At 62.8% G+C, this 115,343-nt stretch carries 93 protein-coding genes, 1 tRNA gene, 1 other RNA gene, 7 pseudogenes and 1 riboswitch (1 of these 103 running past the window's edge); of the genes and pseudogenes, 50 read left to right on the top strand and 52 right to left on the bottom strand.

All coding sequences use genetic code 11. The features are described 5' to 3' along the window. Nucleotides 1-289: ISAs1 family transposase (locus E4Q23_RS09360; RefSeq protein ID WP_169066401.1), on the top strand; the 289-nt coding region annotated here is incomplete at its 5' end. On the opposite strand, the gene E4Q23_RS25170 is transcribed toward E4Q23_RS09360, so the two are convergent. After that, nucleotides 284-688, bottom strand: a complete 405-nt coding sequence (locus tag E4Q23_RS25170; protein WP_423753333.1) for a cyclic nucleotide-binding domain-containing protein — start codon at nt 686-688, stop codon at nt 284-286. The genes E4Q23_RS09360 and E4Q23_RS25170 overlap by 6 nt on opposite strands. A gap of 231 nt (nt 689-919) precedes the next feature. On the opposite strand from E4Q23_RS25170, the gene E4Q23_RS09370 reads away from it, so the two are divergent. Together E4Q23_RS09370 and E4Q23_RS09375 are read left to right on the top strand one after the other, a co-directional pair. Then, nucleotides 920-2,314: a cbb3-type cytochrome c oxidase subunit I gene (locus E4Q23_RS09370; RefSeq protein WP_169066402.1), complete on the top strand. Its 1,395-nt coding sequence runs from the start codon at nt 920-922 to the stop codon at nt 2,312-2,314. Next, nucleotides 2,311-2,898 (top strand): TlpA family protein disulfide reductase, encoded by a 588-nt coding sequence (locus E4Q23_RS09375; RefSeq protein ID WP_169066403.1) that lies wholly within the window; start codon nt 2,311-2,313, stop codon nt 2,896-2,898. Before E4Q23_RS09370 ends, E4Q23_RS09375 begins: the two co-directional genes overlap by 4 nt. A 78-nt stretch (nt 2,899-2,976) precedes the next feature. Here the strand turns inward: E4Q23_RS09375 and E4Q23_RS09380 are convergent, their stop codons facing one another. The 3 genes from E4Q23_RS09380 to E4Q23_RS09390 form a co-directional block, all read right to left on the bottom strand. Further along, nucleotides 2,977-3,708 (bottom strand): 2-phosphosulfolactate phosphatase, encoded by a 732-nt coding sequence (locus E4Q23_RS09380; RefSeq protein WP_169066404.1) that lies wholly within the window; start codon nt 3,706-3,708, stop codon nt 2,977-2,979. A gap of 48 nt (nt 3,709-3,756) precedes the next feature. After that, a complete protein-coding gene (locus E4Q23_RS09385; protein ID WP_169066405.1) occupies nt 3,757-4,590 on the bottom strand; it encodes an alpha/beta fold hydrolase in 834 nt (277 codons plus the stop codon). A 177-nt stretch (nt 4,591-4,767) separates the two neighbouring features. Further along, nucleotides 4,768-4,938, bottom strand: coding sequence for a hypothetical protein (locus tag E4Q23_RS09390; RefSeq protein WP_169066400.1), 171 nt, complete (start codon nt 4,936-4,938; stop codon nt 4,768-4,770). Here E4Q23_RS09390 and E4Q23_RS09395 point away from each other — a divergent pair. Beyond that, the gene (locus E4Q23_RS09395) at nt 4,925-5,164 is read left to right on the top strand and encodes a sensor histidine kinase (RefSeq protein WP_423753334.1); all 240 of its coding nucleotides are present in this window, start codon (nt 4,925-4,927) and stop codon (nt 5,162-5,164) included. The two genes, E4Q23_RS09390 and E4Q23_RS09395, sit on opposite strands and share 14 nt — an antisense overlap. Nucleotides 5,165-5,409: 245 nt before the next feature. On the opposite strand, the gene fumC is transcribed toward E4Q23_RS09395, so the two are convergent. Further along, entirely contained in the window at nt 5,410-6,810 is a 1,401-nt protein-coding gene (gene fumC, locus E4Q23_RS09400; protein WP_169066407.1) for a class II fumarate hydratase, read from the bottom strand. Nucleotides 6,811-7,034: 224 nt separating this feature from the next. On the opposite strand from fumC, the gene E4Q23_RS09405 reads away from it, so the two are divergent. After that, nucleotides 7,035-9,656: an alpha/beta hydrolase family esterase gene (locus E4Q23_RS09405; RefSeq protein ID WP_248595343.1), complete on the top strand. Its 2,622-nt coding sequence runs from the start codon at nt 7,035-7,037 to the stop codon at nt 9,654-9,656. A 55-nt stretch (nt 9,657-9,711) separates the two neighbouring features. Here E4Q23_RS09405 and E4Q23_RS09410 read toward each other — a convergent pair. Next, a pseudogene (locus E4Q23_RS09410) lies at nt 9,712-10,489 on the bottom strand (enoyl-CoA hydratase). 287 nt (nt 10,490-10,776) lie between these two features. Then, a complete protein-coding gene (locus E4Q23_RS09415) occupies nt 10,777-12,243 on the bottom strand; it encodes a metal transporter (RefSeq protein ID WP_169066409.1) in 1,467 nt (488 codons plus the stop codon). A 706-nt stretch (nt 12,244-12,949) separates the two neighbouring features. Between E4Q23_RS09415 and E4Q23_RS09420 the strand changes: the two genes are divergently transcribed. After that, nucleotides 12,950-14,479 (top strand): class I adenylate-forming enzyme family protein, encoded by a 1,530-nt coding sequence (locus tag E4Q23_RS09420; protein ID WP_169066410.1) that lies wholly within the window; start codon nt 12,950-12,952, stop codon nt 14,477-14,479. Nucleotides 14,480-14,614: 135 nt separating this feature from the next. Here E4Q23_RS09420 and E4Q23_RS09425 read toward each other — a convergent pair whose 3' ends face one another. Both E4Q23_RS09425 and E4Q23_RS09430 read right to left on the bottom strand, forming a co-directional pair. Further along, entirely contained in the window at nt 14,615-16,714 is a 2,100-nt protein-coding gene (locus E4Q23_RS09425) for an LTA synthase family protein (protein WP_169066411.1), read from the bottom strand. 14 nt (nt 16,715-16,728) lie between these two features. Continuing rightward, nucleotides 16,729-17,589 carry a hypothetical protein gene (locus tag E4Q23_RS09430; RefSeq protein WP_169066412.1) on the bottom strand — a complete coding sequence of 287 codons (861 nt, stop codon included), beginning with the start codon at nt 17,587-17,589 and terminating at the stop codon, nt 16,729-16,731. Nucleotides 17,590-18,171: 582 nt separating this feature from the next. Here E4Q23_RS09430 and E4Q23_RS23740 point away from each other — a divergent pair. The 3 genes from E4Q23_RS23740 to E4Q23_RS23750 all read left to right on the top strand — a co-directional run bounded on the left by E4Q23_RS23740 (nt 18,172) and on the right by E4Q23_RS23750 (nt 21,155). Next, nucleotides 18,172-18,816, top strand: a complete 645-nt coding sequence (locus tag E4Q23_RS23740) for a hypothetical protein (RefSeq protein WP_248595344.1) — start codon at nt 18,172-18,174, stop codon at nt 18,814-18,816. Next, nucleotides 18,785-19,366: a glycosyl hydrolase family 18 protein gene (locus tag E4Q23_RS23745; protein WP_336511650.1), complete on the top strand. Its 582-nt coding sequence runs from the start codon at nt 18,785-18,787 to the stop codon at nt 19,364-19,366. Before E4Q23_RS23740 ends, E4Q23_RS23745 begins: the two co-directional genes overlap by 32 nt. Nucleotides 19,367-19,487: 121 nt before the next feature. Continuing rightward, a complete protein-coding gene (locus tag E4Q23_RS23750) occupies nt 19,488-21,155 on the top strand; it encodes a bifunctional polysaccharide deacetylase/glycosyltransferase family 2 protein (RefSeq protein ID WP_248595345.1) in 1,668 nt (555 codons plus the stop codon). Here the strand turns inward: E4Q23_RS23750 and dsbD are convergent. The 4 genes and pseudogenes from dsbD to E4Q23_RS09455 form a co-directional block, all read right to left on the bottom strand. Next, nucleotides 21,130-22,948, bottom strand: a pseudogene (gene dsbD / locus E4Q23_RS09440) (protein-disulfide reductase DsbD). The gene E4Q23_RS23750 and the pseudogene dsbD overlap by 26 nt on opposite strands. Nucleotides 22,949-22,960: 12 nt before the next feature. Continuing rightward, nucleotides 22,961-23,305, bottom strand: a complete 345-nt coding sequence (gene cutA / locus E4Q23_RS09445) for a divalent-cation tolerance protein CutA (RefSeq protein ID WP_169066537.1) — start codon at nt 23,303-23,305, stop codon at nt 22,961-22,963. Between the two features lie 58 nt (nt 23,306-23,363). Beyond that, nucleotides 23,364-24,002 carry an alpha/beta hydrolase gene (locus E4Q23_RS09450; protein WP_169066413.1) on the bottom strand — a complete coding sequence of 213 codons (639 nt, stop codon included), beginning with the start codon at nt 24,000-24,002 and terminating at the stop codon, nt 23,364-23,366. 28 nt (nt 24,003-24,030) lie between these two features. Next, nucleotides 24,031-24,340 (bottom strand): annotated as a pseudogene (locus tag E4Q23_RS09455) ((2Fe-2S) ferredoxin domain-containing protein). Between the two features lie 222 nt (nt 24,341-24,562). Here E4Q23_RS09455 and E4Q23_RS09460 point away from each other — a divergent pair. Beyond that, on the top strand, nt 24,563-25,705 hold the full coding sequence (locus E4Q23_RS09460; protein WP_169066414.1) for a DnaJ C-terminal domain-containing protein: 1,143 nt from the start codon (nt 24,563-24,565) through the stop codon (nt 25,703-25,705). A 16-nt stretch (nt 25,706-25,721) separates the two neighbouring features. Here E4Q23_RS09460 and E4Q23_RS09465 read toward each other — a convergent pair whose 3' ends face one another. Continuing rightward, complete coding sequence (locus E4Q23_RS09465; protein ID WP_248595346.1) at nt 25,722-26,840, bottom strand: VanZ family protein; 1,119 nt, start codon at nt 26,838-26,840, stop codon at nt 25,722-25,724. 175 nt (nt 26,841-27,015) lie between these two features. Here E4Q23_RS09465 and E4Q23_RS09470 point away from each other — a divergent pair, with 175 nt between their 5' ends. The 7 genes from E4Q23_RS09470 (at nt 27,016) to E4Q23_RS09500 (ending at nt 35,266) form a co-directional block, all read left to right on the top strand. Then, the gene (locus E4Q23_RS09470) at nt 27,016-27,195 is read left to right on the top strand and encodes a hypothetical protein (RefSeq protein ID WP_169066415.1); all 180 of its coding nucleotides are present in this window, start codon (nt 27,016-27,018) and stop codon (nt 27,193-27,195) included. A 180-nt stretch (nt 27,196-27,375) separates the two neighbouring features. Then, complete coding sequence (locus E4Q23_RS09475; protein ID WP_169066416.1) at nt 27,376-28,587, top strand: glycosyltransferase family 2 protein; 1,212 nt, start codon at nt 27,376-27,378, stop codon at nt 28,585-28,587. Continuing rightward, the gene (locus tag E4Q23_RS09480) at nt 28,578-30,020 is read left to right on the top strand and encodes a cytochrome P450 (RefSeq protein WP_169066417.1); all 1,443 of its coding nucleotides are present in this window, start codon (nt 28,578-28,580) and stop codon (nt 30,018-30,020) included. Before E4Q23_RS09475 ends, E4Q23_RS09480 begins: the two co-directional genes overlap by 10 nt. A 4-nt stretch (nt 30,021-30,024) precedes the next feature. Beyond that, nucleotides 30,025-30,969, top strand: coding sequence for a class I SAM-dependent methyltransferase (locus E4Q23_RS09485; protein WP_169066418.1), 945 nt, complete (start codon nt 30,025-30,027; stop codon nt 30,967-30,969). A 114-nt stretch (nt 30,970-31,083) separates the two neighbouring features. Continuing rightward, a complete protein-coding gene (gene bluB, locus E4Q23_RS09490) occupies nt 31,084-31,755 on the top strand; it encodes a 5,6-dimethylbenzimidazole synthase (RefSeq protein ID WP_169066419.1) in 672 nt (223 codons plus the stop codon). A gap of 94 nt (nt 31,756-31,849) precedes the next feature. Then, nucleotides 31,850-32,350, top strand: a complete 501-nt coding sequence (gene napF, locus E4Q23_RS09495) for a ferredoxin-type protein NapF (RefSeq protein WP_169066420.1) — start codon at nt 31,850-31,852, stop codon at nt 32,348-32,350. An 81-nt stretch (nt 32,351-32,431) separates the two neighbouring features. After that, nucleotides 32,432-35,266, top strand: coding sequence for an AMP-binding protein (locus E4Q23_RS09500; RefSeq protein WP_336511651.1), 2,835 nt, complete (start codon nt 32,432-32,434; stop codon nt 35,264-35,266). A 145-nt stretch (nt 35,267-35,411) separates the two neighbouring features. On the opposite strand, the gene E4Q23_RS23755 is transcribed toward E4Q23_RS09500, so the two are convergent. The 9 genes from E4Q23_RS23755 to E4Q23_RS09535 form a co-directional block, all read right to left on the bottom strand. Next, a complete protein-coding gene (locus tag E4Q23_RS23755) occupies nt 35,412-35,576 on the bottom strand; it encodes a nitrate reductase cytochrome c-type subunit (RefSeq protein ID WP_248595347.1) in 165 nt (54 codons plus the stop codon). Then, nucleotides 35,566-35,880 carry a nitrate reductase cytochrome c-type subunit gene (locus E4Q23_RS09505; protein WP_248595348.1) on the bottom strand — a complete coding sequence of 105 codons (315 nt, stop codon included), beginning with the start codon at nt 35,878-35,880 and terminating at the stop codon, nt 35,566-35,568. Before E4Q23_RS09505 ends, E4Q23_RS23755 begins: the two co-directional genes overlap by 11 nt. 53 nt (nt 35,881-35,933) lie before the next feature. Next, on the bottom strand, nt 35,934-36,836 hold the full coding sequence (gene napH, locus E4Q23_RS09510; RefSeq protein WP_169066421.1) for a quinol dehydrogenase ferredoxin subunit NapH: 903 nt from the start codon (nt 36,834-36,836) through the stop codon (nt 35,934-35,936). After that, on the bottom strand, nt 36,833-37,789 hold the full coding sequence (gene napG, locus E4Q23_RS09515) for a ferredoxin-type protein NapG (protein WP_169066422.1): 957 nt from the start codon (nt 37,787-37,789) through the stop codon (nt 36,833-36,835). Before napG ends, napH begins: the two co-directional genes overlap by 4 nt. A 250-nt stretch (nt 37,790-38,039) precedes the next feature. Then, on the bottom strand, nt 38,040-40,562 hold the full coding sequence (gene napA / locus E4Q23_RS09520) for a nitrate reductase catalytic subunit NapA (RefSeq protein WP_423753335.1): 2,523 nt from the start codon (nt 40,560-40,562) through the stop codon (nt 38,040-38,042). 1 nt (nt 40,563) lies between these two features. After that, nucleotides 40,564-40,812: a chaperone NapD gene (locus E4Q23_RS09525; RefSeq protein WP_169066423.1), complete on the bottom strand. Its 249-nt coding sequence runs from the start codon at nt 40,810-40,812 to the stop codon at nt 40,564-40,566. Nucleotides 40,813-41,066: 254 nt separating this feature from the next. Beyond that, nucleotides 41,067-41,249, bottom strand: a non-coding RNA gene (gene ssrS, locus E4Q23_RS25175) — 6S RNA. Nucleotides 41,250-41,282: 33 nt separating this feature from the next. After that, entirely contained in the window at nt 41,283-41,618 is a 336-nt protein-coding gene (locus E4Q23_RS09530; protein WP_169066424.1) for a cell division protein ZapA, read from the bottom strand. 13 nt (nt 41,619-41,631) lie between these two features. Beyond that, the gene (locus tag E4Q23_RS09535) at nt 41,632-41,832 is read right to left on the bottom strand and encodes a hypothetical protein (RefSeq protein ID WP_169066425.1); all 201 of its coding nucleotides are present in this window, start codon (nt 41,830-41,832) and stop codon (nt 41,632-41,634) included. Between the two features lie 156 nt (nt 41,833-41,988). Next, a riboswitch (cobalamin riboswitch) is annotated at nt 41,989-42,194 on the top strand. A 130-nt stretch (nt 42,195-42,324) separates the two neighbouring features. Here E4Q23_RS09535 and E4Q23_RS09540 point away from each other — a divergent pair. The 4 genes and pseudogenes from E4Q23_RS09540 to E4Q23_RS09555 all read left to right on the top strand — a co-directional run. Further along, a pseudogene (locus E4Q23_RS09540) lies at nt 42,325-43,783 on the top strand (TonB-dependent receptor domain-containing protein); the annotation flags it as partial. A gap of 76 nt (nt 43,784-43,859) precedes the next feature. After that, nucleotides 43,860-44,201: pseudogene (locus E4Q23_RS24555) on the top strand (TonB-dependent receptor domain-containing protein); the annotation flags it as partial. Nucleotides 44,202-44,209: 8 nt separating this feature from the next. Further along, nucleotides 44,210-45,199 (top strand): FecCD family ABC transporter permease, encoded by a 990-nt coding sequence (locus E4Q23_RS09550; protein WP_169066428.1) that lies wholly within the window; start codon nt 44,210-44,212, stop codon nt 45,197-45,199. Between the two features lies 1 nt (nt 45,200). Beyond that, nucleotides 45,201-45,980 (top strand): ABC transporter ATP-binding protein, encoded by a 780-nt coding sequence (locus E4Q23_RS09555; protein ID WP_169066429.1) that lies wholly within the window; start codon nt 45,201-45,203, stop codon nt 45,978-45,980. Nucleotides 45,981-46,067: 87 nt separating this feature from the next. Here E4Q23_RS09555 and E4Q23_RS09560 read toward each other — a convergent pair whose 3' ends face one another. The 5 genes and pseudogenes from E4Q23_RS09560 to thrH all read right to left on the bottom strand — a co-directional run bounded on the left by E4Q23_RS09560 (nt 46,068) and on the right by thrH (nt 52,183). Next, nucleotides 46,068-47,822, bottom strand: a complete 1,755-nt coding sequence (locus E4Q23_RS09560) for a sensor domain-containing diguanylate cyclase (protein ID WP_169066430.1) — start codon at nt 47,820-47,822, stop codon at nt 46,068-46,070. 377 nt (nt 47,823-48,199) lie between these two features. Further along, nucleotides 48,200-48,613, bottom strand: a complete 414-nt coding sequence (locus tag E4Q23_RS09565; protein ID WP_169066431.1) for a bacteriohemerythrin — start codon at nt 48,611-48,613, stop codon at nt 48,200-48,202. Between the two features lie 36 nt (nt 48,614-48,649). Then, the gene (locus tag E4Q23_RS09570; RefSeq protein WP_169066432.1) at nt 48,650-50,599 is read right to left on the bottom strand and encodes an ABC-F family ATP-binding cassette domain-containing protein; all 1,950 of its coding nucleotides are present in this window, start codon (nt 50,597-50,599) and stop codon (nt 48,650-48,652) included. 82 nt (nt 50,600-50,681) lie between these two features. Next, nucleotides 50,682-51,553, bottom strand: a pseudogene (purU, locus tag E4Q23_RS09575) (formyltetrahydrofolate deformylase). A 12-nt stretch (nt 51,554-51,565) separates the two neighbouring features. Further along, a complete protein-coding gene (gene thrH / locus E4Q23_RS09580; protein WP_169066433.1) occupies nt 51,566-52,183 on the bottom strand; it encodes a bifunctional phosphoserine phosphatase/homoserine phosphotransferase ThrH in 618 nt (205 codons plus the stop codon). 259 nt (nt 52,184-52,442) lie between these two features. Between thrH and E4Q23_RS09585 the strand changes: the two genes are divergently transcribed. After that, nucleotides 52,443-53,021 carry a hypothetical protein gene (locus E4Q23_RS09585; protein WP_169066434.1) on the top strand — a complete coding sequence of 193 codons (579 nt, stop codon included), beginning with the start codon at nt 52,443-52,445 and terminating at the stop codon, nt 53,019-53,021. 123 nt (nt 53,022-53,144) lie between these two features. Here the strand turns inward: E4Q23_RS09585 and E4Q23_RS09590 are convergent. The 5 genes and pseudogenes from E4Q23_RS09590 to gloA all read right to left on the bottom strand — a co-directional run bounded on the left by E4Q23_RS09590 (nt 53,145) and on the right by gloA (nt 56,697). After that, nucleotides 53,145-54,767: pseudogene (locus tag E4Q23_RS09590) on the bottom strand (ABC-F family ATPase). Between the two features lie 172 nt (nt 54,768-54,939). After that, nucleotides 54,940-55,092, bottom strand: a complete 153-nt coding sequence (locus E4Q23_RS23760; RefSeq protein WP_248595349.1) for a hypothetical protein — start codon at nt 55,090-55,092, stop codon at nt 54,940-54,942. Between the two features lie 36 nt (nt 55,093-55,128). Further along, the gene (locus E4Q23_RS09600; protein WP_169066435.1) at nt 55,129-55,641 is read right to left on the bottom strand and encodes an HD domain-containing protein; all 513 of its coding nucleotides are present in this window, start codon (nt 55,639-55,641) and stop codon (nt 55,129-55,131) included. A gap of 61 nt (nt 55,642-55,702) precedes the next feature. After that, on the bottom strand, nt 55,703-56,305 hold the full coding sequence (locus E4Q23_RS09605) for a hypothetical protein (RefSeq protein ID WP_169066436.1): 603 nt from the start codon (nt 56,303-56,305) through the stop codon (nt 55,703-55,705). 5 nt (nt 56,306-56,310) lie between these two features. Then, entirely contained in the window at nt 56,311-56,697 is a 387-nt protein-coding gene (gloA, locus tag E4Q23_RS09610; protein ID WP_169066437.1) for a lactoylglutathione lyase, read from the bottom strand. A 531-nt stretch (nt 56,698-57,228) separates the two neighbouring features. Here gloA and E4Q23_RS09615 point away from each other — a divergent pair. The 3 genes from E4Q23_RS09615 (at nt 57,229) to E4Q23_RS09625 (ending at nt 61,195) form a co-directional block, all read left to right on the top strand. Beyond that, a complete protein-coding gene (locus E4Q23_RS09615; protein WP_169066438.1) occupies nt 57,229-57,894 on the top strand; it encodes an OmpA family protein in 666 nt (221 codons plus the stop codon). 209 nt (nt 57,895-58,103) lie between these two features. Further along, nucleotides 58,104-58,601: a bacteriohemerythrin gene (locus E4Q23_RS09620; protein WP_169066439.1), complete on the top strand. Its 498-nt coding sequence runs from the start codon at nt 58,104-58,106 to the stop codon at nt 58,599-58,601. A gap of 551 nt (nt 58,602-59,152) precedes the next feature. Next, entirely contained in the window at nt 59,153-61,195 is a 2,043-nt protein-coding gene (locus E4Q23_RS09625) for a GumC family protein (RefSeq protein WP_169066440.1), read from the top strand. A gap of 114 nt (nt 61,196-61,309) precedes the next feature. On the opposite strand, the gene E4Q23_RS09630 is transcribed toward E4Q23_RS09625, so the two are convergent. From E4Q23_RS09630 to E4Q23_RS09655, 6 genes are all read right to left on the bottom strand, one after another. Then, the gene (locus E4Q23_RS09630) at nt 61,310-62,080 is read right to left on the bottom strand and encodes a M48 family metallopeptidase (protein WP_169066441.1); all 771 of its coding nucleotides are present in this window, start codon (nt 62,078-62,080) and stop codon (nt 61,310-61,312) included. After that, nucleotides 62,064-62,816 (bottom strand): lysophospholipid acyltransferase family protein, encoded by a 753-nt coding sequence (locus tag E4Q23_RS09635; protein WP_169066541.1) that lies wholly within the window; start codon nt 62,814-62,816, stop codon nt 62,064-62,066. Before E4Q23_RS09635 ends, E4Q23_RS09630 begins: the two co-directional genes overlap by 17 nt. After that, nucleotides 62,816-63,355, bottom strand: coding sequence for a D-glycero-beta-D-manno-heptose 1,7-bisphosphate 7-phosphatase (gmhB, locus tag E4Q23_RS09640; RefSeq protein WP_169066442.1), 540 nt, complete (start codon nt 63,353-63,355; stop codon nt 62,816-62,818). The genes E4Q23_RS09635 and gmhB overlap by 1 nt, the downstream gene beginning before the upstream one ends. Then, on the bottom strand, nt 63,352-65,424 hold the full coding sequence (gene glyS / locus E4Q23_RS09645) for a glycine--tRNA ligase subunit beta (RefSeq protein ID WP_169066443.1): 2,073 nt from the start codon (nt 65,422-65,424) through the stop codon (nt 63,352-63,354). The genes gmhB and glyS overlap by 4 nt, the downstream gene beginning before the upstream one ends. A 1-nt stretch (nt 65,425) precedes the next feature. Further along, nucleotides 65,426-66,331: a glycine--tRNA ligase subunit alpha gene (gene glyQ, locus E4Q23_RS09650; protein WP_169066444.1), complete on the bottom strand. Its 906-nt coding sequence runs from the start codon at nt 66,329-66,331 to the stop codon at nt 65,426-65,428. A gap of 166 nt (nt 66,332-66,497) precedes the next feature. Then, nucleotides 66,498-67,088 carry a c-type cytochrome gene (locus tag E4Q23_RS09655; RefSeq protein WP_336511652.1) on the bottom strand — a complete coding sequence of 197 codons (591 nt, stop codon included), beginning with the start codon at nt 67,086-67,088 and terminating at the stop codon, nt 66,498-66,500. A 58-nt stretch (nt 67,089-67,146) separates the two neighbouring features. Between E4Q23_RS09655 and E4Q23_RS24825 the strand changes: the two genes are divergently transcribed. Continuing rightward, the gene (locus E4Q23_RS24825) at nt 67,147-67,674 is read left to right on the top strand and encodes a hypothetical protein (RefSeq protein ID WP_336511653.1); all 528 of its coding nucleotides are present in this window, start codon (nt 67,147-67,149) and stop codon (nt 67,672-67,674) included. On the opposite strand, the gene lnt is transcribed toward E4Q23_RS24825, so the two are convergent. The 6 genes from lnt to E4Q23_RS09690 all read right to left on the bottom strand — a co-directional run bounded on the left by lnt (nt 67,625) and on the right by E4Q23_RS09690 (nt 73,268). Continuing rightward, a complete protein-coding gene (gene lnt, locus E4Q23_RS09665; RefSeq protein ID WP_336511654.1) occupies nt 67,625-69,085 on the bottom strand; it encodes an apolipoprotein N-acyltransferase in 1,461 nt (486 codons plus the stop codon). The two genes, E4Q23_RS24825 and lnt, sit on opposite strands and share 50 nt — an antisense overlap. Before the next feature lie 7 nt (nt 69,086-69,092). Then, nucleotides 69,093-69,935 carry an HlyC/CorC family transporter gene (locus tag E4Q23_RS09670; protein ID WP_169066446.1) on the bottom strand — a complete coding sequence of 281 codons (843 nt, stop codon included), beginning with the start codon at nt 69,933-69,935 and terminating at the stop codon, nt 69,093-69,095. A 74-nt stretch (nt 69,936-70,009) separates the two neighbouring features. Then, nucleotides 70,010-70,477 (bottom strand): rRNA maturation RNase YbeY, encoded by a 468-nt coding sequence (gene ybeY, locus E4Q23_RS09675; protein ID WP_169066447.1) that lies wholly within the window; start codon nt 70,475-70,477, stop codon nt 70,010-70,012. Next, a complete protein-coding gene (locus tag E4Q23_RS09680) occupies nt 70,461-71,492 on the bottom strand; it encodes a PhoH family protein (protein WP_169066448.1) in 1,032 nt (343 codons plus the stop codon). The genes ybeY and E4Q23_RS09680 overlap by 17 nt, the downstream gene beginning before the upstream one ends. Beyond that, nucleotides 71,489-72,868 carry a tRNA (N6-isopentenyl adenosine(37)-C2)-methylthiotransferase MiaB gene (gene miaB / locus E4Q23_RS09685; protein WP_169066449.1) on the bottom strand — a complete coding sequence of 460 codons (1,380 nt, stop codon included), beginning with the start codon at nt 72,866-72,868 and terminating at the stop codon, nt 71,489-71,491. The genes E4Q23_RS09680 and miaB overlap by 4 nt, the downstream gene beginning before the upstream one ends. Before the next feature lie 43 nt (nt 72,869-72,911). Further along, nucleotides 72,912-73,268 carry a hypothetical protein gene (locus E4Q23_RS09690; RefSeq protein ID WP_169066450.1) on the bottom strand — a complete coding sequence of 119 codons (357 nt, stop codon included), beginning with the start codon at nt 73,266-73,268 and terminating at the stop codon, nt 72,912-72,914. An 85-nt stretch (nt 73,269-73,353) separates the two neighbouring features. On the opposite strand from E4Q23_RS09690, the gene E4Q23_RS09695 reads away from it, so the two are divergent. The 12 genes from E4Q23_RS09695 to E4Q23_RS09740 all read left to right on the top strand — a co-directional run bounded on the left by E4Q23_RS09695 (nt 73,354) and on the right by E4Q23_RS09740 (nt 86,498). Further along, nucleotides 73,354-73,427 (top strand) — tRNA-Gly (locus E4Q23_RS09695). Nucleotides 73,428-73,820: 393 nt separating this feature from the next. Next, nucleotides 73,821-74,117 (top strand): toxin-antitoxin system TumE family protein, encoded by a 297-nt coding sequence (locus E4Q23_RS09700; RefSeq protein ID WP_248595350.1) that lies wholly within the window; start codon nt 73,821-73,823, stop codon nt 74,115-74,117. Continuing rightward, a complete protein-coding gene (locus E4Q23_RS09705) occupies nt 74,114-74,473 on the top strand; it encodes a hypothetical protein (protein WP_169066451.1) in 360 nt (119 codons plus the stop codon). The genes E4Q23_RS09700 and E4Q23_RS09705 overlap by 4 nt, the downstream gene beginning before the upstream one ends. Nucleotides 74,474-74,751: 278 nt before the next feature. Further along, on the top strand, nt 74,752-74,982 hold the full coding sequence (locus E4Q23_RS09710; protein ID WP_169066452.1) for a hypothetical protein: 231 nt from the start codon (nt 74,752-74,754) through the stop codon (nt 74,980-74,982). A 408-nt stretch (nt 74,983-75,390) separates the two neighbouring features. After that, complete coding sequence (locus E4Q23_RS25180) at nt 75,391-75,819, top strand: HNH endonuclease (protein ID WP_423753337.1); 429 nt, start codon at nt 75,391-75,393, stop codon at nt 75,817-75,819. A gap of 91 nt (nt 75,820-75,910) precedes the next feature. After that, complete coding sequence (locus tag E4Q23_RS25185) at nt 75,911-76,519, top strand: poly-gamma-glutamate hydrolase family protein (RefSeq protein ID WP_169066454.1); 609 nt, start codon at nt 75,911-75,913, stop codon at nt 76,517-76,519. A 379-nt stretch (nt 76,520-76,898) separates the two neighbouring features. Beyond that, nucleotides 76,899-77,207: a toll/interleukin-1 receptor domain-containing protein gene (locus tag E4Q23_RS09725; protein ID WP_169066455.1), complete on the top strand. Its 309-nt coding sequence runs from the start codon at nt 76,899-76,901 to the stop codon at nt 77,205-77,207. A gap of 948 nt (nt 77,208-78,155) precedes the next feature. After that, nucleotides 78,156-79,673, top strand: coding sequence for a TIR domain-containing protein (locus E4Q23_RS09730; RefSeq protein ID WP_169066456.1), 1,518 nt, complete (start codon nt 78,156-78,158; stop codon nt 79,671-79,673). Between the two features lie 500 nt (nt 79,674-80,173). Beyond that, a complete protein-coding gene (locus tag E4Q23_RS23765) occupies nt 80,174-80,509 on the top strand; it encodes a hypothetical protein (RefSeq protein WP_248595351.1) in 336 nt (111 codons plus the stop codon). A gap of 304 nt (nt 80,510-80,813) precedes the next feature. Continuing rightward, nucleotides 80,814-81,227: a hypothetical protein gene (locus E4Q23_RS23770; protein WP_248595352.1), complete on the top strand. Its 414-nt coding sequence runs from the start codon at nt 80,814-80,816 to the stop codon at nt 81,225-81,227. After that, on the top strand, nt 81,193-82,251 hold the full coding sequence (locus tag E4Q23_RS23775) for a hypothetical protein (RefSeq protein ID WP_248595353.1): 1,059 nt from the start codon (nt 81,193-81,195) through the stop codon (nt 82,249-82,251). The genes E4Q23_RS23770 and E4Q23_RS23775 overlap by 35 nt, the downstream gene beginning before the upstream one ends. An 815-nt stretch (nt 82,252-83,066) precedes the next feature. Continuing rightward, complete coding sequence (locus E4Q23_RS09740; protein ID WP_169066457.1) at nt 83,067-86,498, top strand: hypothetical protein; 3,432 nt, start codon at nt 83,067-83,069, stop codon at nt 86,496-86,498. Between the two features lie 80 nt (nt 86,499-86,578). On the opposite strand, the gene E4Q23_RS09745 is transcribed toward E4Q23_RS09740, so the two are convergent. The 7 genes from E4Q23_RS09745 to E4Q23_RS09770 all read right to left on the bottom strand — a co-directional run bounded on the left by E4Q23_RS09745 (nt 86,579) and on the right by E4Q23_RS09770 (nt 97,415). Further along, nucleotides 86,579-87,154 (bottom strand): hypothetical protein, encoded by a 576-nt coding sequence (locus E4Q23_RS09745; protein WP_169066458.1) that lies wholly within the window; start codon nt 87,152-87,154, stop codon nt 86,579-86,581. A 103-nt stretch (nt 87,155-87,257) separates the two neighbouring features. Then, complete coding sequence (locus E4Q23_RS09750; protein WP_169066459.1) at nt 87,258-87,413, bottom strand: hypothetical protein; 156 nt, start codon at nt 87,411-87,413, stop codon at nt 87,258-87,260. Then, nucleotides 87,413-90,751: a CHAT domain-containing protein gene (locus tag E4Q23_RS09755; protein ID WP_169066460.1), complete on the bottom strand. Its 3,339-nt coding sequence runs from the start codon at nt 90,749-90,751 to the stop codon at nt 87,413-87,415. The genes E4Q23_RS09750 and E4Q23_RS09755 overlap by 1 nt, the downstream gene beginning before the upstream one ends. A gap of 208 nt (nt 90,752-90,959) precedes the next feature. Beyond that, nucleotides 90,960-95,507 (bottom strand): tetratricopeptide repeat protein, encoded by a 4,548-nt coding sequence (locus tag E4Q23_RS09760; protein WP_336511655.1) that lies wholly within the window; start codon nt 95,505-95,507, stop codon nt 90,960-90,962. Nucleotides 95,508-95,593: 86 nt separating this feature from the next. Then, nucleotides 95,594-95,722, bottom strand: coding sequence for a hypothetical protein (locus E4Q23_RS24560; protein WP_272873658.1), 129 nt, complete (start codon nt 95,720-95,722; stop codon nt 95,594-95,596). A gap of 496 nt (nt 95,723-96,218) precedes the next feature. Next, nucleotides 96,219-96,800: a DUF2272 domain-containing protein gene (locus E4Q23_RS09765; RefSeq protein WP_336511656.1), complete on the bottom strand. Its 582-nt coding sequence runs from the start codon at nt 96,798-96,800 to the stop codon at nt 96,219-96,221. A 324-nt stretch (nt 96,801-97,124) separates the two neighbouring features. Beyond that, complete coding sequence (locus E4Q23_RS09770) at nt 97,125-97,415, bottom strand: IS4 family transposase (RefSeq protein ID WP_169066544.1); 291 nt, start codon at nt 97,413-97,415, stop codon at nt 97,125-97,127. A 415-nt stretch (nt 97,416-97,830) separates the two neighbouring features. Between E4Q23_RS09770 and E4Q23_RS09775 the strand changes: the two genes are divergently transcribed. The 12 genes from E4Q23_RS09775 to pelG form a co-directional block, all read left to right on the top strand. Next, nucleotides 97,831-99,465, top strand: a complete 1,635-nt coding sequence (locus E4Q23_RS09775) for a rhomboid family intramembrane serine protease (RefSeq protein WP_169066463.1) — start codon at nt 97,831-97,833, stop codon at nt 99,463-99,465. A gap of 69 nt (nt 99,466-99,534) precedes the next feature. Continuing rightward, entirely contained in the window at nt 99,535-103,185 is a 3,651-nt protein-coding gene (locus tag E4Q23_RS09780) for a hypothetical protein (protein ID WP_169066464.1), read from the top strand. A 261-nt stretch (nt 103,186-103,446) separates the two neighbouring features. Next, entirely contained in the window at nt 103,447-106,257 is a 2,811-nt protein-coding gene (locus tag E4Q23_RS09785) for a bifunctional glycoside hydrolase 114/ polysaccharide deacetylase family protein (protein ID WP_169066465.1), read from the top strand. Next, a complete protein-coding gene (locus E4Q23_RS09790) occupies nt 106,190-106,825 on the top strand; it encodes a hypothetical protein (protein WP_211203705.1) in 636 nt (211 codons plus the stop codon). Before E4Q23_RS09785 ends, E4Q23_RS09790 begins: the two co-directional genes overlap by 68 nt. 76 nt (nt 106,826-106,901) lie before the next feature. Then, nucleotides 106,902-107,672: a hypothetical protein gene (locus tag E4Q23_RS09795; protein WP_169066467.1), complete on the top strand. Its 771-nt coding sequence runs from the start codon at nt 106,902-106,904 to the stop codon at nt 107,670-107,672. Next, entirely contained in the window at nt 107,627-109,642 is a 2,016-nt protein-coding gene (locus tag E4Q23_RS09800; RefSeq protein WP_169066468.1) for a tetratricopeptide repeat protein, read from the top strand. Before E4Q23_RS09795 ends, E4Q23_RS09800 begins: the two co-directional genes overlap by 46 nt. Then, the gene (locus E4Q23_RS09805) at nt 109,614-110,273 is read left to right on the top strand and encodes a hypothetical protein (protein WP_169066469.1); all 660 of its coding nucleotides are present in this window, start codon (nt 109,614-109,616) and stop codon (nt 110,271-110,273) included. Before E4Q23_RS09800 ends, E4Q23_RS09805 begins: the two co-directional genes overlap by 29 nt. A 66-nt stretch (nt 110,274-110,339) precedes the next feature. Beyond that, nucleotides 110,340-110,876 (top strand): penicillin-binding protein activator LpoB, encoded by a 537-nt coding sequence (locus E4Q23_RS09810; RefSeq protein ID WP_169066470.1) that lies wholly within the window; start codon nt 110,340-110,342, stop codon nt 110,874-110,876. Between the two features lie 14 nt (nt 110,877-110,890). Next, complete coding sequence (locus E4Q23_RS09815) at nt 110,891-112,267, top strand: PelD GGDEF domain-containing protein (RefSeq protein WP_169066471.1); 1,377 nt, start codon at nt 110,891-110,893, stop codon at nt 112,265-112,267. After that, nucleotides 112,227-113,225 carry a hypothetical protein gene (locus E4Q23_RS09820; RefSeq protein ID WP_169066472.1) on the top strand — a complete coding sequence of 333 codons (999 nt, stop codon included), beginning with the start codon at nt 112,227-112,229 and terminating at the stop codon, nt 113,223-113,225. The genes E4Q23_RS09815 and E4Q23_RS09820 overlap by 41 nt, the downstream gene beginning before the upstream one ends. After that, the gene (gene pelF / locus E4Q23_RS09825; protein ID WP_169066473.1) at nt 113,222-114,754 is read left to right on the top strand and encodes a GT4 family glycosyltransferase PelF; all 1,533 of its coding nucleotides are present in this window, start codon (nt 113,222-113,224) and stop codon (nt 114,752-114,754) included. The genes E4Q23_RS09820 and pelF overlap by 4 nt, the downstream gene beginning before the upstream one ends. After that, a protein-coding gene (gene pelG / locus E4Q23_RS09830; RefSeq protein WP_169066474.1) for an exopolysaccharide Pel transporter PelG crosses the window boundary here: on the top strand, nt 114,754-115,343 show its 5' end (the start). The gene runs 781 nt beyond the window's last position; 590 of the gene's 1,371 nt are visible here — the first part of the coding sequence; the start codon lies at nt 114,754-114,756; the stop codon falls past the right edge of the window. Before pelF ends, pelG begins: the two co-directional genes overlap by 1 nt.

Raw genomic sequence — 115,343 nt, forward strand, 5'->3', positions numbered from 1 at the left:
CATCAGTTCTCGCGAGTTGACCGCCGAACAACTTGCCGTCGCCGTGCGAGGCCATTGGGCCGTGGAGAATCGACTTCACTGGGTGCTCGACGTCAGCTTCGGCGAGGATGCCAGCACCATCCGCAAGGACAACGCTCCCCAGAACCTGTCGCTCCTGAAGAAGATCGTTCTCAATCTGATTCGGCTAGATACCACCGACCAGAAGAAAACCAGCTTGCGCCTGAAGCGCAAGGCAGCCGCCTGGGATGACGACTTCCGGGTGAAGATCATGGGCCTCATCAGGCTATGACAACCGAGTGCCGAGGCCCTGGGGTCGGCATCCAGTTCTTCGTTGATCGCCGCCTTCGAGATGTGCAGTAGCAGCGAGTCGGCGAGCGCCTGCGCATAGACCATGAACGGCCTGTCGGTGAACATGACTGCCTCGCCGAAGGTTTGCCCCTGCGGCAGGATGTCGACGACTTTTTTCGCCGCCTTGCGGTGAGGTGAATGCCAGCTTCACCTGGCCATAGACGATCAGGTAGAAGCCGGTCGGTGTGTCGCCCTTGTGGAACAGGATGTCGCCACGCGTGGCTTTTATTTCGCGTGTGCCGCGCGCAAGGCGCGCAATCTCCGCTTTCTCCAACTCGTTGAACAGTGGTACGTGCGCCAGTAGCGCTTCAATATTGATGCCGGGTTGGGGCGAATGCATGGGCAGTTTCCGAAACGGTCAGCCAGAAGTAGAAGTAACTGCGGGCAACAATATTCGCATGTGTATTCGCCGGGAGCAAGCTGCGCTCGGCCGTAGCACCTCGACGCCTGCCAGCGAATGACATGTAGATTTCCCGTGATAAACGCCGGGCAGCGCCGCTCGTTTGGCATATCGCGCCGCCTGGCCGTATACTCGGCCGATTTTTTGCGTGAGGCAATTGTGGATTCACACATGGTGACGCTTGGTTCGGACGCACCCCTAGTGCCGGAAATCGCTGCTGGCACGCCCGCCAGCTTGGCGCGTGCCTGGTTGTGGTTAGGGGTAATGGCGCTGATCGGCTCTGGCTTGTTGGCGGTTCTGCTGGTCCTGTCACGAACGCCGGGCATTCAGGATGTCTTCCCGCTCAAGGATTTGTTCCGTGCGGCGCTGGTGGTGCACGTCGACCTGTCGGTGGCGGTGTGGTTCATGGCTTTTGCCGCGGTCATCTGGTGTGCCGTCGGTGCTGCCGGTCTGGCGTGGCTGGGCTGGAGTGGTTTCGCCCTGGCGGCCCTGGGTACCGCGCTGATGACCGTTTCACCGTTCTTCCCGGGCGCCGAGCCGGTACTCAACAATTACATCCCGGTGTTGAAGCAGCCGCTGTTTTTTACCTCGCTGTGGATCTTTGCCGTCGGCATCACTCTGACGGTAATGCGCGGGTTGATCACCATCTGGCCGCAACGCTTTCTCGGTGAGCCACTACGCCTTGGCGCTTTCCTGGGCGCGGTCGCCGCTTTCCTGGCGCTGGCCGCATTCTACTGGTCGTGGTTGCTGGTGCCCGAGGTCGAGGGAACGATCTATTACGAAGTGATGTTCTGGGGCGGTGGGCACACCCTGCAATTTCAGCACGCGCTGCTGATGGTTGTCGCCTGGTTGTGGATCGCCGCAGCGCTCGGCTGCCCGTCGGCGGCATCGCACCGTGCGGTGTCGGTGCTGTTCCTGGTCGCCGCGCTACCGCTGCTGGCGGTGCCGGCCATCTATCTGTTGTTGCCGGTCGGTGAACTGCCGCATGTCGAGCTGTTCGCCAAACTGATGGAGTGGGGCCATCCGTATATGGGACCGCTGATCCTGCTCGGTGCCTTGTCCCTGTGGGGCGTGCGCTCCTTGCCCGCGGCACCGGCCAAGTCGGCGTTTATCGCTTCTTTCACGCTGTTCGCGCTCGGCGGTGTCCTCGGCTACATGATCCACGGCGTAAATGTTGTCATTCCGGCGCACTATCACGGCTCGACGGTTGGCGTCACGCTGGCCTTCATGGGCCTGGCCTATGTGCTCCTGCCTCGCCTCGGCTTCGGCCCGGTCGAAGGTCGCATGGCGCGCTGGCAGCCCTACGTCTATGGCGGTGGGCAACTGATCCATGTCCTCGGCCTGGCCTGGTCGGGAGGCTACGGCGTGCAGCGCAAGGTCGCTGGCGCCGAGCAGATGCTGACCACGCTGCCGCAGAAGATCGGCATGGGGATGATGGGCCTCGGCGGCCTGATCGCCGTTATCGGCGGCCTGATGTTCGTTTTGGTGTGTCTGAAAGCGATGTCACGACGGCGCGCGCAGGCAGCGGAAAAGGTGGAAAAGGTGGAAAAGGAGCGGCGGGCATGAATCAGCAGCGTGCGCTGTGGGTGGCGGTAGTCGCCGGCGTATTGACCGTGGCCACCGTGGCACTGCTCGCCTATCGCGTCCTGGTTCTCGGCGGATTGCCTCCCGGCGACACCATTCCCGACAGCTTGCGCTCGCCGCCGCAACTCTCGCCGGAAGCAGCGCAGGCCGAAGTTGACGCGATCATGACGCTGACTCTCGATGATCTTGATGGCCGCCCGCAGGCCATGGCGCAGTGGCAGGGCAAGGTCCTGGTGGTCAATTACTGGGCCAGTTGGTGCAAACCTTGCGTCGAAGAAATGCCGGTATTTTCCCGCCTGTACAGCCGCTACGCCGCGCAGGGCGTGCAGTTTGTCGGCATTGGCATCGACGAAGTCGACAATCTGCGCAGCTTCGTCAAGGCGACGCCGGTTTCCTATCCGCTGCTGCTGGGCGGCAAGAATGCCGGCGAGACGCCGGGCCTGCAGGTGAAGGCGCTGCCGTATACGGTGGTCATCGGGCGCGATGGGCGCTTCGCAAGCAGTCGCCTGGGGCGGCTGGATGAGGCGACACTCGAGCCGATGCTGAAGGAGCTGATCGGGAAGTAAGCGGACTAAGCTGTTTGAGCTGTTTGAGCTGGCGGTTGCTGGTGACCGATTGCTGCGGCGAGCATGGGGACGCGGCAGCTAGTTGCGGCCGGGGTGAGAGCGGTCTGCGCTGACCTGAGCGCGGTGAAGTTGCAGCCGGCCGTCCGAACGCGTGGCGCGCAGAGCAAAGTCGAAGCGATCGGCGTGCGCGCAGAGGCTGAGATCGCTGGCAGGCAGGTTGGCGTTGCTGTCGGCCTGAAAGCGCCGCCCGAAATCGGAGTTGCGCACGCGGGCGGCGTACACTTCTGGATCGGGGTCTTCGCCGTGCAGCAGGGCTTCAATATAGTCTGCGCAAGCGATATCCTCGTCACCATCGCGGTCGACCCATTCGCCGGTGATCACGAAACAGACCTCGGCAGGCTGCAAGGCGAGAAGCGCCTGTGCCGTCGCCCGCCCGAGGACCAGGCTGCCGGCGAACAAGGCGCGGCAGGAGCTGAATCGCAGCAGCCCGCGAACTCCCGCGGCAGTGGTCTGAATGAGTGGTCGCCCGGCCAGCTTGGCGCCCTGCAAGGCAGACGGCGAATTGCCGAAGTCGAAACCGGGTATCGGGTCGCCACCGCCTACCGCGCCAGTGGTCAGCGCGTCCGGCAGCGCGTGTTGCAGGTGAAAGGCTGCGGAGATCGTTTCCACCGGGTAGATGGTACTGGCGCCAGCGGCGAGAGCGTAGGCGGCCGTCGAGAAAGAACGCAGCACGTCAATCACCACCACGGCATCCTCGGGCTCGTGTTGTCCGGGATCGAGGCGGTTCAGGAAGAGGCGGCGGGTGTGCATGCTTGCTTCAAACCCCTGTTCAACAAGACGAAAAGAACGATTGAGGCCTCAAGGTGAATCAATGAATTCGCGTAGATCGCGGACGAAGCGGTCGCGCTCCCACTGGTGCGGAGAGTGGTCCGTGCCTGCGTAGACATGCAGGATGGCACCGGCGATGCGGTTCTTGACGTAGTGTGCAGTTTCGCTACGGTAGTAATTGCTGTCGCCGCCGTAGACCAGTAGCGCCGGGATGTCGATACGTTCGAGAACGGACCGGTAATCGGCTTCGGTCAGGCTCTCCCAGCAGGCAATCAGCGGCTTCGCATCCTGCGCGCTCAGCCACTGCCGCGCTTTCTCCAGACCGGGCGAGTTTTCGTGATACTTCTGCCTGGCGCGGACATTGAGTCCCATGCCGCCAAGGCGAAGAACCGATTCGGCGAAGTCGTCTTCCAGATGCTTCAGGAAGGCTTGCGACTGCTCACGGTCGAAGTTGCCGTAGATGCCGTTGGACCAACTGTCATCGGTCAGCAGTTTTGGCGACTGGTCGATGAAGACCAGCTTGTGCAGATTCCGGCAACCGTGTTCGCCGATGTACTGCCAGAGAGTCAAGGCACCCATCGAGTGGCCGACGACCACCAGTTTGTCGAGTGCATAGTTCTCGATCAGGTTGTTCAGGTCTTGCGCCATGCGTTGCACGGTAGGCACCGTGGCCTGCGTCAGGCGGTGGCCACCATGACCGCGGGCATCCCATCGGAATACACGGTGGTGGGCGGTCAGTGCTTCGAGGAAGGGCTGCCATTCGCGGTGGCTGGCGGTCCAGCCGTGCAGCATGAGGATTGGCGAGCCATCGCCGGAAACCTGTACGTGGATTTTTTCGCCATCGTCGGCAAAGAAATGCGTCATAGAAGGGGATCAGCAGGAAAAATGCCAGGGTGTCACAAGCAGGTGACAACGGCAACAATAATTGCCATCTCGCAAGAAAGGTTTGGCTGTCAATTGCCGAGTGAGGAAATCCTCGAAGTTTTCGCCACCGACCTGGATCTGAACGCCCAGGGACTCGACGTCTGGCTGGGCGCTCGCTCAGCGCCCGGTACGCGTCGAAAGAAGCGGCGTCGCGCGGGCGGCAATAGTGCGGGTGCAGCCGTCACCGAACAGCGCGGTCGGGCCGCCGATTTTGCAGTAGATGCCGCTGTCGCGAGTCGGAATGGCGCCTTCGACGACCAGCAGGGAGGCGCCCTTGTTCGCGGCCATGATCGTCCTGCACTTTGCCGACAATGGCGCGGGCATCACCGAGGCCAATTTGGCGCGTCTCTTCGATCCCTTCTTCACCACCAAGCCGGTCGGGCAGGGTGGCCGGGGTCTCAGGCTGTCGATCGGCTATGGCATCGTCGAACCCCAGGGCGGCCGACTGGAAGCGGCGAACCGGCCGCAGGGTGGCGCTCTGTTCACCCTGAGCCTGCCTCTGGCGCCGCGCTAACGGTCATGACATGTCAGGATACCCCGGATCATGAAATTCATGACCGTTTCCCCCTCTTCCCCGACCCTGCTCCCGCGAGCCGAGAAGGGAGTTTCGTGAGTCGCATTCGCGACTTTCACATTAACGGTCATGACACGTGGAGACACCCCAAATCATGAAAGTCATGACCGTTTCCCTCTTCCCCCTGCCCCTTCTCCCGCAAGGGAGAAGGGGAGTTTCGTGAGTCGCTTGCGCGACTTTTCACATTAAGCTGGGTCACCGCCGCCGGTCATTTCTCGCGCTTTAACCCAGCGGTCGAAGTCCTCGCCACTGACGTACTCCAGCTCCAGCGCTGCTTCGCGTAGCGTGCTGCCGGCATGGTGTGCGCGCTTGGCGATCTCGGCGGCGCGGTCGTAGCCGATGTGCGGTGCCAGCGCGGTGACCAGCATCAGCGAGCGCTCCAGCAACTCGCCGATGCGTTCGCGTCTGGCCTCGATGCCGCCAACGCAGTGCGCCTCGAAGCTGTTCATGCCGTCGGCCAGCAAGCGCACACTTTGCAGAAAGTTGTGGGCGATCAGCGGCTTGAAAACATTCAGTTCGAAGTTGCCGGAGGCGCCGCCGATGCCGATTGCGACGTCGTTGCCCATCACCTGGCAGCAGAGCATGGTCAGCGCCTCGCACTGCGTCGGGTTGACCTTGCCGGGCATGATCGAACTGCCTGGCTCGTTTTCGGGGATGCTGATCTCGCCGAGGCCGCAGCGCGGTCCCGATGCCAGCCAGCGGATGTCGTTGGCGATCTTCATCAGCGCGACGGCCAGCGTCCTGAGCGCGCCGTGTGCAGCGACCAGGCCATCGTGCGCCGCCAGCGCCGCGAACTTGTTGCTTTCCTCGATAAAGGGCAGGCCGCTTTCGCGGGCGAGTTCCGCGCTCACGCGCGCGCCAAAGTCTGCGGCGGTGTTGAGGCCGGTGCCGACCGCGGTGCCGCCAATGGCCAGCGGGTACAGCGAGGCCAAGGCGTCTTCGATCACCGCTTCGGCATGTTCGAGCTGGGCGACGTAGCCGGAAAACTCCTGACCCAGGGTCAGCGGCGTTGCGTCCTGGAGGTGAGTGCGGCCGATCTTGACGATGTCCGCAAAGGCTGCCGACTTGGCCGCCAGCGTCGTGCGTAGCCGGGCCAGTGCTGGCAGTAGTGCGCGCGTAATGCCGAGTACCGCCGCCACATGGATGGCCGTCGGAAAGACGTCGTTCGACGACTGGCCGCGATTGACGTCGTCGTTGGCGTGCACGCAGCGCTTCGCGCCGCGTTCGCCGCCGAGCAGTTCCGACGCGCGGTTGGCCAGGACCTCGTTGATGTTCATGTTGCTCTGCGTACCCGAGCCGGTCTGCCAGACCGAGAGCGGAAACTCCTGGCGATGGCGGCCGAGCAGGATTTCCTCGGCGGCAGCAGCGATCGCCGTTGCCTTGCTCTCCGCCAACAACCCGAGCGCGCAGTTCACACGCGCGCAGGCCGACTTGACGGTGGCGAGGGCGAGCACCAGCTCCTCGGGCAGGCGCTCGCTGGAGATGTCGAAGTGTTCGAGTGAGCGCTGCGTCTGCGCTCCCCAGAGGCGATCGTTGGCTACCTCGATGCTGCCGAACGAGTCCTGTTCCCGGCGCGTCGTGCTCATTGCCGGTATCGCCGCGGGTGGGGATTGGTTTGCCGGAATCGGCGCATCGCCTTTTCTCCTGACTGATGGAAGCGCGAATCATAGCTTCCGGGCCTGGCTACGGCTAGTAACGGCTAGTAACCGCCAGTCATCGGTTCCGGCCGATTTGCCAAAAATAAATTGTTAGATGTCACTTACTAAAAAAAATAGGTGCATCTCGGCCGGGCGCGTGCTATCGTTACTCCATGGTTAATCGACTGGCACGTTACGAATTCAGCGAACGACTCGCCGACCTGCTCGGCGAGTCGCGGCGCGACCTGCGCTTTCGGGTCACCCTGATGGTCACCGGCGGGCTGGTGGCTCCTGGCCCCCGCGGTCGTGGTTCGCCACCGGCGACGCCGCAGTACGCGGCGCAGTTGTTGATCGGCGCGATGGCGGCACCGCAGCAGGCGCAGACCATCGAAGCCATCCGCTGCTATGAGGATTTGCGGCCGGCGGCGGTCGCGCCGGGGGGGAATACTCCCCGTGTCCTCTTCGGTCCGGCAGTGGCAAGGACCGACGCCGAGGAGCCACCGGCGGCGGCGATTGGCCTGCACGGCATGCGCTTTGGCGAAGCGCTGGCTCAGCTTCTGGAACTGGCCTGTGCCGAGGAGACGCGCGCCATCGTTGCCGGCGAACTTTTTGGCGTCTGGATCAACCGTGGTTGTCCGGTTGCCTCACTGCAATTCAGCGCCTGGTGGCAGGGCCGCCGCGCCGTCTTCAGTCACACCTATGGCCTGGCCCCGGGCGCTGCCCCGCCGGCCTGGCTTGACCCCCAGCGTGGTGGATTGGTCGATCCAGGGCTGTTCCACACCGTTTTCCTGCCGGTCCGCAAATTGATCGAGATCGGTTCGCTTACCACCTTGTCCGATGACAGGAGTAGTCCAATGCTGAACAAACTGGGCAACAAAATGGCCGCCATTGCGAATATGGCAAAACTCGCTGCCAAGACGCCGCACGGAAGTCGCTGGGAGAAGCTTCTCTCGACGCTGGCCTCGGTAAAAGCCTGGTCCGACCAGGTCGACGCGCAGGAAAGCCGCTTGCGCGAAGTCAGCGCCTTCGGCAGTAATCCCGGTGAATTGAAGATGTACACCTATCTCCCCGAGGGGCTGCCAGCGAACGCCCCGCTGGTCGTCGTCCTGCATGGCTGTACGCAGAGCGCCGCCTCCTACAACAAGGGCAGTGGCTGGTCGACGGTCGCCGATCGGCATGGTTTCGCGCTGCTCTTTCCGCAGCAGCAATGGAACAACAATCCGCTGTGCTGCTTCAACTGGTTCCGCCCCGAAGACAACGAACGCGAACGTGGCGAGGCGCAGTCGATCGTACAGATGGTCGACAAGATGGTGGTCGAGCACGGCCTTGATGGTTGCCGGGTCTATGTGACCGGCACCTCGTCCGGTGGCGCCATGACGGCGGTGATGCTGGCCAGCTATCCGGAAGTCTTTGCCGGTGGTGCAGTCATCGCCGGGGTACCCTACCGCACGGCCACGGGCTTGCAGGAGGGGCTGGAGAGCATTTTCCAGGGGCGAGTACGTTCTGGCCAGGAATGGGGGGCGCTGGTGCGCGCCGCGTCTGCACACCAGGGGCCGTGGCCGACGCTGTCGGTGTGGCACGGCGATGCCGACACAGCGGTGAAGCCGGTCAATGCCGAAGAGCTCATCAAGCAGTGGGCCGACGTGCACGGGCTGGACGCCAGGCCAAGCATCGAGATGCGCATTGACGGCTATCCGCGCCGGGTCTGGCAGGGCGCCGACGGCGAGGAGTTGATCGAGTCCTACACGATTACCGGTATGTCGCACGGCGCGGCGCTCGATCCCGGACCCGAGCCGCATCAGTGCGGCACCGCGGCGCCGTTCTTCAACGCCGTCGGGATTTCGTCTACCCACCGTATTGCCGATTTCTGGGGCCTGCTTGCCGAGCGCCCGGCAAGCGCGCAGGCGCCCGGAGTCGTCGAAGGCGCCGGCGCGCGGGCAGCGAATACGGCGGCCGAGTCTGCTGCGGAAACGGCAGCGGCAGCGGAGCCTGCTCCGGCGGGCGCCAGTCGTGCCCGCCCCGTCGGTGTCGCTGAGCCCTTGCTTCGCGAGGAGCCCTCTGCAGGCGCAGGCGCCGGGAAGGCGCACGCGGGGCGCGCTGAAGAAGCGTCGGGGACTGCACATCGCGCCCTGGGTCTCGATGTGCATGGCATCATTTCGGCATCGCTGCAGGCGGCGGGACTGCTCAAGCCGGGCAGCCGGCCACGCAGTTCCGCGCCACTGGGCATCGATGTTCCGGGAATCATTTCCACCGCGCTGGAAGCGGCGGGAGTGCTCAAGGGCGGTGCGCAGCGTTCAGGTCCGTTCAGCCCGTTTAGCCCGGAAACCTTGCGCAGCGCTGGCTGGGAAGGCGCCGGCTGGGATTTGCTGCACGATGATGCGCGTGCTTTTCGCGGTGGGTCGATGCTCTACGGGCATGCTTCGTCAGGCGATTCCGGGGCCGTCGGCGCGCGCGCGCAATCGATCTCGCGGCGTCTCACGCTCGGTCCGCGGCCGGAGCTGAGCTATGTGCGGCGGCTGGACCTGAACGCTGCGGTCAATGACTACACCAGCGCCAGCTTCAGGGTTCTGGTCGATGGCATTGTCGTCGATGAAGTTACGGCGATTGGTATGGTCCACCAGGAGAACGAATGGCTGCGTCAGTCAGCGCTCGATCTGGCGCGTTTTGCCAACCGTGAGGTGACACTGACGCTCGAAGTGGCGGCCTATTCGAACATCTACAGCACGGTGTATGCCAAGGCCTGGGTGGATCAGGTGACGATCAGCAATACGGTCGATGTTGCGGCGCATTGCTGATGCTGGTGGGCAATACGCCGCGCGGGGCTGCAAGGCTCCGCGCGGTTTTTTACGTTCAGCGGTTGGTGAAAGCCGCTTTACGTTTTTTCGACGAAGGCGGTCATGCCTTCTTTCTGATCGTCGAGGGCAAAAGCCGAGTGGAAAGCACGCCGTTCGAAGAGCAGGCCTTCGTTGAGCGAGCTCTCGTAAGAACGATTGATGCACTCCTTGATCATCATCACCACCGGTAGCGAGAAACCGGCGATGCGGGTAGCGGTCGACATCGCCTCGTCGAGCAGCTTGTCGGCCGGCACGACGCGCGAAACCAGGCCAGAGCGTTCGGCTTCCTCGGCGTCGATATTGCGCGAGGCGAGGCACATTTCCATCGCCTTGGCTTTGGAGATGGCGCGTGGCAGGCGTTGCGTGCCGCCGGCGCCGGGCAGGATGCCCAGGCGCACTTCCGGCTGACCAAACTGCGCCGTGTCGGCGGCCAGGATGATGTCGCACATCATCGCCAGTTCGCAGCCACCGCCGAGGGCGTAGCCGGCGACTGCCGCAATTACCGGTTTGCGGCAATTCTTGACGCCTTCCCAGTTACGGCTGATGAAATCGCCTTTGTAGGCTTCCATGTACGTCAGCGATTGCATTACCGTGATGTCGGCGCCGGCCGCAAAGGCCTTGTCCGAGCCGGTGATGACGATCGCCCCGATATTCTCGTCGGCCTCGTAGGCGGCCAGCGCGCTACCCAGCTCGTCCATCAGTTCATCGTTGAGGGCGTTCAGCTGCTTCGGGCGATTGAGGGTGATCAGGCCGACTTTTCCACGGACTTCGGCGATGATGTTGACGTAACTCATAAAGGAAATCTCCAGATTCAAAATGGGTGATATTGAGTATCCACGACAAGGTGGGCACTCCTGTTGCTGCGCTTGACTTGGTTGTGCTGCTTGCCGCGACCGCTATCATGAACGCCTTATGCCGCCGTCGCGTGCTCTGCCGTCGTTTTTTTCGCTGTACGCGAAGCCTGGCCAGAAGCGACGCGGCCGACCTAGACGATTCTCGTCGGGCCGGCCGCGTGATCTACAGCGGGTCAGAAGGCGATCGTCAGGTGCACGGCGCCGTCATTCCCTGGGATCCTCACTGCTCAGGAAATGTCCATCTGGAACTTCACCGGGCCGCGCGCCGCTTTGCCATTGGCGTCGGTGAACTCGCCGGTCACCGGTGCCTTCTTGCCATACGGGCTGGTCAGAATGGCGACGTGACCACCGTAGAAAGCGACCGACTCGAGACCGTCCCAGCCTTCCAGGAACTTGTTGCCGGCGGTGGCGCAAGCCGGCGTGACCAGGTCGTCCTTGATCGCGTAGTTCTGGTACCACGGCACTTTCAGGTCGATCAGGCTCTTGATGTTCAGCGGCTGGTCGAAGAGTTTCACCGGCAAGCTGCCATCGTCGGCAATAGCGTCCTGGAAGGTATGCGAACTCATGTTGGCGATGGCTAGTGGCAGGTGCACACGTTCCTTGAGCAGCCAGCGGAACAGGGCGGCGGGCGTCTTGCCCGGGTTCATGCCGGTGGCGCGCTGCAGCGAGGCCTGATCGAGCACCTTGACCAGCGGCGTTTCGCGGTCGATGGCCACAAAGCGCATGCCCAGGCTGAGCAGGTAGCCGTTGGCGACCTTGTTGCCGCTCGGCAGGGTGGTGGTGACAAAGTCGTGGTGCATCTGCGGCATGCCGCTGATAGCATCGCTGTAGGTGCCGTCAACCGGCGTTACGTTGGTGATCAGGGCGTCGCAGACATCCTGCAGCTTGCCCGAGAGGATGTTCATCATGCAGATGTAGCCGCCCTGGCAAGTACCGTTCAAGGTGACTTTCTTGCCGTCGTTGAGCTCCATGATCTTGGCGCAGAGCTGGCGTGTCTGCTCGCAGTCCTCCTCCGGCGTCATCGTTTGCACCTTCTCGGTGGTCATGATGTCCTTGACGACGCGGACGTAGGTCGGAATGCCCTCGTTGGCAAAGGAGTGGCTGTAGCTCTTGTTCTCGAAAGGCAGGAAGGCCAGGATATGTACGCCGAGCATGTACGGCGGAACGAGCATGACCGGCTTCAGATCCTTGCGGACCTCGACGCCTTCTTTCAGCGGCAGCACCTGGTAGAGATCAAAGCTGTCTGTTTCGTGAACCAGTTTGTAGTTGGGAGTATCGAAGTGGAAGCCGAACTCGTCGCCAATGGCCTCGATCTGTTCGTTGAAGTTGGCAACCGCTTCCATGATTTCGGCTTCGCGGCGCATGTAGCCGCCGAGCTTCTCACCGTCGGAATTCAGGATCGTGTTCAGATAGGCACGGGTGCCTTCTTCAATCTGGTCGAAAGCGTAGTCGGCCATCTTCTCCTGCATGCCGGCAGATCCCTTGCGGGCCAGGCCGACACTATGTTCCATGACCTCGAAGCTTTCCAGCATGCTCATCGGGTTGTCGCGTGCGGCGGTCATGGCGATGTGCGCGGCAATGAACATATTGTCATTGAACTCGCCGACTTCGCGGTTGGAAGCGCGCGTCATCGCCAGCATGTATCTCCACCAACTCGTGGTGAAATCCGGCATTTCCCGTAGCAGTGAATACATATCCTTACCTCCAGCAATAAAATGAATCAAAACGAGCCAGCCCAAGCGGGGCGGCCCACGCGTACCCTGGTCCCGCCGGCAGTCCTGATCGTAGTGGACTGGCCGCGGACGATGATCCTGTTGGTCCTTGTTGCCAAGCTGCAAAGCACTGAATCGGTGCCGCATATCTCGCCAGCGTCGGCCGGTGCCAGCCGACCTTGAATGAGCTGAAACGACCCCGAAAACGAGCGCCATTCCGCACCGCACAATTCATTCTACTCCTCTGAGCCGGATTTGTTCACCCGGGCGACACTAATGGCTAATATTATCCGATAGATGGCAAAAAAGACCACAGCACCACCGTTTCAGCCCTTGGGCCAGCGCGGCGGAGGGCTTTCTACGGGTCGAGTCGCCAGCGAAAGTAGCTATGCGTGGCTTTTCGCTGTTGCCCGTGATGGCGTTATATGGTATTGGTATGTTGCGCTGCGATGCCGGTGCTCACGGCACGGCTTTCAGCCGAACCACTTGCTGGCGCAGCCCGGGTTCATGGGCCGCAGTGCTGCAGTGCGGCAATGCCGCGCCTAGGCATATCTCCCGGCGGCAGGTCAGGCCTGCCTGGTGCGTGCAGCGAGTTGCGCTCGTCGCCGATGTGCCGCGGAGTCAGTTCAAATTGAGGGCTGGCGCGCTTCGGTACGCGCGCCCCGGGTTTCGTCACAGGGAGGAAAAAATGCTGCAACTAGCGACGCTCATCAAACACCACGCGCAGTTTCGGCCGGATCAGGTCGCGGTCGTCTTCGAGCAGGAGCGTCTCACCTGGCGCGAGTTCGAGGCGCGCGTCAGCCAATGCGCTCGCTTGCTGACCTGGCTTGGCGTGCGCAAGGGTGACCGCGTGGCGACCGTCTTGTCGAACTGCCGCGAATTGCTCGAAGTCTACTGGGCCGTGCCGTCGATCGGCGCCGTCCTGGTGCCGCTCAGCCCCTTGCTGATGCCCTCTGGTCTCGCCAGTCTGCTGCGTGACTCGGGTGCCAACTGCCTGATCACGCAGCGTTCGATGGCGCCGATGCTCGATCAGGTGCGTGCCGAGCTGCCCGACCTGGCTGCCGCTCACGTGCTGATGGTTGACGGTTCGATAGCCGATTACCCCGACTACGCGTCGCTGCTCAAGACCTGTCCGCAAGGCGGCAGCGAGCCAGTGCGGGTCGGCGCCGACGATATTTTCAACATCATGTATACGAGCGGCACGACCGGACTGCCGAAAGGAATCATCCACAGCCATTTCGTCCGCTCGATGTACGGCACCTTGTTCGCGTCTGCCTGGCGGATGACTTCGGAGTCGGTGGTGCTGCACACCGGTGCAATCGTCTTCAACGGCGCCTTCGTGACCCTGATGCCGTGCTTCTATCTCGGCGCGCGCTACCTCCTGCAGCGCCAGTTCGACGCTGAAGAAGCCATCGAAATCATCGCCCGCGAGCGCGTTACCCACACCATGATGGTGCCGGCGCAAATCATCGCGGTGCTCAATGCACCGAATTTTTCGCCCGAGAAGCTGGCCTCGCTGGAAATGATTCTCTCGCTCGGTGCGCCGCTGTACCAGGAGTACAAGGACCTGCTCAATCGCCTCTTGCCCGACCGCTTCTACGAACTTTACGGCCTCACCGAAGGTTTCTGGACCATCCTCGACAAGACACAATCGCTGCGCAAATCGGGTTCGGTGGGCCGGCCGCCCGCGTTCTACGAGATGCGCATCGTTCGTGAAGACGGCAGCGACGCACCGGCCGGCGGAGTCGGCGAGATCGTCGGCCGTGGACCTTCGCTGATGGGCGGCTACTACGGTCGCCTCGACTTGACCGAGCAGGCGATTCGTGACGGCTGGCTATTCACCGGTGACCTCGGCTATCGAGACGGTGAGGGCTATCTCTACCTCGTCGATCGCAAGAAAGACATGATCGACAGCGGCGGCGTCAAGGTCTACCCGAAGGATGTCGAGGAAGTCGCCGCCCGCCACCCGGCGGTCAGGGAAGTCGCCGTCTTCGGCGTGGCGCACGAAAAATGGGGCGAAACACCGGTCGCTGCCGTCGTCCTGAATAGCGGCGCCTCGATCACCGCCGCCGAACTGCGCGACTGGATCAACGAACGCGTCGGCGCCCGCTACCAACGCCTGCACGCCCTGCAGATCATGGACGACTTCCCGCGCAACGCCGCCGGTAAGACGCTGAAGCGCGAAATGCGCGACGCTTATCAGGCGGCGGCAGGCTAGGGCGGCTGAAGTGCTTGGCCTGCGCCGCGCTGATCACCGGCGCGGGCTACGCCTTAGGGGTTGTCATTGGGCGCGGAGTCAACAGGCAATCGCCGTGTGATGGCGGCCCCATGGCGAGCAAGGAAAGCGCTCGGCTCAGGGCTGCTGGCCCTTCGCCGTTTCCACTCCGGCGGTATTCTCCAGCAAGCTCCTGGTGGCAATTTGCAGGAAGGCTTCGAGCCTGGTTTTCAACTCCGGGGCGAGGTCGAGCGGAATGCGTTCGGCTTTCGGATTGGCACCCAGCTGGTAGCTGTAGAGGCGCGGCTCGAAGCCCTTGGGCTCGATCAGGATGCGCTGCGGGGTGACCAGAGCGACGGTCTGATCGCCGCCCGAGGGCTTGATCACACCGATGCCAAGGTCGCATTCCGGCAGATTGAGCAGGTCGCGTCCCCAGCACTGATGGCGTACCGTGCCGCCAAGGCGGCCCATGATCGTCGGCACCACGTCGACCTGCGTGCCGACGTGGTGATTGTGGCTGCCAAACTTTTCCTGAATTCCCGGAGCGATCAGCAGCAGCGGCACATTGAAGCGGAAGAGATCCATTTCGGTCAGTTGCTGGTCGCTGCCGAAGCCATGGTCGCCGACCACGACGAACAGGGTGTGCTTGTAATACGCTGACTTGCGGGCTTTCGCGAAGAACTCGCCGAGCGCCCAGTCGGCATAGCGCATGGCGGTCAGGTGTTCGCTGAAAGTGCCGCGATCGGTGACCGGCTTGACCGGCAGGTTTTTCGGCAGTGCGTAGGGGGTGTGGTTGGAAAGAGTCTGCACCAGCGCATAGAAAGGCTTGTCGGCAGGCATCTTGTCGAGCTCGGCGGCGGCGCGGTCGAACATGTCCTGATCCGAAACGCCCCAGGTCGGGTCCATATACACCGGGTTGACGAAATCTTCACGACCGATGAAGCGGGTCATGCCCTGGTTGCTGAAGAAGCCGGACTGGTTGTCCCACTGGAAGTTGCCGTTGTACACGTACAGGTTGTCGTAGCCGCGCGCGCTGAGCAGCTGCGGCAGACCGGAGAACCTGTGCGCGCCTTCCGGGGTGCGCATCAGGTACTCGAAGCCGGGCAGGTTCGGAAAACAGGCCATGGTGGCGAACATGCCCTGGTGGGTGTGCGTACCATTGGAGAAGAAGCGGTCGAAGAGCAGGCCTTCTTTGGCCAAAGCGTCGAAGTGCGGGGTGATGTCGCCCGTGCCGCCCAGCGCGCCGACGAAACGGCCGGCGAAGCTTTCCATCAGAATCACCACCACGTTGCGAATCGGCAGCGTACGCTCGGCGGGTGGAGTGAAGTCACGGCGGATGGCCGCGCTGTCGGCGTCGACCAACTGGTCGTGCGGCGTCAGCAGCAGTTGGCGTACGGTCTGCAGCGCCTGTTCGTCGGGCATGGTCGCTTGCCAGGTATTGCTACGCTGTGAGGACATGCTGGCCTCGGCTGCGGAAAGCAGCGTCAGCGAACCGTTCAGGCCCAGCTGATTGGCGAACATCGAACTGGTGGTATAAGCGTCACCCCAGCGTAGCGGCGGACCTTGACGCAGGTGGCCGCGGGCGGCGACCACGGCAAGCAGTGCGCAGAGGAGGAACAGGCCGGTTCGCCAGTACCAGGTCGGTGCGGCGTAGCTCGGCTGCGGCGGCGATGCCTCTGGCGCCGCCGGGATTGCCGGCCGGCTGAGCCGATCGAGGCCCTTGAACAGTCTGGCCAGCAGCCAGGTGGCGGCCGCCCAGGCCAGCAGGTAGCGGCCAACCGGGAAGCCGTTCCACAACATGCTTCCCACCGTGGCCAGGTCTTCCTCGAAATACTGGAACATCAGGCCGTTCAGGCGCTGGTGGAATTCGCGGTAGAAATCCAGTTCGCTAATGCCGAGCAGCAGAGTGAAACTGGCGAAGGCGGTCAGCCACCCGCGCAGCAGGCCGCGGGCGGCCATGGCGCGGATGCTGAGCAGCGCCAGCAGCAGTGGCGTGAGCGCATAGACCACCAGGCGCACATCGAAACGCAGGCCATTGTAGAAAGCCTCGATAAAGGTCGCCGCTGGAGTGCTGCCGATCAGTTCGCGGTTGTAGAGCAGCAGCGCCAGGCGCAACAAGGTGTACAGCGTGAGCAGCGCGGCGGCGCTGAGGAGGGTGAAGGCGAGGTGACTTTTCAGGGTCGGCTGGCTGATGTGGCGGCTGAGCGGCGGGCTGCGCTGGGCGAGGGTGGCGGTCATGGTTGCTCAGAGTTTCAGAATGAGGCGGGGCGGGCGAGTTTCAGGATGCGCTGGCGCCCCTGTTCGGCCAGCAGGTAACTGCCGGCAGCGAGGGGAATGATGGTTTGCGCGGAACGCAGGTGGGTCAGGATGACCTGCAGCTGGCCGCTGGTGTCGAGCAGCAGCACACGTGCCATGTGCGTTGCGTCCTCGGTGATCCAAAGGCCATCCGTAGTGCATTGTACAAAACCGGGTGCGTTGAGGCCATCGGCGACGACGATGTCCGGGCCCTTGGCCTGCCATTGCTTGACCCAGCCCTGGCGCTTCTCGGTATAGAACAGCCGGCCGTCGGCGCACAGGCTGACGCCCTCGCCATCGTCCAGCCCGTCACGAAGCACGCTCAGTTCACCGCTGTCGGGGGTAAAGCGCAACAGGCGGCCCGGCCGCGCATCCTCGATGGCGTAGAGCACCTGGCCGTCGGTGGCGATGCCCTCGATGCCGTTGCCCTCGAAAAGCGTCTCGGTCTGGCCGTTGCGCAGCCACAGCACCGGCAGCTTGCCACCTTCCTGGCCGGTCACCAGGCCGCCACGGAAAATCACCTGGCCGTCCGGTTTGGAAAGCCCGCTGAGTATCTCCGTGAGGTCGCCGTCGGGCGTCAGTTTGAGGATCTTGCCCTTGCCGCTGGCGATCTCCTGGCTGATGTAGAGACCGCCCTGGCCGTCCAGTGCCAGCGCGCTGACCATGGGAATCTCGTCGCGATAGACCTGCACCTCCCAGCCCGCCGCGGCAGTCACCGGGTAGAACTGCCGCCAGCTGGCATGGATCAGATACAGCGTCAGGGCGGCGCCGAAGACGGCGAGAGTTGCGCGCCAGTAAGGCTTCAGGAGCAAGGGCATGCTTTCGTCTTTCCTTTGTATTCGGTATCTGAAGTCGCGTCGGCGATCGGCAGGCTGGCGTTGTCGCCAGATCTTGCCGGCCTAAGTGGTGTCAATGATGGGTGCAAAAACGACGGTCTCTGCGACTCTGTCGAAATTTCTTGGTGGTCGCTCCTTTGATGCACGTTAATGCACGCGAAAGTCGCGTGGGAGCGAAGATAGCGAGCGGGAATTAGGGGAAGCTTAGGGGCAAGGGCTTACTGCTGATCCGGCGTGGACAGGAATCGTGCGCTAATGCTGGACAGCGGACAAGATCCGCATTCCTGCCGCCAGATGTTCTCCATGCACCCTACCGTTAATGTGAAAGTCGCGCATGCGACTCACGAACCTCCCTTCTCCCCCTGCGGGAGAAGGGCCGGGGGGAAGAGGGGGACGGTCATGACTTTCATCATCCGGGGGTATCTCGACTGTCATGACCGTTAGCTCGCGAACCGACAATCGGGGGTGACGCCGCGCGCGGCGTTTTCGCTCCCGCAGCAGGAAGACCAGCCCGCCAGTGCGGGTGGTGCGTGAAGCGCATTTTCACAGGCCGCTGATCTCCACATGTCGCAGCCCTCATCCGTCGCCCCATCGCTCAGGTCAGACGGCGGCCCAAAAATCGCCGCAGCCGTATTTTTCGATCCGGCCAAAAAGCGCTGGCCGCGTCTCCGCCTGGGCATGCTGCTGGTCGGTGTCGCCCTGACCCTGCTTCTCGGCGGACTGCGGCTCAGTGTTCTGGCAGCGCCGGTCTTGCCGGCGCTACGTCTGCCGAACGTCAGTTTTCTGCCGCACGGCGCGCACGCCGTGCCGGATATCCCGGCGCTCGCTCCCGAACGACCCACGACCCGCCGCGAACGCGCCTTGCGTAACGAGCAGCTCAAACTCGCCCGCGAGCGTGAGCGCAGCCTGCGCCAGCTGCTACAGCCAGCGCGCGCGAACGCCGCGAACGCCGCGAACGTGGATCACCAGCCCTTGGCGATTGGCTTCTTCGTCAACTGGGACGATGCCAGCATGAGTTCGCTGAAGGAGACCCTCGGCAGCCTGGATACGGTGATCGCCGAGTGGCTGCACCTGGCGGGTGAGGACGGCACGCTGCGCGAGAACGATGCGCTGCGCACCGCACACGTCAGCGACTACATTCGCGCCCGCCGACCCGACCCGACCCGACCTGTCGCTGGTGCCGCTGGTCAACAACTGGAACGGCCATGAGTGGGAAGGCGCCAAACTGGGACGCATGCTCGCCGATCCGGCTGCACGCAAGCGAACGATCGAGCAGATTCTCGTCTTGGTCGAAGCGCATCGCCATGCCGGCATCAGCATCGACTTCGAGAATATTGCCGCCAAGGCGCAAGCCGACTTCCAGCGCTTCATGGCCGAGCTGTGTGCGGTGATGCATCCGCGCAAGCTGCTGGTGTCGGTCAACGTGCCGGCTGCCGACGCCGCTTTCGATTACCGCCGCCTGGTGCGCAATGCCGACTATCTGATCCTGATGGCCTACGACGAGCACTGGGCCGACGGCTCGCCGGGGCCGATCGCCAGTCTGCCGTGGTTCGCGCGCGTCCTGCGCGCCAGGCAACGCGACATCCCGGCCGAGAAAATGATCGTCGCCATCGGCAACTACGCTGACGATTGGGGCCCCCGGCCAGCCGGCCGAGGAGCGCACTTGCGAAGAGGCCGTTCTCATTGCCAAGGAATCGGACGGCAAGCCGCGGCTCGACCCCGCCTCGCTCAACCCGACCTTCTCTTGCGCCGACGATGACGATCGCCGCCATCACGTCTGGCTGCTCGATGCCACGACTGCCTTCAAGCAGCTGGTCACCCTGCGCTCGCTGCAGCCGCGCGGCGTCGCCCTGTCGCGGCTTGGCAGTGAGGATCCCGCCTTGTGGAAGGTCTTCGCCAGGAAAGGTCCGCTCGACGCCGCACGCGCCGAGGAACTGGCCGAAATTCGTTTCGCCTATGGCGTCGACTACGAAGGCCAGGGCGAAGGCCTCGAGGTCACTGCGCAGCCGCAGATCGGCCGGCGGATCATCAAGTTCGACGCACAGCGCGGCCTGATCTCCGGCGAGCGTTTCAGCGCTTTTCCGTCGCCCTACGTCATCACCCGCCACGGTAGCGCCAAGCACAAGATTGTCCTCACTTTCGACGACGGGCCCGATCCCAAGTCCACGCTACTGATTCTCGACGCCCTGCGCGATGCCGGCGTGCCGGCGACCTTCTTCATCATCGGCGCCAACGGCCAGAACCATCCGGAATTGCTGCGCCGCGCGATCGCTGAAGGGCACGAGTTGGGCAACCACACGTTCACCCATCCCAATATTTCAAGCATCTCGCCGCAGCAGCTGGAACTCGATCTTTCTGCCACGCAACACCTGCTGGCCAGCGAAGTCGGTCGGCACTCCCTGCTCTTTCGCTCGCCCTATGCCACCGGTGCCCCCCGAAGAGCAGCTGCGCAGCCGCTTCGACGGCGCCGCGTTTGCGGTTATCAACTGGGCTGGCGCGGCGATCGACTGGCTGTTCGTCCTCGCAAGGACCCGCGCGTCGCTGCCGTCGCCGGCAACACCAAAGTCGGCAATCGCATCAATCTGCTCACGCGCTGGCAGGTGCTCGATTACATCACCAGCCAGAATCTCGATCGCCGCGCCTTCGCCGTCCTCAACTGCATCACCGTCGTTCCCGGCGCCGTCGGCGCCTGGCGGCGCGAGCTGGTCGAAAGTGCCGGTGGTTTCAGGAACGACACCCTGGCCGAAGATGCCGGCCTCACCCTGGCCATTCGCAAGCTTGGCAAGCACATCGTCTACGAAGAAGAAGCCATCGCCCAGACCGAAGTGCCGGACACCGTGCGCGGTTTCATCGGCCAGCGCTACCGCTGGATGTACGGCACCATGCAAGCGGCCTGGAAACACCGTGACGTGCTTTTTCGCCGGCGGTACGGCGCCTTGGGTTTTGTCGTCTTGCCCAATGTCGTCATTTTCCAGGTGCTCTTTCCGCTGATCTCGCCGATCATGGACCTACTCCTGATCGGCTCGCTGGGATCGGCCGCCTTCAGCTACTCGCACCACCCGGAGGAGGAGGAGTATTCGGCCGACAATCTCTGGCGCGTCCTTTTCTACTACGCGCTCTTCGTCAGCGTGGACTACCTGGCCGCCATCCTGGCCTTCGCCCTCGAACGCAAGGAAAGCTGGGGGCTATTGATATGGCTGTTCTGGCAGCGTTTCTTCTATCGCCAGCTGATGTACTACGTGGCCATCAAGAGCACCATCACCTCGTTGAAAGGCGTGCTCGTTGGCTGGGGGAGGCGGAGCGTAAAGCGAGCGTGCAGGTGGAGGCTTGATCGTCGCTTGGCGATGCCGGGCGAGCGAACGGTCATTACGGTCCTCCTCTCACTTGCAGTGCGCATTCCGGCTTGCACGCCGGAATCGTTCGCCGGGCAGGGAGCATGCTCCCTGAATTCCCCGCCTCACCCCTGGCCGTTTTCCCGCGAGGGAGAACGGAGATTCGTGAGCCGCTTGCGCGACTTTTACATTAACCCAGACGCGCCAGCAAGCTGAGGAATTCGTCGGCGCTCATGAAGCCGACGACGCGTACGCCGTCGATCTCCCGGCCCTGGCCGTCAAAGAAGATGATCCCTGGCGGACCGTAGAGATTGAAGCGCTGCAGCAGGGCCTTGTCTTCGTCCGAATTGGCGGTGACGTCAGCTTGTAGCAAGGTCCACCCTGCCAGCCTGGCGCGCACGCGCGCATCGGAAAAAGTGAAACGTTCCATTTCCTTGCAGGACACGCACCAGTCGGCGTAGAAGTCGAGCAGCACCGGCTGGCCAGCGCTCTCGATGCGGCTCTCGAGTTCGGCGAGAGTCCGGACGCGGGTGAACGGCAGCGGCCGGATTTCGACCTCGGCGGCACTGCTGCGCAGTACCGACAGCGGCTGCAGCGGGTCGCGCGAGCCGGCCAGTGCGCCGAGCAGCATCGCCGTGCCGCCGATGAGCATGAAAATCCCGATGCCTTTCCAGAAGCGCAGCCAGCCTTTGCTGTGCGCCGGCAGCGGATCGAGGGCGTGCAGGTAGATGGCCGGGATGATGAGCAGCAGGGCCCAGGCAATCATTTGTGCGACGACCGGGATGACCGGCGAAAGCAACCACACGGCGGTGGCCAGCAGGAGCACGCCAAACGCTTTTTTGACGGCCTCCATCCACGGGCCAGAGCGCGGCAGCAGGATACCGGCCGACAGGCCGACGGCGAGCAGTGGGGCGCCCATGCCGAGCCCCATGGCGAACAGTGCTGCGCCGCCGAGGACGGCGTCGCCGCTGCGCCCGATGTAGAGCAGGGCGCCGGCCAGGGGGGGCGGCGACACAGGGGCCGACGATGATCGCCGAGAGCACGCCCATGGCCGCGACAGCGGGAAGCGAGCCGCCGCGCAGGTGGCTGGCTTCCTCGGAGACCTTGCTTTGCAGGAAAGTCGGCAACTGCAGTTCGTAGAAACCGAACATCGACAAGGACAGGGCGACGAAAACCAGTGCGAAGCCACCGAGCACCCAGGCGTTCTGCAAGGCCGCGGTGAGCAGCGTGCCGGTCAGCCCGGCCGCGACTCCGGCGGCGGCGTAGGTAATGGCCATGCCCAGGACGTAGGCCAGCGACAGCAGGAAGCCGCGCGCGTGCGAAACGCCGCGACCGTCGCGACCGGAGCCGACGATGATGCTCGACAGGATGGGAATCATCGGGAAGCAGCACGGCGTCAGGGACAGCAGCAGCCCGAAGCCGAAGAAGCTGGCGACCAGCAACCAGAAGCTGGCATTCTTGAACAACTGCGCGATGCGTCCGGACTCGTCGTCGCTGAACTTCTCGCTCGCTGCACCGGTGGCGCTGGTGGCTATTGGCGTTGTCGCCGGGTCCGGCAACTCGAGCTTGAGCGTCTGTCTTTGCGGCGGATAGCAGATGCCGGCGTCGGCGCAACCCTGGGAAGTGACTTTCAGGGTCAGCGGCAGTGGCCCGGAGCTGTTACGTTCCACGGGAATGCGGATCAGCGCTTGCTGGTAATAGACCTCGACGTCGCCGAAATTGGGATCCTCCTTGACCTTGCCCGGTGGCAGCATCGGCGTGCCCAGTGGCACGCTCTCGGGTTCGGCGGCGAAGCGGAATTTGTCGCGGTAGAGGTAATAGCCCCGGGCGATCTCGAAACGCACTTCGATGGTCTGCCCGTCGATGGCTCGTGCCGTCGGTTTGAAGGCAACGGCCGGGTCGAGGAACTCTTCGCCCTGCGCTGGCCAGGCGAGCAGCAGCAGCGAAAGGAAGAACGGCAGCAGGGAGGAGCGTCGGATTGGGCGCGGGAACGAGAACAGCCAGGTCATTGCGGTGCGTTTTCAGTCTTCAAGGTCGTCTGAGGCGGGCGTTTCGGCAGCTACCCAGGCGAGATAGTCGGGTAGCCCGGCGGTCACCGGCAAGGCGATGATTTCCGGAAGCTCATAGGGGTGGTGCTGGCGAATCGCTGCTTCGAGCGCCGCGTAGCGTTCGCTGCGGGTCTTGATCAGCAGCGGCACTTCGCTGGCAGTTTCGAGCTCCCCCTGCCAGCGGTAGATCGAGTGGCAACCTGCCAGCACATTGACGCAGGCGGCCAGACGCGTTTCGACGAGTTCTCTGGCCAGCGCTTCGGCAGAGAGTCGGTCGGGTAGATTGGTCAGGACGAGAAGGGTGGTCACAGGGTGGATTGTACTCCTCTACTCTTCGACGCCCCCGACGCTACCGCCACCCCGGCAGCGTCCGCGTTCAGTGGCGCCAGGCGCGACTGACGATTTCGCGGATGACGTGAAGGCGACGGTGGAAGAAGTGATCGGCGCCGGGGACGACGATCACCGGTAGCTCTAGCGGCTTCGCCCATTCGATGACGTTGGCCAGGGGCACGGTGCTGTCTTCCGAGCCGTGGATGACGATGGTGTCGCCGGGCACGGCCTTGGTGTGGTACTGGCGCGCGCCTTCGACGAAACCGGACGCCGTGCCGACCAGCACCAGGCGCTGTGCCGGATGACCGGCTTCGAGCAAGGCCGCGGCGACACGCGTCTGCACGTAGGCGCCGAAGGAGAAACCGGCCAGCGCCACCGGCAGATTGCCGTAGCGGCACTTGGCTTCGGCGAGTACGGCGAGCATGTCTTCGGTTTCACCGCGGCCGTCGTCGTGCGTGCCCTCGGTCTGACCGATGCCGCGGAAATTGGGGCGCAGCGCGACGTAGTCGAGATGGGTGAAGGTGCGCGCCAGTGTCTGCACCACCTTGTTGGTATTGCCGCCGCCAAACAAGGGGTGCGGGTGGCCGATCATGGCGATGCCACGCGGCGCGCCGGGGTTTTCGACGATGATCTCGATCTTGCCGACCGGTCCGTCGATGAGCAGGTGTTCGGGCTGTATTTTCATGGCCAGGGTTTCCTCTCGCTGCCGTTTCTCAGATGCGCAGTCGTTCGACGACCCGCCCGTGTACCAGGTGTTCCTGGATGATTTCCTCGATGTCTTCGTGGTCGACGTAGCTGTACCAGACCTCTTCCGGATAGACCACCAGGACCGGTCCGTTGTCGCAGCGGTCGAGGCAGCCGGCGCGGTTGATGCGCACCTTGCCGGCACCTTTCATCTTCAGTTCGCCGATGCGGTCTTTGGCATAGGTCTGGGCGGCGGTCGCGCCCGCGTTGTTGCAGCAGGTCTCACCCTCGCCGCGCTGGTTGCAGCAGAAAAAAGACATGATGCTTGAAGTAACTCATGCGCACGGGCTCCTGGCGACTGTTTGCTGATTGCGGCGGTCGATTCTAACCCCGATTCGTCTGCCGCAAGAGCTCTGCCGAGCGCCGCAGCGCGATGACTACAGGCCGAAGAGCGGAGGAAAGCTCGTCGATCGCGTAAAATTCGCCTGCTGTCGTGGCGTCCGTGGGCTCTTCTGTCTTCTGGTCACGGCAAGTTTTCAAGCTGCCAGAACTGCCCAATCAATGACTATCTGTGAAGATCCTTTCGCCATTCTCGGTGTCAGCCCCGAGGCTTCGCCGGCCGACGTCAAGCGCGCCTATCGCCGGCTGGCCATGCACTGGCACCCGGATCGCAATCCGGCAGCGCTGGCCGAGGCCGAGTTCAAGCGCGTGAACGCGGCCTACGAGCTGTTTCTCGACCCGCAGCGGCTGGCCGAATGGCGACAGGCACAGGCTGCCAGCGAGGCCGGCGAACGCCGGCAGCGCGAAGGCAAGGGCAGCGCCAGCAAGGCGCGCGAGAGCAAAGGCGATGGAAGTAGTTCCGGCGCCCGCAAGGCGGCTGGCAAGCAGAATGAGCAGAGTGCCGGCGAAGACCTGACGCAGGCCTTGACGCTGACCTTCGAGGAGGCGGCCCTCGGTTGCCGGAAAACGATCGCCCTGGTGCAGGGCGTTCGCTGTGCCAGTTGTCGCAGCAGCGGCCGTGTGCAACACCGCAATTCGGTACCCTGCAAGCATTGCAGCGGTTGCGGTCGGCTTAGCCAAGGCGGCGGCGAGACCCGCATCTGCACGAGTTGTGGTGGGCGTGGCTTTCTGCGTGAGACCGACTGTCCTGATTGCAGCGGCAGTGGTTGGCTACACCAACCACGCACGCTGTCAGTGACCGTGCCAGCGGGCTTGCTCGCAGGTGAGCGCCTGCGGCTGGCTGGCCAGGCGCCGCTGCCTGCAGGCAGTGGCGGTGGCGGTAGCGACGCTGGCAAAGCCGGCGACCTGTACCTCGAGATAAAGCTGGCCGCGCATCCACTGTTCGTCCTGCACGGGCGCGACGTCCATTGTCAGGTGCCGGTGAGTGCCTACCGCCTGCTCTGCGGTGGGCGGATCGAGGTGCCGAGCCTGGGCGGCACCACGACGCTCGAACTCTCTACCGACCCGCAGCAGCCGCTTGAGTATCGTCTGCCGGGCCAGGGCTGGCCCGCAAAAGGACGGCATAAGGCCGGCGATCTGCTGCTGCAGTTGCAGCGTATTCAGCCGCAGAGCGTCAGTGCGCCGGACGTCGAGCTGCTCGAACGCCTGGAACAGCGTCTTGCCGGCGATCTCGCTCGACGCGCGCCAGAATTGGCCGTGTGGGAAGCGGCAATGCGGGCTCGGCGGAAGCTGGCCGGCGCGTAACTCGCGTAACTCTTCGCTACAGGCGCCGCCCGAGCGCGGTCAGATAGGGCAGGGCGAGGAAAGGCCAGAGACTGGCGATCCAGCGGGTCAGGCCGTTGAAATTGAGGAAGTGACCTTGTCGCCAGGTGGCCAGTGCCGCTTCCGAGTACGGGTTGGGTGGCGTCAGATTGACCAGAGCCGCGCCGCCCATCAGGGCGACGCCGGCAAAGCCGATGCGCCAGGCCGCCGGCAGCATCAGCAGTAGTGAGAGCAGCACGCCGCCGATCAGCAGCCCGAGCCGCGCCCCCGGGGTCAACCAGGCCAGGGCGTCATGCGGAGCGAGCAGTACCGCCGCGGCCAGCGTCCTGATCGCCAGCGCCAGCATGAAAAAGGCGAACAGCACCAGCTGTGGCGCGTTCCGGTCGGCGAGCAGGGTGCGCGCGAACAGACCGATGACGATCGTATTGCAGACGATGACTCCGGTTTCGAGCATGAAGAATGCCGGCGGGGCATACGGCACCGCCGGCGTTAGCCCCAGCACATGGCGCAGGTCACCAACGCCAAAGAGCAGTGTCTCCGGTGACAGCTGGGTTAGCAGCCACATGCCGATCAGCACCAGGCCCAGTTCGGCGTGCGGAATTGGTGCCAGCAGCGCCTGCTGCAGCTGAGCGATGCCCCGAAAGATCGGCTTGCCCTTCCATACCGCGATCACCGCACCGATCGCGCTTCCGGCGCTGTTGCACGCCAGGTCGAGATTCGAGGGCACACGCGCCGGTAGCCAGTTCTGCAGCCACTCCAGGGTGAGGCTGAGCAGGGCGCCGGTGCACAGCGCGGCGAGCGCCGCTGGCCAGCGGCCGGGCAGCCGGCGCAGGGCCAGCGCCAGCAGGAAGCCGAGCGGCACATAGACGATGACATTGACCGCGAGGTCGAAACCCGTCCAGTAGCGCGGCCAGGCGGCGCCGAGAAAGGCCAGCGGCGAGAGGCCCAGGTCGCGCCAGTTGGCGAGCGGGTAGAGGCTGGCGTAGCTGATCAGCACCAGGTAGGCGAGGGCCAGGTAGAGGGGCAGGCGCGTCGGTCGCGGCAGCGCTTGCAGCGCCTGCGCAGGAGTCTCGTCGGTCGGGGAAATAGCTGGGGGCGGTGCTTGCTCCATGCGCATGGTGCCGAGCGTTATGAAGCCGCCATTCTAGCGCCTGCGAGCGCCGTCGCGACTCCCGTTCCTGCCTATGGCGACATCGGGTGCCGCTAGTGGCCCGATTTGTGCGACACTCTGCCCTTTTTCACCCTCCTTGGCCGTCGCCACGGCCAATTGCGAGACCAGCGGGAGAGACGCCTTGGCAAAACCAAATTATCAGTTCGAGAAGCGCCAGAGAGAACTTGAGAAGAAGCGCAAGAAGGACGAGAAGCGCCAAGTCGCTCTCGCCAGCAAAGATGCAGGGGCCAACGACACGGACGCTGCAGAGCAGCCAGCGGCGGCGGAAAGCGATGCACCGGGGACGACAACCGGCAGTTGAGCAAAGCGGCGATCACGGCCTGCGTCCTGCCGTAGCTAGGCGTGGCCTGCGCACGGCCCGGGTCTGGTGCTGTGGCGCCGAGCCCGGGCCGTGTGCTTTCGTTGCGGCTGCCGCCGGCCTGGTTCTTGCCGGCAGATGGGCGGACGACAGAGACGACAGCGAAGACAGCGAATTGCGCACATGTTTTTGACGCTCATTCTCCTTTGCGTGCCTGCTTTTCTGGTCGCGGCGGCAGGGCTTCTGGCGGGCCTCGTCTTCTTGTCTCGTCTGTCCATGCCCAGGGTGCAGCGCAGCGGTACGGTGACCCTGATCCTGCCTTTGACCGGTGAAGCCGACGGACTTGTCGCCCTGCTGCGCGCGCTCGCGGCGCAAACGCTGCCCGTACGGCGCCTGTTGATCTGCGTCGAGGGCGTGCATGACCCGGCCTATGCCCGGGCGACGGAACTGGCGAGCACGAGTAGCACGAAGAGCACGATCAGCCTGCCGATCGAGATTCTGATTGCCGGCGAGGCGACGCATTGCGCCCAGAAGTGCTGCAATCAGATTGCCGGTCTGGCGCGCATCGATGCGCGTGACGAGGTGGTCGTCCTGTTCGACGCGGACATCGTGCCGCCGCCGTGGTGGCTGTCGGCGCTGGCGACTCCGATTCTTGACGGCAGTGCCGATATCGTTACCGGTTACCGCTGGCCGCTGCTCAGCGGGCAGGGCTGCGGTGCTCCGCTTGGCGCCATGCTTGCTGCACAGATCGCCGCGGCGATTGACCGGGGAATTGCCTTGTTGCCGCGCCTGGCTGCCTTTCCGGTCACCTGGGGCGGGTCGCTGGCGCTGTCGCCGCGCGCCCTCGAAAAACTCGACGCGGCGCGTCTTCTCGGCGGCACCCTGTCGGACGACTGCAGCATTGGCGCGCAGGCCGCCGCCCTCGGCTTGCGCGTGCTCACCCGGCGCGCGCTGCTGGTGCCGACGCCGGCGAGCGACGGTCTGGCGGCGCTGTGGCGTTTCGGTCGCCGGCAGTATCAGATCATCCGCGTCTATCGGCCGCCGCTGTGGTGGCTCGCCTGCCTCGCGCTGAGCAGCCGGGTGATCGCCTGGGGAGTTCTGCTGGCCAACTTCGGGGAGGTCTGGGCGCGCCTGGCGACGCTGGCGCTGCTCGTTATCGCGTTGGCGGCAGTGGGCGTCCAGGTGTTCGTCGGACGGCGTTTGGGAGTGGCGGATCCGCTGGCGGTGACGGTGCTGCAGGTCGTTGTCGCGCTGTGCAAACCGCTCGTCGATGTCTTTCACTGGAGCCTGATGCTGGCCGCCTGGGACACGCGCGTCATTCGTTGGGGTCATCTCGGTTATCGCGTCTTCGGGCCCGGACAGATTGCCATCGTGAGTCGTCGCCGATGGGGCTGATCCTGTCACTTGCCGGCCGTCTCGCCGGTCGCTCGGCGCTCATGACGCGCCTGGCGGGGCGTTTGGTGGCGCGCGAGTTGCGCCACCTCAAAGGCAAACCGGTCGAGCGCCAGTTACTGGTCTACGACCTGCCGGAAACGCAACTGGCCCTGGCCAACGATCTGCGCGTCGTCGACACCCTGCTCAGCGATCGGGCGGGAACCTTCCCCAAGGCGGCGGCGCTCGAGCGCCTGCTCCGGCCGCTGGTCGGCGGCGGTGTTTTCGGCCAGCCCGGGGGCGACGCCGTCAAGCAGGCGCGGCGCATTTTCCTGCGCGCGCTGGTGCGCATCCCCGAGCAGCGGGTAACTGGCGTGGCCCGCGAGCTGACGCGCGCCTATCTGGCCGACTGGCAACGGCAAGGCCAGCCCGTGGCGATCCCCAGCGAACTGTCGCGGCTGACCATCGACATCGTCAGCGAGGCCAGCCTGGGCGGGCGTTTCAGCGCCGCGGAGGGGAAGCGTTTCGTCGAGCTGTTCTTTGCCTATCACCAGCGCGCCAATCCGGTACTGCTGCTGCTCGGCGGCCAGGCGCCGGCCACGCAGCAGGCATTGGTCGAACGTATGGGGCTGGCGGCGATCGGCGCCGAGATGCGCGCCTTGATCCGCCAGCGCTTCCTGGTGCCCTTGCTGGAAGACCGGCCGCTGGCCGAGCGTGCGCCGTTCGCCGCTGCCTTGCTCGAAGCCGCCGCCATGGGGCGGGGTGTGGAGGTCTCGCTGGCGCAGGATGAGGCGCGCCAAACGGCGATGCTCGACGAGATCGCGGTGATGCTCCTTGCCGGACACGAGACGACCGCCTCGGTGCTCAGCTGGCTGCTCTGGGAACTGGCCGACGCGCCGCAGGAGCAGGACACTGCCGCCCGCCTGATCGCCGCGGCAAGCCTCGGCGAGGGGCAAAATGGCGACGCTGACGCCAGCCAGCAGCAAGCCGCCGTTGACGGCGGAAAAGCCGCCGCCAGGCAGTTGGCGGCGCTGACTCAGGAGGCGCTGCGTTTGTATCCGCCGATTGCCTTCCTGTTGCGTGAAACGACCGCCGCGGTGAGCTTTCGTGAACGGCCCATCTGTGCCGGCGGCTTCGTTGTCGTTTCGCCATGGACTCTTCAACGCCACCGGGCGCTGTGGTCCGCGCCCGATCGTTTCGATCCCGGGCGCTGGCTGGCTGCCGAGCCGCCGCCGGCGATGGCGGAGCGCCTGGCGATGATTCCTTTCGGTTACGGTCCGCGCGTCTGTCCGGGCAAGCGTTTTGCCGAGGTCGAGATGCAAGCCATCCTCTCCGAGCTGCTCGGCAGCTGCCATATTGCACGCGGCCGCGGCCGGGCGCCCAATCCGCTCGGCACGCTGACTTCGCGGCCGGACTACGACTTTCGTCTGCAGGTCACGCCGCGTGGCCCTGGCTGAGCGCATGTCCGACTTGCTCCCTCCGTGCCCGATTACCGGCCGACCGGCGCGCCGCCGCGTGCATGGCGTGTCGACGCGGGCTCTGTTGGCGATGTGGCGCGCGGCCGGCGCTGGCGATCTGAGCCATTTGTTTCCCGAAGCACCGCAGGTGGTCCTCTACGAGTCGGATACCGGGCTGTACTTTTTTGCGCCCGCGGTTGCCGGCGATGCCGGTTTCTACCAGCACTTCTACGCCACCCACGCCGCACATGCGACGCTCAGCGCACATTCCGAAGCGCGGCGCGAGTTCGTCAATGCCGCCCGCTGCATCACTGCCGGGTCGCAGGTGCTCGACGTCGGCTGCGGCAGTGGCGCTTTTCGCGACCACCTGCCGCTTGGCACTTATCGCGGACTTGATCCGTATGCCGAAGCCGGGGTGGCAGGCGACGTCATCCGCCAGAGCCTGAACGAGCATGTCGACGAAGCGCGTGGGCGATACGACGTGGTGACTGCCTTTCAGGTTATCGAACACGTCGCCGACCCGCTCGGTTTCACTCGCCAGCTGGTCGCCCTGCTGCGTCCAGGCGGCACGCTTATCATCTGCGCGCCGCTGCACCCCTCGCCTCTGACCGAGATTCCCAATTTCCTGATCAATGCTCCGCCGCACCACCTCACTTGGTGGACTGCCAGTGCCTGCCAGGCCCTCGCCGACGCGGTCGGCGTCGAAGTGCTTGAAATCGTCGCCGTCGCGGCATCGCCTCACGAGGCCATCGTTTACTGGATGCACCGCTTTTCCCTGCTGCACGCGCGCCCCGGACCGGGCGAGCGCTATTTCGCGCACCGCTGGAGCTGGCACCTGAACCTGGCGCTCAGTTACCTGTTGGCGCGCGTGGCAACGGCGGTGCTGCCGCCACCACGCGGCGGGCGGCCCTGCAACGTGATGCTGATCGCGCGCTCGCCGCAGCCTTAGCCAGTCTGGTAAACTCTGCCGCCCGAGAGTGATCGCCGCAACCATTGGAGAGCTTTGTATGTGTGACGACCAGGCCGTGCTCATCAGTTGCCGCGCAAGCGTGCCTGCCCGCTGATGAATGAGCATCGTTACCCGGCGGCGGATGTGGCCGCCATCGAGCGGGTCATCCGCGAGCGTCGCGATATTCGGCAGTTCGCCGAGGGGGCGCTTCCCGAAGGTCTGCTCGGCCGCCTGATCGAGGCCGCTCATCGCGCGCCGTCGGTAGGTTACATGCAGCCCTGGCGTTTCGTGCGCATCGTCACTGCCCCGACCCGCGAAGCACTGTGGCGCATCGTTGATGTTGAACGTCTGGTGACTGCCGCGAGTCTGCCGACGCGCGCTGCCGCGTTCTTGAAACTCAAGATCGACGGCATTCGCGAGGCCGCCGAAGTGCTGGTGGTGGCGCTGATGCCGGATCGGGAAGCGCATATTTTTGGCCGCCGCACGATGCCGGAAATGGATCTCGCGTCGACCGCCTGCGCCATCCAGAATATGTGGCTGCTGGCGCGGGCCGAAGGTGTCGGCCTGGGCTGGGTTTCGTTTTTCGACCCTGAAGCGGTTAGTGATTTGCTCGAGATGCCGGCTGGCAGCCGTCCGATCGCCATCCTCTGTCTTGGTCCGGTGGCCGAGTTTCCACCGCAACCGGTGCTTGAATCGAAAGGTTGGGGTAGCCGCTTGCCGCTTGATGAGGTGCTCTTCGAGGACCGTTGGCGAGCCGGCGCCGGTGGCACGCCGACGGCGTATTGATTGCCATCGCCATTGCCCAGGCTCGCTTGCCCGGCGAGTGCTTCCGGGTACGCCGGCCTGATCAACCGCTGCGGCTTGAACCTGGGCGTGCCCGGTGAGCGAGCCGAGCAGCCGTCGCAATTTTCTGCGTGGCCGATTTTCGCGCCGCCCGGCCGCGCTGCGGCCGCCGTGGGCGCTTGCCGAAGCCGCTTTTCTGGAGGCCTGCACGCGCTGCACTGACTGCCAGTCGGTCTGCCCAACGGGCATCATCAGCAACAGCGATAGCGGCTATCCGGTGCTTGATTTCAGTCGTGGCGAGTGTTCGTTCTGTGCGGCTTGTGTAGATGCCTGCAGCAGCGGCGCCTTGCAGCGCGCAGCGGCACAGCCGCCGTGGTCGCTGCGCGCAGCGATTGGCGAGCACTGCCTGGCGGCCAAGCAGATCGAATGCCGGATCTGTGGCGACTATTGCCTGGTCGGCGCCATTCGCTTCGTGCCGCGGGTCGGTGGCGTTTCGCTGCCGGTGGTGGACACTGCACGCTGTACCGGTTGTGCCGCCTGCTTCGCGCCGTGTCCAACCCAGGCCATTCGTATCAGGGAAATCGATGATAAAACGTGAGCACTGGCAGGGAAGTAAATCCTGCATCGCCGCTTCGCACTTGCTGTGCGCTGCAGTTGGCGCGGGCGGGGAGCCGAGACCGTGAGCGTCGCACAGCCGCAAGAACCGCAAGCATTGCCAATGGCCTCGGAGCGCTTGCTGAGCGTGCTCACCGCCCTGGTCGCCGAGACACGCCCGGGACGGGTTGAACGGGTGAGCATGAGCAGCCATCTCGAGCGCGACCTGGGGCTGGACAGCCTGGCGCGCGTCGAGCTTCTGTTGCGTGTCGGTAGTGAGTTTGGCCGCTCCTTGCCGGAAACGGCGCTGGCCGAGGCGGAAACGGCGCAGGATTTGCTGCGCTTCATTGCCAGTGCCACGGCCGAAGAGCGTTCGACGACGCGCATCGATTTGTCGACCTCCAGCGGCCCGATCAGCGTTCCGACACAAGCGACGACCCTGGTCGAAGTGTTCGAATGGCATGTGCAACAGCATCCGCAACGCACGCATGTGCTGCTCTACGGAAGTGGCGGCGAGCGGGGTGAGTTCCATCCCGAGGCCATCTCCTACGCCGATCTCTTCGAGCAGTCGCGCCGCATCGCCAGCGGTCTGGTGAGCCGCGGGCTGTTGCCGCAGCAAACGGTGGCCTTGATGCTGCCCACCAGCCGCGACTATCTGAGCAGCTTTTTCGGGGTGCTCCTCGCCGGTGGAATTCCGGTGCCGATTTATCCGCCGGCGCGGCTGGCGCAGATTGAGGATCACCTGTGCAGGCACGCGCGCATTCTCGCCAACGCGGAAGCGGTGTTCATCATTACGGTGCCGCAGGCAAAAGGCGTCGCCGCGCTGCTGCGCCGCGACGCGCCGAGTCTGAGTGAAGTGCTCACGCCGGCGGAACTCGATAGCGAGCCGATGGAACTGCTGTATCGCGCACAAGCCGACGATATTGCTTTCCTGCAGTACACCTCGGGCAGCACCGGCGACCCCAAGGGTGTCGTACTCAGCCACGCCAACCTGTTGGCCAATGTGCGCGTGATGTGTGAGACCTGCGCGGTCAGCAGCGACGACGTTTTTGTTTCATGGCTGCCGCTCTACCACGACATGGGACTGATTGGCGCCTGGTTCTGTCCGCTCTATTCCGGGATGCAACTGGTGTTGATGTCGCCGCTGGCTTTTCTGTCCCGGCCGGTGCGCTGGCTGCGGGCCATCTCCGACCATCGCGGAACGATTTCGCCGGCGCCCAATTTTGCTTATGACCTCTGTGCAAAAAAACTCGTCGACAGCGACCTGCAGGGACTGGATCTCTCGTCCTGGCGTCTGGCACTGAACGGCGCCGAACCGGTGAGCCCGGCCACGCTGCAAGCTTTTGCCGAGCGCTTCGCCCCTTATGGTCTGCACGGCGAGGCCATCACGCCCGTCTATGGCCTCGCCGAATGCTCGGTCGGGCTGGCCTTCCCGGTGTTGAAGCGCGGTCCACTGATTGATCGGATCGAGCGCGACGAATTGATCAAGCGGAAATGCGCGGTACCGGTCAGCGGCAGCGATGGCGAAGCGATGCTCGTTCCGGCGTGCGGGCGGGCCTTGCCCGGGCATGAGGTTCGTATTGTCGACGCGGAAGGTTGCGAGCTGCCGGATCGCAGTGTCGGGCGACTACAGTTCCGTGGCCCTTCGGCGACGCGTGGCTATTATCGCAACCCGGTGGCGACGCAGGCCTTGTTCAGCGATAGCTGGCTCGACTCTGGGGATTGCGCGTATACCGTCGCTGGCGAAATCTATCTGACCGGCCGGGTCAAGGATTTGATCATCCGCGGCGGAAGAAACCTCTACCCCTACGAACTGGAACAGGCGGTGGGCAATATTCCGGGCGTGCGCAAGGGCTGCGTGGCCGTTTTTGCCAGCAAGGATACGCTCAATGCCAGCGAACGGCTGGTGGTTCTGGCCGAAACACGTGAGGAAGAGGCCAGCGCGCTAGAGGCCATGCGGCAGAAGATCGACGCTGCCGCGATTGACGCAATTGGGATGCCGGCTGACGAAATCGTCCTGGCCCCGCCGAATTCGGTGCTCAAGACTTCGAGTGGCAAGATACGTCGCAACGCTTCGCGCGACGCCTACGAGAATGGCTTGATTGGCGCTCCCACGGTGCCAGCCCGGCAACAAATGTTGCGCCTCGGTATCGCGTCCCTGCGTGCGCGTTTGGGAGAGGCGGCACGGCGCTTTGGCAGGCGCGCCTATGGCCTCTGGTGCTGGAGCGTTTTTGTCGTCCTCGGTGTGCCGACTGCGGCGGTAGTTGTCGTCCTCGGTAAACTGCTGCGCTCGCCGGCGAGCGGACGCCGCCTGGTGCGCCGGGTGGCGCGGCTCTTCTTTGCGCTGGCCAGGGTTCGCTTGCAGACTAGCGCGGCGGTGGATTTGCCGGCAGTGCCGCATCTGCTACTGGTCAACCATTGCAGCTATCTCGATGCGCTGGCCCTTTGCGCGGCCCTGCCGCCGAGCCAGGCCTACGGCTTTGTGGCCAAGCGCGAGTTGGTCGAACAGCCGGCGATCCACGCTTTTCTGAGCGCGCTCGGCACGCTGTTCGTCGAACGCTTCGCGGCGTCCAGGAGCGCCGAGGACGTCGACGAGATTGCCGGCGCGCTCCGGCAGGGACAGAATCTGGTCATTTTTCCGGAAGGGACTTTTTCTCGCGAAGCCGGGCTGAAACCGTTTCGCATGGGGGCTTTCGTCGCCGCTGCGCGGGCGGGGACGCCAGTGCTGGTGGCTGGTCTATGCGGGTCGCGCCGGATGTTGCGCGATCAGACCTGGATGCTGCGGCGAGGTCGCCTGGCACTCGCCTTCGGGCCGCTACTGGCCCCGGCGGGTGACGATTGGGCGGCGGCGGTGGCTCTGCGTGATGCGGCGCGCAAGGAAATGCTCAGTCTGTGCGGAGAGCACGATCTGGAACGCTGAGTAGCGTGGCTAGCGCCCGGGGAAAGGGAGGAAAGGCTCTGACAGTGCCAGAGCGGTAGCGGCACGGTGGCACGGTGGCGTGGCGGCTTTCCCGAGCTGAGTGGCCGGCACTTGGCCGGCCCACTCCCTGATGCTACTTCCTGGCTTAGTTCTTCTTGACCGGCTTCTTGACGGCGTCGCCCTTGAAGGTGTTGTCGACCAGCGGCGGCGCGTCAATCTGTGGCACGTGGCACTGCACGCAGCTGTAGCGAGCGCCGGTCGCTTCGGCGTGTTTCTTGCCGTCGCGGTCGATGAAATGGCTATCGCCCATCTTTGGTGCTTTTTTTCTTCTCATGGGTTGCTGCCGAGTGGCAGTCCATGCACTGGTTTTCTTCGAGGTTGATTTCGTCGAAGTTCTCCACTGCGTGCGGGATGACCGGTGGCTGCGTGCTGAAGGTGCGTGCGACCGGCGCTTCGGTGCCGGGGCGTTTGCCGGCGTAGTCCTTGACCGCGGGCGCCGGGCTGGGTGCGGCGACGTCGATGCCGCGCATGGAGGTTGTGGCGTCGGCGGCAAAGACCAGCGAAGTCAGGCAACTGGCGACGATGGCGATGGTAAGTTTCAGTGAGTGCTTCATGGTTGGTGTTCCCTCCACGTCAAAAAAATGATTTCTGATGTTTCTCGAGTACTTCAGTTGCCGTTTGTCGCTGCTTGCGGTGTGACCTGCCTGCCGTTGTCCGGCGGGTTGTCGAAGCGCAGGCCGAAAGTGAACACATCTTTGGAGCAGACATCGATACAGCGCCCGCAGTTGGTACAGTTGCTGGCCAGAATGACCGGGCCGACACCTTTGCCGGCGCCCTTCAGTGCCGGGCGAATGACCTGTGGCTCGGGGCAGACTTCGAAGCAGTCCATGCAGTCGTTGCAGGCTGCACGCTTGCTGGCCGTCACGCGCAGCGGACTGCCCTTGCCGAGCAGGCTGTAGAAGGCGCCGACCGGGCATAGGTGGCCGCACCAGCCGCGGCTCATCACGAACAGGTCAAACAGAAAGACAGCCAGCACGACGGCCCACGCGGCGCCCAGTCCGAAGAGCAGTCCGCGATGCAGCATCGATACCGGATTGACCAGTTCCCAGGCGATGCTGCCGGTGAGTGCCGCGAGCAGCAAGCTCATCGCCAGGATCCAGTAGCGGCTGCTGCGCGCGATGTGTGCGCTGCCCTTGATCCCCAGCCGGCGGCGCAGCCAGCCGGCGAGGTCGGTGACCGGATTGATCGGGCAGACCCAGGCGCAATAGACACGGCCGCCGACGAGAAAATAGAAAACCACAACGATCGAGACGCCGATCAGCGCGAGTTTCTCGGGCCAGTTGCCAGCCAGTAGCGATTGCAGCAGCACGTAGGGGTCGGTCAGCGGCAGGGTGTCGAGGGTCAGGCTATACGCCAGATTCCCTTTGATGATCCATACGGCCGCCAGGGGGCCGAGCAGGAACAGGGCCAGAATGGCCAACTGGCACAGGCGGCGGGCCAACAGCCACTGGTGGGCAGCGATCCAGCCCTTGGTGGCAACTGCCTCGGCACCGGTGCGCTTGCTGCTCATCGCGCAGCCTCGGCAGGCAAGGCATTGACCCCACTGCCCGGCGCAGCGGGACCACCGAGACCCGGCGGCAGGCTGGGAAGCGCCGGGCCGTTAGCCGGCATTCCTGCCGGCACTTGCTCGCTACCTGGATCGAAGTGGCCTTCGAGGTGCATGCCGTCAGGCATGCGGTCTGGCAAATCAACGATGCCCCTGTCTTCGACCAGCGAATGCCCGCCGGCCTTGCTTTTCTCGTCCCAGCCGAGGCGGTAATGCTTGCCGAGTGAGCCTCTTACCAGTTTGGCGGGCAGCACCTTGATTGATGCTTCTTCGGTGACGCAGGCGCTTTCGCACTTGCCGCAGCCGGTGCAATGCTCGGAGTGTACGGTCGGGATGAACATCGCGTGCCGGCCGGTACGGGTGTTTGGGCGTACTTCGAGGGTGATTGCCTTGTCGATGACCGGGCAGACACGGTAGCAGACGTCACAGCGCAGACCGAGGAAGTTGAGGCAGGTCTCCTGGTCGGAGAGAACGGCCAGGCCCATCCTTGACTGGTTGATGTCGGTCAGGCGGTGGTCCAGGGCGCCTGTCGGACAGGCCTTGACGCAGGGGATGTCTTCGCACATCTCGCAGGGTCCGCTACGGGCAGTGAAATAGGGTGTGCCCGTGGCAATCGGCGACTCTGGTCGGGCCAGTTCGAGAATGTTGTAGGGGCAGTCGCGCACGCACATACCACAGCGAATGCAGGCGCCGAGAAAGTTGTCTTCGCTGGCCGCGCCTGGCGGACGGATCGCCAGCGCTGGCAAGGCCTTCGCCTGTTTGGTGTACGCCGCGAGGCCCAGTCCGAGTACGCCGACACCGCAAAGCAGTCGTGCCGAATCGAAGACGAACTGGCGGCGCGCCAGCGACTGGATATGGGTGGTTGCGGTGGTCGCACGCGCGGGCAGGCGACTACTGTTTTTGTTTGCCGTGGGCATTGTTGCGTAGCCAGAAACCGGGCAGGTGCCTAGTGTGAAAGTCGCGTCCGCGACTCTCGAATCTCCCTTCTCCCCCTGCGGGAGAAGGGCCGGGGGTGAGGCGGGGCATTCAGGGAGCATGCTCTCTGCCCGTCGAACGATTCCGGCGTGCAAGCCGGAATGCGCACTGCAAGCGAGAGGGGGCGGCCATGAGGCGGGCGATGTTCTGCCCGCCCTGGCTCTCCCTGATTGCCCTGCGTTCGCGCGTCGATCAGGCCTTGACCACCTTGCACGCGCATTTCTTGAAGTCGGTTTCCTTCGAGATGGGACAAGTGGCGTCGAGCGTCAGCTTGTTGACCAGGCGATGCTCGTCGAAGAACGGGATGAACACCAGGCCGGCTGGTGGCTTGTTGCGGCCACGCGTTTCGACGCGCAACTCGATCTCGCCGCGGCGGGTGCTGGTCTTGACGACGTCGCCGCGTTGCAGGCCGCGCTTCTTGGCGTCGGCTGGATTCATGTAGATCCAGGCGTCAGGCATCGCCTTGTACAACTCGGGGACACGGCGGGTCATCGAGCCGGTATGCCAGTGTTCGAGAACACGCCCGGTGCACAGCCAGAGGTCATACTCCTGGTCGGGCATTTCGGCGGCCGGCTGGTAGGGCAGCGCGAAAATGACTGCCTTGCCGTCCGGCTTGCCGTAGAACTTCACGCCTTCGCCAGCCTTGACGTAGGGGTCGTAGCCCTCGCGGAAGCGCCACAGCGTTTCCTTGCCGTCGACCACCGGCCAGCGCAGGCCGCGTGCCTTGTGATAGGTATCGAACTCGGCCAGGTCGTGAGCATGGCCGCGACCAAAGGCGGCATACTCCTCGAACAGGCCTTTCTGCAGGTAGAAGCCGCAGGCTTTTGCTTCGTCGTTGTCGAAGCCCTTGTAGGTCTGGCTGATCGGGAACTTGTCGACCTGGCCATTGGCGAAGAGCACCTCGTAGAGAGTCTTGCCCTTGTACTCGGGGTTCTTGGCGAGCAGTTCTGCCGGCCAGACTTCGTCGGTCGTGAAACGCTTCGAGAACTCGATGTACTGGATCAGGTCGGAGCGGGCCTCGCCCGGGGCCTTGACCTGTTGGCGCCAGAACTGTGTGCGGCGTTCGGCGTTGCCGAAGGCACCTTCTTTTTCCATCCACATGGCCGAAGGCAGGATCAGGTCACCGGACATCGCCGAAACCGTCGGATAGCAGTCGGAGACGACGATGAAATTGTCGGGGTTGCGCCAGCCCGGGAAGACCTCGTCATTGACGTTCGGCCCGGCCTGCATGTTGTTGGTCGTCGTCGTCCAGTAGAAGTTGATCTTGCCGTCCTTGAGCAGGCGGCTCTGCAGTACGGCGTGTGCACCGACCCAGTCCGGAATCGTTCCGGCAGGCAGCTTCCACACTTTCTCGCTCGCCTCCCTGTGCTTCGGATTGGTGACCACCATATCGGCCGGCAGGCGGTGCGAGAAGGTGCCGACTTCACGGGCCGTGCCGCAGGCCGAGGGCTGGCCGGTCAGCGAGAACGGGCTGTTGCCGGGCTCGGAAATCTTGCCGACCAGCAGGTGCACGTTGTAGATCATGTTGTTGGCCCAGGTACCACGCGTGTGCTGGTTGAAGCCCATGGTCCAGAACGAGGTGACCTTGGCGTTCGGATCGGCGTAGGCCTTGGCCAGTGCTTCGAGATTCTCTTTCGGTACACCGGAGATCTCGTGCGTCTTGTCGAGCGTGTATTCGGCGACAAAAGCCTTGAATTCGTCGAAAGTCATCGGGCTGGCGCCGCCGGGGTCGCCCTTGGGTTTGCCGTCTTCACCCGGATAGCCGTTGTTCATTGCCACTTTTTCGAGCGGATGATTCGGTCGCAGGCCGTAGCCGATGTCGGTGACGCCCTTCTTGAAGTTGACGTTGCGGGCGACGAATTCTTCATTCACCGCGTTGTTCTGGATGATGTAGTTGCAGATGTAGTTGAGAATTGCCAGATCGCTCTGCGGCTTGAAGATCAACTCGTTGTCGGCCAACTCCGTTGAACGATGGCCAAAGGTCGAAAGCACGTGGACCTTGACGTTCTTGCCGGTCAGGCGGCGATCGGTGAGCCGCGACCACAGAATCGGGTGCATCTCGGCCATGTTCGAACCCCAGAGCACGAAAGTGTCGGCATGTTCGAGGTCGTCGTAGCAGCCCATGGGTTCGTCGATGCCGAAAGTGCGCATGAAACCGGCGACCGCAGAGGCCATGCAGTGACGGGCATTCGGATCGATGTTGTTGCTCAGCAGCCCGGCTTTCATCAGTTTGGCGGCAGCGTAGCCTTCCCAAATCGTCCATTGCCCGGAGCCAAACATGCCGATGTTGCGCGGACCGCCTTTCTTGAGCGCGGCCTTGCATTTTTCGGCCATGATGTCATAAGCCTGGTCCCAGGAAATCGGCGTGAACTCGCCGTTCTTGTCGAACTTGCCGTCCTTCATGCGCAGCAGGGGAGTGGTCAGGCGATCCTTGCCGTACTGGACCTTGGAGAGGAAATAGCCCTTGATGCAGTTGAGTCCTCTGTTGACGGGTGCGTCCGGATCGCCCTGGGTGGCAACGATGCGGCCGCCCTTGGTTCCGACCAGCACGCCGCAACCTGTTCCGCAGTAGCGGCAGGCGCCTTTGTCCCAGCGCACGCCGTCGGACTTCGCGGGGGCTGCCTGGGCGATGGCGGGAATGCTGATGCCGGCCGCGGTGGCGGCGGCGACGGCGTTGCCCTTGATAAAGTCACGCCTGGTCAACGTCAATTTCATCTCATGCTTCCTCATCGGGATGGGGTTCAAACTGGTGGTAAACCAATGCTGCGGAGAGTACCCCTGGCTGCTTACTGACCGTGGTGAACATGTCGGCTGCAGCGCGATCGCTGTCGGCTTCGATGGTCACGATCAGTTGCCCCTTGTCGGTCGCGGCGTGTACTTCAACACCGGCCAGGAGCAGCAGACCCTCCTGCACCTGCTGTTGAACTTCGGGGCGGGCATTGACCAGCAAGCTGGAAATATTCATCGGATCGAGGCTCTCCTGTTGGCAAGCTGAGTGCGGGTGTCGCCGATGCGGCGGAACACAACGTCAAGCAATCTTGCATCTGGCAAATACTCTAAGCGTCCGGTGAGGTGTTTTGCTTGATCCAGGTCAAGCGGGAAGGAATTCAGCGTGCAAGCCGGAATGCACACGGCAAGTGCGAGGTGAGAGGTGATGACCGCTAGCGGAAGGGGGGCGCAAAAAAAAAGCGCGGGACCAAAGGTTCCGCGCTTTTAAATTTTGTCCCCGCAAGTGCCGTCAGGCCGGCATCCTGAACCTGGGTTCAGATAGGTCACTTTCCTTCCGCATCAGGTATGCCCGACTTGAGGGGCACACACAACAACGGTTTCTATGGTCGGCGACCAATGCCAATTAGCATTGGTTCAAGGAATCTATGACCTTAACAAACACCGCAGGGAACTCTCTCGGAGTCTTCGGAACCTGCTATCAGGGCTTCAGCACGGGGGCTTCAGCGCTGCCTCAAGTTCCGTCTCCATGTGGCAAATTCTACGCCTAAAGGCGTCGATGTCCAGCGCTATTTCTGATTCAATTCTCTGATCTTCCGTGGCTACACTCTGATTTCCGGAGAGGTGCTCGTGGGCAATGTTCAGCGCAGCCATCACCGCGATGCGCTCGGTGTGATTGCTCCTGGTTTTCTCGGCGATGTCGCGCATCTTGCCATCAACATAGGCCGCAGCATTGAGTAGCGCGGCGCGCTCATCCGCTGGGCAGGCGACACGGAACTCCTTGCCAAGGAGGGTGATATCCAGAAAATTGGCTTCGTTGGGCATCGGACAAGAACCTTCAGGCTTTGGCTTCGGGGAGCTGCTGGGCAAGCTGCTCAAGTCGGGCGGAGGCCGCTCCCATGCGCTCGGCGAGGCCTTGTCTGTCCCCTTCGGCGACAGCGAGTTGCTCGCGGAGGTGGTCATTTTCCGCGCGCAGGCTGTGACAGAGGGTCACCACCTGGCCAATCTTGCTCTCGAGCGTGTCTAGTTCATTCAGCATGGCCAGACTATAGATTCAAGAGGCGTCCCCGGTCAAGGTGTGCAGCGCTTCGCGGCTGTGCCTGCTTGCCTGGCAGCGGTGGCTTTCGGTGGCGATGGCGGGCCGCCGGCCGTCTGGCGCGCTATAATCCGCCCTTTCGTCGACTGCGGTTAGCGAAAAACCATCGTGCAAGGTGCCGCAACGCAGATCCTCTGCAGCGGTTAAACGGGAAGCAGGTGCGTGTTCTCAGGAACACCATGCCTGCGCTGCCCCCGCAACGGTAAGCGAGTGCGGGTGTGTCGAAATGCCACTGGGCGCCGGCCTGGGAAGGCGACACACCAAGACTCGCGAGCCCGGATACCGGCCTTCGCACACATTTGACGCAAGTGCCGCGGGGAAGCGGACACGAAACGCTCGGCTGCGCCGCTCGCCTCGTTGTTTGCTCCCTCGTGCATTTGATATTTGTTTGCTCGCCGGCTTGCGGGGACGCGTGCCGGATCCAGGGAGAAACCCATGAGATATCAGAGGGCGCCGCGCGCAGGTTCTGCCGCGGCATTGGCCACGCTTTGCGGCGCGCTATTTCCGGTGGCGGCCAACGCTGCCGATCAGCAGCTTGATCCTATCGTGGTCACCGCCACGCGACAGGCGACGCGCGCCAACGAATTGACCAGCGACGTGTCGGTGATCACCCGCGAAGAAATCAATGCGGCCGGACAATCAACGCTCGAGCAACTGCTGTCGCGGCAAGCCGGCATTCAGTACACGGCCAATGGCGGTCCTGGCACCAACAGCGGCGTGATTATCCGCGGCGCCAGCAGCAATCAGTCGATCGTGCTCATCGACGGCCAGCGCATCGGTTCGGCGACGACCGGCAGTGCGGCGCTGGCGCGCATTCCTCTTGACCAGATCGATCGCATCGAGATCCTGCGCGGCCCGGCTTCGTCGCTGTACGGAGCCGACGCCATTGGTGGCGTCATCCAGATCTTCACTCGCAAAGGCGAGGGTCCGACGCGACTGAATGCGAGTACGGGCTATGGCACTTACGGGACCACTGACACCACGGTCGGCGTCTCCGGTGGGACAGATCTGGTTTCCTACAGTGTTCAGGCGGGTTATCTGGATACTGGCAGTTTCAACGCCATTCACAACAAGTCGGACATCAATTACAACCCCGACGATGATGGCTATCGCAACAGTAACCTGAGTGCGAACTTCTCCGTGCGTCCGGCAGCCGGTCAGGAAATTGGCGTCAACCTGCTCGCCAGCGACGGTAGCAACCAGTACGACTCGAACGACTTCAGTGCCGTCGGCGCCGACAAGAACTACACCAACGATCAGCTGCTGGAGTCCTATTCGATCTACTCGCGCAACCGCTTGAACCAGGTATGGACGAGCACCCTGCGTCTCGGTACCAGCACCGACGCCTCCAAGGGCTATGCCGGTAACATCAGGGAGTACACCATACGCACGGACATGGATCAGGCTTCGTGGCAGAACGATATCGTCCTGCCCATCGGCGAAGCGCTGCTGGCCGTCGAGTACACCAAGCAGAAAGTGTCTGGCAGCACTGACTACACGGTGACCGAACGCACGATTCGCTCGCTGCTCGGTGGCTGGAACGCCAGTATCGAGAAGCACCGCTTGCAGTTCAACCTGCGCCGTGACGACAACTCCCAGTTCGGCGATGAAACGACGGGTTCCGCTTCCTACGGCTACCAGTTCACTCCGGACTGGCGCGCGCACTTATCGTATGGGACGGCATTTCGCGCGCCGACTTTCAACGAACTGTATTTTCCCCCCGAGCGCTTTCTTCTCCGGCGGTAACCCCGATCTGCAGCCGGAACAGGCGAAGAACACCGAGGTGGGTGCGAACTGGGAGCGCGGCAATCATCGTGCGTCGCTGGTCCTGTACAACAATGTTGTCACCGACCTGATCGAGTTCCGGCCACCGACCTATGCGCCGGTCAACGTCAGCAAAGCCTTGCTGCGTGGTGCAACACTGACCTACGACGGACGCTTCTCGGAATGGGGGGGCGGGCGCTGCCGTCGATTTCCTCGATCCGAAAAACGAGGAAGACGGGCCGAACAAGGGCAATCGACTGGCCCGCCGCTCCACACAACAGATGAGCAGTTACATCAGCCGAACGCTTGGCAACTGGGATTTGCGCGGCGAGTGGCAACTGGTCGGCAATCGCTACGACGACCCGGCCAACACCAATCTTCTCGGTGGCTACGGTCTGGTCAACCTGTATGCCGACTATCGCCTGCAACGTGACTGGACCCTGTTCGCTCGCGCCAACAACATTTTCGACAAGTACTACGAGACGATTGACAACTACGCCACTGCGGGAGCGAATGTCTTCGTCGGTGTCCGCTACGCACCCAAGTAGGAAGCTGGATGCCCACCCGTCGCCGCGCTTTGCTGATTCTCGCAGCCCTCGCCGGGCTGTCGCAGTTGAGCATAGCGCTGGCGCTGATGGTGGGCAGTATTTCGATCACCCCCTTCGAGGTCCTGGCGGCACTGGTCGACAACGGCGGCGGCACCGCTGGCGAGGTTGTGCGCAGCCTGCGCCTGCCGCGTGCCTTGACCGGTTTCGCCTGCGGCGGCTTGCTGGCGTTGGCCGGAGCCCTGCTCCAGGTGTTGTTGCGCAACCCGCTCGCCGATCCCTACGTACTCGGCATTTCGGGGGGAGCCGGTATTGGCGCGCTGCTGGCCATCGTCTTCGGGTTCGGCGTTGCCGGGGTCAACGGCTTGGCTTTTGTGGGCGCACTCGGCGCCATGCTACTGGTCTTCGGCCTGGCGCATGGCGAGGGCGGCTGGACGCACTCACGCCTGTTGCTGACCGGGGTGATCGTTGCCGCCGGCTGCGGCGCGGTGGTCACCCTGATGTTGGCCATTGCTCCCGAAGATCGGCTGCGCGGCATGCTCTTCTGGTTGATGGGCGACCTCTCGCAGACCGGAGACCCGAAATTGGTGCTCATCCTGCTCGCGATGGTGCTCCTGATCTCCCTGCCGTTTGCCCGTGAACTCAATCTCCTGGCGCGCGGAGCCGATGTTGCGCAGGCGCTAGGTGTCGCGGTCCGCCCTTTGCGCCGCGGTGTCTACCTGGTTGCCTCGCTGGCCACTGCCGCGGCAGTCACGCATGCCGGTGCGATCGGTTTTATCGGCCTGATTGTGCCGCATCTGGTGCGCCTGGCGACCGGTAACGACCAGCGTCTCTTGCTACCAGCCTCGGTGCTCGCCGGTGGTAGCCTGCTGGTGATTGCCGACACGCTGGCGCGGACCGTCCTGGCGCCACAGCAATTGCCGGTGGGTGTTCTGACCGCGTTGATTGGCGTGCCTGCCTTTCTCTTCCTGCTGACGCGCGGCGCTGCCGGGAGGGGATGAGATGGAGCAGACGGCGCCTCTCCTGACCACCCGTGCCCTTGCTGTCGGCATCGCTGGCCGGACTTTTTGCCGCGATCTGGAACTGAGCGTGCAGCCAGGTGATTCGCTGGCCATTCTCGGCCGCAACGGCGCCGGCAAGTCGACCCTGCTTTCGGTGCTGGCGGGCTTGCGCGAGCCGGAAGGCGGCGAGGTGCGCATCGCCGGCGCCCGCTATGCGCAACTCGGTGCGCGTCGCTGCGCTCGTATTCGTGGCTGGTTGCCGCAGAGCCGCAGCGAAGCTTTTTCCTCGACGGTCCTGGAAACGGCACTGGTCGGACGTCATCCCCATCTCGATCGCTGGGACTGGGAGTCCGAGGCAGATGCTCGGCAAGCCCGTCGGGCGCTGGCCTGCGTCGGCCTTGCCGACCTGGCGCAACGCGACGTGCAGACACTTTCCGGCGGCGAGCGGCAGCGCTTGGCCATCGCCACCCTGCTGACGCAGGCGCCGCAGCTCTACCTGCTCGACGAGCCACTGGCTCACCTCGATCTGAATCACCAGATCGCCACTCTCGAGTTGTTTGCGGCGCTCAATCGCGAAGAGCAGATGGCCAGCGTGATGGTCCTTCATGAACCCGGCCTGGCGGCGCGCTTCTGCTCGCGAGCACTGCTGCTTTTCGACGACGGCACGACGCTGCTGGGACGCAGTGACGAGGTCATCAGTAGCGATTCCTTGAGCCGGTTGTACGGCTATCCGCTGCGCGAAGTGGGCGCTGGCGAACTGCGCTGGTTCATGCCGGCGTAGCGACGCTCGGCAGTCAGTGTGCAAGTCGCGGACGCGGCACACGATCCTTTCTCCCCTTGCCGGAGAAAGGCCGGAAAAGAGGGGGGGTCAGGTGCTCGGCGTTGCCGGCCCACTGCGGCCACTCTCCAGGCCTTGCTTGCGCCGGTACATGTCGGCATCGGAACACTGCACCAGCGATTCGACATCCTGCCCATCTTCGGGGTACATGGCCAGGCCGACAGAAGCGCCGGTGTTGGCATCCAGCGCCGTCGTATCGATCGACAGCAGTGGCGTGCCAAGCAGCTGCTCGATGTTGCTGCGCGCGCTCTCCGCGTCCTGGCGGTTGTTGACCGCATCGAGCATGACCACGAACTCGTCGCCAGCGTAGCGCGCGACCAGGTCGCGGCTGCGCAGTCCGCTGAGCATGCGCTGCGCGATTTCCTGCAGCACCTTGTCACCGACGTCATGGCCGAAGCTGTCGTTGATGTTCTTGAAACCGTTGAGGTCGATGAAGAGAATGGCGAAGGGGCGGGGCTCGGGGAGTTCGCGTTGCCGGGCCAGGCGGTCGTCGACGCGGCGCAGGAAGGCTTCGCGGTTGGCCAGCCCGGTCAAGCGGTCGCTGAGCAGTTTGCTCTGCATGCTCCGGAAGCTTTTCGCCAGGTCGCCGATTTCATCGCTGCGGGTGACATCGAAAGCCGCATTGAGGTCGCCGTTGCCGACCTTGCGGGCTGCCACGGCCAGTTCCTTGAGGTCGCGGGTGACGACCGAGAGGACCATGAAGCCGATGAAGATGGTCATCAGCGAGGCGAGCAAGGCGAGTAACACGGTGCGCTTGAAGTTCTCGGTGACGCCGAACAGAAAATCGCTGCGCGGTACCGCGACGACGATGATCCAGTCCAGTCCGGCGGCATCCTGGATGCGCGCATAGGCGGCTTCGACCGCCTCACCGTTGGCGCTTTCAAAGACCGCGGTTTGCGGGTGCGGGGCTTTGGCGGAAGGGTGTAGCAGCTTGCGGATCTCGCGGAAACTGGCGGCTACCAGGGGATCGTCGCTGTCCTGCACATTGAGTCGCACATTGCCCTCGGTGGCATCCTTGCGCAGGTGTGGGCCGCGTGAGGTGCCGATCAGCCGGCCGTCGGTTTCGACGACGTAGGCGATGCCGTTGGCGCTCAGTCGCAAGGAGCGCAGAAACTCGTTGACTCCTTGCAGCGACAGATCGGTGGCCACGACGCCCTGAAACTTGCCCTCTGCGTCGTTGACTCGTCTGGCACGGGTGGCGACCAGTTCCTCGGTTTTGAAGTCGATGTACACCGAGGTCCAGGTGTGCATCGTCGAGCTCTCGCCAGACTTGAACCACGGGCGTTCACGGGGCTCGAAGATGCGCATTTCGCGCACCGGGTCGCTCAGTTCGCCAGCGATCCCGGAAAAGCGATAGATCGTTCGCGGGCCATCGCCGGTGGTTCGCAGGCGCAATTCGGCGTCACTTTCGGAATGGCGCCAGAGTCCGAAAAAGTGTCCGCTACGATCGCCGTAATAGGCGTAGTTGTTGGGGTCGCGATGCACCGAGGTGGCCAGCCAGAAGCGCGTGCGCAGGTCGTCGAGGTCGTCGTCGATGTTGGCCGGCGCGGCCACGCCGGTGGGAAACGCCGTTTCGAGCACCGCACTGGCGCCAAAGACGTGCCGCTCAGCCGCCTGGGCGATTCGGTACACCATCTCCGAGAGCAGTTGATTCGACAGGGTGTCGACGGCAACGCGGCCTGCCGAATACGACAAGCCGCCGATGGCTGCCGCCAGCAGCAGAACCAGCACCACGTACGGCATGGTGAGCATCTGCCGCAGTGAAAGGATTTGCAGGAACTTCATGGATTCCTCGCTAGGGGCCGGCTGCGGAAATACTCGCTAGAGCGAATGCTATGCGAAGGCTGTGGGGCCCGCGCGTGAGGGATGTCACGATGCGTGGCGCAGCCTCGCTGTAAGGCGTCCCTGGTTAATGTGAAAGTCGCGTATGCGACTCACGAACCTCCCTTCTCCCTTGCGGGAGAAGGGCAGGGGGGTGAGGCGGGGAATTCAGGGAGCATGCTCCCTGCCCGTCGAACGATTCCGGCGTGCAAGCCGGAATGCGCACTGCAAGTGAGAGGGGGGACGGTCATGACTTTCATCATTCGGGGTATCTCGACTGTCATGACCGTTAGCGGTTGACTGGCGGCAGTTCGAGTGAAGCCGGTAGCGCGTACCGGTCGTCAAGGCGTAGGAGTTGCGGCGGCCGCCTTGACGCTCGGCACGTAGTCGAAGTCGGCGACCAGGATGTGGTTGTAGAACCAGCCGTTGATCAGGAACTTTACCTCGTCGGCAATCTCGTCGAGGGTCATCTGCTTGGCATTCTCCAGCAGCGTGAACAGCATTCGCCGGAATTCCGTGTGCAGTTGCCGATGCGCCTCGAGGCCAGGGTAATGGCAAGCGGCCATCATCTGCTCTTCTTCGCGCAAATGAACTTTCACGTACTCGGTCAGTATGGCCAGTGACTTGAGCACCCGGATTTGATCCCCATCACCAGCAAAGGTCGCCGCAAGGTCGAACAATTGCCGATGCTGCGCATCAATGTTTGGCAAACCGACGAGTATCTTCGGCGACCACTCCACCAACTCATATTTCATTTACTGCTCCAATTGCTGTGTAGGGGGCCAAGCACCTCACGAGATTGTCGGGCCGGCCGAATCGATCCGTTCGGCGAGCGTCAGCCAGTGCTCTTCCAGTTTCGCCAACTGCACGGCGATCTCGCTCATGCGTGTTCCCAGAGCCGCCAGATCAGCGGCGGCCAGTGGCTTCGACAAACGGCTCTCCAGAGAGTGCTGTTCTTGCTGCAGATCGAGCAGCTCCTTTTCGATCCGGCCCTGGTCGCGGGCCAGGGCTTTCAGCGTTCCGGGCCCTTTCCGGTTGGCCGTGGTGCTCACCGATGCTGCGGCTTGGCGCGGCTCCTTGGCGCTCTTCAGCGATTTCTTGAGACTGTCTCGGCTGCGTTTTGCTTCGTCAAGCAGGTAGCGCTGGTAGTCATCGAGATCGCCCGTAAAGTCGGCCACGCCACCGCGGCTGACCAGCCAGAACTCGTCACATACCGAGCGCAACAGCGAGCGGTCGTGGCTGACCAGCATTACCGTGCCCTCGAATTCGTTGAGTGCGATCGACAAGGCTTCGCGGGTGCCGAGGTCGAGATGGTTGGTCGGTTCGTCGAGCAGCAGCAGGTTGGGGCGTTGCCAGACGATCATGCACAGCACCAGGCGTGCTTTTTCGCCGCCACTCATCGTGCCGACCGCTTGCTTGACCATGTCGCCACTGAAGTTGAAGGTGCCGAGGAAGCTGCGCAGATCCTGCTCGCGGCCGCTCTGGCCGTTGGGCAGTCCCTCCTTGGCCATGCGCACCATATGTTCGAGAGGTGTTTCGTCGGGGCGTAGAACGTCGAGCTCCTGCTGCGCGAAATAACCAATGTGCAGGCCTTTCCCTTCGGCGAGGCTGCCGCTGGTACAGCTGAGGACGCGGGCAATGGTTTTCACCAGCGTTGACTTGCCCTGTCCGTTGGCGCCCAGGATCCCGATGCGCTGGCCAGCCAGCACCGAGCGCGTGACCTGACGGACGATCACCGTCGGCGGGGTGCCGGCGGCTGCCTCGGCAGGTGCCGGGTAGCCGAAGCTGGCGTTGTCCATGATCAGCATCGGGTTGGGCAGGTTGGCGGCTTCCTTGAACTCGAAGCTGAACTCGGCATTGGCCAGTATCGGCGCCAGACGCTCGATTCTTTCCAGTGCCTTGACCCGGCTCTGCGCCTGCTTGGCCTTGGTCGCCTTGGCTTTGAAGCGGTTGATGAAGCTCTGCAGATGGGCGATCTTGTCCTGTTGTTTGGCGTAGGCGTTTTGCTGCAGTTCGAGCTGCTGGGCGCGGGTTTCCTCGAAAACGCTGTAGTTGCCGCCATAACGCGTCAATTGCTCGTTGTCGAGATGCAGCGTCACCGTCGAAATTGCGTCGAGAAACTCACGATCGTGACTGATAACCAGCATTGTGCCTTCGTAGCGCTTGAGCCAGCTCTCCAGCCACACCAGCGCGTCCAGGTCGAGGTGGTTGGTCGGTTCGTCGAGAAGCAGGAGGTCGGACGGACACATCAGCGCCCGGGCCAGCTGCAGGCGCATTCGCCAGCCGCCGGAGAAGCTGTGGACCGGATTGTTCAGTTCGGTAGTCTTGAAGCCGAGGCCAAGGATCAGGGCCTGCGCACGTGCCTGCGCATCGTGTGCGCCAGCGTCGTGCAGGGCCATGTAGGCATGTGCCAGGTCGTCGCCGTCGCCGCTCGCTTCGGCCAGGCGTACTTCCTCCTGGGCTGCGAGCAAGGCGGTGTCGCCGGTAATCACGAAATCGGTGGCGCTTTGCGAGGTTTCCGGCATTTCCTGCAGGACTTGCGCGAGGCGCCACTGGGCTGGCCGGAAGAACTCACCGGCGTCTTCGTGCAGGCTGCCGTCGAGCAGCGCGAAAAGCGTCGACTTGCCGGCGCCGTTGCGACCGATCAGGCCAACCCGTTCGCCGGTGTTGATGGTCACCGAGGTGTTATCGAGCAACACCCTGGCGCCGCGGCGCAGGGTAACGCCTTTGAGGGTGATCATGCGGCAGAAAACTCCAGGTGGTCGTCCAGCAGACTTGGTCGTGCCGAGACTTGAGGGTAATGGCTATCGGTGCTGGCGGGGCTCAGCGGAATATCACGGTCTTGTTGGCGTGCAGAAGGACGCGATCTTCGAGGTGATAGCGCAGCCCGCGCGCCAATACCGCCTTCTCGATGTCCTTGCCGTAGCGCACCATGTCTTCGACGGAGTCCGAGTGATCGATGCGGATCACGTCCTGCTCGACGATCGGTCCCTGGTCGAGTTCGCGGGTGACGTAGTGGCAGGTTGCGCCGATCAGCTTGACGCCGCGCTGGAAGGCTGGTGGTAAGGCCGGGCGCCGACGAAGCTGGGCAGAAACGAATGGTGGATGTTGATCATCTGTCCCGGGTAGCGGGTGCACATATCGGCCGGCAGAATCTGCATGTAACGCGCAAGGACCATGGTGTCACCCTTGACTTCGTCGTAGATGCGACAGATTTCAGCGTGCGCCGCCTGCTTGTTGTCGGCGCTGACCGGCACGTGGTGGAAGGGGATGCCGTGCCACTCGACGAAAGCCTTGAAAGTGTCGTGATTCGAGATTACGCAGGGGATCTCGATGGCGAGCTCTTTCGATTGCCAGCGTGCGAGAAGGTCGTAAAGGCAGTGTTCCTGCTTGCTGACCATCAGCACCACGCGCCGCTTGACTGCCGAGTCGCTGATCTTCCAGTCCATCGATAGTTCAGCAGCCAGCGGCGCGAAGCGGTCGCGAAACTCGGCCAGATGAAAGGGCAGCGAATCGGCTTTCACCTGCATGCGCATGAAGTAGCGGCTGGCATGCTCATCGTTGCCTTCGTCGGCGTGATAGCTCGATTCGAGAATCCAGCCCTGGTGCTGGGCGATGAAGCCCGAGATGCGCGCGATGATGCCGATCTGGTCGGGGCAGGATCCGGAAAGGGTGTAGAAACGTTTGCTTTGCATGCGGCGGTAATCCTAGGCGGCGGCGCGCGTGGCGAAGGCTTTGTCGATTTCGGCACGGAGGTCGGCGAAGGTCTGCGTGACCGGATACTGCGGGAACTCCTTGATCACTTTCTCCGGTGGGCGAAAGAGGATGCCGGCATGCGCTTCGCCGAGCATGGCCGTGTCGTTGTACGAATCGCCGGCGGCGACGACCGAGAAGCGGAGTTCCTTCAGGCGTTGCACGGCCTCGCGTTTCTGGTCCGGCATGCGCAGCCGGTAGTTCACCACCTTGCCGTCGGCGTTGGCTTCCAGACTGTGGCAGAACAATGTCGGCCAGCCGAGCTGGCGCATCAGAGGATGCGCGAATTCGTAGAAGGTATCCGAAAGGATGATCAGCTGATAGGTTTCGCGCAGTCCATCGACGAATGCGCGGGCGCCCTCGACCGGTCCCATCTCGGCGATCACTTTTTGTATGTCCGGCAGGCCCAGCTTGTTCTCGGCCAGGATGGCCAGCCGGTAGTTCATCAGCTTGTCATAGTTGGGCTCGTCGCGCGTGGTACGGCGAAGCTCTGGAATGCCGGTGCGCGCGGCGAATTCGATCCAGATTTCGGGGACGAGTACGCCTTCGAGGTCAAGGCAGACGATTTGCACGGCAGGCTCCTGGTGGGTGAGGTTTGGCAAAAAGACGAGATTCTACCAAATCCGCCCTGCCAGGTCCGCAGAGCGACCGTGTTTGGGCGATCGCAGCGCTTGAACGGTGGTGATTGCGCCCGGCTCCGATTACGCTCGGTCACCAGGCTCGTTTATAGTACACGCGGCTAACAGGCGCATCAGTCTGCGCGCCGGTGGCGGTGACGCGAGCGAGCGGACCGACCACTACCACTCGATGAGGATATGGAAGGGGAATTGCATGCGTGCTGCGGGCGGTTTGCTGGCCCTGTTGATGTCGATCAGTGCTGCGGCGTCCGCCGACGAGCCTGTGCCGGTTCCCGTGCCGCAGACGCTGGAGCAGGCCGTGGCCCAACGTGAGCGGGCCGACGCGCTACGCGAGCAGGCCGAGGAGCGCTATCAGGCCGAACAGAATGCTTGCTACGAGAAGTTCCTGATGAGCGATTGTCTGGTGGCGGCCAAGAAACGCCACGCGGCGTCGCTGGTCACGGCGCGCAAGCTCGACCAGCCGGCGATCGATTTCGAGCGTGCGGCGCGGCGGCAGGAACTCGACTCCAGGGAAGCGCAACGCGCTGCCGACAATCTTGCTCGCCAGTCCGAGGAGCCGGAGCGCGCTCAGCGCTACCGCGCCGAGCAAACGGCCAAGCTGGCCGAGCGCGAGGCGAAGCTGGCCGACAAGGCGAAAAAAGCCGAGGCGGGGCGGCAGAAGGCGGCTGCTGAGCAGGCCAAGCGGCAAGCCAAGCTCGACAAGCGGGCGCGGCAGGACGCCGAGAGAGAAGCCAGGAAAGCGGCCGAAGCGGCCGCCGCTGCGAGCAAGTAAGGAAGCAAGGCGGTCGCCAGCCCGGTCAACTGATCCCGGCAAGGGTTTTGCCGGCGGGCCGGCCGGCGGGCCGATCGTCGCTGCTCTACGCCGGGCCGACGAGTGACCCGCGTCGCTGCCGGGTCAGGCCAGACCCTGGCTGGCGAGGTACTCTTCGTAAGTGCCCAGGTAATTGACCAGCGTGCCGTCGAGGCGAATTTCCAGGATCCGCGTCGCCAGTGACGAGACGAACTCGCGGTCGTGGGAGACGAAAACCAGCGTTCCCTTGAATTTCTCCAGGGCCGTATTGAGCGACTCGATGGATTCCATATCGAGGTGGTTGGTCGGCTCGTCCATGACCAGCACGTTTGTTTTCATGAGCATCAGCTTGCCGAAAATCATGCGCCCCTGCTCGCCCCCGGAGATCACCTTTACTGGCTTGCGCACTTCGTTGCCCGAGAACAGCAGGCGGCCGAGGGTGCCGCGGATCAGCGTTTCGAGGTCGTCTCCCTCGCTCGCGCTGGCGCGTGCGTAGCCAGCGATCCAGTCGGTCAGGTTGACGCCGCTGTCGAAATCATGGGCATGGTCCTGAGCATAGTAACCGAGGCTTGCTTTCTCGGCCCACTTGATGCTACCGCGTTGTGGCTGCAACTCGCCCATCAGCAGCTTCAGCAGCGTCGTCTTGCCGACACCGTTTTCGCCAATGATTGCCAGCCGGTCGCCGCCGTTGATGCTCAGAGTCAGCTTGTCGAAGATTTTCTGCTTGCTGCCCGGATAGGCGAAGCCAGGTTTTCGATTTCGACGGCCTGGCGGTGGAGCTTCTCCCGCTCATCGTATTCGAAGCGGATCCAGGGGTACTGTCGCGACGAAGGCTTGACGTCTTCCGGCTTGAGTTTTTCGATCAACTTGACGCGTGACGTTGCCTGCTTGGCCTTGGAGGCATTGGCCGAAAAGCGGCGCACGAAATTCTGCAGGTCGGCAATCCGTTCCTTGGCCTTGGCGTTGGCGTTCTGCTGGCGTTCGCGTGCCTGCGCCGAAGCTTCCATGAAATCGTCGTAATTGCCCGGGTACACGGTGATCTTGCCGTAATCCAGGTCGGCCATGTGGGTGCACACCTGGTTCAGGAAGTGGCGATCGTGGGAAATGATGATCATCGTGCTGTTGCGGTCGTTGATCACGTTTTCCAGCCAGCGGATGGTGGCGATGTCGAGGTTGTTGGTCGGTTCGTCGAGGAGCAGGATCTCGGGGTTGGCAAATAGTGCCTGAATCAACAGCACGCGCAGCTTCCAGCCAGGAGCGACATCGCTCATCGGACCGAAATGCTGTTCCGCCGGGATGCCGACCCCGAGCAGCAGTTCGCCGGCGCGTGCCTCGGCGGTGTAGCCATCGTATTCGGCAAAGCGGCCTTCCAGTTCGGCGGCGTGCAGGTAGTCCTCCTCGCTCGCTTCCGGATTGGCGTAGATGGCGTCCTTCTCGACCATGCAGGCCCACATTTCCGCGTGGCCCATCATCACCACGTCGATTACCCGCTGTTCTTCAAAGGCAAACTGGTCCTGGCGAAGGTAGGCCATCCGCTCGTGCGCGTCTTTTCGAGACGTTGCCGGCGGTCGCTTCGAGTTCGCCGTCGAGAATCTTCATGAAAGTCGACTTTCCGGAGCCATTGGCGCCGATCAGTCCGTAGCGATAGCCCTCGCCGAACTTGACCGAGACATTTTCAAAAAGGGGCTTGACCCCGAACTGCATGGTGATGTTGTTGGCAACGAGCACTAAGAAACCTCGGTAAAATCACACCCGTGAAAGTCGCGTCCGCGACTCACGAAGCTCCGTTCTCCCCCTGCGGGAGAAGGGTTGGAGAAGAAGGGGACGGTCAAGGCTTTGGTGGTCGACGGCGTCTCGACATCTCGTGACCGTTGAGGTGCAAAAAGGGCGATATTGTACCTCAGGGTTTGCTGGTGTGCTTGCCTGGCGCCCGCCATGGCGTACCTGCCCCGCCCGTGTGCGGCTGCGACGTGGCCAGCGTGCCAGGGCCCGGAATCAGCTGGAAGACGACAATCGCGGCAATGAAGCTCGAGTAGTTCTGAATCTCGAACACCTCGTTCTCTCCGCTGCGCTCGGCTGGCGTCGTCGCTCAGGCATGGTCGACGGCGACGCTGCTCACTGCCAGCAAGCGATCAAGCTCCAACCACAAGGGGTCGCAGAGGCCTGCGCGGTAAGCCGAGCGTCTGAAGCCCGCGTGTTCCTCGCGATAGACAGTCATCAGGCCGCGTTGGTCGTCGAGGACGCAGCTTCTGACGTTCGCCAGGCGGTCTGCGGCCTTGACCAGCAGGGCCACTTCGTTGGCGCCGGTGACCGTGGCCAGGAGGGCGTAGGTCTTCGCCTTGCGCTCGGCGCGGCTGGCTCCGGAGAGGTCGGTAAGCAAGCTGACACAGTCGGCGACCAGCGCGCCGAAGCGGGCGCGGATTTCGCTCTCGGTGACCGCCGTGTCCTCGACCACGTCATGCAGGTAGCCGATGACCTGTGCCTGGCTGCCGTAGGGGGCGAGTAGGGCGACGACCGCGTCAAGGTGAAAGGAATACGGCCGGTCGCCGTAGCGTTGGCTGCCGTGGGCAGCCAGGGCAAAGGAGCGTGCTTCGTCAAGCATGGTTCTTTCCTTGCGGGCAGCCGTGCAACGGCTGCTGTTGGGCAGCGTTTCGCCAGCGGCTTCAGCTCAGCCTGACCAGGCCTGGGTCACTGAAGTGTTCGATCAGGATCCGCCGCACGCGATCCTGCCACAGCTCGGCGAACAGCGCTGCCTGCTCGGCATCGCCCTTGCCCGCGAGTAGCGCCTGCAGCAGCGGCGCGAGACGGGAGTCGGCAGGAACCTGGCCGAGGTGCAGCGAGGCGCACAGACTTTGCCCGTTATCCTGACGGGTGAAGCGTATCTCGCCGGGCAACTCGGCTCCGAAGCTGAGCAGCTCGCGACGCGAGAAACGACCGGCCAGTCCCTTGAAGCCGCCAATTCCGGCGGCCCCGGTGAGCAGTCCGACCACCGCTGCGACGACGCCAGTCACCGCGCTCTCCTGCGCATCGCGGAAATCGACGCGCAGTTCACCGCGCAGCGGTATCTCGTCCGGATAAAGCGCCTGTAGTGCGCGGCTGCTGAGCAGATAGCTGCCAGCCACTGTCGGGCAGGAATGACCAGCCAGTTTGACGGCATCGGCGTAGCCGTATTCGATCAGGCCGCCAGCGGCGGCGCCGAGGAATTCGGCCAGGCGATCGCGCATGACGATCGTCGGCACGGCGGCGAAGAAGCTCGGGAAAGTCATGACCGTCAGCCTTTCTTCTGGATCAGCTCGATCTTGTAGCCATCGGGATCTTCGACAAAGGCAATCACCGTCGTTCCGTGTTTCATCGGACCCGCTTCGCGGACCACCTTGCCGCCACGCATCTTGATCTGCTCGCAGGCCGCGTAGGCATCGGCGACTTCGATGGCGATGTGGCCGAAGGCATTGCCGAGTTCGTAAGCCGGCGTATCCCAGTTATAGGTCAGTTCCAGCACCGCCTCTTCCGACTCCGGGCCGAAACCGACAAAAGCCAGGGTGAAGCGACCGCCCGGATAATCCTGGCGGCGCAGTTGCTGCATTCCGAGGACCCCGGTATAGAAAGCCAGCGAGCGGTCCAGATCGCCAACGCGCAACATGGTGTGCAGAATTCTCATGATTTTTCCTTGCCGGTTTGCGCTTGCGATGCGATCGCGCGATTGCCGGAAAAGATACACCAGAAGTGCAGGCTTTTGTCGACCTGGAGTTAGCGTCGGGCTGGGCGGGGCGGGGCGCTGCCTTGCGCCGGGACGACGATGGGCATAACGTGTCTTCCCCGCTCACAGGATCGGGCGGTGTCGGCGTATCGCCAGCATTTAGCGGCGATACTGGGACGCTTGTCAACACGTTAATGTGAAAGTCGCGCAAGCGACTCACGAAACTCCCTTCTCCCTTGCGGGAGAAGGGGCAGGGGGAAGAGGGAAACGGTCATGACTTTCATGATTTGGGGGTGTCTCCACGTGTCATGACCGTTAAGGCGATTGCCGGAAAAGTACGTACCAGATTGCGCCGGATTTTCGGCCGACTTCAAGGTGCGACAACAGGCGCATAGTCGAACGATGTAACTGTTGTCGTAACACAGAAGTCGGGCGAAAAGACAAGCAAGATGGTAGGTTATTTGCCAGAAATCGCCTAAGGAGGTAATGAGCATGAGAAAGATCGTCATCTCGCTGCTAACCATGACCCTTGCTGCGAGCGGGCTGTCGGGTTGCGCCAATATGAGCGAGACGCAACGCGATACAGGAACCGGGGCCGCCATCGGCGCAGTCGCCGGGGCGGTAATCGGGCGCGCTACGGCCGGCGGCAACAAGGGCCGCAGTACCGCCACCGGTGCGGCCATCGGTGCCGCGGCCGGTGCTGCCGGTGGTTATCTGTGGTCGCAGCGCATGCAGCAACAGAAGGCCTCGATGGAGCAGGCCACGCAAGGTACTGGGGTCGCAGTGTCGCAGACTGCCGACAACCGACTCAAGCTGGACATCCCGAGTGATATTTCCTTTGACGTCGGCCGTTACAACATCAAGCCGAACATGAGCCCGCTGCTCGACGGCTTTGCCGCGAGTCTGAACCAGCATGCCGTGACCACAGTGACCATCGTCGGACACACCGACAGCACCGGCAGCGATGCGATCAACGATCCGCTATCAGTAAATCGTGCCGCCGCGACGCGCGACTATATCGTTGCCCGAGGCGTAGCCGCCAACCGCATCGCCATCGATGGCCGTGGGTCGCGCGAGCCAGTCGCCGACAACGCCACCGCTTCCGGGCGGGCGATGAACCGCCGCGTGGAAATATTCGTCGCCGAGCCCGCTCGCTGAGCAGCTCGCGGCGGTGGCCATTTTCTTGCCATGCCGGCGCTGCGGAACGCTGGACAGCGCCGGCAAGCCTTCTGCGCGATTGGCCATCGCGGTGCTCTGGATGCCTTGCCGCTTGACAACGCCGCCTCCATACCGACTAATGTGGAATGTCGTGGCGGACTAGTCCCAAGAGTGCTCTCTCACCCGACGAAGGCGAAGGGAAAAACACCATGAGTCTTGCGCCCGTATCTGGTCTTCACAACCTCTCCGAGTTTTCCCTCAAGCAACTGGTCGCCTGGGGCGACCACCTCAAGGTTCATCAACCGCAGATCGACGCGCAGCACGAGGCGATCTTCAATCTCGCGCTGGAAATCGCACACATCTGGCAGGATCATGGCGACCTCGATGAACTGAAGGCGCTCGCCGAGAAGCTCGACAAGGTGCTGCACGCGCATTTCCGCTACGAGGAGCAACTGCTGGCCGAGATCGGCTATCCCGAACTCGCAGCGCACAAGGCGGAGCATCAGGTGATGCTCCACGAACTGCAGATCATCCTCGACCGCCTCCACAAATCGCAATCCGGGAGTGTCGTTGGCGAACCCGGACTGGCCTTTCAGAACTATGTGCTTGGCCTCACGGTCGGGCACATCTTCAACAGCGACATGGATTACTGCCTGTATGCCCGCAAGGCAGCGAGCGATAAGGAACATGTCTGGCCAGGCAAGTAGATTCGCGGAAGGCACGCGGTGCCCGCGCGCGTAGCGTAGCGCTGCCGCTTCACCACCTGGCGACGAACTAATCTGTCTTCGCGGCCTGCCACTACCAGCGCGGGCAGGTCGCGGCGAGTCGTTTCAGTTCCTGGCGCGCGGCTCTCGGCTCGGTAGTCGGGGCACAGCCAGGCGACGATTGCCCAGAAGCGTGGGCCGTGGTCTATGGTGTGCCTTTCGGACCTTGCGAACCTCGGACAGGCACGAGAAAACCTGCCCTTCCGCGCACCATGCCTACCCGGCGTGCCTGACGCGGACGCATCACGACCTCGATTGGACAGCCGCTGCCTACGACGGCAGCGACTACACCACTCTACGATGGTCGACCAACAAAGCCTCTGCCGGTCGCTTGGCGCGACCTTGACGAGTGGCTTCGGCACGGCGACGAATGAAAGCAGCGGCTGGTGAGGCAGGCGATTAGAATGCGCATGTCGGCACTCCGGTCGACGGCTGCGGTCCCTTGGGTTCGGGCCTGGCAAGGCGGATCGAACTTGTTGGAAAGGCGCAATTCCATGTTCTCGCTCTCATCTCTTGGCGACAAGTTCATTAGCGATTCGTCACCTTACAGCGATCCCGCAGCGGCGGCCCGGCGCATCAATCGGCGACGACTGCGCGTATTCCTCATTGTCTTCACCTTGAGCTTGCTGCCCGGACTGGCCTGGAATCTGCTCCGTTCGCCCGAATACCGGGCGACTGCACGCGTGCAAATTTCATCCGGCGCGGTGGCTGCCCAGACGGTAGCGAGCAGCGCTGGTTGGAACGCGGAGCTGCGGCCTGCGCAGCCGATCGACGTGCTCACGCAGGCCCAGGTCCTCACCAGTCGCCCCCTTTTCGAGGAGGTCTCTCGCCGCTTGCTCAAAGACGGTCACGATGACCCCTTCGTGGGCGTCGATGCTGCACTTGCCCTGCAGAACGCGGTCACCGCCACCCCAATCCTGGGGACGGATATCGTCGAATTGCAGGCTACCGGGGCTTCGCCGCAACTGCTGACGAAAGTCGTCAATACGCTGATCGAAACCTATCATGAGCAGTCATTGACGACGCACAGCAATGCCTCCGACGAAGCCATTGTCAATCTACGCGACGAAGTCGAGCGACTCGGCGACAGCATGGCCGAAAAACGCGCCCAATTGGCGGCCTTCCGGGAAACAAGCGGCGTCGTTTCGTCCGAACGTAGTGAAAATCAGGCCTTGGTGCGGATCAAAGGCCTCTCCGAGTCACTCAACAAGGCAAACGAGGATTTCGCAAAAGCCGATGCCCGGCTGCGCACCCTGCGCGAATCCGCGGCTAGCGGCCGCAGTCCCGTTCTTGCCAAAGACAACCCGACGCTGGCTTCGATAGAGCACCGCGTTTCTGTGACCCGCGAGCAACTGCGGGATATGGAACGTAGCTATACGCCTGCGTTCATGGCCATGGACCCGACGGCGCGAGCCCTGCGCGCGCGCCTGAGCGAACTCGAACAACAGTTGCTGAGCAGCCGCTCGGCCAGTCAGCAGGCGGCGCTGGCGAACGCCGAAGAAGACGCGGCGGGAGCTAGTGCGACGGTCGAACGCTTACGCGGCCAGCTCGACGAGCAACGGCGAACAGCGCAGGTGGCTGCCGCGAACTTCCAGGAAGCCAAGGCGATGGAAGACGATCTGGTGCGGCTCGAAGGAGCGCGACGCAATGCCAGCGAACGCCTGGCCAAGCTCGAAGCGACTGAAAACACCCGCCAGCCAAAGCTGACGCTGATCGAGTCCGCCAGTGTGCCCGAGAAACCATGGCGCCCCGACTATCTGCGCGATGGCCTGATCAACCTGGCCGCGTCCTTTTCGCTCGGCTTGCTGGCCATGTGGTTCGTCGAACTGTTCAATCGTTCGCCAGCGCCAGCAGCGCTCGGGACGACCACGGTCGTCGTCTCCCAGCCTTCACCGACCCCGAGTGTCGAAGCGCCGAAACCACTCCCCGGCTTGACCTACGATGCCGCTTGCCGAGTCCTTCCACAACTGCCAACGGCGGCGAGCGTCGGCCGCGAACTGACTCAGGACGAGCTTGCCGCTCTGCTGGCTGCCGCCGACGGCGAGGCGCGTTTGCTGTGCGCGACGCTGCTTCTTGGGCTGACGCTAGATGAGCTCAGGGAACTGGCGGTCAAGGATGTCGACGGCGCGAGCTCGCACCTGAGCGTGCGTGGCGCCTGGGCAAGGACACTGGCGATGCCTGGCTGGCTGGCGCAGACACTGGAGAAACATGGCGGCGAAGACCCAGACAAGTTACTGTTCTGCGCTTCATCAGGGCAGCAACTTGCGGCATCCGAGATCATCTCCCGGATCACTTGCGCCGCGCTGGATGCTGGGCTGGACGCCGCCGCATCGGTATCGCCAGCAGCCTTGCGGCACACGTACATCATCAACCTGATCAATCAGAACGTGCGTTTCTCGGATCTTGGGCCCCTCGTCGGACGTCTGAGCAGCGAAGAGCTTGCGTCATACGCAGCCGTCAGTTCGGGGCCACGGCAAGTTCGCGGCGCTGACGTTGATACCATCATGCCGGCCTTGCGGAGCGCAGAAACGACTTGACCGAGATGCCGAGGAGTAACGGTCTGTGCCGCCGAGCAGGCACCGCCGGCCGGCCCGGCCATCGCTACTGCGACCTTTGGCAAGCACGGCATGCTCCCGCCGGCAAACCACCTGCTAAAACCGTGCAAGACCCTTTGACACCTCGCGGAGTTCGGCACGCAAGTCCCTGTAATCAGGAACTATTGCACCAAGGATGCGCCAAAACTCCGGGCTGTGGTTCATCTCGCGCAGGTGCGCGAGTTCGTGCGCCACGACGTAGTCGATGACTGTTGGCGGGAAATGAATCAGCCGCCAGTTGAGGTGAATGCCGCTGCGCAGGCTGCAACTTCCCCAGCGCGTTCGCGCTGACGACAGCGACAGCCGTGGCAGCGTCACGCCGAGCAGCGGCGCGTAGTGGGCGAGGCGCTCGGCGAACAGCTCGCGGGCCTTTTCGCGCAGTGCTTTCTCGAGCACGCGTGCAGCTTCTGTCGGTGCGCGCAGGCATAGGGTGAGTGTCGGCTCGGTCGCCTGCAGGTTCCAGACGCCGCGATTGGCGCCGAGCGCGAGACGGATGCGCAGCGGCTTGCCGAGCACTGGTAGCTGCAGCCCGTCAGTGATCTGCAGCACTTCGGGCGCTCGCCGCGTGGACCATTCGTCGAGTTTCTCGCCGATCCACTGACCATGCTGCAGGAGCATGCTTTCGACCTCGCGCAGCGAGGCACGGCGCGGTGCGCCGACGCGCAGGCCGCGGTGGTCGATGGTCAATCCGATGGTGCGCCGGCTGGCCCGGCGCAAGACATAGGCAACCGTGCGCTCGCCCAGTTCGATGCTGCGGGCTGTTTCCCCAGCGGGTAGCGCAGGCAGTGAAGGCTCGCCGGGAGAGGCCGCGTCAGGCAGCCACGACATCTACGACAGCGGCAGGCGCCGGGTAGCGGTGCGGCGAGAGGCGGCGCATTTCTTCCTCTATCCAGGCCGCGGCCAGAGTGTTGATCCTGGCCGCCGATTTCTCGGCCGGGTCGATCGGCGGGCCGATGCTGACGGTGATCAGGCCGGGCTTGATCCGGAAGGCATCCCTTCCCCAGATTTCACCAGCGTTGTGCGCCACCGGTACCACCAGCGCGCCGGCGCGGACCGCCAGGTGCGCGCCGCCGGGCTTGTAGCGACAGGTTTCGCCGGGCGCGACACGGGTGCCTTCGGGGAAGATCACCACCCAGTAGCCAGCGGCGAGACGGTCGCCTCCCTGGTCGAAGATCTGCTTGAGAGCGTCCTTGGCGGCGGCACGGTCGATGGAGATCATTTTCAGCGCCGCCAGGCCCCAGCCAAAGAAAGGCACGCGCAGCAGCTCTTTCTTGAGCACGAAGACCAGCGGCGGAAAAATCTCCTGCAGGCCGACCGTCTCCCACGCCGCCTGGTGTTTGGCGAGGACGATCGATGGCCTGGCGGGAATGTTTTCGCGCCCGATGACCTGGTAGCGAATGCCCAGAACGTGGCGCGAGAGGGCCATGAAGCCGCTTCGCCAGAAGGCGATGATCGCGTAGCGCGCAGTGATCGGCAAGGCGATGGCCAGCGTGACGAGCACTCCGAAAGGGATCGTCCACAGGCTGACCAGGAGCAGGAACAGCGCCGAACGGATAACGATCATCACGAGGAGAGCAGAATATGCTCGGTGGCCGCCGCGAGATCGGGGAAGACCAGCGTTCCGTCCGGCAGGCCACCGGCCTCGACCGTCTGCGCGCCCAGGCCGGTCAGGACCAACAGCGGCTGGGCGCCGACGGCCGCTGCGGCGAGCAGGTCGCGCAGGGTATCGCCGACCGCCGGGACGCCGCTCAGATCGACATTGAAGCAGTCGGCAATACGCTCATACATGCCGGGCTTCGGTTTGCGGCAGGCGCAATGCGCGTCGACCGAATGCGGGCAATAGAAAATGGCGTCGATGCGGCCGCCGCAGCTCTGCAGCGCGCGGCACATCTTGTCGTGGATGGCGTTCAGCGTATCCATGTCGAACAGCCCGCGACCGACGCCCGACTGATTGGTCGCCAGGACCACCTTGTAGCCGGCCTGATTGAGGCGGGCGATGGCTTCCAGGCTGCCGGGGATCGGCCGCCATTCGGCCGGTGACTTGATGAACTGCTTCGAGTCGTAGTTGATGACACCGTCGCGGTCGAGGATGACGAGTTTCATACGGCCAGCTTGGCGATGTCGGCGACCGCGTTGAACTGCTCGAAGAGCGCTTTCAGGAGGCCCAGACGGTTACCGCGCAGCGCGGGGTCGGGAACATTGACCATCACTTCGGCGAAGAAACGGTCCACCTCGGCGCGTACCGAAGCCAGTACTTTCAGCGCCTCGGCGTAGTCCTCGTTGGCGACGTGCGACTTGACCAGCGGGGCGATCAGGCGCACGCGCTCGAAGAGCGCTTTCTCGGCGTCTTCCTCGAGCAGCGCGACGTCCGCTTCGGGCAGGTTCGCATCGGCCTTCTTCAGGATGTTGCCGATGCGCTTGTTGGCCGCGGCCAGTGCCAGCGATTCGGGCAGCTGCTGGAACTCGCGTACCGCTGCCAGGCGGGCGGGAACCCGGTCGATGCGGGTCGGTTGTTGCGCCAGCACCGCTTCGATGACGTCGATCGAGTAGCCGGCGTCTCTGAGCGTGCCGCGCAGACGGTCGAGCATGAAGACCAGCAGCGGCTGGGTGACCGGTTCGAGCTGAATGCCCTGCGCCTGCAGTGCCTGCGCGGCGGTCTCGATCAACTCCGCCAGGTCGAGCGGCAGCGGCGTTTCCATCAGGATGCGCAGCACTCCGAGAGCGGCGCGGCGCAGGCCGAAAGGATCCTTGTCGCCGGTCGGCAGTTGCCCGATGCCGAAAAAGCCGACCAGGGCGTCGAGTTTGTCGGCCAGCGCAGCGGCACAGGCGATGCTGCCCTGGGGCAGGGCGTCGCCGGCAAAGCGCGGCCGGTAGTGCTGCTCGACGGCGTCGGCAAATTCCGGCGAATTGCCTTCGTGGAGCAGGTAGTAGCGGCCCATGATTCCCTGCAGTTCGGGGAACTCGCCGACCATGTCGGTCAGCAGGTCGACCTTGGCCAGCAGGCCGACACTTTCGGCGATGTTGCCGTCGGCGCCGAGCTTTTCGGCAATGTTGCGCGCGCTACGGCCGAGGCGCTGTGCGCGGTCGCCCTGCGAGCCGAGCTTGTTGTGATAGACGACGGCGCCAAGACGCATGGCGCGGGTGGTGAAGCCGTTTTTGCGATCCTGGTTGTAGAAGAAGCGTGCATCGGCCAGGCGCGGGCGAACGACGCGTTCGTTACCGCTGATGATCGCGCCGGGATCGTCAACCTGCATGTTGGAGACGATCAGGAAGCGGTTGAGCAGCTTGCCGCTGCTATCGAGCAGCGGGAAGTACTTCTGGTTCTGCTGCATGGTCAGGATCAGGCATTCCTGCGGCACTTCGAGGTATTCGGCCTCGAACTGGCCGGCATAGACGACCGGCCATTCGACCAGTGCCGTCACCTCGTCAAGCAGGCCGTCGGCGGGGTTGAGGCGCGCATCGAGGCGCTTGGCGGCCGTGTCGAGCTGGGCGGCGACCGCGGCACGCCGTTCGGCAAAGGAGGCGATGACCTTGCCGGCAGCGAGCTTGTCGGTGTACGCGGCCGCGTTGTCGATAACGATTTCGCCGGAGGACAGGAAGCGGTGGCCGAGAGTTAGCCGGTCGCTGCGCAGGCCGAGCACTTCGCCGGCGATGATATGCTCGCCGTGCAAGAGGATCAGGCTGTGCACCGGGCGAACGAACTGGTGCTCCGAGTCGCCCCAGCGCATGACTTTCGGAATCGGCAGTTTTTTCAGCGTTTGCGCGACGATTTCGGCGAGGTAGGCGGCGAGTGTCTCGCCTTTCTTCTCGATGCGGGCGACAAAGTACTCGCTCTTGCCGTCAGCCGCCTTGTGCAGTTGCTCGAAGCTGACGCCGGCCGAACGCATGAAGCCTTCGAGCGCTTTCGTCGGCTTGCCGGTCGCGTCGAGCGCGCTGCCCAGCGCGGGGCCCTTGCGTTCGAGGATGCGGTCGGGCTGGCGGGCGGCGACGCCGGTGATCGACAGGGCCAGTCGGCGCGGCGTGGCATAGGGCGTGCATACGCTGTCGTCGGCGGTGAACTGCTGCGCCTTCAGGGCCGCAAAAACGCTGTCCGCGAAAGCCTCGGAGAGCTGGCGCAGCGATTTCGGGGGCAGCTCTTCGCTGCGCAGCTCGATCAGGACGGTATCGTTCATTTCATTGCCCCTCGCGGCCGGTAGTCGTCTTGCACATTGGGAAACCGAGGGCCTGGCGGGAATCAAGGTAAGCCTGCGCAACTTCGCGGGCCAGCGCGCGCACACGGCCAATGTAGGCCGCGCGTTCGGTGACCGAGATGGCGCCGCGCGCGTCGAGCAGGTTGAAGACGTGCGAGCACTTCATCACCATTTCGTAGCCGGGCAGCGCCAGACCGGCAGCGATCAGGCGGCGGGCTTCTGATTCGTGCTCGCTGAAGTGTCGGAAGAGCATTTCGACATTGGCCTGCTCGAAGTTGTACTTCGACTGCTCGACTTCGTTCTGGTGGAAGACGTCGCCGTAGGTCACCCGGTAGCCCGGTCCTTCGGCCCACACCAGATCGAAGACATTCTCCACCCCTTGCAGGTACATGGCCAGGCGCTCGATGCCGTAGGTGATCTCGCCGAGTACCGGCTTGCAGGACAGCGAACCGACTTCCTGAAAATAGGTGAACTGAGTGACTTCCATGCCGTCCAGCCACACTTCCCAGCCGAGTCCCCAGGCACCCAGCGTCGGGCTTTCCCAGTCATCTTCGACGAAGCGGATATCGTGTGCCGAGGTATCGATGCCGAGCGCGCGCAGCGACTCGAGGTAGAGATCCTGGATGTTGTCCGGTGAGGGCTTGAGGACCACCTGATACTGGTAGTAATGCTGCAAACGGTTGGGGTTCTCTCCGTAGCGACCGTCCTTCGGGCGGCGCGACGGCTGCACGTAGGCAGCGCTCCACGGCTCCGGGCCTATGGCGCGCAGGAAGGTCGCGGTGTGGAAGGTGCCGGCACCGACTTCGATGTCGTAGGGTTGCAGCAGCACACAGCCCTGTTGGTTCCAGAAATTCTGGAGACGCAAAATGACTTCCTGGAACGTAGGCATGGGAGAGTTTCTGCACAGACGAAAAGGGGGGATTTTACTTGGTTTCTGCCCGGACAAGAATCGCTTTTGGCGCCAGACTCCCCTGCTGGCGGCCACGCAGGCCAGCGTCCATGCCGGCCGGCGGCACTGCCGAGGCGCCGGCCGGGCCCCCGGCGGTGGAGCTAAATCATTCCGCTGCGCAGAAGCGCGGCTGCGTGACCCATCCGCGTGGCCGCGTGGCCAGGCTCGCCTGATACGCCGCGAGGGCGACCAGTTGCGCATTGTCGTATTTTGCGATCAGCCGGACCATGTCCGGATGCGCATTGCCGCGCTTGCCGGCGCGGATATCGGCCAGTTGGCGCAGCAGATAGGCGTAATGTTGCCCGGCGAGGACCGGATAGAATTTCTCCTGCACGCCGTCACCGCTGAGGCCATGGCATAGGCTGCATTCCTTTTCGAAAAGCCGCTTGCCGCGAGCAATCTGCTCGGCCGCATCCGGGGCTTCGTACTGGCCCGCGCCGCGAGGGATGCAGAGTGTCTCGATATAGGTTGCGACATCGGCGAGTGCCTGTGCGTCGGGCAGCTCGATGGCGAAGGGATACATCACCGGGTTGTCGCGGACGCCGGCACGAATATCGGCCAATTGCTTGATCAGCACCGTGCGGTGCTGACCGGCCAACTGCGGGATGCCGCCGTCGGGATTGCCGCCACCGCTCGGCAGGTGGCAGGCTGCGCAGTAAGTTTGGTAGGTGTCCTCGCCGGCCTTGGCGTCGCCCATCAATGTCAGGGCCGCAGTCTTCTCGGGGTAAGCGGCGTTCCATGGCGAGTTCGGGCGCATGCTGCTGGCGCTGCTTGCGGCTTCCGGCGCGGCCAGAGCGAAGGGGGAAAACACGGTTAAAGTCAGAGATACGGCAACAATCAGTTCTTTGAACATCATTGCTCCCTCCGTGAAAACTGCCTCTGTTTCCGATTGGGATTTGCACTTCTTTTTACAGCATCGCTGGCGCCATGTAAACGAGATTCATTGTCAAGCAGAGAATGCGTCCGGGATGCCGGCGCACGCTTTTATCAATCTGCGAAATCTGCGAAATCTGCGGATAAACCAGCCGCCAAAAAAACGCGCGTCGCGCCGCCGCTGCCAACAAGCACATGGCCTTGCTCATCACGACCGGGAAAAGTCCTTCAATATCCGCAGATTTCCACAGATTACTACATGCCGACGCGTTCAGCGCGCGTGCCGGTTGCTCGTTCTTGTTGCCGGAAGCTTGCGTCGGCCGAGCAGTGCCAGCAGTCCGGTCAGCAGCGCTGCCAGGGTTATTGCCGGCCAGTTGCCGAAGCGCACGAAGGGGGTCGCGCCGGCGTAGCCTGCACTTTGTCGACCAATGCTCCGCGCGTGAAGGGAGGCAGGGCCGAGCGCACGCGGCCATCGACATCGACGATCGCGGTCATGCCGGTGTTCGTCGCGCGCAGCATCATGCGGCCGCTTTCCAGGGCACGCATCTGGGCAATCTGCAGGTGTTGTGCCGGCGCCAGCGAGTCACCGAACCAGGCCACATTGGAGATGTTGACCAGGAGCGTCGCCGCTGGCAGTGCGCCGATGATCTCCTCGCCGAAGGCGTCTTCGTAGCAGATGTTTACGGCCACCTTCTGTCCCGCCAGCTGCAAGGGGGGCTGTTGCGCTGCACCCGCCGTGAAGTTGGACATCGGGATATTGGCCATGGCCATGAACCAGGCAAAGCCTGGTGGGACGAACTCGCCGAAGGGCACCAGATGCACTTTCCTGTAGCGCTGTGACGGCGTCGCGCCAAGACTTACCGCGGCATTGAAATATTGCCGGCCCTCGGCGACCGCGATGCCCAGCAGCAACTCGCCTTGCTGGCGCAAAGCCAGCTTGCGCAGTTCTTCGACATACTCGGCGGGAATCTGGTCAAGAAAAGCGGGCAGGGCGGTCTCCGGCAGGATCGTCAGTTGCGCGGGGTTTTCCTGCGCCAGCTGGTAGTAGACGCGCAGCGAATCGGCGAAGCGCTCGGGACGCCACTTGATCTCCTGCGCAACATTGCCCTGCAGCAGCGCCACTGACAGTGCTTCGCCGCTGGCCTGCGTCCAGCGCACTTCACGCAGCAAGGCGCCGGTGCCGAGGAGCAGCGCGAGAGTCAGCAAAGGCAGGGCCGGCCAGCGACGTCCCTGGTCGGCGCGACATTGCTCTGCCGAGCGCAGGGCGCAGCGCAGCAGCTCGCCGAGCAACGCGCCGGCGAGCGCCGCCGAAAGCGTCACTCCATAGACGCCGACAATTGGCGCAAAGCCGGCGAGCGGGCTCGGCGGGACCTGCGCGTAGCCCGCGGCGAGCCAGGGAAAGCCGCTGAACACCCATGAGCGCAGCCACTCGGCCAGCGTCCACAGGCTGGCGAAAAGCAGCACCCGCGGCAGCCAGCCGGCGGCAGCGAAGCGCACGTAGAGCGCTCCGGCGAGCGCCGGGAACATGGTCAGCACCAGGCAGAAAAGAAGCGTCGCCAGGCCCGCCAGCCACGCCGGCATGCCGCCGAAGACGCTGAGGCTGACATAGACCCAGCTCACGCCGGCCAGGAACAGGCCGAAAGCGAAGGTCGCGCCGAGCAGGGCGCCACGGCGCGCGCTGCGCATGCCATCGGCCTCGGCGCAGAGCAGGCCGAAAAGGGCACCGAGGCTCAGCCAGTTGACCGGAAACCAGCCGAAGGGCGCAAAAGCGAAGACTCCCGCGGCGCCGATCAGCAGGGCTGTCAGGAGCCGCCAGCGCAAGGGTCTGTTAGGCAGGGATGTCGTCGGCATTCAGGGGTGCGGAAACGAGCAGGGTGTAGATGCGGCGAGTGTCCGCCCGCAAGACCTGGAAGCTGGTGTCGTCGATGGCGATGCTTTCGTTGCAGGCCGGCACCCGCCCCAGTTGGCGCAGGATCAGGCCGCCGACGGTAGCGCTTCGTCCGTCACCCAGGGCGGTTCCGAAGGCTTCGTTGAAGTCGTCCACCGCGGTGTGCGCCTTGACCCGGTAGAGGCCGCTTTGATCGAGCTGGATGTCTGCATCCTCGGCGTCGAAATCGTATTCGTCCTCGATTTCGCCGACGATTTGCTCGAGCACGTCCTCGATGGTTATCAGGCCGGTGACACCTGCGTATTCGTCGATCACCACCGCCATGTGGTTGCGCGAGATGCGGAATTCGCGCAGCAAACCGTCCAGGCGCTTGAACTCCGGAATGAAGATCGCCGGCCGCAGCCAGTCGCGCAGCCTGAAATCATCCTCACGCTGTACGCGCAGCAGATCCTTGGCCAACAGGATGCCGATTACATGGTCACGATTGCCCTCGATGACCGGAAAACGCGAGTGCGCCGTACGATTGACCTGGGCGATGATCGTTTCCAGCGAATCCTCGGCATCGATGACTTCCATCAGCTGGCGTGGCACCATGACTTCCCGCGCAGTGACTTCCGAAGCGGCCAGGGCGCCTTCAGTAATACTCAGCGCGTCGGCATCGAACAGCTTGCGCTGGTGTGCCGACTGCAGCAGTTTCATGAGTTGTTCGCGATCTTCAGGTTCGCGCACGAGAAGTGAGGAAAGGCGTTCGAGCCAGCCCGGGGTGCCGCTACTGGGGGTCATAAGCTGATCTTTAAGGACTGAGGCGATAGCGGCGATGGCCTGGACGCTGCCAGGGCTGCCGCGCCGCTATCGCCTCAGTCCTCGCTGCCGTAAGGATCCGGATAGCCGAGGTCAGCCAGGATGCTGCGTTCGAGATCCTCCATCGCGCTCGCCTGTTCCTCGCTTTCTTCATGATCGTGGCCTTGCAGATGCAGCATGCCATGCACGACCAGGTGCGCGTAGTGTGCGTCCAGCGATTTGTCCTGTTCGGCGGCCTCGCGGGCGACGACCGGCACACAGAGGACCAGGTCACCACAGAGCTGTGGTTCCAGCGCGTACGGAAAAGAGAGGACATTGGTCGCGTCCTCCTGGCTGCGGTACTCGCGGTTCAGCCGTCGCCCCTCATCGGCAGCGACGAAACGCACGGTCACCCGCCCGTCCTGGTTCCCGCTCTCGGCCAGTGCCGCGCGTGCCCAGGCGCGGACGCGCGGCTTTTTCGGCAGGTCCTGGCGGTCGCAGGCGTACTGGACTTCAACTTCGAGCAGCTCAGCTTTTTTCGGCATGGTGTCGGGCCCTGTTTTTGGCCTCTAGCGCTTCCAGGGCCGCGGTGTGCGCTTCGTAAGCCGAGACGATCCTCGCCACCAGCGGGTGGCGGACGACGTCTTCCTTGAGGAATTCGGTGAAGGCGATGCCGCGCACCTCCTGGAGGATCTGGCGGGCTTCGATGAGGCCACTCTTCTGGCCACGCTGCAGGTCGATCTGGGTGACGTCGCCGGTGACCACGGCCTTGGCGCCGATGCCGATGCGCGTCAGAAACATCTTCATCTGCTCGGGCGTCGTGTTCTGCGCTTCATCAAGGATGATGAAGGCATGGTTGAGGGTGCGCCCGCGCATGTAGGCCAGCGGCGCGATCTCGATGGCGCCACGCTCGAAGAGCTTGCCGACGCGCTCGAAGCCCATGAGGTCGTAGAGGGCATCGTAAAGTGGGCGCAGATAGGGATCGACTTTCTGGTTCAGGTCGCCGGGCAGGAAGCCCAGGCGCTCGCCGGCCTCGACTGCCGGGCGGGTGAGGACGATGCGCTGTACCAGTTCGCGCTCGAAGGCGTCGATCGCCGAGGCGACGGCGAGATAAGTCTTGCCGGTACCGGCCGGGCCGGTGCCGAAAGTGATGTCGTGTTCCTGGATGTGCTTGAGGTATTCGATCTGCCGCGGCGTACGGCCGTGCAGCTCGCTCTTGCGGGTCATCAGCGCCGGCGAGACGCCGCCGCCCGACGATACCTTGTGCACCGGCCGATTGAGAAGCTCGATCAGGCCGAGCTGGATTTCGTCGACCGACAGCGCTTCCCTGGCCTGCGCGTAGAACTGCTGCAGCGCCTCCGAGCAGCGCGCCGTCTGCGCGCTGTCGCCGCGCAGCGTGAAGCGCTCGCCGCGGCGGGCGATCGAGACGTCGAGTGCGGTTTCGATCTGGTGCAGATTCTCGTCGAGTGCGCCGCAGAGGTTGGCCAGGTGCTTGTTATTGACCGGTGACAGCAGCAGCTCGATGGCCCGGCTCTTGGTTTCAGGTGTCTTGGCGTTCATGCCACTTCTCCCGCAGTTTGCTTGGCCATCTCACCCCGCAGGGAGTGCGGCAGAGCGGCGCTGATGCGCACATCGACGAAGCGATCGAGCCACTGCGTGGCGTCGCCAGAATCGCTGGCGAAATTGACGACGCGGTTATTGTCGGTGCGCCCGGCCAGCTCGCTCTTGTCTTTTCTCGACAACCCTTCGACGAGTACCCGTTGCACGCTGCCGACCATGGCCAGCGACACTTCCTGCGCCAGTCCGTCGATGCGCTGCTGCAGGCGCTGCAGACGTTCGAGTTTCACCGCTGCCGGCGTGTCGTCGGTCAGGTCGGCCGCCGGAGTGCCTGGTCGTGCGCTGTAGATGAAGGAGAACGAAGCGTCGAAACCGACATCGTCGATCAGCTTCATCGTCTTCTCGAAGTCCTCGGCGGTCTCGCCGGGGAAACCGACGATGAAGTCGGAGGACAGGGACAGATCGGGGCGCGCCGCGCGCAGTTTGCGCACCAGGCTCTTGTACTCGAGCGCGGTGTAGCCGCGCTTCATTGCCGCCAGTACGCGGTCGGAGCCGGACTGCACCGGCAGATGCAGATGCGAAACCAGTTTCGGCACGCTGGCATAGACCTCGATCAGTCGTTGCGTCACTTCACGCGGATGCGAAGTCGTGTAGCGGATGCGTTCGATGCCCGGGATCTCGGCGATGTATTCGATCAACAGCGCCAGGTCGGCCGTTTCCTCGCCGGGCTGGGCCTGGCCCTTGCCGCTCATCGCACCGCGGTAGGCATTGACGTTCTGGCCGAGCAGGGTCACTTCCTTGACCCCCTGTTCTGCCAGGCCGGCGACTTCGGTCAACACGTCATCGAAGGGCCGCGAGACCTCATCACCACGGGTGTAGGGAACGATGCAGAAGGAACAGAATTTGCTGCAACCCTCCATGATCGAGACGAAAGCGGTCGCGCCGGCGACGGTCGCCGGCGGCAAATTGTCGAACTTCTCGATTTCGGGAAAGGAAATGTCGACCTGCGACTTGCCCAGGCGTCGCCGCTCGGCGATCAATTGCGGCAGGCGATGCAGGGTTTGCGGTCCGAAGACCACGTCCACGTAGGGCGCGCGGGCGACGATCGCCGCTCCTTCCTGGCTGGCGACGCAACCGCCGACGCCAATTACCAGGTCGGGATTGGCGCGCTTCAGCAGGCGTACCCGGCCGAGGTCGTGAAAAACCCGCTCCTGCGCCTTCTCGCGCACCGAGCAGGTATTGAAGAGAATGATGTCGGCGTCTTCGGGGGTGTCGGTCTTGACGATTTCTTCCGATGCAGCGAGTACGTCGGCCATCTTGTCCGAGTCGTACTCGTTCATCTGGCACCCGAAGGTGCGGATGAACAGTTTTTTTGGCATGTTTTACTTGTGTGAATGAGGTGGCTGGGGTGGCTGCGGTGACTCAGCGCGGGCGAGGCGCCGAGGCTTCGCTCGGCGTCAACATCCAGACGCGATGGATCGCGCCCGCAGCGTTGGGGAGATAGACGACTTCCGCTGCGCTCTGGATTTGCATCGGCATCACGATCAGGTTGCGTCCGTTGCGGAACTGCGCTGTCGGCGCCAGCCGCCACAGCTGGTCATCAATGGTGACGTAGCCGTCGCCCCTTGGCGGCAGCAGGACGCCCATCTTTGCTTTCGCTGGCAGCATACGCGCCATGACCGTCGGCTCGTTGATCAACTGCGGGTCAGGCGACGGCTCGAGTGCCGCCTCGGCAATGCCGCTGAGGATGGTGTACAGGAGGGCCGCGGGGATGTCCATCGGCGCATTATAGACACGCTGGCGGGCGGCTGTCAGCTTTCGGCATTGTCGAGCGCGCCACAAGCGGCGTACAATAGCGCCCTTCGCGGGCGTCGTATAATGGTAATACCCTAGCTTCCCAAGCTAGAGCCGAGGGTTCGATTCCCTTCGCCCGCTCCACCTCCCGCCTATCGTGCTGATTTCATTGTTTCATTGAAGTTGGCCCTGAGCTTCGCGAGGTGACCGGCAAGACTGCGGCAAGCTAGTCCCCACATGCACGGGAACCCGGGTCTCTATCGCCGCTCCAGCGGCATCCACGCTGTTCGCATTTCTGTCCCCACACCTCTGCTGGCGCACCGTCGGCAAGTCGGAAATCCACGTTTCCACTAGCCTCTGGGACCTGAACGCTGCCAAACTTGCAGCCTTGCGGATTCTGATCGGGTGGCGGGAGCATTTCATGACGCGGGCTGCCAAAAATCTCGCTGCGATAGTGCGCTCATGGTCACCACTCAACGCTGAGGTGTCTCGGAGCCTGCGTGTTGTCGTAATTGACAACGGACATCTGGCGGTGTGATGATCGCCAACATGAAGGCGACCCTGATCACTGAGTTCAAGGATGTCTCCGAAGACGATAGCATCATTCAGATGATTGTCTGGCGCCTGCCTGTTCCCGTGCCGCCAACGGCGCATGGCTTCAAGTACCGGCTCGTGTATGTCGTCGATGGAGCGCGCGTCGTCGGCTTTGATAACGAGAGAGGCAAGGGCGATCACTGCCATCTTGACGGCCAGGAGTTTTCATATTGTTTCTCAACGATCGATCAGTTGATCGAGGACTTCATCAAGGAAGTGGATAAACGGAGGGCGCGATGAGCAAACGCAGACTGACAATCACCTTGGGCTCCGACTGGCGAGCGGCCCTGCGTCAGGCTGGAAAGGCCGCGACAGCCTCGACCTATGAGGGAGAGACCCTGAACTTCGAGACGCCGGCAGCCTTCTTTGGAAGGCTGACCGAACGGCGCTGGGCCATCGTCCAGGCCTTGCAGTACGACGGCGGCACGGTCGGGGTTCGCGAACTTGCACGCCGTTTGGGACGAGACGTGAAACGTGTGCACGAGGATGCAGCAGAACTCGTTACATTGGGGCTGGTCGAGCGCACCGAGGCTGGCGCCTTGCGCTGTCCGTTTCGTGACATCCATGTCGATATGCACATGGCTACGGCCGCCTAAGCATTTGGCGTCGGGCGGGTTACGGCCAAGAAGAGACGTTGGTGAAGTCCGCCGAAAGCAGTCATTGAAGCGCCGTGGGTGTATGCTATCGCCGTACATCGCAATGTATTGCCTTCCGCGATGTTTTAGTTCTGCACAAAGCCAGAAAGCACACGGTGCAAACCGTGCCGCTGCAAGGTTTTCAGTGTGTCTGCGCAGCGCCGAGTTAGGGAGCAGGCGGCGGAGTTAGGGCGCAAAACTGTCTCCCGATAACATGCCTTGTCAAATGGGAACAATGGATGGCTATTTTTTCAACTATTGTCGCTGGAGTATTTGTGTTTGTCTTAGGCCAGATTATTCTGAAATCCGTGATTGAGCCGATACAGCAACTTCGAGAAATGATTTCAGAAGTCATTTTCTATTTAGCAAATGATCACTCAATTATTCATGGCGCTTCTGTCCTTGAAAAGGAAGAGGTGTTATCAGCAGGAAAAAAATTTAAAGAGATTGGGTGCAAAACTAGTTTCTAGTCAGAATTTGATCCCATTTTACGGAAAGATACAGAATATCTGCGGCCTACCAAGACCCGACAAAATCGCGTTAGCATCAAATAGACTTTCATTAATTTCGAAGAGTATGTTTGGAGATTCGGCCGATAAATTCGACAGATTAGACTTGTACCGTAAAGAAGTTTGCGAGGCTCTAGGTTTTCCTGATCCAGTCAATAATGGAATTACAAGAGAAGAGTTGAATAGCAACATTAAAGAGCTGCGCGAAATACAAAGGCATAGCAAACAGCTCAACGCGGATTCCGGCGCTCACGCGCCTCCACCGGTTAGCTGAGCGTTAGCCCACATATGCCTGGCACTAAGCACTTCACACGAATGCAATATAACGTCTCGCGCGGTCTGCGAGAGATCGTCGCGCCACGTCAAACTATGCCAACAGCACAGTGGCAACACCTCAAAGATGAATTTGATGGCCTTTGTGTTTTTTGTGGTAGTGACGCAACAAAGGAAAACAGAGGGATCGTCCCAGACCACCTTATCCCAGTCACACGCTTTGGCGAACTAGTTATCGGAAATACTGTTCCGGCATGTCAAACATGCAATGACTCGCGCGGAGATGATGATTGGCGGCCCTTTGTCAGGGTCAGGTTTCGCAGTGATCCTGAAGTGCAAATCGAACGAATTGAGGCGTACATCAAGCGCCACCCTTATCATCCACCATCGCCGGAAACGGCGCTCTCGCCTGAAGAGCAGAAGAGCTACGCACAACTTCTTAAAGACTGGGAGTCTTTGCTTGCGCGAGCACGCACACTGCATTCGTCTGCGGAGAATAGGAGGAAGCACCATGCCAAGGGCTAACATCGCGTTCAATACCGCTCCACTTCGTTCCGCTCGGGTTGGCCGCCTGCGGCGTCCAGCCGGTTAACTCAAACGTCAGAGCCCAGTTCCAATGTCAGACAAGTACTCAAACTTCTCGGAGCTATCTGCGTCGGAACCTTCGGGCTCCTACAGCGTGCTAGCGCGGAATAACGGCAGCTCTGTGGTTGTAGCTGCACCGCACGCTGGCGCCATTGAGCCCGGAACCTCGGAGATAAGCTTAGGTGTCGCAGCCAATGATTTGTCCGTCTACCTGTTTGAGGGCCTTAAGTCTCAAGGCAACAGCGATTTGCACATCACAAGCTCCAACTTTGACGAACCTCAATGTCTCAGCTTGCTTAAAGCCTCGGACATGGTTATAACTATTCATGGTGAGCAAAGTGAGGGTGAGATTGTTTTCTTGGGCGGCCTCCATGCTTCTGCACTAGCGTCTCTTCGGACAACTCTTCAAGACCGTGGATATTCTGTCCAAGAGCATGCAAATCCTGCTCTGCAAGGCCACAACAAGAATAATATCTGCAACATCGGGCGCTTGGGCGCCGGTGTTCAACTTGAGATATCCAAGGGTCTAAGGCGCACCTTCTTTGCGTCACTAACTCAGAACGGGCGCGACCAGCCTACGCCGCGCCTTAACGATTTTTGTGTTGTCATCAGGTATGGGTTACACACCAATGGGCCCTAAATCGTTGAAGGTCAGCTTCGCAAAATCCTGGCGGGCCGGATTGGGTCGTTTGCCGTCGATGGAATTCGCTGAGAGTTGTGCCTGCCTTCGGTTCGGCGACGACGGGCGGAAGTCGGCCAAGAAGAGACGGTGGGGAAGTCTGCCGAAAGCGGCCATTGGAGCGAACTAAGTGTATGCTATAAACCTAGCACTGCGAACTGCTGCCTTTCACGGTTTTTATCTTCTATAGAATCAGCACACATAGGGAGTAGCGCCTACTGCGTTAAGGCTCCCAGCGCCGCGCGACGTCAATTTATGAAACAATCATCAATTTTACGCGGAAAACCGCCGACATGAAACAACGCTAGAGCGATCAAACAATTACGGACAGTGGAAATTAATGAAGGTCTTTATTAGCTACGCAGGTAAGGATAGGGAGTTCGCTGACCGACTGGTGGGCGATCTTGATCGTAGCTTTCAGGGAAATGTACACTTTTTAAACGATAAATTAATACAGCCTGGGGGTTCCTTGGCTGATTCACTTAATGCCGCAATTGCCGCAGTTGACGTAATGTTGCTGGTCGTTTCTCCAGCTTATCTTGAATCGCCATGGATGAAAAAAAGAAACCACAATTGGATTGTGGCGCGCCAGCTTAGACCCAAAATTCCGTTTTATCCCTCTGATTACAAAAGCGTGCAGCCTACCTGATAGCATTGGAATGTTTCAAGCAGTAGATTTTACAAAAGACTATAACAATGGTTTGGAGAGTGTTATATGGGGCATCTCTGGAAAAAAGACCAACCGCAGCAGAAGGGCCCGAACCGGGAGATGCACGGCCACTAAATCAGAAGGAGCTTAGAGCGCTGCGCAAAGAGCTTCAGCAAGCGATTGAATTGTTTAAGGCACGCCCTCCCGAAGTGACAAATAGAAAAAACCGAATCAAAAAGCTTACAAAAACGAAACTCATAAATGCTTTGTTGTGATGCCTTTCGAAGATGCTGACTTAGAGGTCGTATACGAAGACTTCGTCAAACCAATTTTAGAGCAAGAATGCAATCTAATCTGCGAACGTGGAGACGACGTTTTTGGGTCCAACGCTATTATTGAAGACATTGTAGGTAGCATTCAGAAAGCCGACGTTGTGCTTGCGGATTTAACCAGGAAAAAACGCCAACGTGTTCTACGAAGTGGGAATATGTCATGCGATAGAAAAGAAGGTTTTGCTCCTTGCTCAGTCGATAGAAGATATCCCATTTGATCTGCGGCATCGTCGTGTTCTATTGTACGATTATTCTCCCCGCGGCTGTAAGAAGCTTGAACGGGATCTGAAAGTAAATATGAATGCGGTGTTACGACGTTAAAGTAATGTATCTAGCTCTAGCTCTAACACTGCACCAAACAAGGATACTTCGCGCTAACGCGCCCGCGCCCGTTAGCTTGATCGTTTTAACGTCCGCTCCGCCAAGACGAAGCTCACCTTTGTGTGAGGAGCAGCCAGTAGGCGCGGGATGGCGTCGATCCGTAGCCGGCCACAAGTTGTCATTCAAGAATGATGCCACAAAGCGGCCATAGGCGTTTCCAGCATATGCCAGTATTTTATTCTTAGCGGTGCAGATCGTTAGCAGTAGTTTTCCTACGCAGGAAAAGGAATTCAGAATGCAACTTGAACATGTATTTAATGAAGCCGCGTTTCCTGAGGTGACCTTTGTAGATCCGAAAGAGTATCCTTACATCAAGGCCTCGTTTAAAGCACCTGGAAAGCATATTACCCTGTCGGGCGCATCCGGCACGGGGAAAACCACTATTACAAGAAAATTGCTGCGCGAATTGAACGTTCTCGATTCCGATATCCTTTGGATCAATGGCCGGCAGTATGCTGATGTAGATTCAGGATTATTACTTCTAGCTCAGGAGCTTGGAATAGCGCCGAATTTCAACGAAATTACTGATCTCTTAAAACTGGTAACGTTCGTCGTAATCGATGACTTCCACTTTATTAAGCAGGGTGCTCGCCTTGAAATCGCATCAAAGCTTAAGCTATGGCATGAAAAAGGCGTTCGCTTCATCGTCATTGGAATTGCCAGTTCAGCAGAAGAGTTGTATGGGACGGATCCTGAACTTGGTATTCGCAACGACCCATATGAATTAAAAACGCAAAGTGAGAGTTTCTGTAGAGAGCTACTTGTTTTAGGCTCAAATGTCCTGAACATTCAATTTTCTGAGTCCTTAACTTCCGAAATAGTAAGGGCGTCCAATGGTGTGCCGTCGATCGTTCATGTCATCGCAAGAGTTTGTTGCATCGATGCAAAAATCGCGGAGACAAAGACCGAGCTCACGGTTATCGATACTACGCTAAAACATATCAGGGAAGAGGTTCTAAGGATTTTTCACGGCAAATACCGTGATAAGGTAGTCGGCTTGGCAAAAGGGAAACAACAGGCGAAATCTGTTCACAATACCTACTTTGATATTGTTGCTTTTATTGCCAACTCTCCCTCATCAGAAATTCCGGCAGAAGCGCTCTATCGTTCGATTGTTAGTATTATTTCTGATCCAAAGGAGCGCGGGAAAAAGGCGACATCCTTTTACAACTGCATGAATAATCTCAGCGACGTGATCGAGCAAAAAGGCTTGCGTGACATTCTCTTTTACAAAAAGGGAGGCACCTATGTTTCTATCGAGGATCCCGCTTTCCGGTTCTATCTGAACCTTCTTGATATTGATGATATTAAGTCGCGGATCCAACTTCGATCGAGTCAATATTCATATGACGTCGCCGTTTCTTTCGCTGGGGACGTTCGTGCCACGGTGGAGGAATTTGTTCGCGCATTAAAGGATCGTGGTCTCACGGTATTCTATGACTTTGATCAGCAAGCGCAGTTATGGGGGAAAGATCTTCGAGTTCAGCTCTCCGAAATCTACGCAAATGAGGCTCTTTACATGGTCATTTTCTTATCAAACTCCTACCCGGAGCGAGATTGGAGCGACTTTGAATTATCAATTGGGAAGGCCGCCGCCAACAAGAGAACCAATGAGTATCTTCTCCCGCTACGGCTAGATAATGTGGATGTCGTTGGAATACATTCGACTATCGGATATATCGACCTCCATCAGGTAGGAGTCGAGAAAACTGCCGAAATCCTGGCGGATAAAGTCAATTCACAACCGGCGTAGCGCAGCGTTCGGCGGACGATCTGCTTGTTCATACCCCCAATCTGGAAGATGGAATGGCCGCTTTTTGGTTTAGGCTACTTCCGCTCCGGGTCGTTTGCGGCCATCGCTACGTTGTTGAACGTTTCGCGCCGACGAATGACCGGACTGTCTCTGGTCGAGGTCAGCCCTTCGGAGGGTGCTAGGCTCCATTGCTGCTGTATATATTTTCGGGACAGTGAGCCATAATTACAAATAGGCATCAATGAAAAAAATTGGACACGCAGACGTGCTTATTGAGTATCGCCGGCGCTATAGCTATCCCTCTTGTCGCTGCAGCTCATGATCAAATGCAGTTGAGAGCCCGTTTTTTTCCATTCATGCTTTCCGCCAAATAGCTGCCGCACACAGAGCGTAGGAAATTTAGTTGCCTGACCTCAGTAGAAAATCCAACCAATGTCTGCAGCACTATCTGGCTGTTTTCGCCGATTACGAGAAACGGTTCGGTCGAAACGAAGCATTTGATGAATGTCTCCACCATTTTTTTTGACCAGCGGCCAGCTGGCAAAAACCTATCTTGGAGCGATCGCGCAACGGGACTTGCAGCTGCTCCGTTCTGGCTGGCGGCGGATCTCGTCAACACATCGGAATTATCCGCCCTGGCGCTCAGTCGGATTCTGCTACATGACTCCGCTATTTCAGGTGAGCTACTAGAACATCTGGCAAAAACCGTTCCGGATACTCTTCAATGGGCAATCCGATATTCCAAGTTGTTTCTCAGAAAAAACTCTAATCTTTGTAAGCTTCTAAGAAGTCGAGTCGAAGGAGAAGGCTGGCGGGTTTTTTTTTGGCGTCTGTGACCGTCTCGAGGAACAGCTCACGCCGTTTGACCAGCTAATTCATACTACTCAGAAGTCTCTTTCCCATCTCTCTCTACTCGAAACGCTGTCCTATCTGAGTATTCTGGCCTATGAGCAGTTCATCCCGGGGAAGCCGACTGATTTAGGGAATGACGATTGGAAAGTCTATAGCCGCATCATTGCTAACAAGCTTGGTCACTGTACCGATGAGGACTTCAACCTAAGCGACGAGCGCATCGGCTGGTCACTGAAGCGACATCTTTCGCCGATCATTTTCCCCTCGCCCGCAGTAACGCAGGAGTGCGTGGAGAACCTTGAAGCCTTTGCCGTAATGTTTGAAGCCACGAAGGAACGCATTGATTACGAGGGCTCGATCGACTGGTTTTGCTTTGACCACGACTGTCGCTACCAGCTTATACCCGGCAGAGCGGTAATTTATAACGAGACCGGGGATGGTCTAAAAGCGTGGCGTCGAACTGAACGAAAATTCCAGGCGCTGTGGAGCTACTGGATAAATCGTGGGAGTGTCGAATTCTGTGAGGGAGGATTGGCTGAAATTCAAATAGGTAGCGCAGAAAATCATGAACTCAATGCGATAGCGTACCTAAAAGCGATTCGCAGTAAGCTGGTGTTGAAAGAGATCTATGGCCTTGATGATGAGATTGAAGTGGCCGGAGGCGGTCATGCCAATCTTTTTTCAGACCTTATTGTTCGCTGAGCTTCATTCTGTGTTCTTTCAGAACGCCTATGTTCAGCCGTTCCAAAAGCATTACGCCGAATGCAATGTGGTGGCTCGGGCTTTGAGTAAGCTGGCGTTTAATGGACTGGTCGATGGAGAAAATCGCTTTCCCATGACCTGGGCCGAGGAGGACAAAAAAATTGAGAGAACTGTGGGATGGACAGTCTGTCGAAAATATCCTAAAGGCAATCGCTTGACAGCCAAGGCAATCCTGAACTTCTGGACGAATGATCTTAGAACGCTTTCGAAGCGCTTGCGGGATCAGCCGCGATTGCCGCTTCCCACACTTTCTGAGCGCCCTTTCTACAAGATTGGCGGTTACAATTTTCAGTTCCCTTGGGTTGTGGCGGAGCAAAACAATTTGACTGCGGCGATCAACAACCTTCGTCGTATCGGCTCTCGGCGATCTGAGCAAATGAGTGAGACCCGGCGGATCGAACTGCGGCTGGCGGATCAATTGCGCCGGCGTGGTTTTGCCGTGGAAGTGGGCTACCAGCCCGAACGTACGCAGCAAGAAGATCCGGGTGAGGTCGATTTGATCTGCTATCGCGATGGGGTGGTACTCTTGCTGGAGATAAAATCTGGGTACGTCCGTACGACACCGCACGAGGTTTGGTTACATCGTACAAACACCCTTCGCAAGGCCGCTCGGCAGCTAAAGCGTAAACGCCCTGCGGTAATGCACGCTTTGATACAGGATGCGGCTCTGCGGACGAGATTGGGATGCACTGACCTGCGCGGAGATGAGCACCTATACTGTTGGATTATCGATACATCTATTGAGTTGGATCAACAGCTGATCGATGGCTTCTTGGTGGTTTCGCTGGAGACACTTCACCTAATTCTGCGAGATGAGCGTCAACTACTGAATCCTGCCGAAAAAGCGCTTGATTGCATCAACGATACGTTGTTCCCCGACGGATTCTCTGCGCTGCGCTTTGCAGAGGTCGTTGAAACCGGCGCCGTTTGGATGACGTTAGATAAATCTTGGAGCGACCCTTAGTTCTATGGAGTTGAGAGGTTTCGGCTTCGGGCTACTTGGCGTCCTTACCTACGCAAAATGAGTAGCTGCAGACGGTCTAGAACCGCCCCCGGAATGGGCGCTAGTCAAGTCCGGGGCGCAGCTGTCGACCGACGCCGTCCTGTGCTTATTGACCGTCCGCCTTCTGACGTGCCGTTTAGTTACCCACATCGTCTTGGCCTGACCAACGGCCACCTCCGACGCGGCGGTCTTTTTGGCGAACGGCCGCTGTGAAAAATCTTGACCGGCAGGTTTGGGTCGTTAGGAGCCCTTAAAGGAGCTTCAGTTGGTCGATCTGGCGAGCGTGCCACTGCGCAGCAAGTTGGGCGTGACGCGCAGACAGCCAACGCGGTTCAGCCGTTCTACTACGAGTGGGGACTGAACTCTTACGACGATGGGGAGAATTACGCGCTGCCGCTCGCCTGCGCTCAGCCCCGTGTCCCCGCGACTGCGCCTAAGGCGGAGCCTGTCGAACTCGGGAAACGGCGCGTCGGCGACGGCCTGCTCGCGCGATGCTGCCGCCATTTCAGGCGCTGCCCAAGCGCCTGCAGGTCGCTTGCCGGCTCCTTGAGTTCATGTTCTACTGAGCTTGCGGACCGATCCGCTGCCCCGGTCGATGACGGACCGGCACACGAACAAGATCGCGCAAACCGAACTCCCGTTGAAGAGTCCTGCGGACCAGGCCTGTCTTGGCCCTGTCGCCGCCGTCACGGCGCTCTTTACCAACAACCTGCCGGGCGCAGCACTTCGCTGCCGACCGCTTCATACTCTGTGCTCAACTTTTGAAAGAAGCCCCTATGGATTCCACGCCTAACCCCGCTATCGCCCCCTCGTCTGTCAATACGGCAGAGTTGAACGCGGCGATCAATCTTCGTCTTGCCCTGCTCGAATTGCCCCTCGCGGCCGGCGATGATGGCGCGTCCATCACCGAACTCATGGCACCAATTCTCGCGCGGCAGCGGGAAATGAGCCGTCGACTTTCCGATAAGCTTTGCCCTGTCGATACCCGGATTCAGAATTTTCTCAAGGAGTATCTTGCCGATGTCGGTCGCGCACCCCGTTTGCCGGGGAAAACCCTGGTGCTCGACCAGCCCGGGCTGGCGCGCGGCATTTCCCTGCCCGCCAATGGGGATCTTTACAAGTCGCCGCTGCTCAGCAGCTATCGTCTGCGCAATGGGGTCCTGCACAATCCCGCCAGCGATCGGCGCACCACCGCGGGCGTTTTCCACATCGTCGAGGGTGGTTTGCCGATTCCCGACGACAAGCGGGCGGTGCCCAAGCTGGCTTTTTCAAAGCTGCTGGCCCTGGCCCTGAATCCGCCGCCTGAATCGCTGCAGCTACCGTTTACGGCGGGCGAGAAGGCACCGGCCATGTGCTTCGTTTCCCTGCTTTTGCGTCCCCTGGTGGTGCCTGCCGTGCCCGGTTTCACGACCGAGAAGCGCATGGAAACCCGCTTTTTCGTGCCCGGGGCGCTGGTCGCCAATCTCGATTTCGTCGAAAGCATTTTTGGCAATGCCGGCGATCCCTATTTGCCTGAAAATGATTCCTCGCTCGACCCGGATGGCTGGACCGGCCACACCGGTTGCGTGATTCTCGCGCCGCATCTCACGCATGTGCCGAAACACCTGCTCGGTCTCCCGCACTGGGATGCGGCGACGCCGCTGCAGCGGCGCGATGGCATGTGCTACAAGAACGAAGACGAGTTGTATAACGGCGGTAGTGCATTCAAGTTGTGCGCGCGGGACGAGCGTGGCGTGGTGGTGACCCTCATTGCCGACAATTATTTTGGTTACTGCAAGAAAGAAGTGAAAACGCAGATCAGTTATTCGGCGAACCTGTTCGGTTCTGCCGAAGAAGAGCATTCCGGCGGCGCGCTGGTGTTTCCGAGTTATAACGAGGGTCAGGAGTATACCGATCTGACGGCGGGCGATGACTACTCGCTGCAAGAGGTGCTGGCACGCGATCCCGAACGCTTTGTCGCGCAGTTGGCCGGGCATGCCATTGATCGCCTTCAGCGCAATGTCGTCCTGGTGCCCGCGAAATCCACCTTCAGCCTGCGCTCACGCACCGTCTCGTGGCCAAGCCTGGATGGCGCGACCTCGTCGATCAAGTTGCAGGCCGGCAAGACCTATATGGGCCCCAACGGCTATCGGGTACACATGGAGTCATCGCGTGCCGATCGTCGCCAGTGGAACCTCGTCGGAACCTCGGCGGAAGTGACTGCCTGCCACAAGCCGGCGACTGTTTCCGGGGGAGGGAAGTCCGAGATATCGAAGGCCATTTCGGACGCCATACTTGTCGGCAACGTGTTCGTTGCCGACGTGGAAAAGGACATGGAGGCGGTGGCCGCCATTCTGGCGCGTGATTTCTCCGGGCGCTACAGCGATCAGGAAAAGAACGGCCTTGATCAGCGGCTCATACTGAGTGCTGACCGTTCGCTGGGTAGCGTCATCAAGCTGCTCACCCCGTCGAGACGGGATTATAACGAGGCCTACAACACCTGGTTGAGCGCTATTCCGCAACATATCAAGGAGCTGGTCTTCGTCGTCAAGCGCTTTCACCGCCCGGAATGGGGCGATAGCTGGCGCAGTCATTACTCGGTGGATCTGATCAACGGTCGGCCGGGGAATTCACTGAAGCTGGACGGAAGCACGCTGGTCGTGAATACCCTGCGCGTCGGTTTCGAGAGGGACGGCGCCTGGCGTGTCTTCGGCTTGCGTCATGACTTTCACCCGGCTGGCAAGGTGCAGACCGAGGACGATATCACCGCCAGTGTCGTCGCCCCCGCCAGCGCGATTGCCGGAGAGTCCGGGACCTTGTCACGCAAGTACCTGCAAAACTGCGAGCGCCGCCTCTTTCAAAGGCCGGACGACGCCATCCATCGCGGCTACGATGGCCAGGCCGAAGCGGATATCGCGACACCGGGGAGCTTCATCTCCAACTTCCAGCCGCTTGACGGTGCGGATGCGCGCGAACTGCTCGATGATGCGATTGGTTTCAATGAGTTTACCCCGCCGATGCAGAACCTGATCCAGGCCGCGGCTAACGCGCCCGAGGGATCATCGCCCGCCTATTTCGTCTCCTCGGCACATCCGCGTATCGTCGATGGCAAGCCGACGAAGAATCCGCGCTATCTGCAGCTGCGCCCGGACCTCGCCTGCCCGGAAGACACGGAAATTGCCAGGCTGGCGATGCGTTTGTTGCGCCGGCAAGCCACTGCCGAGCCGCTCATGACCCCGGTGCATGTGGTCGCCGCCGGTCGCCGCAACAACCCTCCGGAGGAAGGCATCCGCGCGCTATGTCCCTACAATCCCCTGCACTACATGGAACTGCCCGAGCTGTTCATCGAGTTCATCAGCTCGATGACCGGCAAGTCACCCTCGACGACCGGGGCGGGTTCGGAGGGCGCCTTGACCAAGGGACCGTTCAATGCCTTGCCGGCGATCATCGACCTCAATGCGGCTTTCGTCTCCTTCGCACTCACTGGCTACGACGGCTGGGTTTCCTCTGCCGGTTACGTCGGGCCAAACATGCGCGTTGATCATGACGTCAGTCTGCTGGTGCCCGAAGTCTTTGCCCGCATGAGCCCCAGTGAACGCGACGCCAAGAATCTGATTGCCCGGGGTGCCCTTGAACGTGTGGACGATTTCGAGCACCGTGGTCAGCCCGTGCTGGCCAGCCGGCTCGGCTACCGGATGACCGCGCGTATGGCCAGCACCTACTTTGGCCGCATATTTCTGCATCCGCATGCCGTGTTCACCGAGGAAATGCTGCGCCCCGAGCTGCAGGACATGGACATCTTTGCCGACGGCGTGGCGAATATCGTCGCCACCCACCAGCGGGTGGCCGAAAGCTACTTCACTGATGGCACGATTTCCCTGGCCTGCCCGCCCCTGAAGGCCGTGCTGGAGATCATGGCGCACGGCAAGACCGCCGCTGGCCACGGCCTGGAGTCGCCGCAAGTGCGTTCGCTGTTTTCCCGCGAAAGCGTCCTCGCCAGTGACTGGTATGCAGCACGCCTCGATGCCAAGCAAGCCAGTGACGAGAAGCGTCTGACCCAGGCTGTCGCTTCGCTCTACGAGTTCCTTGATCGAAGCGAGAATGCCGAAGTTGCTTCGCGCCTGGGACTTGTGGCGCGACGTGCGCAGATACAGGGCGAACGCGTGCTTGTCGGCTCGGCGGCCTATCGTGCCGGGCTGGTGGGGACCATTGGCCGACAGCCCTTATAGAGGCCTGTTGGCTGTTGGCGATCGGGCAGCTGCTGTAGCTGCCTGATCGTCGGCTGGACTATGGGTTCAAAGAGGGTCCGCTACGCGAGGAACAAATCGCTGGGGTCACGCGACGCAAAGGCGCGATGCAAGGGCGCGGGGCCGGGACGCAATGCGCGGGTCAGGTCTTTGCTTTTGCAGGGCACGAGGCGGCCTGCCGCTGAGCGGGGAAGTAATAAAGTGCTCGCCTGCTCGAACTCGCTCCATCGACGATCAGCGCGCGAGGTTGAAGCTTCGATCCTGAAGGATCGGCCTTCGATCGTCGCGATAGAAGCCTGGCTGAAAAAGATCCACGCGTCGGTGAAAATCATCCAGGCTTCCATCGTTTTCATCGGCGTATCGATGGCGACGATGGAATGATCCATGATGCGCAATGATCGATCGATGTCGCGCATTGATCCTTCGCTGCCGGCGATGGAAGGATGACTGCGGAAGGATAAGGCCTGGATCAAAAAGTATCCGCTGCGGATCGGCAAAGATGAAGAGTGGATCAAAAAGATCGAAGCGTGATCGGTGCTCATGCAGCTGTCGATCGATCCGCTACAGCCTTCGCCGGCGGCGCTCGGCGCTGCGATCAAAAACAGGCAGCGATCGCCCTCGCGCAGCGACGGTTTCATCACCGCGATGAAACGATCGCAGGCGACGATGAATGCCTCGATCGAAGGCGTCCAGCCTCACCGGCCGCGATGGCTCGTCGCTCGTCCTGCGGCTTGGCCGATCTCAGCCGGAAGAATCCGCTAGCCAGCGTTCCAGCGCCAGGATCATCGCGTCTCTGTGCGGCACCTGCAGCCCGGCCGCCCGCAGGGCTCCCAGTAGGTTCACCGCGCGAGCGTAGTGCTCACGCGCCCGCGCCGGATCGATATTCGCCATGTGCATCAGAGAAACCACCACGTCGCCCTGGTAGTCGGCGCGCTGGGGCTCGGCGCGTGCGAGCCGTTCGGCGATGTCGAGGCCCTTCTGGAAGTACTCGGGGGCGGCCTCGCCGTTCCCGAGCTCGCGTATGAGATCGCCGAGGTGGTTGTAGGAGACGGACAGGTCGCGCTGGTAGTCGGCNTGCTGGGGCTCGGCGCGTGCGAGTCGTTCGCGGATGTCGAGGCTCTTCTCGGAAGTATTCGCGGGGCGGCCTCGCCGTTCCCGAGGNCGCGCATGAGATCGCCGAGNNTNTCGTAGGAGACGGACAGGTCGCGCTGGTAGTCGGCGCGCTGGGGCTCGGCGCAGCAGCGCTGCGCAAGCAAATCCTGCAGCCGTCGGTAGACGGCCAGGCCCTGTGCGGTCAGGCCGAGGGCAACGAGGGCACGGGCCTCCTGATCCACCAGGGCGGAATAATTCGGGTGGGCNGNTGGGATTACCTGCAGCACCTCGCCGGCGAAGCCGCCGGCGGATGCGAGCTGATTGGCGCCGCGCAGAAACTCGGTAATGCTCAGTGCCTCCCCGCTGGCCACGTCGTAATCCTGCGCTTGCAGCAGATTGCGCACCGCCTCCATGCCATCGATCAGGTCTCGGGTTTCATTTTCAACTCGCCACAGCCGGTAGCGCCCGGCACGGGCGTAGGTGGCGCGGCAGGCCGCCGGGTCCAGCTCCGCTCCGGGCTGGAGCAGGCATTCCGCTGTCCAGCGATGCACGAACACCTCGTCCGGGCTCGGAAACACGAGCAGGGAAAGCTCTGCCAGGCACTGCAGGGCTCGCCGGGCGGCGCTGATTTCCGGGCCCGTGGGCGGGCGATCGTGCACGGCATGCGCTACCCCGCTGACCGGCATCGGTAGATTGGAGACGGCCGCCTGGCGCAGGGCGGCGGCTTCTTCCCGGCTGGTGAGCGCCAGCAGTTCGGAGAGCAGCACGTCATGTGCGCCGACACGCAGGCTTTGGGCAATGGCCTCATCGAGGTCGGCGGGCGGTTGGTCGAGTGGCACGCCGGCGGCTTGGGCCTGTACTTCCAGCCGGGCGCGGATTTCCGGCAAACGGCTGCGGCCGCCGCGCAGCAGGGCATCGAGGTACTCCAGCATGCGTGGGTGGCCACCGATACGTGTGAGCACCGTGCCCAGATCCTTCCCTTCGCGCTTCGCGAGTTCTGGCAGGCGCAGGATCAGCTTGCGCGTCTCGGCCAGGGACAGCGGCGGCAGGGCGACACTTTCCAGCCAGGCGGCGAAAGCGGGTGGATGGTGACGGGCGGTGAGCAAGAGCCGCCCGGTGCGCGCACTTTGGCACAGCAGCTGCAGCCAGGTGGGCACGGTGTCGTCCAGCCAGGCCTCGCCGCCCACACTGAGATTGCTTTCGAAGTTGTCGAGCACCAACAACAGGCGCTCGCTGGCGAGGCGCTGGCAGATGCTCCTCAGGCGGCTGGCGTCGTCGTCATTGGCCAGTCCCAGGGCGCGGGCGAGACTGTCGATATTGAAAGCGCCGGCCAGGGTGACGCAATGCCAGCCGTCTTCGCTCAGCCGCGCCATGATGCGACCGGCGAGCGCGCTCTTGCCAACGCCACCGATGCCCTGCAGCAGCACACCGGCGCGCTCGCCGTAGCGGTCCTGGGCGGCCGGGGTGTTGCGCAGGATCGCCAGCGCTGCGCGCATTTGCTGGCGCCGACCGATCAACTGCCCCAGCTTGAGCCGTGGTAACCCCTGGGCATCGACTTCATGCACCGGCGGGCGGCGCAGCGGGCGCTGATCCAGACGGTGATCGAGCAAGGGCTGCTCAGGCCCGGCGCAGTACAGGGCGGCGGTGGCGTATTCCGGTGCCGGCGCCAGGGCGAGCTTGCGGCGCCGCGCCGCTTCCAGGGCGAGCCGCGCCTGCGCCAGCGCGCGGCTGGCCAATGGCCGCTCGGGCGTGTTGAGTTCCCGGTAGAAGGCGGCGGCGAGCTCGATGGCGTAGCGATCGCTCACCCGCGTCTGCATCGCCAGCACTTGCGGCACACCGGCCTGCACCAGGGCCTGCGCGAAGCCCGCCGCTTCGCCGGCCGGCGAGCCGCCATGACAACTGGACAGAAAGACCAGGGGCAGCGCTTGGCCGGCCTGGCGCAGCGTGGCGACCAGCTCGGCGGCGCTGACCGCCACCGCAGCACCGTCTTCGTCTTCCAGTTCGATGCTGCCCGGGCTGCCGTGGCAGGACAGGTGCAGCACGTGGTAGGCGTCCGCGGCCAGGGCGCGGCGGATTTCTTCGGGGTGACCCACTTCCAGAATGCGCACCTGCGCATTGCCGTGCTGCGCCGCTGGTTCGACGGCGTCGAGCAGGTCGCGCAGTTCTCGTTCGTAGTCAAGCGGGATGCTGGAGCTGCGGCCTTCATCCGGTGCGCCGACGGCGACCAGGATTTTCAGCGGGCCGGCTAGGGGAGCAGCGCTCGGCGCTGCCGCGACCGCGACCGCGACCGGCACCCGGCGCGTGACGACGACGCCGGGCAGCAGCGCCGGCAGGCGGCCATCGGGCAGGCGCGCCGCTTCGAAGGCTAGGCCCAGGAAGAGCGGCTGGGCGGTTTCGAACACCAGATCCAACTGCTCGCCGACCGCCAGCGCATCGAGCGCCTGCGCCAGTGCCGGGCCGATGGGCGCGGCGAACAGCACAGCGCCGAGTTCCTCGCCCAGGCGCTGCAAGCCCTGCTCCAGCGACTGCAGTGCCGCCTCTTCGCGGGCGCCGCGGAACGTGCTGCCGAAGTCGGCGTGCAGGGATCGCGCCAGATTGACGGCAAACGCCCGCGGCACCGGCGTCTCGTCGATACGGCCGATGTCGCGCTCGTCCAGCCGCGCCAGCAGCCGCATCTGTCCGGCGGCCGGCTGCGACAAGTGGATGACGAAGCTGTGCCGCGCAGCCTCGCTGATCGGCTCAGCCAATGGCGGCTTATGCGTCACGCCCCTGATGGCATCGGCGATGGCGTCGAATTCGTCGATGCCGCGCCGGGCTCGCGGGCGGAGCAATGGCGGGATGGGAGCGTCGGCATCGATCATCACCGGGATGAGGCGCTTGCCGTCCTCGATCAGCGCCTGGGTCAGACTGTCCTGCTCGGCGGCGTACCACAGCCCCCCGGCCTGCTGCTTGTTCGAAAAGAACAGCAGGCCGACGGTGCATTCCTCCAGACCGGCATTGATTTTGTTCACGATGCTGTCGCCGGCAAGGATTTCCCACTTGTCCAGCCAGGCGTCGATACCCGCCGCACGGAGCCGCGCCGCCAACGCCTCGACCTCCGGCTTATCCACGCTACGGTGACTGCAGAACACACGGATGCTCATGGCGTCGCCTTTATCAATGTCAGCGGGGGGCACTTTAGCAGTACCCGGAAACGGGCCGGGCCAGGTCTTTACTTTTGCTCAAGGCACGGCGAATGACCGAGTCGCGGTGCCTGGTGCCTCGTCAATCGAGCTGTGCGGCCCTGCGATCTGCATTCCTTACAGACAACAGCACTGAAAGTTCGAAGAAAGAAGGGCCAGGGGCAGAGCCTCAGAGAGCCGCCTTTTCGAGGGTCTCGATCAGGAACAGGATCTCTGCGGCCATGGAGTAGTGCAGTTCCGGGGCGTCGGCGAGGCTGCGGTCGCGGCTGCCGGCAGTGATGGCTTGCAGGGCGTGGATGAAGGGGAGGAGCCAAGCGGCGCCAGGCTCTGCCGCGACTTGCTGGAGGAGCGACGCGGCGGAGGCCGGGTCGCCAGCGAGCAGAGGCTGGGAGGCGGCGAGGGCGATGCGGCCCTCGCCGTCGTGGTTCTCGCCGCCGTCGCGGCGGTAGGCGAGGTAGCAGGCAATGGCTTTGCTCCTGGCCCCAGCGGCGGCATCGAGATCGCCGGCGTCGGTCTCGATATCGGCGAGTATGGCCCAGGTTGTCCAGGGCGAAGCTGCGTGACCGAACGGCGCCTTGCATTCGATCGCCCGGCGGATTTCCTGCCGCGCTTCGGCATGACGGCGGAGCTTGCGGAGCGTGTCGCCGAGGTTGCTCTTCACACGGCCTTCGTTCGCCAAGTTCCCAATGTCGCAGTATCTCTCCGCCGCCTGCCGGTAGAACGCCACGGCTTCCTCCGGGCGGTCGAGTGCGTCGTTATACAAGTTCCCCAGTTGCAGGAGCGTGGCCGCCTGCCCGGCGACATTGCCGAGCTGTACGTTAATCGCGAGCGACTTCCGGTAGGCCTCCTCGGCGGCCTCCGGCTGGCCGGCACTTTTATAAGCAATACCGGTCTGATGCCAGATCCCCGCGACGGTACCCGGCTCGCCCAGCTGCGTGAATCGCTTGCGGGCGTCTTCATAAGCTTTCAGCGCCTCCGGGTAGCGGCCTTGGAGCAAGCGGACCGCCCCTAGCTGGCCCTTACCGACGGCGACCTGCCGATCAGCGGTAAGCTCCTCGGCGCGGCGGATGGCCTCGTCGTAGGCTGCAGCGGCCTCGTCGAGCCGGCCCAGATCGCGAAGACAGCCGCCTTGTTCCGCGAAGCAGTCGGACGCCATCTCTTCCGCGCCTTCCCCGGGGCGCTCCTTGGCGAAGCTTTCGAAGCGCCGCCGGGCCTCGTCCAGCAGCGGACCGGCGCGCTCCGGCCCACCGCTTGTCCGCCACGCGCTGGCCAGCACGGAGCAAGCCATCGCCAGATCGTAATCGGCAGCAGGATAGCACTGCTCGCCCGCGTCCCGAGCGCGCTGCAGCAAGCGCTGCGCGCCAGCCAAGGCCTCGCGCAACTGCCCGCTGTAAAGCTGCTGGTCGATTCGCGTCCGCGTTGCCTCAAATTGCGCGTGGCTCCAACCCTCATCCAGCGCCGCTGTGGCGGCGTCGCGAACCTGCCCCACCCGCTCCAGCAGGCGCGGCTTGCCGAGCCGGCACAGCAGGCTGTAGAGCGAGGTCGCCAGATCGATCGTCGCTTCCGCATCCGCCGCGCGCCACACCCGATCGAGCAGCGCAAAGAGGTTTGGCAACTCCAGCAACGTCAGCGTCGCCGCGACTTCGGAATTCTGGTTCTGCTGCTGCTCAAGGAAGCGCACATACTTGCGCATCCCCTCGATCCAGCGAGCCGTCAACTCCTCGCGCTCCGTCTCGTCCAGGCAGCTACGCAGGTAGGGGCAAAGCGCGGGATTGAGACCGAGATGCTTGAAACGGTTCGGCGTCGCCAGCCCGGTCGCGACCAGTTCGCCGGCCAGTGCGGCGACATCGGCCTGCTCCCAATGCATCATCACGCGTAGGGCGTCGAGGTCGACCCCGCCATGAAACACCCCGAGCACACGCGCCCGTTCGCGATTGTCCGGCGACAGGCGGCGAAGCGAGAGCTCGACGCTGGCGAAGAGCGATTGTTCCCGGGCATTGGGGTGATCCACCGGGAAGCGCCGCGCCATCTGCGCCATCAGCTCGACGAGCGATTTGCGGCTGGCTTCGACGCCGCGGTCGCGCAGCGCCGGGGCCAGGAGCGCCAGGGTGCGCGCGTGGCAGTGGACGGCGTCGACCAGGCGATCGATCTCCTCGCGGGCGGCGTCGCTGGAAGCGCCGGCATCGCCGCCGGCGGCGTTCAGCGCCCGCTCGACGAGCTTCACCGCGTCGTCGCGATCCAGGCGATTCAGCTCGCGCCGCTGGCGCTGGGCGTCGAAGGGCGCCGGCAGCGCCTCGCGGCTGGTGAAGATCAGCCGCGTAGCGCCGACCGGCAGCAGCCGCTCGCAGAGCGCGAGCAGCGTCTTCAGCTCCTCGCCCGCCTCCTGCGAGAGTGCTTCGGGTGTCTCGCTGGCGATGAACGGCGGCAGCAGGACGCTCTCCATGTTGTCGAGCAGCAGCAGGGTCGGCTGCTCGCGCAGTGCGCGCGCTATCTCCTGCTCGGCTTTTCCGAGGTCGCCGCCACAGTCGGCCTGGGTCGAGAACGCCTTCTTGAGCAGTTGCCCGCCGAGCTGGTCGATCACCGACTCGGCGAGGTTCTTCTCCAGCCCTTCCACACAGACGAAGGCCGCGCGGCGCATCTGTTGCGAGCGCACCAGCCAGCGCGCGAACTCGGCGGCGAGCGCCGTCTTGCCTTCACCGCCCTGACCGCGCAGCACGGCGTAGCGGGCGCCGCCGTCGGGCCCCAACAGGCGTTGCAGGGCGAGCAGCTCACGGCTGCGGCCGACGAAGCCGGTCTCGGGTTCCTTCGGCAAGGCACCGAGGCGGGTGGCGAGCGCGCTCCGAAAATCGGCCAGCGTCTGGCTGGCGGGCGCGCTCCTGAAGAGCTGCGGGTCGTCCTTTTCCTGGAACAGGACGGGGACGAACCAGTCGTCGAGGCGCAGCTCGCCGACGCCGAAGATGCGCCCGCGGAAGCTGTCGTCCTTGAGCCGGCGCTGGCCTTCGAGCATGGCGTCACCGACGCGCCTGCCGGCGGCCAGCGCCTGGTAGAAAGCGGCAACGAAGCGGCGCGCGGTGTCGACGAGCACGCTGTGGCTCATCGCCACCACCGACCCGACGCCGACCTTGAGCAGCTCGGAGGCCACCGACTCGGACGCCTGCCCGGCCTGCGCGCTCTGGCAGGCTTCGAGGAAGACGAGCGGAATGCGGTGGTCGCGCAGCAGCGAACCCAGCTCGTCGGTGAACACGGTGCTGTGCCGGCGCTCGTCGAGCTTGCCGCTGTCCTCGGGCCGCTCGAAGCACAGGCCACCGAGGCCGAGGCTGCGGTCGTAGACGCCGTGGCCATCGAAGTGCACGACGTGGTAGGGCTTTTTCTCGCCATGCGCGCGCTCCAGCTCGGCGCGTAGCGCCGGCAGCGTCGGCGGGCTGAGCAGCCGGAGCTGGACCAGGCCGGGCAGCGCTTCCATGGCTTCGACCAGCGGCAGCGCGCTGGCACGATGATCGATGTAGCCGCAGGCGTCGTCTTCCGGCCGCGCGCTGACCAGCAGGATGCGGATCGGCGTGGCCACCACCGCCACCCCGTGGTCCCGGGTATTCGGCAGGCGACGGCGGACGCGCGTCGGTCTGGCGCCCTGGAAGAGGTAGGCGTGGCCATCGTGCAGCAGCTCCCACGGCAGGCCGAGCAGCAGCGTCGCGGCTTCGCGTGCGCTGGCGACTTCGGCGTCGGGCGCGCCGGCCTCCGGCGTGCTGTCGACCCATACCGAGAAACGACGCCCGCAGCGGTCGCCGATCTTCGCCCAGGCCTGCATGACCTGCGCGCTATGGGCGACGGGAATCGCCGCCTGGTGCAGGCGCTGCCCCCACTCGGCGAGTTGCTCCTCGACCCGGCGCGCGCGCTCCTGGAAGTAGTGGCTGGGCCAGACGGCGTATTTCTCCAGATACCAGCGCAATTCCTCGGCCTCGATCGGCCCCATCGGCGCGACCAGCCGCCAGCTCTGCGCGCAGCCGACCTCGCGCTGGCCGACCGTGGCCGGCTCATAGACCAGGCGGGCGCGGGCGGAGGCACGGCGGACGCCGTCGCTCTCCTGGAACTTCAGGTCGCTCAGTTCGAGGACGAGTTCCTCCAGCGGCTCGGCCCTGGGTTGCGGCGTGGCAGCGACGTCGGCCGGCAGGCGCCGGCCCAGGGCGACGAGGATCGCGTCCATCACGGCGGCGATGCCAGCGGCGTCGCCAGCGTCGCTGCTGACGGGGATGTAGATCGGCTCCTCATCGAAAAACATTTCCAGCACGCCGAGTTGAGTGCCGTCGAGCGACAGCGGGATGACCGGGAAGCGGTGCTTGCCGCCGTCGTCCTTGCCACGCTGTTTCTGCACCTCCAGCGCGCGGCGCAGCTCCTTGCCGACCCATTTCGACTGCAGGGCGTCGTTGCTGATCAGCACGGCGTAGGCCGACGCGCCGTCGATCGCCTGTTCTATTTCCGACCACAGCGGGTCGCCGCCGCGCAGCTCGCGCGAATCGATCCATCCTGGCTGGTCTTGGTCGGCAAGCGCGGCACGTAGCTCGCGGACGAAGGCGTCGTCGCGGGAGCTGTGGGAGATGAAGAGTTTGCTCATGGTCGGTCGGCTCATCGGCTGCGGCTCATAGTCTGGAGGGCGGGCGCCCCCTCTCCCCCGGCCCCTCCCCGACGAGGGTGGAGGGGAGGGGCGCCTTGGTCGGCACATTCTATTCCATCGTGGTGACAATGCTTTCTTGCCGGGAGGGTCTTGTTCGGAGAGGGGCGGGTGCTGGCCCGGGTGGCACCCTGGCGCTAGGCGCCTGCGCGGGGCGGGTCGGCGGTGGCCAGCGTGCCATCGGCTTCGTTCGAGGACGCGGCGGCCTGCGTTGGCCGCAGCGCTTGCTGCACCGCGCGCAGGGTCTTTACTTTTGCCCAAGGCACGGGGAAAGACCTGACCCCATAAGTGGGAGCGCCGCGATGCGCGCGACGTCATACAAGGTTCGCGGCAGGACTCGCGCGAAGCCAAGCGGGACTGCAGGGCCGACAATGAAAAAAGCAATTCCGAATGCCGGCAGGACAAGCGGAGAACCAAACACGAAGGTCGTGAGGAGTCACGCGACGTCAGAGCGGGCAAACCGACTACGCCACAATAGTCCCCTGACACAACAAGTTAGCCAAGGGTGACCCTACTTTGAAGGCAATAGCCTACCCCGCCTGACCTTGGTGTTTCGATGTCCGCAAGCCAAGTCTCCAGTCGATCCGGATACGGCACGATCGTGTCCCTAACGATCATGTCAGTCGAGATACACCGGATGATGAAAGTCATGACCGTCCGTTCGCTTCCCCCGGCCCTTCTCCCGCAGGGGGAGAAGGGAGGTTCGTGAGTCGCATACGCGACTTTCACATTAACACCAGGGGCTGACATGAGTGCGCAGTTTCAATCCAGGCGATTTTCGACAATCAAAACCCATGGCCTTGCACGTGTAAATTGCACGTAGCCATCGGGGGATAAGGTCAATATCGTTTTGGAAACGGAATTTCGGACATTTCCGCCAATGGCGTGCACGGTTTGACCGTTGGTTTCCACGACAATATCGCAATGCATCCGCCATGAGTAGAGTGAATCCTCAATTTCCTCGGTCACTTCTGGAGGCCTGATTTTACCCCGGGTAGCACAGATCAAGTCTCCTGGTTTAGGCTTGTATTGATAAATGGTATGGGGTATCCATGCCGCATATGGATTGTCGGCGTTGGCAATAAAATGATTTAGATAAAAGCGGTGGGCGCTGCTCGATGGAAACATGTCGTTCGGTACGCCTGCCGCCTGCATAATCCAACTGATGAACGCGGCGGACCAAGGCTGCTTGCAATCGTAACCCGATATCCGGGACTTGCCGACTGCGCGCCAATACTGGTTGATCCGGTCGCTGTGGCTATCGTCGTCATCTTCCCAAATTCCCACATGGGGAATACTCTCCTCCTCACCGTCAATCACGACTATCTGCTGGCCGAAGTACACCCATTCCGCCTTCGCAGCCTCCACGATCCTGTTTTGCCGGAACCCCAAAGAATGTGCTCCAGAATAATCGACTTGCGGTTCGGTCTCCTGTGCCTTTGGCTGTTTTTCTGGCTGCCCAGGGATCTTTGGTGTCGAGCCGCAAGCGACCAAAAAAAATAGTCAAGGCGATAAGCAGAGGTTTGGTTATCAACGTCGTATCTCCGTCGAAACTTGGATGCCGAAAAAAAATCTTGGTAGGCCTTGTAGCGACCTCGTCCTATAACTATAACCGAATGCTTGATAAAACGACCATCCAGGGTGTCAACGCATCCCGTTATACACGACTCACATGACATGACGGATCTCGCGCATATGCTCTACGCCGGAGACGAAATCACGCCAGCGCTGGATGCTGAGCCAGAGGGATTTGACGTCGGGTTCGCCGTCGCCCTTGCGGGCGAGGAATCCGCCGAGTTGTGCGATCAGGTGGATGACCTCGCGAATTCTCGGCACCTTCGTCGGTGGCTTCTTCTTGTTGAGGATAAAGGCGCCGGCCCATTCGGTTTCGGAGAAGAACAGATCGGCAGACCACTGCGGGCGGATGCGTCCCAGGCGGATCAGGCGGGCAAGGTGCAGCGGAAGCTAACGTCCGCTTCGTTGGCAGCGTCACATGCAGCGCTTTCCATGCCAGCCTTGGCGACCGACGATAAGGGATGTGTCGCCCCGCGGCTTTACAGCGCTGCAGCCGGACGCGTAGTATCCAACGGCCGCAGCCTATCGGCATGGCATCCCATTTACCGACTTGTGGAAGATTCTGCGAACCATGCCCGACCATAGCTGGACGTGCCCTGCCTGTCACAGTGCCAATGCCGTCGCCACTGAAGCGTGCCGCGAGTGTGGCGCCCCCGCGGCGACTGCGCCGGAGCCCGGTGATCCATCGTCTGCCGATCGCGGCGACTTGCCTGCTGCGGGCGACTTGTCGCCCGCGGGGCAGGTGAGTGGCCAGAGTGGCCAACCAAGCGAGACCTTTTTCGCGTCCCGCGAAAGCCCTTTGGCCAAGGCGAGGATCTACGTCTTTGCCGGCCTTGCCGCGGGTTTTGCCATGGTCATTGTGAAACAGGGCGGCTTTTCGACTGACCTGCTCCTTACTCTGCCGATCCTGCTCCTCTTCGCCTTACCCGTCTGGCTCCATTTCCGCAACCAACTCAGATTTGGCCAAGCCATGGTCATCCTCAGTGATGAGGCGATCGAGGCGCCAAATCTCGCCGCAACGGAAAAGACACTCCGCTGGGCCGACGTTGACGCCATCGCGCTCGATCTCAAGCAGCTCACCCCGGTTCTCGCATTCCACCTCAAGGAGCTTGACGGGTTTCGCAGCAGCAGGAAGTCGTGGTCGGGAAACAATCCATCGAAGCCCACCCTGGGATTGTCCGCTTTCTCGCCGGCCGATCAGGAACGCCTTCTCGACGCGGTCAGACGTCGCCACCGTCGGGCGCTGGGCGGGATCGCTCCCGAGCCGGGGGCAACGGGCAACGAACTACGGGAGAGGCGCGAGTTCCAGGAGCGCATCAAGGCGCTTCAGCCCTACACCTGGGCGACGCACGCGCTGATCGCTGCCAACATCCTGATCTGGCTGGTGACCCTGCTCTATGGCGCCGAGTTCTCGCGAACGGCGGCAGAGAACCTCCTCCTTTTTGGCGGCAACGCCGCTTCCGAAGTTCAGAAGGGAGAATGGTGGCGGCTGCTGAGCGCCATCTTCCTCCATGGTAGTCTTCTCCACCTGGCGATGAACATGCTCGGGCTGTACACGGCCGGCATGATCGTCGAGCGGATCTACGGTCCACGGCTCTTGCTGATCATCTACCTTGGTTCGGGGCTGCTCGGTAGCGCTTTGAGCCTGCATTTCGCGGCACAGCAGGCGGTATCGGTCGGTGCTTCGGGGGCGGTTTTCGGCGTCGCCGGGGCTCTGCTGGCGGCGCTATTCCAGCATCGCGACAAACTGCCGGGCTCCTTCAGCAAGCAGACGCAGGCCGGCATCGGCTTGTTTGTTCTCTATTCGCTCGTGCAGGGCTTCGGGCAAAGCGGCATCGACAACGCGGCGCACGTGGGAGGCCTGCTGGCCGGCTGTCTCGCTGCCTTCGTTTTGCCCGAGCGCTTCGACCTGGATCACTACCGAAGAGTGTTCGCCAGCCGAGCCATCGCCGCGCTGGCCATTCTAGGTCTGGCGACGGTGGGCCTCGCGGCCATGGCTCCGTTGGCGACAGTCGATCCGGGACGGATCCTTGCCGGTTCACAGTTGCCGTTGTTGGAGCGTGCAGTTAGCCGTTTTGACAGCGGCTTGAGGTCGATCGCTTACGACCAGGATGAAGTCAAGGCGGGCAGGCTTTCGGAACGGGAAGCGGACGAACGCAGCCGGTCCGTTCATGCGCCGATTTTCCGGGGCATCAGCGACGATTTATCGCAAGTGGTTCTCCGTCCTGGTGATCCACGAGTGCCCTTGGTTCAGGACATGCGGCGCATGTCTGAACTGCTCACCGAGTCGCTGGCGATGGAGTCGGTGCTCGACGAAGCCTCCGGAAAGCTCGAACCGGCGAACCCGGCGCGAATGGCGGAGATGGAGAGCGAACTGGTGGCGCCTGGTGAGCGGGTGACGAAAGCGATCCAGGCGCTGGCGGCGAAGAAATGAGCTGACTTCCGCCAGCGGGCGCCTGCTCTGGGGCGGGCCGTGTTTACTGAGCTGAGGATGGAGGAGGCGATGGTTCGCAGCAGTGCAGGACTGGGCAAGTGGGCGCTAAGGGCATTCGCCTTCGTTGCCGTGGCCGAGATTTTCTACCTGGTAGCGGGGAACCTGCTGCTCAACGCCGGTTTTCTGCCGCAGCTGCTGAACCGCGACCCCGATCGTTTGCGCATCGAATGGACTTCCGCATGGACCTTCCTGCCGGGCCATCTGCGTGTCACGGGCTTGACGCTAAGCGGTCGGACAGCCGAACAGGAATGGTGGTTTTCGCTGGGCCAGGGGGAAGCACGCCTGGCCCTGGGCAGTCTGTTCTTCAAGACCGTACGCCTTGAAGGCGTCGAGGCGGACAAGGTGACGGCAGGGGCGCGCGATCGGCTGGCGCGGGCCTCGGGGTCGGCAGCAAGGCCCGCTTCCGTTGCCGACCCGGCTGCCGGTGGTGTGCCGACGGCCACTGCTGATCCGCAAGCGGATGCGGCGCCGCCGAGCGTGCCACCGCCAGAAGCGGAAGTTGCGCCAGCGGCGGGGGCGCCGTTGGCCCCGACAGCGCCGGAAGCCGCGCCGGCCAGCGAATGGTCGGGCTGGAGCATCGCTGTTGGCGATGCAGACATCGCACAGATCGAGGTGCTCGAAGTCAAGGGCTACCGTTTCGGCGGGCAGGCGCGGCTGCGGCTGGAGGATTTCAGTTACCGTCTCGATGGGCCCGTGGCCATGGCGCGTGGCAGGCTTCAACTTGACTCGGGCAATCTCCGGCGCGATTCCGAGCTGCAGGCCGGCGACTTGCTGGCCGCCGAGCTGCAGGGCGATGTCGACATCCGGCTCGACGAGTTGGTCGCCGCGGAAAACCCGGGCGCCGCAGCGGCCCGGTTTCTTTCCGGTCGCGTTGCCGTGAGCGGCGATCTGGCCTCATTTGCTTTCATCGACGCCTACCTCAGCGACAGCCAATGGCTGCAGCTGGATGGCAGTGGTCGCCTGCAGGCGAGCCTCCAGATCGAACAGGGTCGCTTGCTGGAGGGCAGCGAACTATCGATCGAATCGCCGGACTTGACCCTGGTTCTGGATGAGCGCCTCGCCTCGGGTGGGCGTGGAGAGCGTCACCTGATCCAGGGGGCGGGCCGGGTGCACGCTGATGTGCGGCTTGAGGAGGGCAGGGGGCAAACGCAGCTGCAGGTGGAGTTGCGTGCGGTGGCCATGCGCAGGCTGCCGGGAAACGAGCTTTTTCTGCAAGCCGAGGGCTTTCACCTTGGCTTGATCGCCGCGCCCATCAATTTGAGCGAAAGCCCAGGCGAGCCGGCGGTGTCCATGCAGTGGCGGCAGGCGGTGATGCCCGATATTGCCCTCTTGAACAGCTATCTGCCCGGCGGGCTTCCTTTCCGCCTGGTTTCGGGGCAGGCGCGGCTGAATGGCGAGCTGGCCTATGCCGGGCGGGCGCTCTCCGGGAGCTTTGAGCTGGCGGGGGAGAAAATCTCCGGAATCGTTCGTGACAAGCCCGTGCTCGGGAGCCTCGCCGTCGATCTGCTGCTCAAAGAGCTTGATTTCGAAAACCGGCGCCTCGATCTTTCCGGCTCCCGTATCCGCATGCAGGCCGCCGAGCAAAGGGCGGCCGGAAGGGCCGGCCCGGCCACTTTGCAGACTGAGCTCAAACTGGTGCAGCTGCAGCTGGCATCGGAGTTGTCGCTAGCCGAACTCAGGGACTTTTCCGGGCAGCCGCCGCTCAGCGGCGAAGTCAAGCTGGAGGGAACGGTGGCCAACATCGATTTCCTCAACGCCTTCCTGGCGCCGCGTCACGCCATCGAGTTCGCTGGCGGTGGCCGCCTGCAGGCGGAGCTGCGCCTGAATGACGGGCAGCTGGCCTCTCCCAGTCGCCTGACGGTCGAATCGGAGCGACTGCTCGGCCGCTTTTCCGGCTTTGAGCTTAGCGGTGCGGGTGGCGTCGTCGCCGAGATTCAAACGCTGGCCGGCGCGGCGACGATGCGCATGGAGATGGGTTTGCGGGCCATGCAGCTACGCCAGCTGAAAGGGGGCGCCATTTTTCTGCGCGGCAAGGGCATACAGCTGACCGCGACAGGTCCGCTGCCCGCTGCTGGCAAGATGCGCGTCGAGCCGACGGCCGTGCTGAGCTGGCAGGATGCGCTGATGCCTGACGTTGCGCTGCTGAACAGCTACCTGCCGGGGAAACCGCCATTCAGCCTGAGCTCTGGCGCTGCCCGTTCGAGTGGCCGCCTCAAATACGCCGGCCGGAAATTGTCGGGCAGCGTCAAGCTGGCCGGCGAGCAGATCGCCGGCACCCTGTTCGGGGAATCGGTGGTCGGACAGCTTGGTGTCGACCTGGTGATCAAAAAGGCCGATCCGGCGAGCGGGCTCCTGGACCTCTCGGGGAGCAGCGTACAGATGCAGGCGGCGGCAGCGGCGGCATCGAGCGACGGGGTGGCGCCGCTGCAGACCCGCATCAACGTCAAGGAATTACGCCTGCAATCCAAACCGCCAACGGGCAAGGCGGCCCGCTCAGGGCAGCCATCTCCGCCCAGCGGAGTGGTGAAGCTGGAGGGGTCGGTGGCCAATATCGCTTTCCTCAACAGCTTCCTTCCCGGTGATCAGGGGCTGGAATTCTCTGGCGATGCGCGCATGAGCGCGGATCTGCGGCTTGCCGAAGGGAAGGTCGCACCCGGCAGCAGTCTGACCGCCGAGTCGGAGCATCTGGTCAGCCGTTTTCTTGATTTCGAGGCCAGCGGCAGCGGCGTGTTGCAGGCCGCCATGCAGGGTACTTCGGGAGCGCCGGAGGGAAAGCTGGAGGTGGCTCTGAAAAGCTTCGGGCTGCGCCGGCTGGACGACAAGGCGGCCTATGTCAGCGGGCGCGACTTTCAGATCACGACCGTCGGCAAACGCTTCGATGCCAAACAGGGGCTGCGTGAGCTGGAGACGGTGGTCACTCTGGGGGCTGCCGAAATACCGGACATTTCCATCTACAACAATTATTTGCCCAAAGAGAGCGGCGTCTCGATCGGCTCCGGAAAAGCAAGTCTGGCGGCAGACTTCAGGCTGAGCGGCGTTACCGGCAGCGCCAAGCTGGAGATGCAGGCCCGCGGCGTCGAGGTGCACGTCAAGGAGCAGACCATCAAGGGAGACCTGCGCATCAGTACCCGCCTCTCGGCAGGGAATCTGGAGAAGATGAGCTTCGATGCCGCGGGCACACAGCTGCGCATCGATAACGGCTCCCTGGAAAGCGAAGGGGCGGCGCAGGACAAGCTGTGGTGGGGACAGATCGACATCGAGCGCGGACGCATGACCTGGAAACGGCCACTGAAACTGGACGCGGAGATCAGCCTGCGCCTGCGTGACAGCGGTTTGCTCGTGCATCTGTTCGTAAAACAGACCAAAGAGAAGCCGTGGTTGAACGACTTGCTGACCATCAGGGACGTCAGCGGTCGCAGTGAAATTCGCCTCAACGACCGTGCCATCGTCCTCAGCAATACCCGGTTGAGCGGTGAAAAGCTGCTGGTGCTGGCCAACCTGCAGCTGAATGACGAGAAAATGCGGGGTGGCCTCTATGCCAGCTACGGGATCCTGGGTGCAGGCATCGAACTCAAGGGCGATGAGCGCAGCTGGAAACTGTTCAATCCCCGGGCATGGTATGACGCTTATTCCGCAGCCTTCTCGGCCAGGCAGCCTTGATGTAAAAGCGGTAACCACCGCAGACCAAGCACGGTTTTGGCCGCCTATGACTCAAAACGAACCTTCAGAGGCTGCGTTGGCGCGCTTGGGTTACGGCGTAAGGGGCTGGCCATCGATCAACAGCGGCGGCCAACAAAAACCGACCCACCATGAGCGACTACATTAGAATGCCTTCGCCTCTGCTTTCGGGGGATTCACTGTCTCTATATTCAGGAAGGCTTTATCGAGACGCGGCATGATGGCCATTGGTGGCGAGCGGCGATGCGTGAGTATGTAAGTAAAACAAATGCTTGTACTGCTTGCCTTGGGTGGCTGCTGCGTCGTTGCGCGCTTTCTGCGTGCCTGTTCGGGTGGCTGGCTTGCGCACAAGCGGCATCCCCGTCCGTCGCGCTGCACTATGGTGCCGACGCGCCGCTGGAAGAACTCAAGGCCTTTGATATCGTCGTCGTCGAAGCGGATCACGGTTTTGACCCGCAGCGCTACAAGAAGCCCTATAGCGAACTGTATGCCTACATCGCCATTGGCGAAGTACAGCCCTCGCGCGCCTATGCCGCGGCGATTCCGGCCAAGCACCTGCTGACCACCAATACCGACTGGGGGTCGAAGGTCATTGACCTGAGCTGGCCGGAACTGCCGACTTTCGTTGCCGAGGCCATCGTCGGCCCGCTCTGGGAAAAAGGCTACCGCGGCTTTTTCCTCGACACGCTTGATTCCTACCGCCTGGCCAGCGGGATCGACGAAGCAGCGCAACAAAAAGGGCTGATTGCCGTCATCGACACCCTGCACCAGCGCTTCCCGGGTATTCGCCTGATTCTCAACCGTGGTTTCGAGATCGTGCCGGCCGTCCGCGACAAGATCAGCATGGTCGCCGCCGAATCTCTCTTCCGGGGCTGGAACGCGGCTGCGCGCCGCTACGTGGAAGTGCCCGCCAGTGACCGCGAGTGGCTGCTCGGCCAGTTGCGTCGCGTGCGTGACGAGTTCGGCGTCCCGGTGCTGGCCATCGACTACCTGCCGCCCCAGGCACGTGGCCAGATGCGCGAAACGGCGGCGCGCATTCGTGCCCTCGGCATCGAGCCCTGGGTCACCGACGGGCAGGTCAGCACGCTCGGCATCGGGCGCCGGGAAATCGTGCCACGACGCATCCTGATGCTCTACGACGGCAGCCCCGGAGAGCTCTTGATCCATCATCCGGCACTGCGCTTTGGCGCCATGCCGATCCAGCACATGGGCTATGCGATCGACTTCCACGACTTGCGCAAGCCGCTGCCTGCCGGCCCGCTGGCGGCGCGCTACGCCGGCATCGTGAGCTGGGCCGAAGCGCCGCTGGCGCACGGCCGCCAGGTGGCAGACTGGCTGCAGAAACAGATCGAGCAGGGCCTGCGAGTCGCCATCTTCGGCAGCTTTCCCTTTGCTGCAGAAGGCCGCCTGGCGCAGCGCCTGGGTCTGAAATCCGTGGCGGGATCGGGGACTGCCGGCCGCCTGACGGTGCTCAGCCAGGACGCGATGATCGGTTTCGAGGCCGCCCCGCAAGCCGACCGTCGCCAGCTGACTCCCTTGCAATTGGCTGACAGCCAGGGCCGCTCCCTGCTGCAACTGGCTGACGCTCGGGGGCAAACGTTCGATGCTGCCGCACTGACCCGCTGGGGAGGTTATGTCCTTGATCCCTTCGCTGCTATCGACTTGCCCAACACCGAGCAATCACGCTGGATCATCGACCCCTTTGCCTTCCTGCAGCAGGCGCTGGCCCTGCCCGCGCTGCCCCTGCCGGATACCACGACCGAGAACGGCCGTCGCCTGATGTTCATCCACATCGACGGTGACGGTTATCCTTCACGCGCCGCGTTGCCGGGCACACCATTGGCCGGCGAAGCACTGCTGACGCAAGTGCTGCAACGCTACCGGCTGCCGACGACGATGTCGGTGATCGAAGGCGAGGTCGCCCCGGGCGGGCTGTACCCGGCCCTCTCCGCCGAAATGGAGGCAATCGCGCGGCGCACTTTTGCGCTGCCCTACATCGAGATTGCCAGCCACAGTCTTTCGCACCCTTTTGACTGGAATCGCGCCGAGCAGGTGGCGCCGAAGGGAAAGGATGAAGAGAGCTACCATCTCGAGATTCCCGGCTACACGATGAATCTGGAGAGGGAAATCGTCGGTTCGGTCGACTACATCCGCAAGAATCTTGCGCCGCCCGGGAAAGCGGTTCAAATCATGCTCTGGAGCGGTGATGCCGCACCCCAGGCGCAGGCTTTGCGCATTGCCGAAAACGCCGGGCTGCTGAACATGAATGGCGGCAATACCATCATCACCCGCTCCTTCCCGAGCCTGACCGCCGTTTCTCCGCTCGGTTATGCGCTCGACGGCATCTTCCAGACCTTCGCCCCGGTGATGAACGAGAACGTTTACACCAATCTTTGGCGCGGCCCGTTCTACGGCTTCGAGCGGGTCATCGAGACTTTCCAGATGACCGAATCGCCGCGCCGACTGAAGCCGATCGATATCTACTATCACACCTTCTCGGCCAGCAAGCGGGCGTCGCTGAATGCGCTGTACAAGGTCTACGACTGGTCGCTGGCACAGTCGCCCAACCTGATCCACGCCTCCGACTTCATCCGCAAGGCCCTGGATTTCGAGACCATGGTCCTGGCCCGGGACGAGGGCGGCTGGCGCATCCGCGGCAACGGCGAGTTGCGTACGCTGCGCGCGCCGCTGAGCATGGGTTATCCGGACCGCGCCGCGTCCGGCGGGGTTGCCGGCTATCGCGCCGGCGAGGAGGGCAACTACATTCACCTGGCCAGTGGCGACACCTGGCTGCGTTTTGCTGCCAGCCAGTCCGGCGCCGTTTATCTTGCCGATGCCAACGCCCGCCTGACTGACTGGCAGCCGCAAGGGGCAGGCCTGCGCTTCGCGCTCAAGGGGCATCAGGCGATCGAGTTTTCGCTGGCCAACGCCAGCCACTGCAGCGTGCTCGCCAATGGGCGCCCACTGCGGCCGCGGAAGAGCTCCGGTGGCGTTCAATCCTTCCGTGTCGGCGATGCTGCTGCAACGATCGAAACTCGCTGCCGCGAGCGTTGAGCGCCCGCGCCTGGCGCCGCCGTGGTCGATCACGCTGCTTGGCGTGCTCGTGCTGGGCGTGCTGGTGGCCATCTATCCGCACAAGGCACTGGTCAATCGCATCATCGAAGCGCCGCCGAATGCCGTCACCGAAGCCTATCTGGTCAATCTGCTGCGCACCGATCCCGGCAATCCACAACTCGGCCTCATGCTCGCCCGCCACCGCCTGAGCAGCAGCCTCTATGAGCAGCTGGAGCAAACGCTGGCCAGGCTGCTCCAGTCACCCGACAAGGAAGTTCGCCTGGAAGCCAGCTGGCTGAGATGGCGCGCAGCGGAGCAACGCTTTTCCCGCCTGCAGCCGGGGACAGCGCAATACACGGACAACAAGGCGCGACTGCGTGCCTGGCTGCACACTCTGGCGGTCCTCGACTGGCCCGAGCACATGACGATCGAGATTGCCCGGCGGGCTTTCCTATTCGGTGATGCCGAGCTTGGCATCGAATTGTTTCAGCGCCTCTCGGGCAGCGCTGCGGGGCGTTCTGCCGACTGGTATGCAGAGGCCGCACAGGTAGCCCTGGCGGGGGGGTGAATATTTTGCGGCGGGCAAGTTCTTCCTGATCGCGGCGCGGCGTAGCAGTGAGCCCGCCGAACAAAACCGTTTGTTCATGGATGGCATGCTTGCGCTCCAGTCCGGCGGCCAGGTGCAGGAGGCGCTGGCCCTGCTTGAAGAAGAGCTGGCGCTAAGGCCGTCCCTGGGTGAAAGCAGGCAGGTGCTGGAACTGCTGGTGCACTTTGCCGGCGATTCCCGGCTGGGCATCGAGTTGCTGCAGCGCATCTCGGTAAGCGGGCAGGGACGTTCGACCGACTGGCACGCCGCCGCCGCAGCCGCAGCCCTGGCGGGCGGCGAATACCTCGCCGCCGGCAAGTTTTTCCTGAGCGCAGCGCGGCGCAGCAATGAGCCCGCCGAACAACGCCGTTTCTTCCTTGATGCCATGCTCGTGCTGCAATCCGGCGACCAGGTGAAGGAGGCGCTGGCGCTCGCTGAAGAGGCGCTGGTCGTGATGCCGCCGCTGGCTGAAAGCACTCGCGTTCTGGAGCTGCTGGTGCGCTTTGCGCGCTCGGTCAGGCGCCCGGATCTGGCCGACAAATATGCCCGCAAGCTCCTCCGCCTGTCGCTGCTGCGACAGTTGAAACAGGAGCAGCTGGCACAGGCCTATGCTATCCGTTGGCAAACCGTCGGCGAAAAGAGCGGCCCGCAACTGCCCTTCGACGACGGCATCTACACCCTCGGCTTCGAAGCTTTCCTCGACAACCGCAAGCTCGAGGATGCCTGGCAGGTAGCCGCCTCCGCGGTGCGCCAGCGCCCGACAATCTGCTCTGGCGCGAGCGCTTGGCGCGCGTTTCCGAATGGACCGGGCGCCCGGCGATGGCGCTGACCCACTGGCTGTATCTGGCGCGCGCCAAGGCCAGCGATGAAGCCTGGCAGGCCATCCTGCGGCTGGCGCCCGGGCTGTTCGACGACCAGGCCTTGCTGCTCGCGCTCGAACATCAGCTGCGCCAGAAACCCGGCGATCGGGCGCTGGTCGTGGAACTGGTGGCGACCTTCGAACGTCTGGGCCAGCCCAGGGAGGCGATGCGCTTTCTCGAGCAGGAATACCGCCGGCACAAACAGCCGCAACTGCTGCTCGGCATGGCCGAACTGGCCGAACGGATGGGGGAAGATGAACAGGCGCTGGCGCTCTGGCAAAGCTTCATGGCCACAAACGCTTTGACAGCGGCGCAGTCGGTCCACGTGGCGACGCTTTACCTGCTACGCGGCGAGCAGGCCAGCGCACTGGCGATTCTTGAAAGCGTTGCCGCTACCGATGCTGCCGATGCTGCGGCTGCTGGCGGTGCCGGCTATTGGCGCTTGCGCGCCAGCCTCGCCGCACAGCTCGGTGACGACAAGAAGGCCGCCGCCGCCTATCGCCAGCTGCTGGCTGGCAAAGAAGCGCTGGCCGTCGATCACGCGAATCTGGCCGGACTTCTGCTTGACGAGTACGCGCTCGAAGCCGCGCGCGTCAGCAGTGACGGCTGGTTACGCTTCCGGGACTCGCAGCTGCTGCTGCAGGCGCTCGGCCTCTATGCGACGGCGGCGCGCTGGCCGGAGATGGGCAAACTGATCAGCAGCCTGTCCGCCGAAGAATCCGCCCAGCTTCGCCAACAGGCCAGCTTCCTCCGTCTTTCCGCCCAGTACCTGATGGCGACCGGTCAGCGCCGTCTCGCGCTGGCCGACCTGGATGCCGCCTTTGCGCTGGCAGCGGACAACGCGGACGTGCAGCAGGCGTTGCTCTGGCTGCTCATCGAAAGCGGTGAAGGAAAGCGCCTGCGCAACCTCATGGCCGCCCACGAACGCCATTGGCAGCCTGATCCGGCGATGCACGATGTGCTGGCTGCCGCCAATCTCGCACTGTCGCTTCCCGACGTTGCGCTGCGCCGCTACCTGACTCCCCGGCTCGCCGCCCACCGTGACGACTTCCTGTGGCTCATGAACTATGCCGATGCGCTTGAGCAGAATCAGGATGTGGATCGTGCCTGGCGCCTGCGCAAGCAATTGTTGCTTGATGACAGGATGCACCAGCGGCAGCAGCTCGCTGGCGAACAGTTGCCACGTGCGATGGCAGCGCTGCGCCAGGCGGTGCGCACAAGACTACGGATGCTGGCCGAGCCCGGTGACCCGGCCTATGCCATGCTGCGCGAAATGCTCAGGCTGGATCGTTCTGCCGAGGGCGAGTTGTCGCCGTCAGCGCGCGATGTTGCTTTCGGCTGGCTGCTCGAAGCGGAGCAGTTCGACGCGGCGCGTGGCTGGCTCTGGCAACAGTATGCAAAAACGGCGGCACGGCCACTATGGGGAGAAATGCGCCTCGCCCTGGAGTCCGGCGACCGGGCGCTGGCCGGCGAGTTGCTGGATGAGTTTGCGCCACTCATTCCACGCTACGACCGCATCGCGGGCGCACGCCTGGCCGGCGACCTGCGGCTGGCCCAGAGCGAAGCCTTCGACGCGCAAACCGAGTTGCCGGCAGATGACCCGCTCCACCAGCAGCTGAGCGAGGCACTACTCGCCCACTCGCAGCAGCTGGGTGGCCGTGTCTGGCAGAACGATATCGGCTCGGTTGATGAACGAAACACCGGTGTCAGCGCCCACATCGCCCTCTCGCCACGCCTGTCGATGGATTTCGTGGCCGGGAAAATCGTGCGCCACAACCTGGATCCCGCAAGCATGGGGGAAACACCGGATGAGACCGACTACAGCGCGCGCATGGCTTGGCTGCACAAGGAAGGCAAAACGAAGCTACAGCGTTGCCGAGCACAACAGTTTCGCGAAGTACCATCCCCTGTTGATCGAGCACGAGCAGAATCTGGGTAATCGGCTGACGACCTCCTTGGCGCTCGGTCACGAGCAGCCGGCCAACGAGTCGACCGCGCTGCGCGTCGGTGGCATGAGGGATTTGGCCTCGCTATCGCTGGCCTACCAACTGACCCGCTTCGACCGCTTCACGCTTGAACGCAGCTATGATCGTTTCCATGCCCAGACCGGTGCCGCGGTGGGCAGCGGCAATGTCTGGCAATTCGAGTACGGCCATGCCTTGCGCAGCGAGCGCCGCAGCCTGGAGGCCAGCGCCTTCTGGTCGCAGCACCGCTACAGCCAGAAATCCTACGTCAACGACCCGCAACTGGCGCCGCTCTTCCCGGCGGGGGAGTATAGCCCGTGGAGCGTTGGCGCCTTCTTCGTTCCGACCGGATTCGAATTCAAGGGAATCCGCCTGTCGACGGACCGGAATTTCGAAGAAGACTACACCCGTGCCTGGCGCCCCTATGCCAGCGTTGCCCGCACCTGGCACAGTGACGAAGGGCCGGGCTACGACCTGGCCACCGGCATTGCCGGCAGTGTCTTCGGTGCCGATCATCTCCATTTCGGCTGGCGCCTGAGCCGCGGTGGCGCCAACACCGACGGACTGGTGCGAGAATTCGGCCTCAACTATCGCCTGCACTTCTAGAAAGAACGCATTGAACCCATTGAACACCTTGAACAGATTGAACCGCTTGACCACAGGAGACGCCCCATGAAACGCATCGTCCAAGGCTTTGCCGCACTGGCAGCGATTCTGCTGCTCGCGGCTTGCAGCACGCTCGACAGCAGCGAGCCACCCGCCGTCAGCAGGCAGGCCGCGTGGGTGTTGCTGCCTTTCGCCAACCTCACCGAAACACCGCTGGCCGGCAGTCGGGCGGAGGCGGTGGCCGAGGGTGTGCTGCGCGCGCAGGGCATCGCCAAGCTGCGCCGCTACCCGGCAGCCTTGCAGCAGGAAGCGCTTTTTGAAGCGGGTGATCGCCGGCAGGCCGAGGCGGCGCTCGAATGGGCGCGGGCGGAAGGGGCGCGTTACGCGCTTAGCGGCAGCGTCGAAGAGTGGCGCTACAAAGTCGGTGTCGACGGCGAGCCTGCCGTGGGCATCGCCGTGGCGATCATCGACGTGGCCAGCGGGGAAACCCTGTGGAGCGGTGTCGGGGCCAAGGCCGGCTGGAGTCGCGATTCGCTGGCAGCCGTTGCCCAGCAGTTGCTGCGCAAGCTGATCGGCGATGGCCTTTCGGCGCGCAAGGACTGAGCGGAGGAAGCACTTTGGCCGTCAAGGATAGCCTGCTCCGCCACCTCGCTCCCTTCGGCAAGCCCTGGGCGGTCGCCGGAGAAACCGCGATACTGCCCTTGCTGGCAGTCGCCATCGGCATCTGGGTAAATCCGCTCGACCCGCTGTGGATCAACGCCGGTTTTCCGTGGGTGTGGTTCGCTCCGGTCATTCTTGCCATGCGCTACGGTCCCTTTCCCGGCCTGGGAGGGGCGGCTGTGCTGCTCCTCGCCTGGCTCGCCTTCAACGCCTCCGGCTGGGTTGTCGGTGAGTTCCCGAAACTGAATTACCTCGGCGGCCTGATCCTGGTCATGCTTGCCGGCGAGTTTTCCAGCGTCTGGCTGGCACGTGCCCGGCGCGCCGAGGGCGTCCAGGCCTACCTCGACCAGCGGCTGGAATACCTGACCCACCAGCACTACCTGCTGCGCCTGTCGCACGATCGTCTGGAGCAGGATCTGATTGGCCGCCCAATGGCCATGCGTGATGCGCTGGCGAGCTTGCAGTCGCTGATTCGCGAGCAAGGCGCTGCCGCCGCCTCGCCCCTGCCCGGTGCGCAGGGCTTGTTGCGCCTGCTGGCACAATACTGCCAACTGGAAATCGCCACCATCCATGCGGCAAGCGACGGGGAAATCACGGCCGAGCCGGTGGCGACCATCGGCCAGGGTCAGAACAATGGCCAACTCGATGCCGACGATCCTCTGCTCCGCGAGGCCATTGAGGCAGGCACGCTGTCGCACCTGGCCGCCGCGCTGGCCGCTGGTAGCTCGCCCAGTACTTATGCCATAGCCGTACCCATGATCACTTTTGATGAGCAACTGATCGGTGTGCTGGCCGTTGAGCGCGTCCCTTTCTTCGCGCTCGGCGAAGAAATGTTGCAGACCCTGAACCTGCTCGTCAGCTACTACGTCGATGGGCTCGACGAGCGCAAACTGGCGGCCGAGATCCAAAGCGAATTCCCGGCCTGTCCTGACGATTTTGCCGCCGAGCTGCAGCGCCTGTGGCGTGTCCGGCAGGGCTCGCTGAGCAGCAGCATCATCACCGTTCTCGAATTCCTGCCGCGCCCGGAGCTCGACTATCTGGCCCTGCAGATTGGCCGCCAGCGTCGTGCCCTGGACGTCAGCTGGCTTATCGACTCGCCGCAACGAAAAGTATTGGTGACCCTGATGCCCCTGGCCGGTGCGGCGGCGGCAGAAGGTTATATCGCCCGCATCGAGGAGTGGGTTCGCCAAAAGAGCGGCTGCACGCTGAGCGAGGCCGGTGTTTTCCCGCACCTCCTGCCGATCGACGAAACAGCACCGCTGCCGCTGCTTGAGCAGCTGTTCGAAATCTGCAATGTTCCAGCCGAAGCTCGCTCTCGCCGCGCTGACGCTTGAGGCGGCCGCCTGGGCCGCCTTGCTGCTCGGCAGCAGCAGCGATGCTGCGCTGCTCGCCTATCTTGGCGCGCATGCTGCCGCCAGCTTCCTGCTCGCCCGTGTGGCGATCGTCTTCCTGCCCGCCAGCGGCAAGCGAGTACCCGTCCTGCTGCTGCTTGCCGGGACCGGCTTCGCCGTCCCCGTCCTCGGTTTTGTTGCCGTCATCCTCGGCGTTGTAATGCTTCATTCCCTGCCGCCAGCCAAAGCTGAAAGCCTTTTCGCGGCGCTCTCCCTGCCGGAACTGGACTCCCGCCAGCGCGCCGGCAAGGGTTTCCGTCAGGCCGGCATGCGCTCTTTCATCAGTAATCAACGCGCCCCCGTGGCGGCCCGCCAGCGCGCACTGGTCGCCCTCCAGGAGGTCCCCGGGCACATCGCCTCGCCGCTCTTGCGGGGCGTGCTCACGGATGCCTCCGAGGATATCCGCCTGCTCGCCTACGGCATGCTCGACAGCAAGGAGAAGGTGATCAACGACGACATCCACCGCGCCTCGCAAAGCTATCAGACGGCAGCGGCAGGTAGCGCTGCCCGCGGGGAGGCCGCCGCACGGCTCGCCGACCTCTATTGGGAGCTTGTCTATCAGGAACTGGCACAGGGGGATTTGCGCACACACGCCCTGCGCGAGTCGCTGCGCTTCACGCAGATGGCTCTCGCCGCTGCCGGCGAATCGGCCGCTGATGCCGCCCTGCACCTGCGCCACGGCCGCCTCTTGCAGGCCCTGCAGCAGCCGGAGGAAGCCCGCCTGGCCTACGCCCGGGCGCTGGCGCTGGGTATGCCGAAAACCCGTATCGTGCCCTATCTCGCGGAAGTGGCTTTCGCCACCGGGGACTACGACGAGGTGCGCGCCCTGATGGGCGATCTCGACAACTGGCAGTCCCTGCCGCGCCTGCAGCCAGTGATCGCCTACTGGAGCCGGACGTGACTTTCCCGCAGGCTCGCCAGGCCGACATCGCGCTGCTTCTCGAAGGAACCTTTCCCTATGTCAGCGGCGGGGTGTCGAGCTGGGTCGACCAGATCATCCGTGCCTTCCCCGAACTGCGCTTTGCCATCGTCTTCATCGGCAGCCGTCGGGAAGACTACGAGGACATGAAATACCGCTTGCCGGACAACGTCGTTCATCTCGAGGCTCACTACCTGTATGACTTCGTCGCCCATGCTGAAAAGCCGAAACCCCGTCGCGGCAGCGCCAATGCCTTCGCCCGTGCCGACCGCCTTCACGAGGCTTTCCTGCGCGACGACGCAGCGGCTGGCGCCTGCGCTGCATTCAGCGAACTCATTCGTGACCTGATGCCCGGCGGCCGCCTGCCGGAAGCTGATTTTCTGCATAGCGAGGAGGCCTGGCGCATCATCAGCGACCGCTATCGCAAGAATTGCACCGATCCCTCTTTCGTCGATTACTTCTGGACCGTGCGCATGATGCATGCCCCGCTCTGGAAGCTCGCCCGTGTCGCCCATGAGCTGATCCCGGTGCAGGCTTTCCATGCCGTCTCCACGGGTTATGCCGGGCTGCTCGGCAGCATGCTTCGGCGGACGCGAGAGCGGCCGCTGATTCTCTCCGAACACGGCATCTACACCAAGGAACGCAAGATCGACCTGTTCAAGAGCGAGTGGATTCGCGACAACCGCAACATCTTCCAGCGCGACCCGACCGAACTCTCCTACTTTCGCCAGATGTGGATCCGCTTTTTCGAATGGCTGGGACGACTCTGCTACGACTCGGCCGATCCGATCATCGCCCTTTACGAAGCCAACCGGCTGCGCCAGGTGGCCGACGGAGCACTGGCCGAGCGGACCTGCAACGTCCCCAACGGCATCAGTCTGCAGCGTTTCGCACCGCTGCGCGCCCTGCGCCCGGAAACGCCGCCGCCGGTACTGTGCCTGATCGGGCGCGTGGTGCCGATCAAGGACGTGAAGACCTTCATCCGCGCCATGCGCCGGGTGGCGAACCAGATGCCGGCGGCGGAAGGCTGGATCGCCGGGCCGGAGGACGAAGATCCCGCCTACGCCGAGGAGTGCCGCCATCTCGTTGCCAGCCTGGGCCTTGCCGACAAGGTGAAGTTCCTCGGTTTCCAGAAGGTCGAGGAGCTCCTGCCGAAGATCGGCCTGACCATTCTCTCGTCGATCAGCGAAGCGCTGCCCCTGGTCATCCTTGAAGGCTACGCCGCCGGCGTTCCCACCGTCTCCACCGACGTCGGCTCCTGCCGGCAACTGATCGAAGGGCTGGACGGCGACGACCGCCGACTGGGGGTTTCCGGCGCGGTCGTCAACATCGCCGAGCCGCAGGCGCTGGCCGACGCCGCCCTTGAGCTGCTTGGCGACCCGGCGGCCTGGGCGGCCGCGAGCCGGGCAGGAATCGCCCGTGTCGAGCGTTATTACACCGACGACCTGATGTTCGGCGCCTATCGCCGCATCTATCAGCGGGCGCTGGCCGCCACAGGGGCGCAGCACTAATGGCGGGTATCGGCTTCGAACTGCGCAAGCTGCTGAAGAAGGACACGCTGCTCGGCCTGCTGCAGGCCTACACCTTCGCCGGCATCATCGGCTCCGGCCCCTGGGTGCTGTCCATCCTCGGCATCCTGATCATCGGCCTGCTGAGCAGCACGGTGGTCGTGCCTTCGTTCCTGGTGACCCAGTTCCAGACCTCGGTGACTTACCTGATCGCCACCAGCCTGATCCTGACCGGTGGTTTGCAACTCGGCTTCACGCGCTTCGTTTCCGATCGCCTGTTCGAAAACAGGGACGCCATCATCGCCCCGAACCTCAACGGGGTGCTGCTGCTGATCATCCTCGTCGCCTCGGCCGTCAGCATCATCGGCTTGTTCGTACTGCTTCCCGGAACCGGGGTCATTTATCGCATCCTGATGCTCGCCGCTTTCGTCCTGATGTGCGCCATCTGGATCATGACCATTTTCCTGTCCGGAATGAAGCGCTACAAGGCCATCGTCGCGCTGTTCGCCATCGGCTATGCGATCACCGTCTCGCTGGCGCTGCTGTTGCGCTCGTTCGGGCTGGAAGGGCTGATGGCCGGATTCGTCATCGG

The organism is Candidatus Accumulibacter phosphatis (assembly GCF_012939955.1).
Classification (GTDB): Bacteria; Pseudomonadota; Gammaproteobacteria; order Burkholderiales; family Rhodocyclaceae; genus Accumulibacter; species Accumulibacter delftensis.

Excerpts from the sequence above, each read along its gene's own strand:
- E4Q23_RS25170 (WP_423753333.1), bottom strand. The coding sequence starts at position 688 with ATGCATTCGCCCCAACCCGGCATCAATATTGAAGCGCTACTGGCGCAC.
- E4Q23_RS09370 (WP_169066402.1), top strand. The coding sequence starts at position 920 with ATGGTGACGCTTGGTTCGGACGCACCCCTAGTGCCGGAAATCGCTGCT.
- E4Q23_RS09375 (WP_169066403.1), top strand. The coding sequence starts at position 2,311 with ATGAATCAGCAGCGTGCGCTGTGGGTGGCGGTAGTCGCCGGCGTATTG.
- E4Q23_RS09380 (WP_169066404.1), bottom strand. The coding sequence starts at position 3,708 with ATGCACACCCGCCGCCTCTTCCTGAACCGCCTCGATCCCGGACAACAC.
- E4Q23_RS09385 (WP_169066405.1), bottom strand. The coding sequence starts at position 4,590 with ATGACGCATTTCTTTGCCGACGATGGCGAAAAAATCCACGTACAGGTT.
- E4Q23_RS09390 (WP_169066400.1), bottom strand. The coding sequence starts at position 4,938 with ATGGCCGCGAACAAGGGCGCCTCCCTGCTGGTCGTCGAAGGCGCCATT.
- fumC (WP_169066407.1), bottom strand. The coding sequence starts at position 6,810 with ATGAGCACGACGCGCCGGGAACAGGACTCGTTCGGCAGCATCGAGGTA.
- E4Q23_RS09405 (WP_248595343.1), top strand. The coding sequence starts at position 7,035 with ATGGTTAATCGACTGGCACGTTACGAATTCAGCGAACGACTCGCCGAC.
- E4Q23_RS09415 (WP_169066409.1), bottom strand. The coding sequence starts at position 12,243 with ATGTATTCACTGCTACGGGAAATGCCGGATTTCACCACGAGTTGGTGG.
- E4Q23_RS09420 (WP_169066410.1), top strand. The coding sequence starts at position 12,950 with ATGCTGCAACTAGCGACGCTCATCAAACACCACGCGCAGTTTCGGCCG.
- E4Q23_RS09425 (WP_169066411.1), bottom strand. The coding sequence starts at position 16,714 with ATGACCGCCACCCTCGCCCAGCGCAGCCCGCCGCTCAGCCGCCACATC.
- E4Q23_RS09430 (WP_169066412.1), bottom strand. The coding sequence starts at position 17,589 with ATGCCCTTGCTCCTGAAGCCTTACTGGCGCGCAACTCTCGCCGTCTTC.
- E4Q23_RS23740 (WP_248595344.1), top strand. The coding sequence starts at position 18,172 with ATGTCGCAGCCCTCATCCGTCGCCCCATCGCTCAGGTCAGACGGCGGC.
- E4Q23_RS09450 (WP_169066413.1), bottom strand. The coding sequence starts at position 24,002 with ATGAAAATACAGCCCGAACACCTGCTCATCGACGGACCGGTCGGCAAG.
- E4Q23_RS09460 (WP_169066414.1), top strand. The coding sequence starts at position 24,563 with ATGACTATCTGTGAAGATCCTTTCGCCATTCTCGGTGTCAGCCCCGAG.
- E4Q23_RS09465 (WP_248595346.1), bottom strand. The coding sequence starts at position 26,840 with ATGCGCATGGAGCAAGCACCGCCCCCAGCTATTTCCCCGACCGACGAG.
- E4Q23_RS09475 (WP_169066416.1), top strand. The coding sequence starts at position 27,376 with ATGTTTTTGACGCTCATTCTCCTTTGCGTGCCTGCTTTTCTGGTCGCG.
- E4Q23_RS09480 (WP_169066417.1), top strand. The coding sequence starts at position 28,578 with ATGGGGCTGATCCTGTCACTTGCCGGCCGTCTCGCCGGTCGCTCGGCG.
- E4Q23_RS09485 (WP_169066418.1), top strand. The coding sequence starts at position 30,025 with ATGTCCGACTTGCTCCCTCCGTGCCCGATTACCGGCCGACCGGCGCGC.
- bluB (WP_169066419.1), top strand. The coding sequence starts at position 31,084 with ATGAATGAGCATCGTTACCCGGCGGCGGATGTGGCCGCCATCGAGCGG.
- E4Q23_RS23755 (WP_248595347.1), bottom strand. The coding sequence starts at position 35,576 with ATGGGCGATAGCCATTTCATCGACCGCGACGGCAAGAAACACGCCGAA.
- E4Q23_RS09505 (WP_248595348.1), bottom strand. The coding sequence starts at position 35,880 with ATGAAGCACTCACTGAAACTTACCATCGCCATCGTCGCCAGTTGCCTG.
- napH (WP_169066421.1), bottom strand. The coding sequence starts at position 36,836 with ATGAGCAGCAAGCGCACCGGTGCCGAGGCAGTTGCCACCAAGGGCTGG.
- napG (WP_169066422.1), bottom strand. The coding sequence starts at position 37,789 with ATGCCCACGGCAAACAAAAACAGTAGTCGCCTGCCCGCGCGTGCGACC.
- napA (WP_423753335.1), bottom strand. The coding sequence starts at position 40,562 with ATGAAATTGACGTTGACCAGGCGTGACTTTATCAAGGGCAACGCCGTC.
- E4Q23_RS09525 (WP_169066423.1), bottom strand. The coding sequence starts at position 40,812 with ATGAATATTTCCAGCTTGCTGGTCAATGCCCGCCCCGAAGTTCAACAG.
- E4Q23_RS09530 (WP_169066424.1), bottom strand. The coding sequence starts at position 41,618 with ATGCCCAACGAAGCCAATTTTCTGGATATCACCCTCCTTGGCAAGGAG.
- E4Q23_RS09535 (WP_169066425.1), bottom strand. The coding sequence starts at position 41,832 with ATGCTGAATGAACTAGACACGCTCGAGAGCAAGATTGGCCAGGTGGTG.
- E4Q23_RS09550 (WP_169066428.1), top strand. The coding sequence starts at position 44,210 with ATGCCCACCCGTCGCCGCGCTTTGCTGATTCTCGCAGCCCTCGCCGGG.
- E4Q23_RS09555 (WP_169066429.1), top strand. The coding sequence starts at position 45,201 with ATGGAGCAGACGGCGCCTCTCCTGACCACCCGTGCCCTTGCTGTCGGC.
- E4Q23_RS09560 (WP_169066430.1), bottom strand. The coding sequence starts at position 47,822 with ATGAAGTTCCTGCAAATCCTTTCACTGCGGCAGATGCTCACCATGCCG.
- E4Q23_RS09565 (WP_169066431.1), bottom strand. The coding sequence starts at position 48,613 with ATGAAATATGAGTTGGTGGAGTGGTCGCCGAAGATACTCGTCGGTTTG.
- E4Q23_RS09570 (WP_169066432.1), bottom strand. The coding sequence starts at position 50,599 with ATGATCACCCTCAAAGGCGTTACCCTGCGCCGCGGCGCCAGGGTGTTG.
- E4Q23_RS09585 (WP_169066434.1), top strand. The coding sequence starts at position 52,443 with ATGCGTGCTGCGGGCGGTTTGCTGGCCCTGTTGATGTCGATCAGTGCT.
- E4Q23_RS09600 (WP_169066435.1), bottom strand. The coding sequence starts at position 55,641 with ATGCTTGACGAAGCACGCTCCTTTGCCCTGGCTGCCCACGGCAGCCAA.
- E4Q23_RS09605 (WP_169066436.1), bottom strand. The coding sequence starts at position 56,305 with ATGACTTTCCCGAGCTTCTTCGCCGCCGTGCCGACGATCGTCATGCGC.
- gloA (WP_169066437.1), bottom strand. The coding sequence starts at position 56,697 with ATGAGAATTCTGCACACCATGTTGCGCGTTGGCGATCTGGACCGCTCG.
- E4Q23_RS09615 (WP_169066438.1), top strand. The coding sequence starts at position 57,229 with ATGAGAAAGATCGTCATCTCGCTGCTAACCATGACCCTTGCTGCGAGC.
- E4Q23_RS09620 (WP_169066439.1), top strand. The coding sequence starts at position 58,104 with ATGAGTCTTGCGCCCGTATCTGGTCTTCACAACCTCTCCGAGTTTTCC.
- E4Q23_RS09625 (WP_169066440.1), top strand. The coding sequence starts at position 59,153 with ATGTTCTCGCTCTCATCTCTTGGCGACAAGTTCATTAGCGATTCGTCA.
- E4Q23_RS09630 (WP_169066441.1), bottom strand. The coding sequence starts at position 62,080 with ATGTCGTGGCTGCCTGACGCGGCCTCTCCCGGCGAGCCTTCACTGCCT.
- E4Q23_RS09635 (WP_169066541.1), bottom strand. The coding sequence starts at position 62,816 with ATGATCGTTATCCGTTCGGCGCTGTTCCTGCTCCTGGTCAGCCTGTGG.
- gmhB (WP_169066442.1), bottom strand. The coding sequence starts at position 63,355 with ATGAAACTCGTCATCCTCGACCGCGACGGTGTCATCAACTACGACTCG.
- glyS (WP_169066443.1), bottom strand. The coding sequence starts at position 65,424 with ATGAACGATACCGTCCTGATCGAGCTGCGCAGCGAAGAGCTGCCCCCG.
- glyQ (WP_169066444.1), bottom strand. The coding sequence starts at position 66,331 with ATGCCTACGTTCCAGGAAGTCATTTTGCGTCTCCAGAATTTCTGGAAC.
- E4Q23_RS09655 (WP_336511652.1), bottom strand. The coding sequence starts at position 67,088 with ATGGGCGACGCCAAGGCCGGCGAGGACACCTACCAAACTTACTGCGCA.
- E4Q23_RS24825 (WP_336511653.1), top strand. The coding sequence starts at position 67,147 with ATGCTGCTGGCGCTGCTTGCGGCTTCCGGCGCGGCCAGAGCGAAGGGG.
- E4Q23_RS09670 (WP_169066446.1), bottom strand. The coding sequence starts at position 69,935 with ATGACCCCCAGTAGCGGCACCCCGGGCTGGCTCGAACGCCTTTCCTCA.
- ybeY (WP_169066447.1), bottom strand. The coding sequence starts at position 70,477 with ATGCCGAAAAAAGCTGAGCTGCTCGAAGTTGAAGTCCAGTACGCCTGC.
- E4Q23_RS09680 (WP_169066448.1), bottom strand. The coding sequence starts at position 71,492 with ATGAACGCCAAGACACCTGAAACCAAGAGCCGGGCCATCGAGCTGCTG.
- miaB (WP_169066449.1), bottom strand. The coding sequence starts at position 72,868 with ATGCCAAAAAAACTGTTCATCCGCACCTTCGGGTGCCAGATGAACGAG.
- E4Q23_RS09690 (WP_169066450.1), bottom strand. The coding sequence starts at position 73,268 with ATGGACATCCCCGCGGCCCTCCTGTACACCATCCTCAGCGGCATTGCC.
- E4Q23_RS09700 (WP_248595350.1), top strand. The coding sequence starts at position 73,821 with ATGATCGCCAACATGAAGGCGACCCTGATCACTGAGTTCAAGGATGTC.
- E4Q23_RS09705 (WP_169066451.1), top strand. The coding sequence starts at position 74,114 with ATGAGCAAACGCAGACTGACAATCACCTTGGGCTCCGACTGGCGAGCG.
- E4Q23_RS09710 (WP_169066452.1), top strand. The coding sequence starts at position 74,752 with ATGGCTATTTTTTCAACTATTGTCGCTGGAGTATTTGTGTTTGTCTTA.
- E4Q23_RS25180 (WP_423753337.1), top strand. The coding sequence starts at position 75,391 with ATGCCAACAGCACAGTGGCAACACCTCAAAGATGAATTTGATGGCCTT.
- E4Q23_RS25185 (WP_169066454.1), top strand. The coding sequence starts at position 75,911 with ATGTCAGACAAGTACTCAAACTTCTCGGAGCTATCTGCGTCGGAACCT.
- E4Q23_RS09725 (WP_169066455.1), top strand. The coding sequence starts at position 76,899 with ATGAAGGTCTTTATTAGCTACGCAGGTAAGGATAGGGAGTTCGCTGAC.
- E4Q23_RS09730 (WP_169066456.1), top strand. The coding sequence starts at position 78,156 with ATGCAACTTGAACATGTATTTAATGAAGCCGCGTTTCCTGAGGTGACC.
- E4Q23_RS23765 (WP_248595351.1), top strand. The coding sequence starts at position 80,174 with ATGAATGTCTCCACCATTTTTTTTGACCAGCGGCCAGCTGGCAAAAAC.
- E4Q23_RS23775 (WP_248595353.1), top strand. The coding sequence starts at position 81,193 with ATGCCAATCTTTTTTCAGACCTTATTGTTCGCTGAGCTTCATTCTGTG.
- E4Q23_RS09740 (WP_169066457.1), top strand. The coding sequence starts at position 83,067 with ATGGATTCCACGCCTAACCCCGCTATCGCCCCCTCGTCTGTCAATACG.
- E4Q23_RS09745 (WP_169066458.1), bottom strand. The coding sequence starts at position 87,154 with ATGAAACCGTCGCTGCGCGAGGGCGATCGCTGCCTGTTTTTGATCGCA.
- E4Q23_RS09750 (WP_169066459.1), bottom strand. The coding sequence starts at position 87,413 with ATGCACATGGCGAATATCGATCCGGCGCGGGCGCGTGAGCACTACGCT.
- E4Q23_RS09760 (WP_336511655.1), bottom strand. The coding sequence starts at position 95,507 with ATGTGCCGACCAAGGCGCCCCTCCCCTCCACCCTCGTCGGGGAGGGGC.
- E4Q23_RS09780 (WP_169066464.1), top strand. The coding sequence starts at position 99,535 with ATGGTTCGCAGCAGTGCAGGACTGGGCAAGTGGGCGCTAAGGGCATTC.
- E4Q23_RS09785 (WP_169066465.1), top strand. The coding sequence starts at position 103,447 with ATGCGTGAGTATGTAAGTAAAACAAATGCTTGTACTGCTTGCCTTGGG.
- E4Q23_RS09795 (WP_169066467.1), top strand. The coding sequence starts at position 106,902 with ATGGATGGCATGCTTGCGCTCCAGTCCGGCGGCCAGGTGCAGGAGGCG.
- E4Q23_RS09810 (WP_169066470.1), top strand. The coding sequence starts at position 110,340 with ATGAAACGCATCGTCCAAGGCTTTGCCGCACTGGCAGCGATTCTGCTG.
- E4Q23_RS09820 (WP_169066472.1), top strand. The coding sequence starts at position 112,227 with ATGTTCCAGCCGAAGCTCGCTCTCGCCGCGCTGACGCTTGAGGCGGCC.